At 61.4% G+C, this 114,017-nt stretch carries 108 protein-coding genes and 1 pseudogene (1 of these 109 only partly in view); 57 read left to right on the forward strand and 52 right to left on the reverse strand.

The genetic code is table 11. The annotated features are described in order from the left end of the window. Both KHO33_RS14345 and KHO33_RS14350 read right to left on the reverse strand, forming a co-directional pair. On the reverse strand, window positions 1–25 hold the beginning of the coding sequence (locus tag KHO33_RS14345; protein ID WP_200564840.1) for a hypothetical protein. 332 nt of this gene lie to the left of the window's left edge; 25 of the gene's 357 nt are visible here — the first part of the coding sequence; the start codon lies at window positions 23–25; its stop codon lies off the left edge, out of view. Between the two features lie 93 nt (window positions 26–118). Then, a complete protein-coding gene (locus KHO33_RS14350) occupies window positions 119–541 on the reverse strand; it encodes a hypothetical protein (RefSeq protein WP_211629216.1) in 423 nt (140 codons plus the stop codon). 124 nt (window positions 542–665) lie between these two features. Between KHO33_RS14350 and KHO33_RS14355 the strand changes: the two genes are divergently transcribed. Then, window positions 666–1,172 (forward strand): NUDIX hydrolase, encoded by a 507-nt coding sequence (locus tag KHO33_RS14355; protein ID WP_234475429.1) that lies wholly within the window; start codon window positions 666–668, stop codon window positions 1,170–1,172. A 38-nt stretch (window positions 1,173–1,210) separates the two neighbouring features. Here the strand turns inward: KHO33_RS14355 and KHO33_RS14360 are convergent, their stop codons facing one another. The 3 genes from KHO33_RS14360 to KHO33_RS14370 are packed head-to-tail and all read right to left on the reverse strand — an operon-like array spanning window position 1,211 to window position 5,447. Further along, entirely contained in the window at window positions 1,211–2,197 is a 987-nt protein-coding gene (locus KHO33_RS14360; RefSeq protein ID WP_200564842.1) for a hypothetical protein, read from the reverse strand. Window positions 2,198–2,199: 2 nt separating this feature from the next. Next, a complete protein-coding gene (locus tag KHO33_RS14365) occupies window positions 2,200–2,718 on the reverse strand; it encodes a (2Fe-2S)-binding protein (protein ID WP_200564843.1) in 519 nt (172 codons plus the stop codon). Beyond that, a complete protein-coding gene (locus tag KHO33_RS14370; RefSeq protein ID WP_200564844.1) occupies window positions 2,715–5,447 on the reverse strand; it encodes a xanthine dehydrogenase family protein molybdopterin-binding subunit in 2,733 nt (910 codons plus the stop codon). Before KHO33_RS14370 ends, KHO33_RS14365 begins: the two co-directional genes overlap by 4 nt. A 562-nt stretch (window positions 5,448–6,009) precedes the next feature. Here KHO33_RS14370 and KHO33_RS14375 point away from each other — a divergent pair. From KHO33_RS14375 to KHO33_RS14400, 6 genes are all read left to right on the forward strand, one after another. After that, on the forward strand, window positions 6,010–6,207 hold the full coding sequence (locus KHO33_RS14375) for a heavy-metal-associated domain-containing protein (protein WP_200564845.1): 198 nt from the start codon (window positions 6,010–6,012) through the stop codon (window positions 6,205–6,207). A gap of 98 nt (window positions 6,208–6,305) precedes the next feature. Beyond that, on the forward strand, window positions 6,306–6,704 hold the full coding sequence (copM, locus tag KHO33_RS14380) for a CopM family metallochaperone (protein WP_054038385.1): 399 nt from the start codon (window positions 6,306–6,308) through the stop codon (window positions 6,702–6,704). Between the two features lie 102 nt (window positions 6,705–6,806). Then, window positions 6,807–7,826 (forward strand): MerR family transcriptional regulator, encoded by a 1,020-nt coding sequence (locus KHO33_RS14385; protein WP_200564846.1) that lies wholly within the window; start codon window positions 6,807–6,809, stop codon window positions 7,824–7,826. A 378-nt stretch (window positions 7,827–8,204) separates the two neighbouring features. Then, window positions 8,205–9,524 (forward strand): MFS transporter, encoded by a 1,320-nt coding sequence (locus KHO33_RS14390; RefSeq protein ID WP_200564847.1) that lies wholly within the window; start codon window positions 8,205–8,207, stop codon window positions 9,522–9,524. A 49-nt stretch (window positions 9,525–9,573) separates the two neighbouring features. Further along, window positions 9,574–10,533, forward strand: coding sequence for a dihydrodipicolinate synthase family protein (locus tag KHO33_RS14395; RefSeq protein WP_054038382.1), 960 nt, complete (start codon window positions 9,574–9,576; stop codon window positions 10,531–10,533). Between the two features lie 138 nt (window positions 10,534–10,671). Continuing rightward, window positions 10,672–11,748, forward strand: a complete 1,077-nt coding sequence (locus KHO33_RS14400) for a LacI family DNA-binding transcriptional regulator (RefSeq protein ID WP_200564848.1) — start codon at window positions 10,672–10,674, stop codon at window positions 11,746–11,748. A gap of 49 nt (window positions 11,749–11,797) precedes the next feature. On the opposite strand, the gene KHO33_RS14405 is transcribed toward KHO33_RS14400, so the two are convergent. Then, window positions 11,798–13,627, reverse strand: a complete 1,830-nt coding sequence (locus KHO33_RS14405; protein ID WP_200564849.1) for an ABC transporter transmembrane domain-containing protein — start codon at window positions 13,625–13,627, stop codon at window positions 11,798–11,800. Window positions 13,628–13,775: 148 nt separating this feature from the next. On the opposite strand from KHO33_RS14405, the gene KHO33_RS14410 reads away from it, so the two are divergent. Continuing rightward, window positions 13,776–13,979 (forward strand): hypothetical protein, encoded by a 204-nt coding sequence (locus KHO33_RS14410; protein WP_054038438.1) that lies wholly within the window; start codon window positions 13,776–13,778, stop codon window positions 13,977–13,979. A gap of 41 nt (window positions 13,980–14,020) precedes the next feature. Here KHO33_RS14410 and KHO33_RS14415 read toward each other — a convergent pair whose 3' ends face one another. Next, the gene (locus KHO33_RS14415) at window positions 14,021–14,923 is read right to left on the reverse strand and encodes a transcriptional regulator GcvA (protein ID WP_200564850.1); all 903 of its coding nucleotides are present in this window, start codon (window positions 14,921–14,923) and stop codon (window positions 14,021–14,023) included. A gap of 133 nt (window positions 14,924–15,056) precedes the next feature. Here KHO33_RS14415 and KHO33_RS14420 point away from each other — a divergent pair, with 133 nt between their 5' ends. From KHO33_RS14420 to KHO33_RS14450, 7 genes are all read left to right on the forward strand, one after another. Further along, entirely contained in the window at window positions 15,057–15,665 is a 609-nt protein-coding gene (locus KHO33_RS14420) for a LysE family translocator (protein ID WP_200564851.1), read from the forward strand. 107 nt (window positions 15,666–15,772) lie between these two features. Continuing rightward, window positions 15,773–16,402 (forward strand): TetR/AcrR family transcriptional regulator, encoded by a 630-nt coding sequence (locus KHO33_RS14425; RefSeq protein WP_054038377.1) that lies wholly within the window; start codon window positions 15,773–15,775, stop codon window positions 16,400–16,402. 31 nt (window positions 16,403–16,433) lie between these two features. Further along, window positions 16,434–17,453, forward strand: a complete 1,020-nt coding sequence (locus tag KHO33_RS14430) for a DMT family transporter (RefSeq protein WP_200564852.1) — start codon at window positions 16,434–16,436, stop codon at window positions 17,451–17,453. A 162-nt stretch (window positions 17,454–17,615) separates the two neighbouring features. Continuing rightward, window positions 17,616–17,936, forward strand: a complete 321-nt coding sequence (locus KHO33_RS14435) for a hypothetical protein (protein WP_234480537.1) — start codon at window positions 17,616–17,618, stop codon at window positions 17,934–17,936. Next, the gene (mdtN, locus tag KHO33_RS14440) at window positions 17,933–18,982 is read left to right on the forward strand and encodes a multidrug transporter subunit MdtN (protein WP_200564853.1); all 1,050 of its coding nucleotides are present in this window, start codon (window positions 17,933–17,935) and stop codon (window positions 18,980–18,982) included. The genes KHO33_RS14435 and mdtN overlap by 4 nt, the downstream gene beginning before the upstream one ends. After that, complete coding sequence (locus tag KHO33_RS14445) at window positions 18,963–21,113, forward strand: FUSC family protein (protein ID WP_054038375.1); 2,151 nt, start codon at window positions 18,963–18,965, stop codon at window positions 21,111–21,113. The genes mdtN and KHO33_RS14445 overlap by 20 nt, the downstream gene beginning before the upstream one ends. After that, on the forward strand, window positions 21,100–22,710 hold the full coding sequence (locus tag KHO33_RS14450; protein WP_200564854.1) for a TolC family protein: 1,611 nt from the start codon (window positions 21,100–21,102) through the stop codon (window positions 22,708–22,710). Before KHO33_RS14445 ends, KHO33_RS14450 begins: the two co-directional genes overlap by 14 nt. A gap of 35 nt (window positions 22,711–22,745) precedes the next feature. On the opposite strand, the gene KHO33_RS14455 is transcribed toward KHO33_RS14450, so the two are convergent. Both KHO33_RS14455 and KHO33_RS14460 read right to left on the reverse strand, forming a co-directional pair. Continuing rightward, on the reverse strand, window positions 22,746–23,819 hold the full coding sequence (locus KHO33_RS14455) for an NAD(P)H-dependent flavin oxidoreductase (protein WP_200564855.1): 1,074 nt from the start codon (window positions 23,817–23,819) through the stop codon (window positions 22,746–22,748). A gap of 29 nt (window positions 23,820–23,848) precedes the next feature. Further along, window positions 23,849–24,052 (reverse strand): tautomerase family protein, encoded by a 204-nt coding sequence (locus KHO33_RS14460; RefSeq protein ID WP_054038368.1) that lies wholly within the window; start codon window positions 24,050–24,052, stop codon window positions 23,849–23,851. A 182-nt stretch (window positions 24,053–24,234) separates the two neighbouring features. Between KHO33_RS14460 and KHO33_RS14465 the strand changes: the two genes are divergently transcribed. The 3 genes from KHO33_RS14465 to KHO33_RS14475 all read left to right on the forward strand — a co-directional run bounded on the left by KHO33_RS14465 (window position 24,235) and on the right by KHO33_RS14475 (window position 27,620). Further along, complete coding sequence (locus KHO33_RS14465) at window positions 24,235–25,209, forward strand: LysR family transcriptional regulator (RefSeq protein WP_200564856.1); 975 nt, start codon at window positions 24,235–24,237, stop codon at window positions 25,207–25,209. A gap of 13 nt (window positions 25,210–25,222) precedes the next feature. Continuing rightward, window positions 25,223–26,149: a LysR family transcriptional regulator gene (locus KHO33_RS14470; protein WP_054038364.1), complete on the forward strand. Its 927-nt coding sequence runs from the start codon at window positions 25,223–25,225 to the stop codon at window positions 26,147–26,149. 196 nt (window positions 26,150–26,345) lie between these two features. Continuing rightward, complete coding sequence (locus tag KHO33_RS14475; RefSeq protein WP_200564857.1) at window positions 26,346–27,620, forward strand: MFS transporter; 1,275 nt, start codon at window positions 26,346–26,348, stop codon at window positions 27,618–27,620. Window positions 27,621–27,687: 67 nt separating this feature from the next. On the opposite strand, the gene KHO33_RS14480 is transcribed toward KHO33_RS14475, so the two are convergent. Both KHO33_RS14480 and KHO33_RS14485 read right to left on the reverse strand, forming a co-directional pair. Beyond that, window positions 27,688–28,689, reverse strand: a complete 1,002-nt coding sequence (locus KHO33_RS14480; RefSeq protein ID WP_200564858.1) for an ROK family protein — start codon at window positions 28,687–28,689, stop codon at window positions 27,688–27,690. Next, a complete protein-coding gene (locus tag KHO33_RS14485) occupies window positions 28,679–30,151 on the reverse strand; it encodes an APC family permease (protein ID WP_128576554.1) in 1,473 nt (490 codons plus the stop codon). Before KHO33_RS14485 ends, KHO33_RS14480 begins: the two co-directional genes overlap by 11 nt. Window positions 30,152–30,345: 194 nt before the next feature. Here KHO33_RS14485 and KHO33_RS14490 point away from each other — a divergent pair, with 194 nt between their 5' ends. Continuing rightward, window positions 30,346–31,557, forward strand: coding sequence for an ROK family transcriptional regulator (locus KHO33_RS14490; protein ID WP_200564859.1), 1,212 nt, complete (start codon window positions 30,346–30,348; stop codon window positions 31,555–31,557). 69 nt (window positions 31,558–31,626) lie between these two features. Here the strand turns inward: KHO33_RS14490 and KHO33_RS14495 are convergent, their stop codons facing one another. Together KHO33_RS14495 and KHO33_RS14500 are read right to left on the reverse strand one after the other, a co-directional pair. Next, window positions 31,627–32,820, reverse strand: coding sequence for a GGDEF domain-containing protein (locus KHO33_RS14495; RefSeq protein ID WP_200564860.1), 1,194 nt, complete (start codon window positions 32,818–32,820; stop codon window positions 31,627–31,629). Window positions 32,821–33,165: 345 nt separating this feature from the next. Next, the gene (locus tag KHO33_RS14500; protein WP_200564861.1) at window positions 33,166–33,549 is read right to left on the reverse strand and encodes a hypothetical protein; all 384 of its coding nucleotides are present in this window, start codon (window positions 33,547–33,549) and stop codon (window positions 33,166–33,168) included. A gap of 242 nt (window positions 33,550–33,791) precedes the next feature. Here KHO33_RS14500 and KHO33_RS14505 point away from each other — a divergent pair, with 242 nt between their 5' ends. The 4 genes and pseudogenes from KHO33_RS14505 to KHO33_RS14520 form a co-directional block, all read left to right on the forward strand. Next, window positions 33,792–34,244: an Hsp20/alpha crystallin family protein gene (locus KHO33_RS14505; RefSeq protein ID WP_200564862.1), complete on the forward strand. Its 453-nt coding sequence runs from the start codon at window positions 33,792–33,794 to the stop codon at window positions 34,242–34,244. Between the two features lie 24 nt (window positions 34,245–34,268). Beyond that, window positions 34,269–34,676 (forward strand): Hsp20/alpha crystallin family protein, encoded by a 408-nt coding sequence (locus KHO33_RS14510; protein ID WP_200564863.1) that lies wholly within the window; start codon window positions 34,269–34,271, stop codon window positions 34,674–34,676. A 136-nt stretch (window positions 34,677–34,812) separates the two neighbouring features. Continuing rightward, window positions 34,813–35,376, forward strand: coding sequence for an Hsp20/alpha crystallin family protein (locus tag KHO33_RS14515; protein ID WP_200564864.1), 564 nt, complete (start codon window positions 34,813–34,815; stop codon window positions 35,374–35,376). A gap of 74 nt (window positions 35,377–35,450) precedes the next feature. Then, window positions 35,451–36,275, forward strand: a pseudogene (locus tag KHO33_RS14520) (alkaline phosphatase family protein); the annotation flags it as partial. A gap of 63 nt (window positions 36,276–36,338) precedes the next feature. Here KHO33_RS14520 and KHO33_RS14525 read toward each other — a convergent pair. Then, complete coding sequence (locus tag KHO33_RS14525) at window positions 36,339–37,259, reverse strand: LysR family transcriptional regulator (protein WP_200564865.1); 921 nt, start codon at window positions 37,257–37,259, stop codon at window positions 36,339–36,341. A gap of 130 nt (window positions 37,260–37,389) precedes the next feature. Here KHO33_RS14525 and KHO33_RS14530 point away from each other — a divergent pair, with 130 nt between their 5' ends. Then, window positions 37,390–38,163 (forward strand): SDR family oxidoreductase, encoded by a 774-nt coding sequence (locus KHO33_RS14530; RefSeq protein ID WP_200564866.1) that lies wholly within the window; start codon window positions 37,390–37,392, stop codon window positions 38,161–38,163. Between the two features lie 58 nt (window positions 38,164–38,221). On the opposite strand, the gene KHO33_RS14535 is transcribed toward KHO33_RS14530, so the two are convergent. After that, entirely contained in the window at window positions 38,222–38,743 is a 522-nt protein-coding gene (locus KHO33_RS14535; protein ID WP_200564867.1) for a hypothetical protein, read from the reverse strand. Between the two features lie 145 nt (window positions 38,744–38,888). Here KHO33_RS14535 and KHO33_RS14540 point away from each other — a divergent pair, with 145 nt between their 5' ends. Next, window positions 38,889–39,845, forward strand: a complete 957-nt coding sequence (locus tag KHO33_RS14540) for a LysR family transcriptional regulator (RefSeq protein WP_054038347.1) — start codon at window positions 38,889–38,891, stop codon at window positions 39,843–39,845. A gap of 38 nt (window positions 39,846–39,883) precedes the next feature. On the opposite strand, the gene KHO33_RS14545 is transcribed toward KHO33_RS14540, so the two are convergent. Further along, a complete protein-coding gene (locus KHO33_RS14545) occupies window positions 39,884–40,825 on the reverse strand; it encodes a LysR family transcriptional regulator (RefSeq protein WP_200564868.1) in 942 nt (313 codons plus the stop codon). Between the two features lie 169 nt (window positions 40,826–40,994). On the opposite strand from KHO33_RS14545, the gene KHO33_RS14550 reads away from it, so the two are divergent. Then, a complete protein-coding gene (locus tag KHO33_RS14550) occupies window positions 40,995–42,212 on the forward strand; it encodes an FAD-dependent monooxygenase (RefSeq protein ID WP_200564869.1) in 1,218 nt (405 codons plus the stop codon). Between the two features lie 263 nt (window positions 42,213–42,475). Next, window positions 42,476–42,760, forward strand: a complete 285-nt coding sequence (locus KHO33_RS14555) for a cupin domain-containing protein (RefSeq protein ID WP_054038343.1) — start codon at window positions 42,476–42,478, stop codon at window positions 42,758–42,760. A gap of 88 nt (window positions 42,761–42,848) precedes the next feature. Here KHO33_RS14555 and KHO33_RS14560 read toward each other — a convergent pair whose 3' ends face one another. The 4 genes from KHO33_RS14560 to KHO33_RS14575 form a co-directional block, all read right to left on the reverse strand. After that, complete coding sequence (locus KHO33_RS14560; protein ID WP_200564870.1) at window positions 42,849–43,280, reverse strand: SRPBCC family protein; 432 nt, start codon at window positions 43,278–43,280, stop codon at window positions 42,849–42,851. A gap of 41 nt (window positions 43,281–43,321) precedes the next feature. Further along, window positions 43,322–44,350 (reverse strand): aldo/keto reductase, encoded by a 1,029-nt coding sequence (locus tag KHO33_RS14565; protein WP_200564871.1) that lies wholly within the window; start codon window positions 44,348–44,350, stop codon window positions 43,322–43,324. A gap of 146 nt (window positions 44,351–44,496) precedes the next feature. Then, window positions 44,497–45,744 (reverse strand): ABC transporter substrate-binding protein, encoded by a 1,248-nt coding sequence (locus KHO33_RS14570; RefSeq protein WP_200564872.1) that lies wholly within the window; start codon window positions 45,742–45,744, stop codon window positions 44,497–44,499. 103 nt (window positions 45,745–45,847) lie between these two features. Continuing rightward, window positions 45,848–47,092, reverse strand: coding sequence for a DUF1479 domain-containing protein (locus tag KHO33_RS14575; protein WP_200564873.1), 1,245 nt, complete (start codon window positions 47,090–47,092; stop codon window positions 45,848–45,850). Window positions 47,093–47,186: 94 nt separating this feature from the next. On the opposite strand from KHO33_RS14575, the gene KHO33_RS14580 reads away from it, so the two are divergent. The 7 genes from KHO33_RS14580 (at window position 47,187) to KHO33_RS14610 (ending at window position 53,519) form a co-directional block, all read left to right on the forward strand. Then, the gene (locus KHO33_RS14580) at window positions 47,187–48,173 is read left to right on the forward strand and encodes a helix-turn-helix domain-containing protein (RefSeq protein ID WP_200564874.1); all 987 of its coding nucleotides are present in this window, start codon (window positions 47,187–47,189) and stop codon (window positions 48,171–48,173) included. Window positions 48,174–48,310: 137 nt separating this feature from the next. Beyond that, window positions 48,311–49,420 carry an ABC transporter substrate-binding protein gene (locus KHO33_RS14585; RefSeq protein WP_200564875.1) on the forward strand — a complete coding sequence of 370 codons (1,110 nt, stop codon included), beginning with the start codon at window positions 48,311–48,313 and terminating at the stop codon, window positions 49,418–49,420. Further along, window positions 49,417–51,237 (forward strand): sensor histidine kinase, encoded by a 1,821-nt coding sequence (locus KHO33_RS14590; protein ID WP_234480538.1) that lies wholly within the window; start codon window positions 49,417–49,419, stop codon window positions 51,235–51,237. The genes KHO33_RS14585 and KHO33_RS14590 overlap by 4 nt, the downstream gene beginning before the upstream one ends. Window positions 51,238–51,453: 216 nt before the next feature. Beyond that, complete coding sequence (locus KHO33_RS14595) at window positions 51,454–51,900, forward strand: Ohr family peroxiredoxin (RefSeq protein WP_200564876.1); 447 nt, start codon at window positions 51,454–51,456, stop codon at window positions 51,898–51,900. A gap of 120 nt (window positions 51,901–52,020) precedes the next feature. Continuing rightward, the gene (locus tag KHO33_RS14600) at window positions 52,021–52,467 is read left to right on the forward strand and encodes an OsmC family protein (protein ID WP_054038331.1); all 447 of its coding nucleotides are present in this window, start codon (window positions 52,021–52,023) and stop codon (window positions 52,465–52,467) included. Between the two features lie 70 nt (window positions 52,468–52,537). Further along, window positions 52,538–52,810, forward strand: coding sequence for a hypothetical protein (locus KHO33_RS14605; protein ID WP_200564877.1), 273 nt, complete (start codon window positions 52,538–52,540; stop codon window positions 52,808–52,810). Window positions 52,811–53,057: 247 nt separating this feature from the next. Continuing rightward, complete coding sequence (locus KHO33_RS14610; protein ID WP_200564878.1) at window positions 53,058–53,519, forward strand: MarR family winged helix-turn-helix transcriptional regulator; 462 nt, start codon at window positions 53,058–53,060, stop codon at window positions 53,517–53,519. Between the two features lie 14 nt (window positions 53,520–53,533). Here KHO33_RS14610 and KHO33_RS14615 read toward each other — a convergent pair whose 3' ends face one another. Continuing rightward, window positions 53,534–54,418, reverse strand: a complete 885-nt coding sequence (locus KHO33_RS14615; protein ID WP_200564879.1) for a LysR family transcriptional regulator — start codon at window positions 54,416–54,418, stop codon at window positions 53,534–53,536. Between the two features lie 151 nt (window positions 54,419–54,569). On the opposite strand from KHO33_RS14615, the gene KHO33_RS14620 reads away from it, so the two are divergent. After that, window positions 54,570–55,601, forward strand: coding sequence for an NAD(P)H-quinone oxidoreductase (locus KHO33_RS14620; RefSeq protein WP_200564880.1), 1,032 nt, complete (start codon window positions 54,570–54,572; stop codon window positions 55,599–55,601). An 87-nt stretch (window positions 55,602–55,688) separates the two neighbouring features. On the opposite strand, the gene KHO33_RS14625 is transcribed toward KHO33_RS14620, so the two are convergent. Beyond that, window positions 55,689–56,813, reverse strand: coding sequence for a branched-chain amino acid ABC transporter substrate-binding protein (locus KHO33_RS14625; protein WP_200564978.1), 1,125 nt, complete (start codon window positions 56,811–56,813; stop codon window positions 55,689–55,691). A gap of 318 nt (window positions 56,814–57,131) precedes the next feature. Between KHO33_RS14625 and KHO33_RS14630 the strand changes: the two genes are divergently transcribed. The 4 genes from KHO33_RS14630 to KHO33_RS14645 all read left to right on the forward strand — a co-directional run bounded on the left by KHO33_RS14630 (window position 57,132) and on the right by KHO33_RS14645 (window position 61,189). Next, complete coding sequence (locus KHO33_RS14630; protein WP_200564881.1) at window positions 57,132–58,211, forward strand: GlxA family transcriptional regulator; 1,080 nt, start codon at window positions 57,132–57,134, stop codon at window positions 58,209–58,211. 168 nt (window positions 58,212–58,379) lie between these two features. Continuing rightward, window positions 58,380–59,630, forward strand: coding sequence for a D-amino acid dehydrogenase (locus tag KHO33_RS14635; RefSeq protein WP_054038325.1), 1,251 nt, complete (start codon window positions 58,380–58,382; stop codon window positions 59,628–59,630). Continuing rightward, on the forward strand, window positions 59,573–60,682 hold the full coding sequence (locus KHO33_RS14640; protein ID WP_268963292.1) for an asparaginase: 1,110 nt from the start codon (window positions 59,573–59,575) through the stop codon (window positions 60,680–60,682). Before KHO33_RS14635 ends, KHO33_RS14640 begins: the two co-directional genes overlap by 58 nt. 186 nt (window positions 60,683–60,868) lie before the next feature. Then, window positions 60,869–61,189 (forward strand): DUF4148 domain-containing protein, encoded by a 321-nt coding sequence (locus KHO33_RS14645; RefSeq protein ID WP_200564883.1) that lies wholly within the window; start codon window positions 60,869–60,871, stop codon window positions 61,187–61,189. Between the two features lie 103 nt (window positions 61,190–61,292). Here the strand turns inward: KHO33_RS14645 and KHO33_RS14650 are convergent, their stop codons facing one another. Next, complete coding sequence (locus KHO33_RS14650) at window positions 61,293–61,889, reverse strand: DJ-1/PfpI family protein (RefSeq protein WP_200564884.1); 597 nt, start codon at window positions 61,887–61,889, stop codon at window positions 61,293–61,295. Window positions 61,890–61,979: 90 nt separating this feature from the next. On the opposite strand from KHO33_RS14650, the gene KHO33_RS14655 reads away from it, so the two are divergent. Both KHO33_RS14655 and KHO33_RS14660 read left to right on the forward strand, forming a co-directional pair. After that, window positions 61,980–63,311, forward strand: coding sequence for an aminotransferase-like domain-containing protein (locus KHO33_RS14655; RefSeq protein ID WP_200564885.1), 1,332 nt, complete (start codon window positions 61,980–61,982; stop codon window positions 63,309–63,311). 126 nt (window positions 63,312–63,437) lie between these two features. Beyond that, the gene (locus tag KHO33_RS14660) at window positions 63,438–64,004 is read left to right on the forward strand and encodes an isochorismatase family cysteine hydrolase (RefSeq protein ID WP_200564886.1); all 567 of its coding nucleotides are present in this window, start codon (window positions 63,438–63,440) and stop codon (window positions 64,002–64,004) included. Window positions 64,005–64,026: 22 nt separating this feature from the next. On the opposite strand, the gene KHO33_RS14665 is transcribed toward KHO33_RS14660, so the two are convergent. The 3 genes from KHO33_RS14665 to KHO33_RS14675 all read right to left on the reverse strand — a co-directional run bounded on the left by KHO33_RS14665 (window position 64,027) and on the right by KHO33_RS14675 (window position 66,715). After that, window positions 64,027–64,515 carry an SRPBCC family protein gene (locus KHO33_RS14665; RefSeq protein ID WP_054038316.1) on the reverse strand — a complete coding sequence of 163 codons (489 nt, stop codon included), beginning with the start codon at window positions 64,513–64,515 and terminating at the stop codon, window positions 64,027–64,029. 1 nt (window position 64,516) lies between these two features. Beyond that, the gene (locus KHO33_RS14670; RefSeq protein ID WP_093633158.1) at window positions 64,517–65,638 is read right to left on the reverse strand and encodes a sensor histidine kinase; all 1,122 of its coding nucleotides are present in this window, start codon (window positions 65,636–65,638) and stop codon (window positions 64,517–64,519) included. A gap of 90 nt (window positions 65,639–65,728) precedes the next feature. Continuing rightward, entirely contained in the window at window positions 65,729–66,715 is a 987-nt protein-coding gene (locus KHO33_RS14675) for an alpha/beta fold hydrolase (RefSeq protein ID WP_200564887.1), read from the reverse strand. Window positions 66,716–66,924: 209 nt separating this feature from the next. Here KHO33_RS14675 and KHO33_RS14680 point away from each other — a divergent pair, with 209 nt between their 5' ends. The 3 genes from KHO33_RS14680 to KHO33_RS14690 are packed head-to-tail and all read left to right on the forward strand — an operon-like array spanning window position 66,925 to window position 70,650. Beyond that, complete coding sequence (locus KHO33_RS14680; RefSeq protein WP_128576551.1) at window positions 66,925–67,296, forward strand: DUF805 domain-containing protein; 372 nt, start codon at window positions 66,925–66,927, stop codon at window positions 67,294–67,296. A 7-nt stretch (window positions 67,297–67,303) separates the two neighbouring features. After that, the gene (locus KHO33_RS14685) at window positions 67,304–69,553 is read left to right on the forward strand and encodes an FAD-binding protein (protein WP_200564888.1); all 2,250 of its coding nucleotides are present in this window, start codon (window positions 67,304–67,306) and stop codon (window positions 69,551–69,553) included. Then, complete coding sequence (locus tag KHO33_RS14690) at window positions 69,550–70,650, forward strand: hypothetical protein (protein ID WP_234480539.1); 1,101 nt, start codon at window positions 69,550–69,552, stop codon at window positions 70,648–70,650. Before KHO33_RS14685 ends, KHO33_RS14690 begins: the two co-directional genes overlap by 4 nt. Before the next feature lie 84 nt (window positions 70,651–70,734). Here the strand turns inward: KHO33_RS14690 and KHO33_RS14695 are convergent, their stop codons facing one another. Beyond that, complete coding sequence (locus KHO33_RS14695; RefSeq protein ID WP_054038306.1) at window positions 70,735–71,208, reverse strand: VOC family protein; 474 nt, start codon at window positions 71,206–71,208, stop codon at window positions 70,735–70,737. A 124-nt stretch (window positions 71,209–71,332) separates the two neighbouring features. Then, window positions 71,333–72,217 carry a LysR family transcriptional regulator gene (locus tag KHO33_RS14700; protein WP_200564980.1) on the reverse strand — a complete coding sequence of 295 codons (885 nt, stop codon included), beginning with the start codon at window positions 72,215–72,217 and terminating at the stop codon, window positions 71,333–71,335. A gap of 78 nt (window positions 72,218–72,295) precedes the next feature. Here KHO33_RS14700 and KHO33_RS14705 point away from each other — a divergent pair, with 78 nt between their 5' ends. Continuing rightward, on the forward strand, window positions 72,296–73,597 hold the full coding sequence (locus tag KHO33_RS14705; protein WP_200564889.1) for an aspartate aminotransferase family protein: 1,302 nt from the start codon (window positions 72,296–72,298) through the stop codon (window positions 73,595–73,597). Between the two features lie 58 nt (window positions 73,598–73,655). On the opposite strand, the gene KHO33_RS14710 is transcribed toward KHO33_RS14705, so the two are convergent. Beyond that, the gene (locus KHO33_RS14710; RefSeq protein WP_054038302.1) at window positions 73,656–74,537 is read right to left on the reverse strand and encodes a LysR family transcriptional regulator; all 882 of its coding nucleotides are present in this window, start codon (window positions 74,535–74,537) and stop codon (window positions 73,656–73,658) included. A gap of 168 nt (window positions 74,538–74,705) precedes the next feature. On the opposite strand from KHO33_RS14710, the gene KHO33_RS14715 reads away from it, so the two are divergent. Both KHO33_RS14715 and KHO33_RS14720 read left to right on the forward strand, forming a co-directional pair. After that, the gene (locus KHO33_RS14715; RefSeq protein ID WP_236074675.1) at window positions 74,706–75,980 is read left to right on the forward strand and encodes an MFS transporter; all 1,275 of its coding nucleotides are present in this window, start codon (window positions 74,706–74,708) and stop codon (window positions 75,978–75,980) included. A gap of 50 nt (window positions 75,981–76,030) precedes the next feature. After that, entirely contained in the window at window positions 76,031–77,269 is a 1,239-nt protein-coding gene (locus tag KHO33_RS14720; RefSeq protein ID WP_407946175.1) for a M20 aminoacylase family protein, read from the forward strand. Between the two features lie 700 nt (window positions 77,270–77,969). On the opposite strand, the gene KHO33_RS14725 is transcribed toward KHO33_RS14720, so the two are convergent. Beyond that, on the reverse strand, window positions 77,970–79,067 hold the full coding sequence (locus KHO33_RS14725; RefSeq protein ID WP_200564891.1) for a lactonase family protein: 1,098 nt from the start codon (window positions 79,065–79,067) through the stop codon (window positions 77,970–77,972). A 143-nt stretch (window positions 79,068–79,210) separates the two neighbouring features. Further along, entirely contained in the window at window positions 79,211–80,767 is a 1,557-nt protein-coding gene (locus KHO33_RS14730; protein WP_200564892.1) for a methyl-accepting chemotaxis protein, read from the reverse strand. A gap of 324 nt (window positions 80,768–81,091) precedes the next feature. On the opposite strand from KHO33_RS14730, the gene KHO33_RS14735 reads away from it, so the two are divergent. The 5 genes from KHO33_RS14735 (at window position 81,092) to KHO33_RS14755 (ending at window position 86,160) form a co-directional block, all read left to right on the forward strand. After that, window positions 81,092–81,700 carry a TetR/AcrR family transcriptional regulator gene (locus KHO33_RS14735; RefSeq protein ID WP_200564982.1) on the forward strand — a complete coding sequence of 203 codons (609 nt, stop codon included), beginning with the start codon at window positions 81,092–81,094 and terminating at the stop codon, window positions 81,698–81,700. 116 nt (window positions 81,701–81,816) lie between these two features. Further along, window positions 81,817–82,626 carry an oxidoreductase gene (locus KHO33_RS14740; protein ID WP_200564893.1) on the forward strand — a complete coding sequence of 270 codons (810 nt, stop codon included), beginning with the start codon at window positions 81,817–81,819 and terminating at the stop codon, window positions 82,624–82,626. Between the two features lie 62 nt (window positions 82,627–82,688). After that, window positions 82,689–83,690 carry an NADP-dependent oxidoreductase gene (locus KHO33_RS14745; protein ID WP_200564983.1) on the forward strand — a complete coding sequence of 334 codons (1,002 nt, stop codon included), beginning with the start codon at window positions 82,689–82,691 and terminating at the stop codon, window positions 83,688–83,690. A gap of 163 nt (window positions 83,691–83,853) precedes the next feature. Next, window positions 83,854–85,155, forward strand: a complete 1,302-nt coding sequence (locus KHO33_RS14750) for a UDP-N-acetylglucosamine 1-carboxyvinyltransferase (protein ID WP_200564894.1) — start codon at window positions 83,854–83,856, stop codon at window positions 85,153–85,155. Window positions 85,156–85,200: 45 nt separating this feature from the next. Next, window positions 85,201–86,160, forward strand: coding sequence for an alpha/beta fold hydrolase (locus tag KHO33_RS14755; protein WP_234480541.1), 960 nt, complete (start codon window positions 85,201–85,203; stop codon window positions 86,158–86,160). A 71-nt stretch (window positions 86,161–86,231) separates the two neighbouring features. Here KHO33_RS14755 and KHO33_RS14760 read toward each other — a convergent pair whose 3' ends face one another. After that, window positions 86,232–87,473: an NAD(P)/FAD-dependent oxidoreductase gene (locus tag KHO33_RS14760; protein ID WP_200564896.1), complete on the reverse strand. Its 1,242-nt coding sequence runs from the start codon at window positions 87,471–87,473 to the stop codon at window positions 86,232–86,234. Between the two features lie 64 nt (window positions 87,474–87,537). Further along, a complete protein-coding gene (locus KHO33_RS14765) occupies window positions 87,538–88,326 on the reverse strand; it encodes an ABC transporter substrate-binding protein (protein WP_200564897.1) in 789 nt (262 codons plus the stop codon). Between the two features lie 239 nt (window positions 88,327–88,565). Here KHO33_RS14765 and KHO33_RS14770 point away from each other — a divergent pair, with 239 nt between their 5' ends. From KHO33_RS14770 to KHO33_RS14785, 4 genes are all read left to right on the forward strand, one after another. Then, entirely contained in the window at window positions 88,566–89,537 is a 972-nt protein-coding gene (locus tag KHO33_RS14770) for an ornithine cyclodeaminase family protein (RefSeq protein ID WP_200564898.1), read from the forward strand. Window positions 89,538–89,681: 144 nt separating this feature from the next. Then, window positions 89,682–90,326 carry a helix-turn-helix transcriptional regulator gene (locus tag KHO33_RS14775; RefSeq protein WP_200564899.1) on the forward strand — a complete coding sequence of 215 codons (645 nt, stop codon included), beginning with the start codon at window positions 89,682–89,684 and terminating at the stop codon, window positions 90,324–90,326. 270 nt (window positions 90,327–90,596) lie between these two features. Next, window positions 90,597–92,000, forward strand: a complete 1,404-nt coding sequence (locus tag KHO33_RS14780; RefSeq protein ID WP_054038285.1) for a GGDEF domain-containing protein — start codon at window positions 90,597–90,599, stop codon at window positions 91,998–92,000. A 125-nt stretch (window positions 92,001–92,125) separates the two neighbouring features. Beyond that, a complete protein-coding gene (locus KHO33_RS14785) occupies window positions 92,126–92,572 on the forward strand; it encodes an SRPBCC family protein (RefSeq protein ID WP_200564900.1) in 447 nt (148 codons plus the stop codon). Window positions 92,573–92,582: 10 nt separating this feature from the next. Here KHO33_RS14785 and KHO33_RS14790 read toward each other — a convergent pair whose 3' ends face one another. The 11 genes from KHO33_RS14790 to KHO33_RS14840 form a co-directional block, all read right to left on the reverse strand. Next, entirely contained in the window at window positions 92,583–93,203 is a 621-nt protein-coding gene (locus KHO33_RS14790) for an ANTAR domain-containing response regulator (protein ID WP_200564901.1), read from the reverse strand. Next, window positions 93,200–94,375: a transporter substrate-binding domain-containing protein gene (locus tag KHO33_RS14795; RefSeq protein ID WP_200564984.1), complete on the reverse strand. Its 1,176-nt coding sequence runs from the start codon at window positions 94,373–94,375 to the stop codon at window positions 93,200–93,202. The genes KHO33_RS14790 and KHO33_RS14795 overlap by 4 nt, the downstream gene beginning before the upstream one ends. A 32-nt stretch (window positions 94,376–94,407) precedes the next feature. Then, entirely contained in the window at window positions 94,408–95,709 is a 1,302-nt protein-coding gene (locus KHO33_RS14800; RefSeq protein WP_200564902.1) for an amidase, read from the reverse strand. Between the two features lie 35 nt (window positions 95,710–95,744). After that, window positions 95,745–96,452 carry a branched-chain amino acid ABC transporter ATP-binding protein gene (locus KHO33_RS14805; protein WP_093633181.1) on the reverse strand — a complete coding sequence of 236 codons (708 nt, stop codon included), beginning with the start codon at window positions 96,450–96,452 and terminating at the stop codon, window positions 95,745–95,747. After that, window positions 96,449–98,311, reverse strand: coding sequence for an ABC transporter permease subunit (locus tag KHO33_RS14810; RefSeq protein ID WP_200564903.1), 1,863 nt, complete (start codon window positions 98,309–98,311; stop codon window positions 96,449–96,451). Before KHO33_RS14810 ends, KHO33_RS14805 begins: the two co-directional genes overlap by 4 nt. Further along, window positions 98,304–99,137, reverse strand: a complete 834-nt coding sequence (locus KHO33_RS14815; RefSeq protein ID WP_200564904.1) for a branched-chain amino acid ABC transporter permease — start codon at window positions 99,135–99,137, stop codon at window positions 98,304–98,306. The genes KHO33_RS14810 and KHO33_RS14815 overlap by 8 nt, the downstream gene beginning before the upstream one ends. A 64-nt stretch (window positions 99,138–99,201) precedes the next feature. After that, the gene (locus KHO33_RS14820) at window positions 99,202–100,368 is read right to left on the reverse strand and encodes a substrate-binding protein (RefSeq protein WP_200564905.1); all 1,167 of its coding nucleotides are present in this window, start codon (window positions 100,366–100,368) and stop codon (window positions 99,202–99,204) included. A gap of 65 nt (window positions 100,369–100,433) precedes the next feature. Next, entirely contained in the window at window positions 100,434–101,330 is an 897-nt protein-coding gene (locus KHO33_RS14825) for a nitrilase family protein (protein WP_200564906.1), read from the reverse strand. A gap of 155 nt (window positions 101,331–101,485) precedes the next feature. Continuing rightward, window positions 101,486–102,538: an aldo/keto reductase gene (locus KHO33_RS14830; protein WP_200564907.1), complete on the reverse strand. Its 1,053-nt coding sequence runs from the start codon at window positions 102,536–102,538 to the stop codon at window positions 101,486–101,488. 92 nt (window positions 102,539–102,630) lie between these two features. Continuing rightward, a complete protein-coding gene (locus tag KHO33_RS14835) occupies window positions 102,631–103,497 on the reverse strand; it encodes an NmrA family NAD(P)-binding protein (protein ID WP_200564908.1) in 867 nt (288 codons plus the stop codon). A 41-nt stretch (window positions 103,498–103,538) separates the two neighbouring features. Continuing rightward, entirely contained in the window at window positions 103,539–103,880 is a 342-nt protein-coding gene (locus tag KHO33_RS14840; protein ID WP_200564909.1) for a DUF4148 domain-containing protein, read from the reverse strand. A gap of 160 nt (window positions 103,881–104,040) precedes the next feature. On the opposite strand from KHO33_RS14840, the gene KHO33_RS14845 reads away from it, so the two are divergent. Then, window positions 104,041–104,955, forward strand: a complete 915-nt coding sequence (locus tag KHO33_RS14845) for a LysR family transcriptional regulator (protein WP_054038271.1) — start codon at window positions 104,041–104,043, stop codon at window positions 104,953–104,955. 33 nt (window positions 104,956–104,988) lie between these two features. Here the strand turns inward: KHO33_RS14845 and KHO33_RS14850 are convergent, their stop codons facing one another. The 8 genes from KHO33_RS14850 to ampC form a co-directional block, all read right to left on the reverse strand. Next, window positions 104,989–106,287 carry an L-fuconate dehydratase gene (locus tag KHO33_RS14850; protein WP_200564910.1) on the reverse strand — a complete coding sequence of 433 codons (1,299 nt, stop codon included), beginning with the start codon at window positions 106,285–106,287 and terminating at the stop codon, window positions 104,989–104,991. Between the two features lie 171 nt (window positions 106,288–106,458). Further along, window positions 106,459–107,400 (reverse strand): ABC transporter substrate-binding protein, encoded by a 942-nt coding sequence (locus KHO33_RS14855; RefSeq protein WP_054038267.1) that lies wholly within the window; start codon window positions 107,398–107,400, stop codon window positions 106,459–106,461. A gap of 136 nt (window positions 107,401–107,536) precedes the next feature. Continuing rightward, on the reverse strand, window positions 107,537–108,562 hold the full coding sequence (locus tag KHO33_RS14860) for an ABC transporter permease (RefSeq protein ID WP_054038265.1): 1,026 nt from the start codon (window positions 108,560–108,562) through the stop codon (window positions 107,537–107,539). 24 nt (window positions 108,563–108,586) lie between these two features. Continuing rightward, window positions 108,587–110,098 carry a sugar ABC transporter ATP-binding protein gene (locus KHO33_RS14865; RefSeq protein ID WP_200564911.1) on the reverse strand — a complete coding sequence of 504 codons (1,512 nt, stop codon included), beginning with the start codon at window positions 110,096–110,098 and terminating at the stop codon, window positions 108,587–108,589. A gap of 265 nt (window positions 110,099–110,363) precedes the next feature. After that, the gene (locus KHO33_RS14870) at window positions 110,364–111,329 is read right to left on the reverse strand and encodes a LysR family transcriptional regulator (protein WP_200564912.1); all 966 of its coding nucleotides are present in this window, start codon (window positions 111,327–111,329) and stop codon (window positions 110,364–110,366) included. 195 nt (window positions 111,330–111,524) lie between these two features. Continuing rightward, window positions 111,525–112,166, reverse strand: coding sequence for a DsbA family oxidoreductase (locus KHO33_RS14875; protein ID WP_054038263.1), 642 nt, complete (start codon window positions 112,164–112,166; stop codon window positions 111,525–111,527). A 143-nt stretch (window positions 112,167–112,309) separates the two neighbouring features. After that, window positions 112,310–112,792: a cupin domain-containing protein gene (locus KHO33_RS14880; protein WP_200564913.1), complete on the reverse strand. Its 483-nt coding sequence runs from the start codon at window positions 112,790–112,792 to the stop codon at window positions 112,310–112,312. A gap of 48 nt (window positions 112,793–112,840) precedes the next feature. Further along, a complete protein-coding gene (gene ampC, locus KHO33_RS14885; RefSeq protein WP_200564985.1) occupies window positions 112,841–114,010 on the reverse strand; it encodes a class C beta-lactamase in 1,170 nt (389 codons plus the stop codon). Between the last annotated feature and the right edge of the window lie 7 nt (window positions 114,011–114,017).

The raw sequence follows: 114,017 nt of genomic DNA on the forward strand, positions 1-114,017 counted from the left end.
GCAGCGCCGCAATAAACGTTCGCATTGATTTTCTCGTCGTATGCCACCCGGACGGCCGACGTGCAACGTGCGGCCATCAAGGCGAAATTGAACATCGCAGCATCACGCTGCGAAGGAACTAGACGAGAGAGATTCGGGGAGGTCGTTCGATGCCGTCAGTCAGAAATGACGCGACACGGACAGAGGGAGCAAGAGGTACAGCGAAATGGACGGCGTCAGCGGATATCGCCGCAACCGGAGCGGCCGGCAAGCCGCCGCCGAAACAGCACGACGCGCAGGTCGAGCAGGCATGCGCATGATGCGCGCCGCCAGGGTGACTGTGGTTCTGCGAATGAGCACCGGCGATGTCGTTGGCGCTATCGGCCATCATTGCGGCATGGTCATGTTGATGAGTCGCCTCGCCAACATTCTCATGGAGCATGGACTTCCCTTCCCCACCAACATGCGAGGACTCGCATTTCATGGAGACGACCGCGAACGACTGAACCGGAAGGCTCAGCGCGAGCAGCACGACGAGGAAGAGTTTGCGCCAATAAGACATGGGTACGGAGTCTAGCACGCTGTTTAAGAAGAACGTAAGGCTGGAACCGCAGCTGTCTACAGCAGCTTTTTGCGTCGATAGGCCAACGGTTGGCTGGCAGAATAAACAACATGGACGTATATGATTGACCACCCGCCGTAGAAACGGCGCAAATTCGGCGCAAGCCATATTCAGCAAGGCCGTTACCCAAGGTGCAAAAATGACCCGAATGCAAAGCGTTGTTGACGTGAATGTGCTGTTCCTGAATGACAAGGACGAATGCCTTTTCCTCCAGAGAGCTAACACCGGATTCAGGGACGGTCAGTACGCCCTGGTTGCTGGCCATCTTGAGCCTGGTGAATCGATTGAAGAGTGTGCGATTCGCGAGTCGAAGGAGGAGGCCGGCGTGACGATTGCACCGGGGGCGCTGGATTTCAGGCTCGTCATGCGTCGCGATTCGGACCAGAACCGCATCAGTTTTTTTCTGTCGTGCCGGTCATGGGATGGCATCCTGACCAACATGGAGCCACAAAAATGCTCCGGCTTTGTCTGGGCAAAACCGGACAATCCGCCCACGCCCGTCGTCGACTACGTGGCGGACGCCCTCGCGCATATTCGCGAAGGCGTCATGCTTGCCGATTTCAAGGCCTAGGTGTTTCGTTCCTCACTTTCGTTTGCCTGCACTCTCCATTAGCCGCCCTTCGCACTGCCTTGCGCATTGGGCGAGAAGTGGCATTTCGGATCGTTCTTCCCTTGCTCGGAACAACAGGTCAGCAGATTTCTGACCGATTCCACGCTCGCTGCATCCCACTCCGCCTTACTCTTGTTGTTGTCGACCGGCATCCAATGGTTCAGCGGATAGCTGCTGGCGAGTTTGTCGCTGCCCTTCGGCGGATGCAGCATGCCCGCTGCAAGCGGGACATAAATGTCGCAGCTATGCTGATTGCCGATGCGATGGCAGCCAATGCAGGTATTGCCGGGTGTGCTGATCGCAAGCGACGTCCACGAGGCGAAGGCGTCGCCGATATTGACGTATCTGCCCCATGGGTCGGTCGGCACCTTGTCCCATACCTGGCCGAGCCACGGGCTGTACATCACCGGGCTCGCATCGTGGCACGACACGCACTTTTTCGTCGCGGTCGCGGCGGGCGGCCACCAGAATGCCTCCGCGGACACATGACCCGGCGGTGGCGTTTTTTCGTTGGGCGGCGGCACGCGCGACGCGTTGAACCCTGCGGCACTGCCCGGATGCTCTGCATGGAACCAACACGTTTTTCCGTTAGCCGTGTTGTGCAGCACGATGTCGACTTCGTCGTAGAGCGGGCTTTTGTCCGCGCGAATCATCTTGCGGCGGCAGAAGGCTGAGATTTCCGTTGCATCGTGCGACAGGTTGATGATCTTCGAGTAGGGCGTGCACGGGCCGGAGGTGGGCGATTCATAGGGCAGCAACGCGGGACGGTCGCAGGTCATGTTCGTGAAGTAACGCTCGGGCACGTGGTTGTTCACCGTAATCGGCACCGTGGTACCGGCGTTGCAGTTGAAGGCCGGAATCTCTCCGACTTCGTCGGCGCACTGCTGGCCATATTGGAGGAGCGTCTGACCCGCCGTGTCGGCGGCGAACGTAGAGTGTGCCGCGAACATCACCAGCAGCACCAGTACGCGCAAACAGGTTGTCATTGTCATGCTCCGTTGCGGGTAAAAGGCGCCGCGATCTTTCGGATCGCTTCGATGTATTTGACGTAGCCCGTGCAGCGGCAAATGTTGCCGCCGACCCACGTTTCGATCGTCTCGTCGAGTTGCATGGCGTCGACGGGATGCGACTGCAAGTGGTCAAGCATCGCTGTGGCGGCCATCAGAAACCCCGGCGCACAGTAACCGCACTGGAAGGCGAACGATTCGAGGAAGCTCTGCTGAAGCGGCGAAAGCTTGCCATCCTTAGTGAGCCCTTCAACGGTATAGACGTGCATACCCTGCATCGCGCTCACCGGCGTCGAGCATGCGAGGGTTTTTTCCATCGGCGCATCCGGCAGATTGCGTGTGCCGACGGTGCACGCACGGCACACGCCGATTCCGCAGCACAGTTTGGTGCCAGTAAGATCGCGCCGCTCATGCAGAAAGTCGATCAGGTTCATGTCGCCGTCGGCGGGTTGCGCGTCAACAGCTTGTCCGTTGATGACCATGCGAATCAAGCCGCTCATTGCAGTACCCCTCGAATCTGTTCCGGCGTCACCGGTGTTTCCCTGAAGCGATGACCTGTCGCCATCGCGAGCGCATTGAGCAGTGCCGGCGCGATGGGACACATCACAGCCTCGGCTATGCCGCGGGCGTTGCTGGGGTCGCCGTTCGGCGGTGGCAGGGCGATCAGGGTCTGCACGGGGATGTCGGGTAGCCGTGAGACCTGATAGCGATCCAGGTTCCACCGGCCGCCTCCCGGCCCCTCATTGCCGAGCGGACAGGTTTCGGTCAGCACGTTGCCGATACCCATGGCAACCGCGCCCTGCGACTGTCCTTCAACGAGTTCCGGACACAACTGGCGCCCGACGCTTACCGACGACACGACATGCTCGACCTTGACGCGGCCGTTCGCCGGATCGACCGCCAGCGCGATGAGCGCAGCCGATGGAGCGTACGTGGTGCGCTGGAATTTCGCGCCGTCGATCACGGGCTGATGAAGGTCACGCTGCAAGGGCGTCAGACTGTCGGGATTCATGCCTACGGCGACGTAGTCGTATTCGATATCGGCCGGACCGGACGTGAAGGGGTAGGTACCCGTCCAGAAGGAGCCCGCGTAGCTCGCATGCACGGCCGCGACGGTGGGCAGATTCATGCTGCGCATGCGCTCGACCAGATCGCTCCAGAGAAGCGGCTTGTCGATGCCGCGTGCGGTAAGCGCGCCATTCATCCATTTGACGTCGGCGGGTTTCACGTTCGCATGCCAGAGCGTCCATGCCGCGGGCAGCACGCTTTGCAACAGCAACGCCTGCCCCGCGCCCTTCACCCCGTGGTATTGATGAAACGCGCCGAGGCAGGCACTCGACGATCCCGACGTGTAACGCACGTCGGTTGGCTTCTGCGGATTCGCCGTACCGTTCAGGCCCAATGCCTGGAAAGGCTCGAAGACGCTCATTGCAATCGTCTGTGCGTTCTGTCCCAGGTATTCGGACGGAGCAAGGCCGAGCGTCGTGGCTGCACCATTGCCCATGTCGGTGTAAGTCGTGATCACCCGAAGACTGCCGTCCGGCATGATTTGCACCATGCCGTACATGCCGTCGCCCGAGGTGCCGAACGCTTCGTTCGCCATCGCGAGCCCGATGCCGTACTTCAGACCCTGTGCCTCGCGTTCCGCGCGCGTTTTATCCCGCTCCTGCCACAACGGATGTGCTTCGAGACGATCGAGCACAGTGCCCAGTTGCAGGTCGAACAGGATCGGCGCGCCGGTAATGGCACGACCTCTGCCAACCGAGGGAGCATTGCCAAGCAGATTGTTTCGGCGAATCGCGAACGGCGACATGCCGAGTTCGACCGCTGCTTCATCCATCAGCGTTTCAATCGCGATGAAAGCCTGCGGACCGCCAAAACCCCGCTGTGAACCGCCGAATACTTCGGGCGTATAAAGCGATTCGGCCGTTGCATTGGCACGCGTGATTTCGTAGCAACTCATCGCGCTGAGCGCCGCAAGCTGCGCGACATAGGGCGAGAGGTTTTTCTTGCCGCCACCGTTCATTGTGAAATCGCATTTGAGCGCCTGGATCTTGCCCTGGCGGTCGAACCACAGCGATTCGGTGAACTGCGTCTCGCAGCGCTTGAGACCGACCTGAAACTGCTCGTAACGCGATTGCTGCCAACGCAGCGCGCCTTTCGCGAACGGTGCGGCGAGCGCGAGATAAAGCGGAAAGTACGAGCGATCGCGGCCACCAAAGCCACCGCCCGGATAGCACGCGACTATGTGCACACTGTTGATGGTCACCTTGCTCTTCTCGAACAGGGACGCCGCGCTGCTTGCGTCCTCGCTGGCGGATTGCGTACCCAACACAAGACGCAGGTCGCCCGAGGCGGCGTCGTACCACGCAAGCCCGGCCTCCGGTTCCATGAACATCGGGTCGATGGCCGGCGTCAAGAAGTCCTGGCGGTTCGATGCGCCCGCCTTGAACCATGTGCCTTGTTCCGCGTTGCGCTGGATGGTGGCGTCGATGTTCGCGCGCGCTTCTTCGAGCGCCTGCAGATATTCAGGCGTGGGTTTGCCGTTGCTGCCGGTCTGGTAGTCCTTGACGTAGTTGAAGTTCGTGTCGTCGTCGCGGACGTACGTCGTTGTGGGCGTAAAAGCGACCGGCTTCGCGCGGCCACTCGGGTCCGCGATCGCGCCATAGCGGATCGTGCTGTCGTTGAATTCGAGCAGTTTGCGCGCGCGACGGTACACGTCGAAATTCGCAAAGATCAGCATCGCGGCGGGCTGGCCGAAACAGTCTGCGGGATAGCCTTTGCGGGCGAGCCAGTAGATGTCCTGACTCGCGATCGGGTCAGACTCCGGCGCGAGCGCAATCTGGCGCGAGAGCAAGGCGTCGTTATCGACAATCGCGACAGGCTGTAAATCGCGCGGCAGCATGCTCAGATCGAAGCCTTCATACACGCGATCGACACGATTGCAGCGCAGCGCATACAGCCAGTTTTCCTGCTGCGGCCAGCCGACGAAATCACGCGCCTTGAAATCGCGCGCGTAGATTTTCTGACCCGTTACCTTAGGGATACCGTCGATTCGCCAGCGTGCCTTGCCCGGCTCCGGCGCCCACGGGGGCCCATTATCCGGCTCCGTCTGCATTGACGAATTAAGGACGGCCGCAGGTAAGCTGCTGATTGAAATTGCGACTACCGCACCGCTCCCCATGACTTTCAGGAAAGTACGGCGTGTGACGGGTATATCGAAAGCCATTGCTCCCCCCGGATCAATTGTTATCCATTCTTAATGCGGAATGCTTAAGCATTCGCCTTACGGGCTTGCCAGGAATACGCAAACAGGTCATGGGTGCGCAGCAAGGCTTCAGTCCACTCGTGCGTGTGGTCTGGCGTGACCGGCTAACTCACCGGCGGCTGACTGCTTGTGGGAACCCCTGATTGCTAGTCTCTTTCTCTCATCATGGTCTTTTCTCTCGTCGTCTTTATTGGATATTTGAATCGACTTTTCGTAATGCTATGCGTAGAAAACTGTGACTGCAAGAAAGTGATTGAATCTATTCACATTGAATGAATTGTCGATCTTTTACGGCTATCTATGACGATTCATGGGAATGAGCAGGGTCAAGAAAATCCGCGCGAAAAGGGCGAGACGCAGGATACTGGGACGGAGTTGAGCGAGAGCAGATTGCATTTAAACCTTTCAATCGATTGAACAGGCAGGCGGTGTCGGCTTCACGTCGTCCGGTGCATTCGATGCTTGACCTTCCCGCCGTGGGAAGGTCCAAGCTTAAGTTCTGATTTCTCATCGGAGGCAAGAAATGGAATTCCAGATCCCGGACATGTCATGCGGCGGATGCGCCAACGCCATCACTCGTGCAGTGACCGGCCTCGACCCGGAGGCGAAGCTCGACGTCGATGTCGCCGTTAAAATCGTGAAGGTCGCATCGACCTTGCCGCCGGAACGCGTCATCGCGGCAATCGAAGCGGCAGGGTTTCATCCTTCGCTCAAGCGTTAAAGAGATCGCATCAAGGCATGCCAATCGATTAAGCTAAGCCCCCTGTTCGCGGCATCATGGTCGCCCGATATCACTTTTTTCTTAACGGAAAACCCAATATGAAAAACCTTCGCGCATTCCGTGCCCTTTGCCTTTTCAGCAGCGTTGCGTTTGCTGTCGCCGCGGCGCCCGTCTACGCCCAGCAGGCTGCGTCGATGCCCGGCATGGACATGTCCGGTTCGGCGGACGCCGGGTCGAGCGCATCGACCCAAGCGTTCAAGGATGCCGACGAGAAAATGATGCAGGCCATGGATGCACCCGCCTACACGGGCGATGCCGACAAGGACTTCGTCGCCCACATGATTCCGCATCATCAAGGCGCGGTCGAAATGGCGCAGGTGGAACTGAAATACGGCAAAGATCCCGACTTGAAGCGCCTCGCCCGAAACATCATCAAGGCGCAACACGATGAGATCGCGTTCATGCAACGCTGGCAGGCGAAGCACGGCGTGAAGTGACAACGGGCAACATCACCGCTTTAACGCTTTAAAACCGCGCTTGACCCTCACGCAACGTCAGGTTCTAGTCTCCATGCAGGCATGAAGAAAGGAGCGATTTCGATGCTGCTGAAAGTAGGTGAACTAGCCAGGCGATCCGGCATGACGGTGCGCACGCTTCATCACTACGACGCGATCGGGTTGCTCACGCCTTCTGCCCGCTCCGATGCGGGCTACCGGCTCTACAACCGCGACAACATCGCCAGGCTGCATCAGATCCAGGCGATGCGGCAACTGGACCTGTCGCTGGCCGACATCGGGGCCTTGCTGGCAAGACCGGACGCCTCCCTCTCGGCGGTCATCGAGCAGCAGATCGCAGCGCTGACTCGACAGATCGATCGTGCAACCGACCTGCGCGACAGGCTTCATCGTTTGCGTGGCCAGTTGATGACGGGAGAAGAGCCCGATCTTGCCGACTGGCTAACCACGTTGGAGATGATGACCATGCAGGATAAATATCTTACGCAGGATGAGCAGAACCAGCTCCGTTCGAACAAGCTCGCGGGGGCGGCCAACTGGCCGGCATTGATTCAGGCGGTACACGCGCTGATGGATCGCGGTGTTGCCGTCGAAAGCAAGGAGGCCCAGGCATTGGCGAGCCGCTGGATGTCGATGGTGGCCGATTACACCGGGGGCGATCCGCGTCTGCTCTCGAAGCTCGACACGATGCATCGCAATGAACCGGCGCTGCAGGTGAAAAGCGGCATCACGACGGACATGCTCGCCTACATGACACGCGCCGTCCGGCACTCCAAGCTGGCGCTCTACGCGAAATATCTGTCCCCGCAGGAACTGCAGCGCATGCATGACGGCGACGAGCGTTACGTGTCTGAATGGCCGGGGCTCGTGGCGGAAATCCGCCGCGCCATGGACAGCCGCCAAACCGTCGACGACCCGTCGGTTCAAAAACTCGCGCAGCGCTGGATGGATCTGTTCAACGCTTATGTCGGTACGGACCCGGAAACCCACCGGAAACTCCAGGCCGCCTACGAGAACGAGCCCGCGCTACTGGCAGGCACGGGAATCGACCGGGAGATGCTTGCCTACCTCCGCGATGCGCTGGAGATCGCGCAACTGCAGTAGCGCAGCAATGCGGCGCGGTGGGTAACGCGCCGTCAGCGGCCGTCGCGAAGTCACCACAGGCGACTTCGCGACGGCGCAAGCGTCGCCCCGAACGCCAGAATTCAGCCGCGAATGACTGGTGTTTACCCGCCAAACCCACTCTGACACTTGCCACTTCGCTGGAATACGGTTCAAAATGTAAGCGCTATCATTTTAAACGTACAGCTTTACCCGGCTGAAATGACCACCTGAATGACCGTCTGGCACAGGTCAACACGCCAGTATGTAAGCGCTAACATAGCGCAGGAATGGCAATTGGAGAACCCCGATCTCCCGGCGACCTGACACCGCATCAGCGCGCCCCACCTCAAACAAAGACTTAAACCGGAGACAACCAGCATGAGCGCCACCCCGAACCTCGAGCAGGCCCCACCGAAAATCCGCCGCGCCCAGATCGTGGCGCTCACGCTGCTGATGGTGAGCGGCATCGTCAACTATCTGGACCGCGGAACGCTCGCGGTCGCCAATCCGCTGATCCGTCATGACATGGGGCTCTCGCTCGGCCAGATGGGCCTGCTGTTGTCCGCGTTCTCCTGGAGCTATGCGTTGTTCCAGTTGCCGGTGGGCGGCCTCGTCGACCGGATCGGACCGCGCAAGCTGCTCGGCATCGGCCTGATCGTCTGGTCAATCGCGCAGGCCTCCGGCGGATTCGTCTCGACTTTCGGCTGGTTCGTCCTTGCGCGAATCGTGCTGGGTATCGGCGAGGCGCCGCAGTTTCCGTCGGCAGCGCGTGTCGTCAGCAACTGGTTTCCGCTGCGTGCGCGTGGCAAGCCAACCGGCATTTTCAATTCGGCGTCCCCGCTCGGCACGGCGCTCGCGCCGCTTTGCCTGTCGATCATCGTGGTTCAGTTTCACTGGCGCTGGGCCTTCATCGTGACAGGTGTGCTGGGTCTCGTCGTCGCTGTCGTATGGCTCGCGGTGTATCGCGATCCCGTCAAAGCCACGATGAGCGAAGCGGAGCGGCGCTATCTCGAAGGCGACGAAGCGGACCGCAAGCCGGCCCCCGCGCCCACGTTCGCCGACTGGCGTTCGCTGTTTTCTCATGGCACCACGTGGGGCATGCTCATCGGCTTCTTCGGCTCGGTCTACCTGAACTGGGTGTACCTCACGTGGCTGCCCGGCTACCTGACGATGGAGCGGCACATGAGCCTGATGCATACGGGCATCGCTGCCTCGATACCGTTCTTCTGCGGCTTTCTGGGCTCGCTCACGGCCGGCTGGTTCTCCGATCTCATCACGAGCGGCAGCTCGAACCCGGTCACCAGCCGCCGCAATGCGGTGGTGATCGCGATGCTCGGCATGGTCGCGTTCACCATTCCGGCGGCGCTCGTCGAGAGCAACACGATCGCGATCGTGTGCATCTCGGTGGTGATCTTTCTGGCAAATGCTGCCTCCGCCAGTTCATGGGCGCTTGCCACCGCTGCCGCGCCGCCGAACCGCGTCGGCTCGCTCGGCGCGATCCAGAACTTCGGCGGCTTTCTGGGCGGCGCCCTTGCACCGATCCTGACCGGCTATATCGCGCAGACCTGGTCGTTCGTCCCGGCTTTGCTGACGGCCGCCGGCATCGCGTTTGCCGGCGCCATGAGCTACCTCCTGCTGGTGCGCAAACCGATCGACGACCAGCCCGTCTCCACCGAAACCCTGCGAGCGCCCGCCTGAACGCGGCTGCCGCGCCCTCTCATCGAATCCTTCCCCGGAGATCAACAACATGACCACCGCCAAGCCCGCCACGACTTCAGTCGAAGGCATCGTCCCCGTGATGCTCACGCCGTTCGACGATTCCGGCGCCATCGATTACGCCGGACTCGAACGTCTGATCGAGTGGTACATCGCGCACGGGTCCGACGCGCTGTTCGCTGTCGCCCAGTCGAGTGAAATGCAGTTTCTGACGCTCGCCGAGCGTGGCGCGCTGGGACGCTTCGTGGTCGAGAAGGTCGCGGGCCGCATTCCTGTCGTAGTCTCGGGCCACATCAGCGACGACGCCGACGCCCAGGCCGAAGAGCTGAACGTCGCCGCGGCCACCGGCGCGCAAGGCGTCGTGCTCGTGACGAACCGGCTCGATCCGAATCGTCAGGGAACGGAGGCCTTCGCGGCGAATCTCAAGCGGCTCCTCACGCGCATTCCATCGGACATGCCGCTCGGTTTGTACGAATGCCCGGCGCCCTACCGCCGGCTGCTGTCGGACGATGAATTGAAGCTTTGCATCGATACCGGCCGCTTCATCATGCTGAAGGACGTGAGCTGCGATCTCGCGACCGTCAAGCGGCGCGTCGCACTTGCCCAGGGCTCGCCGCTGAAGGTCCTGAACGCCAACGCGGCCATCGCGTGGGACGCCATGAAGGCCGGCTCCGCAGGCTTTAACGGTGTATTCACGAACTTCCACCCGGATCTGTACAACTGGCTGCGCAATGACGCGGCACAGGACCCGGCGCTCGCGGAGGAGCTTGCGACGTTTCTCGTGCTCGCCGCCGTATCCGAAGCGCTCGGTTACCCCGCGCTTGCGAAGATCTATCACCAGCGCATCGGCACGTTCGACTCGATTCGCTGCCGCGCGATCGACTACGACGTGCGCGAACGTTTCTGGGCGCTCGATGCGGTGCTCGACAAGATCGTCGCCGGCACGGAGCATTTCCGCTCGCGCATTGCCGCGCTCGGTCAACGCGGCTAGGTTCGCAGGCATCAGCCTTCAGGGACCGCCCGGTGACCGGAACGCGAGCCCCCACTGCCATGTCTGCCCGCGCTTCGCGCGCGCAGGCGGCGGTAAGATGTCGGGCGCTCTCCGATTCACTCTTCGTTTTCTGATCCGATGCCTGACTCCTCCGACTCTCCGGCCACCGTCCGAACCCCGACGAACCGTGCCCGCCGCAACACGGGCCGTACCGTGCTGTCCGATGTCGCCAAGCTCGCGGGCGTATCGACGGCGACCGTATCGCGGGTCTACAACGAGCCGGACAAGGTCTCGGCAAATGTGCGCGAACGGGTCGAACACGCCGCGCTCACGCTCAACTGGTTTCCCAACGCAGCGGGCCGCGCGCTCGCGTCCACTCGCAGTCACATTGCCGGCATCATCATTCCAACGCTGGACGATCAGGTGTTCGCTTCACAGGTGAGCGCCATGCAGGCAGCGTTCGCGGCACGCGGCATCACACTCGTGCTCGGTTGCTCGAACTACGATCCGGCGCAGGCGCTCGTGCAGGTGCGCGCCATGCTCGCGCGCGGTGTCGAGGCGATGGCCGTGGTGGGCGAGACTCATCCGCCCGAACTATTCGAGGCGTTGCGCAGTTATCGCGTGCCGTATGCGGTCACGTATGCGTATCGCAAGGACAGCCCGCACATCTGCGTCGGCTTCGACAATCACGCGGCCTACACGGAGATCACCGAACATCTGATCGGCCTCGGGCACCGCTCGTTCGCGGTCTGCATCCAGCCGACGCGCGACAACGATCGCGTGCAGGCGCGCGTGGCAGGCATCCGCTCGACACTCGAACGCCACGGCCTCGCGGTGCGGCCTGAGCACATGCTCGAAGGCAGATCAACGATCGAATTCGGCCGACGCTGCCTGCGCTCGATCTGGCAAGCGCCGTGCGAGCGCCCGACCGCGATCATTTGCGGCAACGATCACATCGCGCTGGGTGTCCTGCGTGAGGCGGAGGAACTGGGTATCGCGATTCCCGGTGAATTATCGGTGACGGGCTTCGACGATCTCGAGATCGCGAAAGAGCTACGCCCCGCGCTGACGACGATGCGAGTCGACACGTACGAGATCGGGCGTCTTACCGCGCAGTATCTGCTCGATGTGCTCGACGGCAAGCGCCCGCAGCACGGACACGAAGTGCGTGCGCTATTCCAACTCAGGCAATCGACCGGGCCTAGTGCGCGATAGCTGCGCGGTGCTTTTCTCTGAATGAACAGGGATGCGCATGGTTGGTTTGTCACACCGAGTCAATCGGATCGCTCACCGCGCCTCGCTGCACCGTATGCCCCAACTGCTCGCCGAACTGCAAGGCGGCAAGCTGTGCATAGAGCGGTGAACTCAAAAGAAGCTCGGCATGACGGCCCTGTGCGACGATTCGGCCGTGTTCCAGCACGACAATGCGATCAGCCTGTTGCACAGTCGCAAGACGGTGCGCGATAACCAGTGTGGTGCGGTTCTGCGCGGCATTGTCCAACGCCTTTTGCACGAGCCGTTCGCTGGCGGCATCGAGCGCACTGGTCGCTTCGTCCAGTAGCAGAATCGGCGGATTCTTCAGGATCGCGCGAGCGATCGCAATGCGCTGGCGCTGTCCGCCGGACAGTCGCACGCCACGCTCGCCGAGAAAGGTGTCGTAGCCTTGCGGCAGTTCGTCGATAAAGCCGGCCGCAGCGGCCATCTCGGCCGCCCGTTGCACTTGCTCGAGCGTGGCATCCGGTGCGCCGTAGCGAATGTTGTCGAGCACGCTGCCGGAAAAGATCACTGACTCCTGCAGCACCACGCCGATTTCCTTGCGCAACTCGACGAGCGGCACATCGCGCGTCGGGACGCCGTTGATCAGAATGCTGCCTGACTGCGGATCGTAAAAACGCAGCAGCAATTGAAACAACGTGGTCTTGCCCGCACCGGACGGTCCGACCAAAGCGACATGTTCGCCCGGACGGACATCGAGCGAGAGTGCGGAAAGCGCTGCGATGCCGGGGCGTGACGGATACGAGAAGCTGACGTTGTCGAAGCGGATGCCCTCGCCTCGCGCAGGCAGCGCGACCGTGGTCTCGGCCTGCACTACCGGCGAGCGCGCCGCCAGCAGTTGCAGCAAACGTTCAGTGGCACCGGCCGCGCGCTGCAGATCGCCCCACACTTCGGCAACTGCTCCCACGGCACCCGCTGTGAACACCGCGTAGAGAATGAACTGCGACAGCTGGCCCGCTGTCATCCGCCCGGCCAGCACCGCCTGCGCGCCGAGCCACAGCACGAACACGATGGCGCTGAACACCAGCACGATCACCACGGCGGTCAACCAGGCGCGTGCACGAATGCGCGTGAGCGCCGTATCAAAGGCTGCTTCCACCGCGCCGGCAAAGCGCCGCACCTCGAAGGGTTCCTGCGTATACGACTGCACGGTCGGCATGGCATTGAGCACCTCGCCTGCCAATGCGCTGGTGTTCGCGATCTTGTCCTGGCTCGCGCGCGAGAGCCGCCGCACGCGGCGGCCGAAGATCACGATAGGCGCGACCACCACGACCAGCGTCGCGATGATGTAGCCGGACAGCACCGGGCTCGTCACCGCCAGCATCGCCACGCCGCCGACCAACAGGAAGAAGTTGCGCAGTCCCAGCGACAGGCTGGTGCCCACCACGGCCTGGATCAGGGTGGTGTCGGCGGTGAGTCGTGACAGCACCTCGCCCGTTTGCGTGGTTTCGAAGAACTGCGGACTCATTCCCAGCACATGATCGTAGACGGCTCGCCGCAAGTCGGCCGTGACCCGCTCTCCCAGCCACGACACGAGGTAGAAGCGCAGCGCCGTCGCGGCGGCCAGTACCAGCGAAACGATGAACAGCGCGAAGAAATAGCGGTCGATGTGCGCCCGGTCGCCTCCCGCGAAGCCACGATCGATCAGGTATTTGAACGCCACCGGCAACACCAGCGTGGCGCCCGCCGAGGTCACCAGCGCGAGGAACGCGAGCGCCCAACGGCCCGCATAGGGGCGCAGGAAGGGCAACAGGGCAAACAGAGGGCCGATACGTCGTGAAGCGGATGCAGGCGGCGAAGACGGGACAGCGTCTGACATGAAGTTTCCCTGATGAATCGAAGGTCACCCCGATTGTGCCAGTCCTGCGGATTCGAAGGCGGTTCACGTAAAAGCCTCTTTCACGTGCTTGCTGCGGCTGTCCATCTGTATCAAGATCAAGCCGACTCATCCGGACCAGGCATTTCCCATGAAAGACGACTCTGACTCCGACTCCGATCCCGACAAACTGAAAGGCCCCGGTGGTTTGACGCTGCGCCAGATCCACGATCAGGTGCAAAAGAGCGTCGAGCGCGACCGCGACGAGCTGGCATCGCGCAACGCTATCGCTCCGCAACGGAGCAGGTGGCAACGTTGGGTGCGTTACGTGTGGGGCCGCAGCGGGCGTCGCTAGGCGGTGAGAATGACCGCGCAAACCCAATGCGCGGCGATGCGCTAGACGATGGAAACCGGCTCCGCGCTCTGCTTCGCCTCAGCAAGCAGCCAGGTCCGGAAAGCTACGACGTTGGCGCGTTCCAGCGCCGCAGCCGGATAGACAAGCCAGTAACTGTAGTCGTTGGGCAGCACGACGTCGAAAGGCTGCACCAGTCGACCGCTACGCAGATCATCCGCCGCGAGCATCAGCCGACCTAACGCCACCCCCTGCCCCTCCACCGCGGCTTGCAAGGCGAGGCTTGCGTCGTTAAACGACGCCCCCGCATCCAGGTCGAGTCCCACAATCCCCGCCTCGTCGCACCAGTGCCGCCACGCCTCGCGCGGCGTGTCGTACAGCAAGCGGACATGGCGCAAGTCAGCCGGAACACGAATGGCCGGCGGCCCCTCGGCGAGCGCCGGACTGCAGACCGGACTCAGTGTTTCGCGAGCGATCAGGTCAGCCTTCACACCGGTCCATCTTCCGAGTCCTGAGCGAATGCCGAGATCGAAGCGCTCCGTTGCGAACGTCCACACATCAGCCGAACTATCGAGGCGCACGTCGATGTCCGGATGCAAGGCGCGAAACGCTTCAAGACGCGGCACCAGCCATCGCGAAGCGAACGACGGCAGAACCGTGATGCGCAGCGGCCGCGCATCGGGCTCCATCAGACGCAGCGTTGCCGCCGCGATGCGATCGAGCGCGCCCGCCAGTTCCGGAAGATAGGCCTCACCCTTTGCGGTGAGCTTCAGCGCATGCCCGCGACGCTCGAACAGGCGAAAGCCCAACCAATCCTCGAGCTGACGAATCTGATGACTGATGGCCGCCTGCGTCACACACAACTCGGCAGCAGCGCGGGTAAAGCTCAGATGCTGGGCCGCGGCCTCAAAAGCACGCAGCGCACCTAGCGGAGGCAGGCGTCGCATGGACTGGTCGATTAGCTTGGTTTATCGAGAGCATGAAGATAACCCGTTTGTGACGCAGGAGGAAGTCGCTTCTAATCACACACTCCACGGACAAACGTGATGTCCCGGCTCCTTGCCGACACGAGGCTAATCGATGATTGCATGGAACATCTGGATCCTGTTTCTTGGCTACACCGTACCGATGGTCGTCAGCCCCGGACCCGGCAACACGGTCCTCGCGACCGCCGGCGGCCGCTACGGCGTGGCCGGCTCGATTCCATTCTGGGCCGGCTTCGAGATAGCCAATCTGGTGTTGTGCCTCGTCTATGGAATGGGCCTCGGCAAGGCACTGCACGGCCACCCTGAAATCCAGATGGTGCTCAAGTGGGCGGGCACCGTCTATCTGCTCTATCTTGCCTGGGGATTTTTTCGCTCGTCAGCCCAATCCGCAAACAGCAGCGAGCAGCATCATTCGCGCCTGCGTACCGGCGACGGATTCCTATCCGTGATCCTCAACCCCAAGATTCACTCGATGATTCTGGTGATGTTTTCGCAGTTTCTCGACTCGGCAGAACCACTCCCGGCACAAGTCTTTCAATTCGCGGCAGCGTTTCTCGTCGTGTGCATGGTCTGCCACTTTCCATGGATCTATGGCGGCCAGTTGATTCTTCGCCGGTTTCGATCCGCACGTGCATTGCGGATTCAGGGGCGCGTGTTCGGTATCTGCATGATCCTCGTGGCGGCTTATGTCGCCTTCGCCTGAAACGCGATGTTGCACGTGCAATTGCCGCAGCACGTCAGCGCTGGCTGTACCGGGCGGCCTCGAATACACTTGAATTCCAGAACGATCAGTCTTAATATAGTTTCACCATGAAACGACACCCTCCTTCCGCCAGCCCTTCCGCCCCGTCGCCCGAGCGCGGGCGGCCGCGTGAATTCGATCTTGACGAAGTAACCGGCATTGCCGGCAAAGTCTTCTGGGAGCAGGGATACCATGCAACCTCGATTGAATCCTTATGTCAGTCAACGGGACTTTTCCGTGCCAGCCTTTACAGCACGTTCGGCGATAAACACGGGCTTCTGGTCGCCGCCTTCGACCGTTACGCGGAAGGCGCCATTGCTCGCCTGAAAGAGCGACTCGCCGTCGATCTGCCGCCTCGCGAAGCACTTCGCGAGGCTTTGCTTCATTACACGCAGGTCGCCAGCAAGCTGTCAGGGCGTCACGGATGCCTCATCACGAACGCAGCCATCGAAATGCTGCCGGCTGACGAGGCTTTACGCCCTCACATCGAGACCACCTTGAGACGTATTGCCTCTCATCTGGTTGCCGCCGTGGTTCGCGGCCAACAAGCGGGGGAATTCAACGCCGGGCTCGATGAGCAATCTGTCGGCAACTTTCTGCTCTGCATGGTTCAGGGCTTGCGCGTGCTGGGAAAAGTAAATGTGAGCAGGAACGAACTGGTGTCGATCGTCGACATGACGATGCGAGCGCTGGTCTAAAAAATTTTTCCTATTTCTGGAACGATCATTCATGAATAAACCCATCGAATTTTCTGTCGCACCAGAGTCGGATCGAAGTACTCCGTCAACCGGTCTGGTTGCGCAGTCGATCCGCAGTAGCTACTGGAAGGGCGTTGCGTTTTGCGTGATGGCAACGGTCCTGATGGGCATCATGTTTCCGGTGATGACGAGCGCCCTTGTGCATGTCGATCCATTCACGTTTACGTCGCTCAGGTACCTGATCGCCGGCGCGGCATTTCTTGCCCTGTTGCTGGTCAAGGAAGGGAAGGGAGCGCTGAAGGCGAATGGGGAATCGTTCGCCCTGGCGTGGTTGCTCGGGTCGGTCGGCTTTTGCGGATTCGGATCGTTCGTCTTTCTGGGGCAGCAACTGGCGGGTCGCGAGGGTGCGCTGACTGCATCGATCATGATGGCAACGCAGCCCATGATGGGCCTGCTCGTGAACTCGATCGTGCGCAAACACCGCCCGCCGTTCTATTCGTTTCTGTTCATTCTGATGTCGTTCGCCGGCGTCTCGCTCGTGGTGACCAAAGGGGACGTCGCTGCCGTTCTGCGCGAACCTCAGCACTACTCCGCGAACGCCCTGATCGTCCTCGGCGCGCTGTGCTGGGTGATCTATACCTTTAGCGCGTCCCACTTCAGGCGCTGGTCCGCACTCAAATACACGACGCTGACCACCTGGCTCGGACTCACCACGATCATCGGTCTGAACGTGGTGTTGGTCGCGCTTCACGTTGTACCGGTGCCATCGGCAACGGCATTGCACGCGATCGTCCCTCACCTTCTCTATATGGGCCCGATCGCCGGCTTCATCGCGATCCTGTTCTGGAACATGGGCAACAAGATTCTCACCCCGCTCAACGGCGTTCTGTTTATGGACGTGTTGCCCGTCACGACTTTCGTCGTCTCTTCGTTGACCGGTGTGGTTCCGGGACATTGGCAAATCGCCGGCGCGTGCATGACAGGCGCCGCGCTGATCTTCAACAATATCTATTTGCGACGCCAGGCCGGGAAACCTGCATTGCAACGGTAGTGCGCAAGCCCGGCGTAATCAACGCCAGCGTATCGATATCGACGATCCGGAACAGATAAACGCGTGCGAGAGCGGAAAACATCGAAACGAAACGGTGGCGCTGGTAAAGTGCTCGTTATTTCGTTGATTCCACCACGGATTCACTCACTTCGCGACGCAGCAATGCCGTTCAAGCCAAATCAAAGAAGCGCCTGCGACCCGATCGTGCTCCGGACGCGGCATCTTCCGGCCGCCGCTGCCCTCTGCCTGTCCTTGCAGGGGTGCACGCTGCGCGGTGCGCCGTCGTATGAAATCTTCGGCGCCTACTTCCCGCTCTGGCTGTTGAGCGCGGTGGTCGGACTCATCGGTGCGCTGGTCGCCCACCGGATCTTCGTGTCCACCGGGTGGGCGCAGATCGTTCCGCTTCAGCTCTCCGTCTGCCTGGCGATCGGTTTGACGGTCGGCGTGCTCTGCTGGCTTTCGGGAACGGGGCAACTTCTATGAAAATCGCCGGCAAGCGGAAAGCCTCCATCAAGGGCCGCGTGATCGCGGGCGTCATCGTCGTACTCGGCCTCGCGGCGGCCTGGTACGGCTATGACCGGACCACCCGGTTTCCGTCAACGGACGATGCGACAATCGATGCCGACGTCGTGCACGTCGCGTCGCCGGTCGGCGGCCGGATCATCAGGCTGCCGGTGGAAGAAAACCAGCGGGTCGCGAAGGGCGACGTGCTCTTCGAGATCGATCCTGTGCCTTACCGGCTTGCGGTCGCGCAAGCCCAGGCCGACCTTGAACTGGCCCGCGCGTCACTCGACACGCGACGCAGGTCGATTGTCGGCGAGCGCGCCACGGCGGTTATCGCGGGCGACCAGACTGGCAAAGCGGCACACAACTATGAACTGGCAACGCGCACGGTAGAGCGGCTCACGCCGCTCGTGGCGAAGGGCTATGTCCCGGTTCAGCAACTGGATCAGGCGCAGGTCGCCCAGCATGACGCGGCGTTGTCGCTGAAGCAGGCGCAGGAGCAGAAGCAGGCCACCGCGCAGACGATCGGCGACGAAGCGGGCGCCGTCGCCTCGGTGCATGCGCGCGAGGCCGCCCTCGCGCTGGCGCAGCGCGGTCTCGACGACACCGTTGTGCGCGCGCCGCAGAATGGCTTCGTCACGGGGCTGTCGGTGCTGGCGGGCGAGACGATCGCGCCGCATCAGTCGATCTTCACGCTCGTCCACGCGGACGAATGGTTCGCCGTCGCCAACTTCCGGGAAGGCGCGCTCGCGCGCATCGAGCCGGGCGATTGTGCAACCGTCTATTCGATGATCGACCGCAGCCAGGCGATCCACGGCAAAGTGGTCGGCATCGGCGCGGGCGTGGCCGATTCCGACCGTATCAATCTGCCGCGCACCTTGCCCATCGTGCAGCAGTCCGTCAACTGGGTGCGGGTCGCCCAGCGCTTCCCCGTGCGTGTGCGGCTCGACGAGCCGGCCGCCCGGCTGGTGCGGATCGGTGCGAGCGCGATAGTCGAGGTCCGGCATGGCGCAGCCTGCCGGTGATCTTGCCCGACCGGGCCCCGCCGACATCCTGAAGCTGCTGGCGCCCTATCCCGGGCGCGCGGCGATGGCGACCCGGATCGCGCTGATCTGCGCGCTGACGGCGTTCGTGACGAGCGCGTACGGCACGCCGGAAGCGGCGATCTCCGCCTATGTCGTGTTCTTCCTGAACCGGCCCGACCGGGTGCTGAGCGTGATGCTGAGCTCGGCGCTGCTGGTGCTGGTCACGCTGATGATCGGCTTGGTCACGGTGGTGGCCATGTTCGCGCTCGACGATCCCATGTGGCGGGTTGCGTGCATCACGGGGCTATCGTTCGGTCTGCTGTTCGTGACCTCGGCGAGCAAGCTGCGGCCGATAGGCGCGATCCTCGCGATGATCGTCGGCTTTGCGCTCGACGAACTCGGCAGCGTGCCGTTCGGCGAAGTGGCGACGCGCGCCCTGCTCTACGTCTGGCTGATGGTCGCGATTCCGGTCGGTATCTCGATCGGCGTCAACCTGTTGATCGCGCCGTCGCCGCGAAAGCTGGCCGGCCGCGCGCTCGCGAAGCGTCTGCGGCTCGCGGCGCAGAGCCTGGTCGAACCCGAGGCGACGGCCGACGAACTCAGCGCATGCCTGCGCGAAGGCGACGCGGAAATCGGCACGTGGCTCAAACTCTCGGTCGTCGACGGCTCGTCGGTGCGTGACGATGTCGGGCCGCTACGGCAGGCCGTGTCGTCGACGCTGACGATTCTGGTCGCGGCCGATCTCGCAGTGCGCGAAGCGTCGGGACGGCTGCCGGCATCGTTCGCCGCGCCTGTTGCCGAGACGCTGGAAAACATGGCCAGGATGCTCGAGGCAGGCGGCTATCCAGTCGACATCGAACTCAAGCTGCCCAGCGTGACTGAGCTGACGCCGCTCGCGCGGCTTGTCGTTAGGGATCTGCACGATGCGATTACACGCTTTGCTGTGGTCGAGGCGCAAGCTGATGTCGAAAGCACAGGCAAAACCGGAACCGATTCGGGGACCGCAAAACGCGCCCAAGCGCAAACTGATGCCGAAGGCAAAGTCGAAACCGCCGCGCGAACCGAAGCCCAACCCCAAGCTCAAGTCAAAGCCGAACCCACGCCGCCACCCACCGCCAAGCGCGGCGGGTTCTTCCTCCCAGATGCGTTCACCAATCCCGAACACGTCCGCTACGCGCTGAAAACCACCGTGGCGGCGATGTTCTGCTATCTGCTCTATTCGCAGATCAACTGGCCCGGTATCCACACCTGCTTCATCACGGTCTACATGGTGTCGCTCGGCACTACCGCTGAAACCGTCGAAAAGATGACGCTGCGGATCGCCGGGTGTCTCGTCGGCGCGCTCCTGGGTATCGCGGCGATCGTATTCGTCACGCCCGTGCTGACGTCCGTTGCCGGGTTGATGACGCTCGTGCTGATCGGCGCATGGCTGTCGGCGTGGATCGCTTTCGGTTCGCCTCGGATGGCGTATGCCGGCTTCCAGATCGCCCTGGTGTTCTTCATGTGCGTGTTGCAGGGCGCGGCGCCTGGCTACGATCTGACGGTCGCGCGGGATCGCACGATCGGGATCCTGATCGGCAACGTAGTCGTCTATCTGGTTTTCACCCGCGTGTGGCCGGTCACCGTGGCCGCGCGCATCGACGCTGGCCTCGCCGCGCTGCGGCAGCAATGGGAACGACTGGCGGCGCTGCCGGATGCCGTCACGCGCCGGGCGCAGGCCGCGAGCGCCATGGCTCAGTGCGGCGCGCTGGAACAGGACATTGCGCTGATGCATTACGAGCCGTCGTGGGTTCGTCCCGAAGCGCAGTGGATCGCCGAGCGCCGCAGCGCGCTGGCGAAGCTCGATGCGCTGGAAGGGCCGATGTTCCTGCTCGCCGAACGTCGACCGGGCGATGCCGCGATTGAAGGCTGGCTTAAGCGGGCCATGGACGGACTTCCGATGCCGTCGGCTGAAACCGGCGCCAAGGTCACGCCCTTACCCGTCGCCCCGAATGCGGCTTCACCGGAAGCAGCGGCCAACGACGACACACGCACCGCTTTGCTACGTCTCGGCGATGCACGCCTCACTCAACTCGAACACGCTGCGTCGGACGACGCAGCGAAGGGACTCGCGACTCATGCGCCGGCTTAACCCGTCATTCGCACTGGCGATCCTGGCCGCAGCGGGTTTGGCCGGATGCGCCACGTCATCGCTGGACATGGCGCCGGACAGTCCCGACCGTCCGTGGCAACCGCAGACGGACGCGACGGGCGCCATCGTGCCTGGGCCGGCTTCGGCTGCTTCGGCTTCGGCTGCTTCCACTGCTTCGGCTAACTCGGCTGCTTCGGTCAACTCGGCAGCCTCCACGCCCTCCGCACACAGCTACCAGCTCCCCGCCAATCCCGCACTCGCCGCCGTGCCGCCTCCGCCGGCACTCGAGCAGGCGCATGCATACGACCTACCCGAGCTGATCGACCTTGCGGAGTCCGCGAACCCGCTAACGCGCATCGCCTGGAACGACGCGCGCAACGTAGCACTCGCAGCCGGCATCGCGAAGAGCGCATACCTTCCGCAACTGTCGGTCGCGGCGATGGGGCAATACGCCGGTTTCCATAATTCGGAGACGTCCGTGCTCGGCGATTCATCGTCGACCGCAACGGGGCATGGCATGACTTCGGTGGTCGCGCTGCAATGGCTGCTGTTCGATTTCGGCGGACGCGCCGCGCGCGTCGAGGCCGCGTCGCAGGCCTCGGTGATGGCGAACATCGCCTTCACTGCGGTTCACCAACAGGTGATCTTCGACGTCAGCGTCGCGTTCTACACGTATCAAGCCGCGCGCGCCCGCATCGTCACGACACAACAGGGCCTCGACAACGCCGAATCGATCCTGGCGGCCGCGCAGTCGCGCTACAAACATGGCATCGGCACCGTCATCGAAGTCGCGCAGGCCAATCAGAATCGCGCGCAGGCCAGGCTCGCGCTCGTCCAGGCGCAGGGTGCCGAAAGCAACAGCTATCTCGCGCTGATCGCCGCGATGGGGATTTCTCCGCTGTCGAAACCCAGGATCGCGGAGATGCCTGCGCACACGCTCCCGGCGATCACCAACGACTCGATCGACCGGATCGTGTCATCCGCCATCGCTCGCCGCCCGGATGTGTTGAGCGCCTATGCGGCCGAGCGGGTCAATCTGGCGAAAGTGAAGGCGGCCGAGTCGGACTTCATGCCCAAGGTGTTCCTCTCGGCGAACGGCGCGTACAACACCGGCAGTTCGTCGATTTCGGCGGTGCCGGCCATCGGTCAGCAACTGCCGACGGTGAACCTGAGCGGCGGCCGTTACGGCGGCAGCGTGATCGTCGGCGTGACGATTCCGCTGTATGACGGCGGCCTGAGATCGGCCGTGCTCGCGCAAGCGCGCAACGATGCGGACAGCGCGTCGACCCGTCTCACTCGAAGCCGCGAAGAAGCGGTTCGGCAAATCGTCGCCGCGCAGAATACGCTGCAGACGAGTCTTGCCGCACAGGCTGCGTCCAAAGAGTTGCTTGCCGCCGCGCAAACGACTTATGACGCCGCGTTCGATGCGTATCGGCACGGCGTCGGCTCGGTCACCGACGCGCTGCTCGCGCAGAATCAATTGCTGGCAGCGAAGAACGCAAACGCGGATAGCTACAGCAGTTCGTTATCCGCAGCGGCAGCGCTTGCGCTGGCGACTGGCTCGATTGACTCGATTCCGATGCGGGACAATTGGTGAGTGCAGGGCCGCGGGTGCAAAGTGAACGCGCGGCATCACCCATTCGTTTGCGCTTCACGGATCTCACGAACTAGCGTCTCAACCAGTTCCGCTGCCGGCATCGCCCGCGAAAGCCGCACGGCCTGGCCTGCCCATTGAGCCGCATACTCAGCGCTGCCCTGCGCTTTCGCGGCCGCGTGCAAGGCCTTGCCGGCGTCGTAAGTAATCGGATAGTCAGGCAGCGCGGGGCGCGCCGGATCATCGCCCAACTCACTGAACCGGTTTTCGATGCCGCGCGCCGCCCTTCCGGAAATCGCGCTAATGAATGTCGTGCGGCTGTCGGGACTCAGCAGTGCGGCACGATACGCAGCGTCCGCAGCCGATTCGGACGATGCCACGAAGGCCGTGCCGAGCTGCGCGGCCTGTGCGCCCAGCGCCAACGCAGCCGCGATGCCCGCACCGTCCATGATGCCGCCGGCCGCAATCACAGGCAGCGGAATCTCGCGAACAATCAGCCGCACGAGCGCCATCGTGCCGAGCATTTCGTCCGGAGCCGACGGATCGAAATTGCCCCGATGGCCGCCTGCCTCGGCGCCCTGCGCGACGATGCCGTCCAGCCCGGCCGCATGAATCTGAGCGGCTTCGTCGAGGTTGGTGGCACTCGCCACCAGCACGATCCCGGCTTCGCGCAACGCCGCGATTTTTGCGGCCGACGGCAAGCCGAAGTGAAAGCTGACCATCGCCGGACGTTCGTCGAGCAGCATCTCGAACATCGCGTCGTCTTCGATAAAACTCTTGTAGATCTCGCGCAGCGCCGCGGGCGGTTTCGCACCGAAGCGCGCGAAGTGCGGCGCCAGATACTCGAGCCAACGCGCCTCCCGAACCGGATCGGCAACGGCCGGCGCGTGGGTAAACACATTGACGTTAAACGGCTTGCTGCTCAACGCACGAATTTCGTGGATCGCCGCCCGCGCGCTCTGCGCGTTCATCGCACCGACACCGAGCGAGCCCAGTGCGCCCGCATTCGATACCGCCGCCACTAGCGCCGGCGGGGCCACGCCCGCCATCGGCGCCTGAATGATCGGCAAGGCGACGCCCAGGCGGGCCAGCAGATTCGGAGAGTCCTTCATGTCCTCGGCTCCTTGAAATCGCGACGCGCTCAGCGTTGCCGTGCGCGTATGTCTGTGATCGATTCGCCGCCCCAGCCCCAATTGTCCGTATCGACCTCCTCGATCACGACAAAAGTGGCCGCGGGGTCCTTGTGCAACACGCGCACCATAAGATCGGTGGCGCCCTTGATCAACTCGGCTTTCTGTTCACGCGTGACGCCTTCGCGCGTCACCTCGATCTTGATGTACGGCATGATGCACTCCTTTCAGTTGCCCCAGGTTCGACGGGAGTATTCCCAGCGGCCGGCAGTCGGCCCGCCATCCATTGGCACCGCAGGACGTTCCGTGGTCTGTCCGGCTCCCATGTAACTCACTATACTTATGCCACTCGTGTCGATAAATACGCTCATGTCAAATTCATTTGATACGCCAAGTAATGAATAGCCCGCGAATCATCGAACGAACCAGTAAGCGTCAATTCGACGACTTGATGCTCGGCAGCATCGAGTTGTTCTGTCTCGCGGCGGAACTGGAGAGCTTTACGGACGCCGCCACCGCGGCCGGCGTCACACCAGCGGCGGTGAGCCGCTCGGTGTCGCGGCTCGAGGAGCGCCTGGAGGTGCGGCTCTTCGTCAGGACCACGCGCCGTATCCGGCTGACCGATGCGGGCAGAACATATTACGAGCGTTGCCGCGAGGCGCTCGGCCAACTTCTCGACGCTGAACGCGAAGCGACCGGCCAGCAGTCCGCCGCCGCCGGCGTGTTGCGCATCAGCATGCCGACGCCCTATGCGCACTATCGCGTGCTGCCCATCCTGCCGGCGTTCCGCGAACAACATCCGCAGGTGCGGGTCGAAGTGCACATCAGCAATCGCAACATCGACTTCGCCGAAGAAGGCTTCGATCTGGCGATTCGCGGCAGCGCGCCGGGCGAATCGAATCTGATTGCCCGCAAACTCGAAGACGCGGAACTGGTCGTGGTGGCCAGTCCCGCTTATCTGTCGCGAGCCGGAATGCCCAGGTCGGTCGATGACCTCACGCGCCACGACTGCATCCAGTTCGACCTGCCGAGCAGTGGCCGCAAGATTCCCTGGCTCTTCAAAAGCGGCGAGCACATGGAAGAGCATTTCACCGACGGCGGTTATTCGAGCGCGGGCGACGTACTCGGTGGCGTGACCTTGGCGCGCAGCGGCGCAGGACTGTTCCAGACATACCGTTTCGTGGTTGAGCGGGACCTGGCGACGGGCGGCCTGGTGGAAGTGTTGCCGGCGTTCGGCGGCGCCTCACGGCCGTTCGTGCTGCTCTACCCTCACAAGCGCCATGTGTCCTTACGGGTGCGGCGCTTCGTCGATTTTCTCGTCGAGACGCTCGGTTCCGCCGGGCGCGACGACGCCACCTCGTCCCTCCCCTGAAGGCTGACCGGCGATGGATCGAATCGATGCGATGAAGGTGTTCGTCTGCGCCCTCGACGAGGGCAGTCTGGCCGCGGCAGGCCGGCGTCTCGGCCGCTCGCCCGCCGCCGTGAGCCGGGCCATTGCGTTTCTCGAAGCGCACGTCGGCATGGCGCTACTGCATCGCACCACGCGCACGATCAAGCTGAGCGAAGCCGGCGAGCGCTACGCCGCCTCGTGCCGGCGAATCCTGACCGACCTCGAAGAAGCCGATCTGATGATTGCCGGCGAACGCGCGGCGCCGCGCGGCACGCTGACGCTGACCGCGCCCGTGGCCGCCGGTCAGGATTTTCTGCGTCCGCTGCTCGACGAGTTCGTGGACCAGTATCCGGAGGTCACCGCGCGCCTCTACCTGCTCGACCGCCCCGCCAACCTGATCGACGAAGGAATCGACGTCGCGCTGCGCATTGCCCACCTGGCCGATTCGACGCTGATCGCGATGCCGGTCGGCGAAGTACGCCGCGTGGTGGTGGCCGCGCCGCGCTATCTCGCCAAACACCCGCGTCTCAAGGAACCTGGCGATCTCGCCCAGCACCGGATTATTTCGATGACGCATTTCGGCGTCGATTCGTGGAGCTTTCCGTCGTCGAACAATTCCGCCGCGCCGCAAACGGTGCACTTCACGCCACGGCTGATCGTCAACAGCGTGCAGGGCGCGGTCGCTTCTGCCGTCGACGGACACGGCGTCACGCGGCTTTTTTCGTATCACGTGGCCGAACAGGTCCGCGAAGCGTCGTTGAAGATCGTGCTGACCGGCTACGAGCAGGCGCCGCTCCCCGTGCATCTGCTCACGCCGCAAGGCCGTCTCGCGGTGCCGAAAGTCCGGGCTTTCGTCGACTTCGCGGTGCCGCGTCTGCGCGCCCAATTCAGCGCGCTCAAAGCGATCACCGACGCGGATTAAACCGCCGCGCGGAAGAATAGCTGCCGCGCGGCGGTGATTCTCTCGCCGCGTGTTTGTTCGTAAACTGCTCGCCATGGGTAACAGCTGCGGCCAAACCTGGCTGCAACGCCAAACGCATGGAGCAGGCAATGGACTCGGAACAGAACGTGGTGCTCATCGCCGGTGCGCGGTTGCGTGCCGGATCACGGGGGGCGTTATGAATCAGCCAGCTAGCGCCACAGCCGGTGAGGTCGGGATTGGGTTGACGAACAACACCACCAGCTACGCGGCACGAAACACACTCTACTGGCGCCGCAACCTGTTCATTTGCGTGTTCGGCTCATTTACCACGCTCGTCAGTTTGAGCATGCTGCTGCCGTTTCTGCCGCTCTACGTGCAGCAACTCGGCGTGACGTCGCAGGCCGCGATCGTGCAGTGGTCAGGCGTGGCGTTCGGCGCGACCTTTCTCGGCACGGCCGTCACAGCGCCGCTCTGGGGGCGTCTCGCCGATCGTTACGGACGCAAGCCGATGCTTGTGAGGGCGGCGGTCGGCATGGCGATCGTGATGTCCTTGATCGGCATGGCGCATAACGTGACCGAACTGGTCGTATTGCGGCTGCTGGCCGGATTGATCGGGGGCTATGCGTCGGCGTCGATTGTGATGATCGGCACCCAGGCGCCGCGCGAACGTGCGGGATGGGCGCTCGGCATCCTGTCGACCGGTTCGCTGGCCGGCAGTCTCGTGGGTCCGCTGGTGGGTGGTGTGCTGCCCTCGTTGATCAGCATTCGCAGTACGTTCTTTGCCGGCGGCGCGATGATCGCAGTCGCCGCGCTGCTGACGATCCTGTTCGTGCGCGAGGATTTTCATCCGGACTCCGACGCAAAAGCGCGCGCCTCGACCCACGTCGCGGCGCCGAAGCTGGCCAACCGTACCGTGATGATCACGCTGCTGCTCACCGCGATGATGGTGCTGCTCGCCAACATGTCGATCGAGCCGATCATCACCGTCTATATCTCGCACCTCAATGTGCCGACCGACCATCTGGCCCGCACTGCCGGCATCGTGATGGCATGCTCTGCGTTCGGCAGCATGCTGACCGCGGCGCGGCTTGGCGCACTGGCGGATCGGATCGGCAGCTGGAACGTGATTATCGGATGCCTCGTGTTGACCGGGTTCGTGATGGTGCCGCAAGCATACGTCACGCACTGGTGGCAACTGGCGGCCCTGCGCGGGTTGATGGGGATGACGCTGGCCGGTCTGCTGCCGTCGATTGCGAAACTGGTGCGGCACACGGCCACTGAAAGTCAGTCGGGAACGATGCTCGGGTATCTTCAGTCGGCGCAATTCGCCGGTCAGGTGGTCGGACCGCTGATCGGTGGCGTGATCGGCGTCCATCTCGGGCTGCACGCTGTGTTCTTTGTGACGGGTTCGTTGTTGATTGCCTGTGCTGTGCTCGGGCAAGCCGTGCGCAATCGGCCGACGCACGCATGACGGCCTCCTGCGTGTTGTTCCGCGTCGAAAGACACAATGCCGACAGCGGGACACGGGCGCCGCCGGACTACAACGCGGGCTCAACCTCACGCAACGGCGAGTGTCCGGGCGGCAAGCGGCGCAATGCCCACGCATCGCTCGCCGCCACAATCGCGCCCTGTAACGCGGCGCCGTGACCGAAAGCTGCAATTGCCACTTCCGGTGGATACGGCACGGCGCGCGCCAGCAGTGAACGAATACCATCAGGAATGCCTGGAATACGCGCCATGCCACCGCCGATCACGATCTTCGACGGATCCAGCATCAGCGTGAGATTCGCAACCTGCCTGGCGAGACTTTCGAACGCATCCTTGATCAGCGCCGCCACCTGAGGCATTGAATCACGCAAGGCGAAAGCTTCGTGCGTACTGACGTCTCGTCCGAGCAGCGCGCTCACGCGGTCGCCGATTGCACGACCCGAAACGAAGTTTTCCAGCGACGCGCCGCCATCCGCGAACAGGACTTCACCCGGCACGCCACGCAATTGATAGCCGATCTCGCCAGCGGCGCCATTCGCGCCGCGCAGCACCCGTCCATCGATCACCGCGGCCGCCGCCAGACCCGTCCCCAGGTTCAGGTACAAGCCACAATCGACGCCAGCCAAAGCGCCACAGCGTGCTTCTGCCAGCGCCGCGGCTTTGACGTCGGTTTCGACGGCGACGCACTGGGCGTCGAAGCCTGCGCGCAACACATCGTAGAGCGCAAGCCGGTCCCAGCCAGGATTGTTCGGCGCAAGCCGAATGCCATCGGGTTCGATGATGCCAGGAGTGACCGCGGCCACCGCCAGCAACCGCCGGTCCACACCGGCAAGCGTCTTCGCCATCAGGGCTCGCGCCGCTTCGAACATGCGCCGCATGACGGTGTCCGCACCCTGCTCCGCCAAAGTCGGAATTTCAGCCTCATGAAGGCGCTGTCCCGCTGGCGTCGTGGTCGCCATGGCGATCTTGGTGCCACCGATGTCGATAGCCAACAGGAACCCGCTCGTACCAGCGCCGGCGCGCTGGGTTTCATCTTTGTCTTTAACGTGCATGCGTTTCAATATTCGTTGTTGCAGTGCTATCCATCTGGCGTTCGAGAAACACCTCACGGATAGGCTTGGGGCCAAACGGCCATTGCCGGGCGACACGCGCCCAGATCAGGAACGCGATCAACCCGAGAACGAGCCAAGCCGTCGACATCAATTGCGACTGCCGGTCGGTCGCATAGAAAACATAGAGCCAGCCAACCAGCGCGACAAGACTCGGCACCGGATAGAGCCACTGGCGATACGGGCGATGCAACTCCGGCTGACGCCGACGCAACACGGTCAATGCCGCGATCTGCGCCACCGACTGCAGCAACACCGCGACAGCAACCAGCATATTGATCACGGCAGTCAGATCGAAAAACGTGCCGGCCGCCGTGACTACGCCCATCACAAGCAACGCGACGTGCGGGAAATTGTGCTTCGGATGCAGCTTGCCGAATGCGGCCAGAAACACACCGTCGCGGGCCGCATAGAAAGGCACGCGTGACCCGCCGAGCAATCCGGCAAAAACCGACGCAAACGCTGCAATCAGGATCAGGACGGTAACGAACGCCGCCGCTGTATGCCCCCAGTTGCGCGACACGACAAGCGACGCGACCGAGGTCGACTTGGCCACCTCCTGCCACGGCACCGTGCCGATCACGCCGATATTCAACGCGAGGTAAAGAAACATCATGGCGATGATCGACACAATGATCGAGCGGGGCATCACGCGTCCCGGATTCTTCAACTCGTCGCCCATGTACGCCGTGGTGTTGTAGCCGGCGTAGTCGTAGATGGCGATGATCAGACCCGCACCGAGGCCCGTGAAGAACTTGCTGATATCGCTCGCTTCGGGCGGCAGCGTCGTTGCGAGGCTCAGATGGAAGTTCGAGTAGGCGGCGGCAATGGTCAGCCCGACTGCCAGCATCATGATGATCCACAGCACCGTGCTCAACGCACGGATTGATTCGATGCGCCGATAAAGCGCGAGGACGACCAGTGCGGTCACGCCGACGCCGATTGCGTGCGTCTGCCACCCCGAAAGATTCGGCAGGAAAAAGCCGAGGTACTGAACGAAACCGATGATGCCCGTGCTCATGATGAGCGGAATGGACAACATCGCGGTCCAGACGAATAGAAAGGGCATCAGCTTGCCGGTGCGGTACTGGAAGGCTTCGCGCACGTAGAGATATGTGCCGCCGGCACCGGGCATCGCCGCGCCGAGTTCCGCCCAGACGAGGCCATCCGCCATGGCCAGCACCGCGCCGAAAATCCAGCCGATGACGGCAAGCGGGCCATTCATCACGGCTACGATTGCCGGGATGGTCAGGAACGGGCCCACGCCGCAGATCTGAATCATGTTCACTGCGGTCGCCGAGAACAGGCCGACGGAACGGTGGAAATGCGGTGCCTCGGTCGCCGGCCGCTCGGCCACGCCAGCCAAGGCGTTAGAGGACGGCTCCTGCCACGCGGAATCGCTCATGTGAGTCTCCTTGCGGCGCTCGCCGCGTTGATGTCCAGTTGCTCCGGGGTTTATCCATTTTTTTTCGAATGATAGGAAAGTTTCTTTACTAATGCAATTTGGTCAAAAAAGTTTTTCGGTCCGAATCGGGGGCGGCTTGCTTGCCCAGGCGAACAGTCGTTGATAGGATCGGCCATCCCGAAACCAGACGCCCCATGCACGCGCACAGAAAGAACAGCCGGCCGACAGTCACCGTCACCCGTGGTCCCGCGTTCGTCCGCCAGGGCAACGAATGGGCCATTTACCAGCATCTGTTGTCGCTGGCGCCTGCATCGAGTCCGCAACTTGCGGAGAGCACCGGGCTGTCCAAGGTGACGGTCACGGCCGCGCTCGGCAACCTCGAACGCTTGGGCCTCGTCGAGCAGACGGGCGTGCGCGGAGGCAGCGCAGGACGCTCGCCGCGTCTTTACGCGCCGCGGGCGCGAGCGGGTTTCGTGGTCGCAATCGACGTCGGCGCCGAATGGATACGCGGCGCGGTCGCCGATCTGACCGGGACGGTGGTGGCGCGGCTCGAGAAGCGCACCCCTGCCCGCGTGGAACGGCTGGTCGTGCGAATCGTCGATCTCGTCGACGCCATGCTCGAAGAACAGCACATCTCCCGCAGCGAGGTTCTGGCGACCGTGTTCGGCTCGCCAGGCGTACTGGATTCGGAAAGCGACCGGCTCCGTCTCGCGCCGAACCTGCCGGATCTCGAGCGCGCGGGGTTGATTCCGTCGCTGCGGGAAGCGCTCGATGCCGATCTGATGGTTGAAAACGATATCAACCTGGCCACGCTAGGCGAACAGCAGCATGGCCTTGGGCGCGGCGTCGACAACTTTGTGTTTATGTCGGTTGGCACGGGTATCGGCTTGGGGATCATCGCCGATGGAAGGCTGCATCGCGGCGCGCATGGTTTTGCCGGTGAGATTGCGGTGCTGCCCGCGGCCCCGGTGGTGGGCTCCAAATCCGATGGAATCTATCGCCCTATGTTCGAGGTGTCCGCCGCGGCGAAGGGAATCGTTGCGCACGCACAGCGGCGTGGTCTTGACGTGGCCAATGCAGAGGCAGTGTTCGTGGCGGCCCACGCAGGCGATCAGCGCGCACTCGATTGCGTCGCGGAAGAAGCGCGACAGCTCTCGTGGGGACTCGCCTCGATTATTCCGATCCTCGATCCTAAGCTGGTGGTGCTCGGCGGCGGTATCGGGCGAAGCGGTGCCCTGCTTCTACCGACGATTCGGGCCCATCTTGCTGACTGGTTGCCTATTCCCGTACCTGAGTTCGCGGTCTCGGCGACCGGGACGGATGCTGTGTTGCTCGGGGCAATTGTTTTAGGCGTCGAACGGGGACGCCTCAGGGCTTTTGAGCGCCTTGGGTATGCGACTTCGTAGCGCGGGTGGTATGCGTCGGTTATTGCCCGGTATGAACTGCCTCTGGAGTGCTTGCCGGCCTTCGGGCGATCACACGATATCAAGCTCGGGGGCATCCCACGTCTGACCTAATGGCTCAGTGACCACCCGGTTCCTCCCCGCGCGCTTCGCCGCATAGAGCAAGTGATCGGCGCGCGCCAGCAACGCCCCGACCGCCTCGCCAGGCCGATACCGGGCAATGCCGGCACTCGTCGTAACGCACAGCGTAGCCTCGATTTCATTGAAGCGTGAAGACTCCAGCACGGTGCGCAAGCGCTCGGCGATCTGATACGCGAATTTGTCGTCAGCGCCCGGCAGCAGAAGCACGAACTCCTCGCCGCCGATGCGCGCCACCACGTCTTTCTCGCGCACCCCGGCGCGCAGGATTGCGGCGAACTGGCGCAGCACTGCGTCGCCGGCCGCATGCCCATAACGGTCGTTGATGGATTTGAAGTTGTCGATGTCAAAAGCGATCAGCGCGAGCGGATAGCTTCGCTTGTCCGCGACGCGGCGGCCCGCCATGCGTTCAAACGCGCGCCGGTTCAACGTTTCGGTGAGCGAGTCAAGATCGCGTTCGAGAGTCAGCCGGTCGATCACGTCCGACATCGCGGCGGCCAGCAGCACGAGTCCCAACACAGCGCCCATCAGGGCGAGCGACAACTGCAGCAAGACCCAGAAAATGGTTCTCGCGAACGGCGCAGCGCTATGCGGCAAGGGTTGGATCGTAGTGAGCGGCGTCCTGATGAAAAAACTGGCGCCGAAGATCAGCAGCACCCAGAGAAGAACGTGGTTGACGGTGCGGCCATTGCAGCGTTTCCTGAAACGGACCGCGGTAAACACCATCAACAGCCCGGCGCTGAGATTCAGAATGTAGACGCGCACGAGCAGATTCGACGTCACGAAGGAGAAGTAATACATGCCGCCCAGCACCAGCGCGAACATTGACGCATGCGTCGCTAGCCGCAAGTGAAGCCCTGCTCTGCGCAAAACACCTTCCGCCAAAAGTTGAATGCTTAACACATAAAACGTTGCCGATATAAGCGCGTTCAATCGCCATTCATCCGGCAGGTGACAGATCTGCACTGCCGAGCCGAGTGCGAAAGCAACAAATGAAGCGGCGAGAAAGCGCAGATAGCGCAGTCGTCTATCGTAGAGCCATGCACAGGCAAAACCGAGCGAAAAGACGGCCGTGATACCTGGGATGATCAATTGAACGAGTTGGTTGGGCGTTATCTGAGCGGGCATGTGGCTCGTTCTCCGCTGCCGGCCACGAAATCGCCGGGCCTATGGGTTAGCGGTTCTCAGGGCGTGCATCGTCAGCCGCCATTGACGACTCTCCCAAAAATGGACGTGGCACCCGATATGGTCAGAGGATTGTACGCCTGGTGAGTGGGAGCCCGCGGGCAGGGCGTTAGTGTCGCATCCGGTCTCGAGTTCGGATCATGATGCTGCTCCCATCCGGCTTGTGAACCGCCTGATTTGCCAGAGGTTGGCTGGTTTGGATCAGAGGCGGTTCACAGTACACCCGTCGGCCAGCCTTCCCGTGCTTATGCATCGCGGCTCCTGCGGCTAAGCGCAATCGCCCGAAGATCACTGGATTGGCGGCACCACGCCCAGTTTCTCGGCCAGCATGCGCTCATACACGCCGAAGTGCAGGTCGACTTCCTCCTGACTTACTGTCGTCACGATGATATTCACCTGATCGGGCAGCACGCCGAGCACCATCGCGATCGCCGCTTCCAGTTGCGGCGCACAAACGCGGTCTTCGGTAAGTGTCGTGCCGACAGCGATATCGTAGGTTTGTTCGTGCTGGAAGACGATCTCGACCAGCCGCGCGCGGGCGCTCATGTTGTTGTCGATCGCGAGTTGCACGACCTCCGCCACGCTACGCATCAATTCCGTCGGAAAGCCTTTGGTCGAGCGCAGCCGGACGCGGTGTCTGCCAAGCGTGAGCCAGTCCGAATCGAATTCCATGGTGTCCTCCGGTTCCGTTGCAATGCACCGCGATAATAGGATTTGGCAGGCGATTTTCAAGACCGGAATTTCACCACCACCCCTTGAAATTTTCACCGCAGGTTCTATCTTTCATTTCGCTCAGGCAGATGCGCCGGTCATAACCGGTGCACTGCGTGTTTCGATTTGTTTGCCAGCGGCGTGGCAGGCGGACTGGAGCGCGTAGGCCCGTTCGCCTCCTCGCTGTATCGAAGGAGGATACGATGAGTGATCTCTTTTCCGGAACCGACCTGTTCAGTGAGTTTGACCGTCTGCAGCGGCAGATGGACAGCCTGTTCGGCGGTTTTCCGTCCAGCATCCGCTCGGGCCGCTTCGGGGCCTTTCCGCAAGTCAACATCGGTGCAACCGACGACTCGATCGAGATCGTCGCGTTCGCGCCCGGCCTCAAGCTGGCCGAACTCGACGTGTCGATCGACAAGGGCCTGCTGACAATCAGCGGTGAGCGCAAGCCCGCCCAGACCGGCAGCGATGACACAACCCGGGACGACACCCGCACCTATGCACAGGAGCGGTTCAGCGGCAGTTTCCGGCGCGTGATCGAGCTGCCACAGAATGCGGACCCCGACAAGGTGCAGGCGCGCTACACCAACGGTTGCCTGTCGATCAGCGTGGGCAAGCGTGAAGCGTCGAAGCCGCGAGCCATTACCGTCCAGTAATGCCAGCCATTCAAGGAGCAAGCCATGAACGACAGGACACAGGTCGCTGAACGCGACCAGAAAGCGGTAGCACGGCGCGAGGGTGAGCAGCCGGCACGGCGGACGACGCTCGCACCCGCAGTCGACGTGTTCGAGGACAGCCAGGGCATCACGCTGTGGGCGGACCTGCCAGGCGTCACCAAGGACAAACTTGACGTGAAGGTGCACGACGGCAATCTTTATATCGAGGCCGAAGCAGTTGTGCCGACGCCCGCCGGTCTGCGGCTGCAGCACGCCGAGATCCGGGAACCGCATTTCGCGCGCGCGTTCTCGCTGAGCCCGGACTTCGACACAACGAAAATCGATGCAAACCTGCAGGACGGCGTGCTGAAGCTGACGATTCCGCGCCGCGACGAAGCACGCCCACGCCGGATCGAGGTGCAGACGAACTGAGCCCGGCAGAGCCACAACGACGACAGGGGAAAAAACCGGTGGCGGCCGCGAGGTCGCCATCGCCCGTTCGCGCAGATGCGGATGCAGAACGTTGATGCACATCCGGTTCTCCTGACAGACCATCGAGGAGCATACGATGAACACCGACCTGAAAAAGTGGAACCCTTTCAAATTTCTCCGCGGTTCAGGACGCAAGCCCGAGGCGGACAATGCGCAAAGCCCGCCCGACAGCGAACCGTCACGTGTTCCGTGGCCCGACATTTCGCGACTTTTCCCCCGTGATTCGTGGCGTGCGATGGAGGATTTCTTTCATGATCCGTTCGCGGCGCGCGGCGCGCTCGAACGATGGTTCGGCGACTTCAGTTCATCGCGTTTCCAGCCGCGCATCGACGTGGTTGACGAGGGAAAGATACTGCGCGTGACCGTCGAACTGCCGGGCATGGAGCGGGAGGACTTGACCATTAGCGTCGAGGACGGAGCGTTGGTATTGCGTGGCGAAAAGAAGCAGGATGTGCACAGCGAGGAGGACGGCTGCTATCGGCTTGAGCGCGCATATGGAACCTTCACGCGCACAATCCCGATGCCGGAAAATGCCGATCCCGACCGCGCTCTCGCAAAGTTTGACAAGGGCGTCCTGACGTTGACGGTGCCGAAACAGGAGCAGCAGCGATCCGCGAGCCGCACGATCGATATTGGCTAACGTTGGCCGGCGACGTGGCGATTGCGAATTGAATCAATGGGAGTAGCCCGGGTGGTCAGCGCGGCTGGAACTACACGAACTCCGCCGATGGCACGGGCGCGGCCAATCCGTTCCGTCTCGATCGCACGCAGGCGGCCACGGCCGACTACATTCCGCACCACAACTGGTTCCAGTACTACGCGTCGACGTCAAACCCCCAGCATTTGCGGCCCAGTTCGGTGTCGGCCATTGGGCATACCTACGGGGCACATCGCTCGAGCGTCGATCCCGCGAATCACCAGTACGATATCGACGATTTCTATCGTGCTGTTCAAGCTGGCAATTTCCCTGCGGTGAGCTTCCTGAAGGCGCCTGCCTATGAGGACGGTCACGCCGGGTACTCGGACCCGCTTGACGAGCAGGCGTTCGTTACGAAGGTCGTCAACTTCCTGCAACAGCAACCGGATTGGCGTGACACGGCCGTTATCCTGGCATGGGATGACTCTGACGGCTGGTACGACCACGCATACGCGCTGCCGACGAGCGCTTCGTTCGACTCAGTCGCGGATCAGTTGACCGGTCCGGGAATTTGCGGCTCAGGCACCGGACCCGACGGATTAAATGGCAAACCGGTGAACGGCCGGTGCGGTCCCGGTACTCGCATTCCGTTTGTTGTGATTTCGCCATGGGCGAAACAGAACTACGTCGACCATACGCCGATCGATCAGTCGTCAGTAGTGCGTTTCATCGAAGACAACTGGCTTGATGGCAACCGGATCGGAGGCGGCTCGTTCGACGCGAAGGCGGGCAGCATCACGGGTATGTTCGATTTCAACCGCCGCCACGATGAGCACCGGGAGAGCAAGCTCTACCTCGATCCGACCTCTGGCTTGCCCGTCAAGACGCCTCCATCCATCTGACACGTAACGCTTATCCTTCCGAGGATGAATGTCTTGCGCCGCAGCCCGCTATCGCGGGCTGCTTCATTTTCTTCCGCGTGAATCGCCAACGAGTTGCCCTTTCAACAGCGCCTCGAGCCAGTCGGCGAACACCTGGACTCTGCGCGATAAATGCTGCCGGTGCGGATAGAGCAAGGTCATCGGCATCGGCGCAGCCCGGTATTCGGGCATCACCTCGATCAGTTCGCCGGCGCGCAGATGCTGCTGCACATCGTAGGCAGGAATCTGGATCAAACCGAGTCCCGCAAGGCAGCACGCGATATACGCCTCGGCGCTGTTGACGCTCACGCGGCCTTGCGTGGTCAACGTCCTCACGGTTTCGCCATCGAGCCATTCCCATGGCGCGATACGTCCACTCGATGGCGACGCATAGTGAACGGCCTGGTGGCTCGCCAGATCGCCGGGCGTACGAGGCGTACCGCGCTGAGACAAATAGAGTGGGCTCGCAACATTGATCAACGGCAGATTGCCGATGGGCCGCGCAATCGTGCCGGAATCTTGCAGCTTGCCAACGCGAAGCGCGCAATCGACGCGCTCTTCGACAAGGTCGATCGCGCGATCGGTCAGGCCGAGCTCGATATCGATTTTCGGAAACGCGACGAGAAATTCCGGCAGCGCAGGTGCGATGATCAGCCGGCCGATACGGCCCGGCACATCGACGCGCAACACGCCGCTCGGTCCTACCGATGTTTGCCGGAACAGGTTCTCGGTCTCCTCGACATCGGCAATCAGGCGTAGGCAGCGTTCGTAGAGCGCGGCGCCGTCCTGAGTCGGCGACACCTTGCGCGTTGTCCGATGCAGCAGCCGGGCGCCGATCCGCCCTTCCAGCTCCTGAATCGCCGCTGATACCGACGAGCGCGGCAAGCCGAGCGTGTCCGCCGCGCGCGTGAAATTCGCGCATTCGACAACGCGTGCGAACACGCGAAACAGGTCAATACGATCCACGGTCGTTTTCCACTGTTCGACTTTTCTGACTAGTGATGTCAGAAACAGCAGGTTTAAATGATTTTCCTGGAATATATCATCCAGCAGGATGAGAGGCTGCATCGGGCGGCTTCGGTACTGGGGATGGACCATGGCAAACCACAGCATCAAAGGCAAAACCGTCGTGATTGCGGGCGGGGCGAAGAATCTCGGTGGACTGATTGCGCGGGATCTCGCGGCACAGGGCGCCAAGGCAGTGGCGATCCACTACAACAGCGCGAGTTCGAAGGCCGCGGCAGACGAGACGCTTGCCGCGATCGAGGCGTCAGGCGCCAAGGCGGTCGCATTCCAGGCCGACCTGACATCGGCCGGCGCGATCGAGAAGCTGTTCTCGGATGTCGTCGCCGCCGTCGGCCGCCCCGATATTGCGATCAATACGGTGGGCAAGGTGTTGAAGAAGCCATTCGTGGACATCACCGAGGCTGAGTACGATGAAATGACGGCGGTCAATTCCAAGTCTGCGTTCTTCTTCCTTAAAGAAGCCGGCAAGCACGTCAATGACAACGGCAAGATCGTGACGCTCGTCACGTCGCTGCTTGGCGCGTTCACGCCGTTTTACGCGGCCTATGCAGGCACCAAGGCGCCGGTCGAACATTTCACGCGCGCGGCGGCCAAGGAATTCGGCGCGCGAGGCATCTCGGTGACAGCCATCGGCCCCGGACCCATGGACACGCCGTTCTTCTATCCCGCCGAAGGCGCGGACGCGGTGGCTTACCACAAGACCGCCGCCGCACTTTCACCGTTCTCCACGACGGGTTTGACCGATCCGGGGGATGTGGTGCCTTTCATCCGCCATCTTGTCAGCGACGGGTGGTGGATTACGGGGCAGACCATTCTGATCAACGGCGGTTATACGACCAAATAAGCGACCAAATAAGCGACCAGGTAAGCGGCCAAATAAGCGGCCAAATAAGCGGCCAGGTTCATGACTTACGGAACGACCAATAGCTCAGCGCCGCCTTAGGCCGAGCGCGCAGCAGCAGATAGAAGGCGGCAACGTGCGTAATCATCAGCAGCGGCACGTAGATGATCGGAATCGCGTACGTAGTGCCAAATTCTCCTGCACGCGCAGGAAGATCGGCCTGGATAGCGTGGACGTAGTCGACGATGAGGTCGGTCGTTCCCACAAGATTGAAGGCCACGACGAACAACCAGAAGAGCGGCCGTCTTCCTGCCGCAAGTAGCGCCAGCATCGCCAGAACGCCCGTTGCGAAGTCACCGTACGCGGCGAATGCGGCGAAGCTGGCAGGTAGGTCGGGACTGACGACGCCTGGCAGAATGAAGACCAGGCCGAAGAAACGGAAGCTGTGCAAGGTGGCGATGACGCGTTGCGCGTCGAACGGGTCCATCGACTTGAGCCTGGGCCAGACGTATACGCGAAAGCAAAGCAGCCAGGCGACATAGCCCAGAACGAGCTGCGATTGGAAGATGAGTTCCGGTGACATGTTGCCTCCAGTCAGATGTGGCCAGGCGCATTGAAGAATAAGAAGGAGATCGGTGGGCGTGCATGCGGCCTCGAATTCCTCGTCAGCAGGCGTAGGTGTACCATGGCCTCTCGCGAGCGACTATTCATCACAATGTTGACGGGCTATGAAGCAGAACTTCACAGTCAGGCAAGGCGCGCTCGATGGCGTGGAGGTGTTCCTGAGCGTTGCCCAGCATCGCAGTTTTCGCCGGGCAGCCGCGGAACTCGGAGTGACACCGTCCGCCGTCAGCCAGACGGTGCGCGTACTTGAAGCGCGCATTGGCGCAGCGCTCTTCATTCGCACCACGCGTAGCGTCGGCCTGACCGAAGCTGGCGAACGGTTTCTTTCACACGCAAGGCCCGCCTTCGACGAGCTTGTCGCCGCTAGTGAGGTGGCGCGCGGACTTGGTCAACGGCCCACCGGATTGTTGCGTCTTTCAGTGCCGCGCGCGGTGATGCCGATCCTGCTGGAACCCCTGATTGCATCCTTCTGCCAGGCTTATCCCGAGGTCGAAGTGGAGATCTCCACCAGCAAGGAACTGATCGATCTTGCCGCGGAAGGGTTCGACGCCGGTATCCGGCTGGGTCAGTTCGTTGACGCCGACATGGTCGCTGTACCGTTGACGCCGCCGTTTCGTCTCATCGTCGTGGGCAGCCCTGCTTACTTCGCAGGACGCAGCCGCCCCATGCACACGGACGATCTGCGCCAGCACGCATGCTTGCGGTGGCGACGATCCAGCGGCGCGCTCGCGCTATGGTCATTCAACGACAACGGCCACGCGATCGAGATCGCCGTATCCGGCCCTCTCATCGCCAACGATTTTTCCACCATGCTTGGCGCGGCAGTCGAAGGTATGGGCCTTGCCCAGCTACCTGAACCGATGGCCGCTGAAGGGTTACGAGCAGGAAAACTGGTGCACGTGCTGGAGCCGTTCGCGCCGGTCACGCCGGGCGTGTTTCTCTACTATCCGAGCCGCCGGCAGATGATGCCGAAGCTGCGCGCCTTCATTGATCATGTGAAGAGCCGCTCAGCAGACCGAAGCAAAGTGACACCAGCTCCGGTTCTTCCAGAGTCAACATAGCTGCGGCGACTCATCCATTTAATGTTTGACATCCACCGTTAAGTCTTCGCGACGCGCTTGCCCTTAGCCGTCGATCCATTGTCCGCAAACAGATCGATCACGACCCCGCGCAGCCAGCGATTGCCTTCATCCTGATGGACTCGTGTGTGCCAGAGCAGATGGATCGGCGCGGCGGGCAGCGTCATAGGCAACGCGCGCAGGCTGAGCGAGAAAGGGGCTGCCAGTTGGAGGGCAAGCCGCTCCGGTACCGTAGCGATCAGATCGGTGCGTTGCAGGATGTAGCCCACGCTCATGAAGTGCGGCACCGTCAGCCGCACCTGACGCCGTACGCCACGCCGTTTCAGCCATTCCTCAACCTGCCCGTGGCCGGTGCCGGCCGCCACGACCACGAGATGCTCAGCCTCGCGCCATGCGGCGAGCGTGAGCGGCGCATCCTCGAGCGGATGGCCGCGCCTGAACAGGCACACATAGCGCTGATCAAACAGGCGGCGCTGATAGAAACCACCCTTGAGCTGCGGCAGCAAGCCAATGGCCAGATCGACCCGGCCGTCGGCCATCTCGTTGCTCAGATTAACGCTTGTATCGCGCACGGTATTCAGTGCGACGCCCGGCGCGACGCGCGACAGCCGTTCGAGCAGCGCGGGCAAAAACACCACTTCGCCGATATCGGTCATGCCGATCGTGATGGTGCGCATCGCGCGCAGCGGATCGAAACCCGTCACCGGATTGAGCGCGGCGTGCAGCGTGGCGAGCGCCTGCGAGACCGGTTCCGCCAGACGCAGCGCGAATGGCGTGGGCACCACTCCCCCCGGCCCGCGCACGAACAAGGGATCGCCAAGCCGGCGACGCAGCTTGGCGAGCGCGTTGCTGACGCCGGGCTGGCTCATGTTCATCTGCTCGGCGACGGTCGCCACGCGCCGTTCCTGCATCAGCCGCTGGAAGAGCAGCAGCAGGTTGAGGTCGATTTCGCTCAGTTCCATGATTCACGCCTATCCGGGTCTCATTCATTCCAGTGATGAAGCAGATTCATTTCATCTTATTGAGGAATGAAGGTCTAGTGCTGAAAATACTGACACGGCACGCGCATTCCACATAACGCCCGGAAATGCCATGGCGGCACCCATAAATCTGGATATCGGAGACACAGTCATGAAGCAGATGGATCTAAAGATTGCGATCGTCGGCGCCGGCGTCGGCGGCCTTACGCTTGCGCTCGCGCTGCGCGAGCACGGCATCGATGCGCAACTCTACGAGCAAACCGACGAGCTGCGCGAAGTGGGCGCGGCCGTCGCGCTCTCGGCCAACGCGACGCGCTTCTACGAGCGCATGGGACTGCGTGCGGACTTCGAGAAGGTGTGCGCGGAAGTGCCGGGCCTCGTCTATCGCGACGGCCGCAGCGGCGCGGTCATCGGCCATCATCGCGGCACGCCCAACTCTCGCGAGCTGTTCGGCGGCTCGTACTGGGGCATTCATCGTGCGGATCTGCAGGCGGTGCTGTCCAGAGGCGTCGGCCTTGAGCGCATCAAGCTCAGCCATCGGCTGGTCGATCTCGTGCAGCACCCGGACCACGTGAGTCTGGCGTTCGATAACGGTCAGTGTATCGACGCCGACCTCGTGATCGGCGCCGACGGGGCGCGCTCGATCACGCGGCGCTGGATGCTTGGCTATGACGACGCCCTGTATTCGGGTTGCTCAGGCTTTCGCGGCGTGGTGCCGGCTGAACGCATGGACCTGCTGCCCGATCCCGAGACGATCCAGTTCTGGGTCGGACCCGGCGGCCATCTGCTGCACTACCCCATCGGTGACAAAGGCGACCAGAATTTCCTGCTGGTCGAGCGTCATCCATCGCCGTGGCCGTCGCGCGACTGGGTCATGCCCGCCAGCGAGGGCGAACAACTGCGCCTATTCAAGGACTGGCATCCGGCCGTCGTGCAGATGATTACGGCAGTGCCCATCAGTCAGCGCTGGGGATTGTTCCACCGTCCCCCGCTCGGCCGCTGGAGCAAAGGCCGCGTGACGCTGATCGGCGATGCCGCGCATGCGCTTGTGCCGCATCACGGCCAGGGCGCCAATCAGTCGATTGAAGATGCCGTGGTGCTGGCCGCTCAATTGGGCTCAGCGGGCCCAGGCAATTGGCGTGAAGCGCAGGAAGCCTACGAGCGCCTGCGCCGGGGCCGCACGCGCAAGGTGCAGTACGCGTCGATCACCACGGCGGACGTGCTGCATTTGCCTGACGGGCCAGCCGCGCAGGCTCGCAACGTCCGCCTCGGCTCGCGCGACAGCGTGCTGAATCACCTGGACTGGATTCACGATTTCGATGCGCTTACGGAAGAGCCGAGTGAGCGGCAGGGCGGCACCTGGCTTTGAGCCAGACCTGCTTTACGGTTGATAGCGCTCGGAGGAGCCGCCCCTCCCGTAGCGCATAGGTGAATGCAACTGTGCTGGTAAGCGCAAAGGCACTGTACATGTCAAACGAAAGGCCTCAGCTTCAGAATGGTCAATCGATGTATCGAGCCCCGCAGCATGTTGACGCACGGTGGAGTCGCCACTAAAGGGCGATAGCGCGTCTATCGGTGCGGCGTGACGGCTATCCGACGAACCTCGTCTCCCACTTCACTGAGAAAACTCTCATGGATCGTCCGCAGGCAGTTCCAACGCAGCAGGTATTGAATGAACGCGTGATCGTCACCGAGTGGCGATTTGCGCCCGGTGCTGAGACCGGCTGGCATGTTCATGGACATGACTATGTCGTGGTACCGCAAACGGATGGTCAACTTCTCCTCGAGACAGCACAAGGCAACCGGGAATCACAGCTGCGCGCCGGGCACAGTTACGCGGGGTTGAAGGGAGTGGAACACAACGTCGTCAACGCGACCGACCACGAGGTGGTATTTATCGAGGTGGAGATTCGCTGAGGCAGCTCTTGACGAAAGGCACAGACGAATAGCCAGTTGTACCTTTCGCACACTCGGATGAATCAGCTAATGCCAAGCCATGCTCAACTCATTTCGTTGTCCGACTTTCCGCTTGAGCAACCAGCGCCGACAAGACTTCAGGGAAATCGGAAGAAACGCCGGCGCAAATATCGTGGGCATTTTCTCCGACTACGCTGATTTTGTAGCTGATGCGGTTGCCCCCGCCAGGTAGCGGTTCGATTTCATGCACCACGCGAACCACAACGTCGCCCAGCATCGTTTCGTCTGTGAACAGGTGATGCGCATCGACTTCGACGAGTTGCGACCTGATCACCTCCTGGTCAGGAAGCGTCATGGTTAGCCATGAGCCCACAGCGAAAGGACCGTCAATAGAACAGGCGTGGACACCCGTATTCCAGGTCTTCCAACCGGAAACGGCCTCGAAGAGTTCCCAGATCACTCCTGCCGATGCGGTGGTCTCCTGGCTATATGAGGCAGTGGCGTGCGTACTGTCGGTCATGTGAGCTCCTCTAGCAAGAGCACAGATAGTATGCGAGCTTGCTAAAGGATATCAACAGGAGAAGTCGGCGCATCCTGCCGGATCAGCTCGCGGCGCTTCAGCTCGGCCCAGAACGCCGGTGGAATTTCAGCCCGGAAGGTTTGCAGGTTGTCTTCCAGTTGGGCGACCGTACGCACGCCGGGGATGTTGGTCGGGATCGCGGGATGGGCGAGAACGAATTGCAGCGCCGCCGCTTTGAGCGGCACCGAGTATTCCTGGCATACCTGCTCGATCTTGCGCACGCGTTCAAGAATTGACTCCGGCGCGAGCGAATAGTTGTATTTCGCGCCGGGCACCGCACCCGTCGCGAGAATGCCGCTGTTGTAGCCGCCACCGAGAATCACCGACACCTGCTGCTCTTCGCACAGCGGCAGGAAACCGTCCAGCGCGTCCTGCTCGAGCAAGGTGTAGCGGCCAGCCAGCAACAGGCAGTCGAAATCCTGCCGGCGAATCGCTTCGTGCGCGACCTGCCACTCGTTGACGCCGAGCCCCACCGCCTTAACAACCCCTTCGTCACGGAGTTTCAGCAGGGCTTTCGACGCACCCGCCATCGCCGCCTCGAACATCTCCGGCTGACGCTCGCCATGCGTAAAGACGTCGATGTCGTGAATCAACGCAATATCGATGTGTTCCAGCGCCAGACGTTGCAGACTGTCTTCGATCGAACGCATCGTGCCGTCATAGCTGTAGTCGAAAACGCATTCGAAAGGCAGCCCATCAACCCAAGGCTCAAAGTTGATCTCGGCGCGTTTGCGCGGCTTCAATAGACGCCCGACCTTGGTGGACAGCACAAACTGGTCGCGCGGATACCAACGCAGCCCCTGACCACAGCGCGCTTCGCTCAAGCCGTGCCCATACATCGGCGCAGTGTCGAAGTAGCGCACGCCGGCGTCCCACGCTGCCTTGATCAAGGCAGCAGAATCCTCTTCACTGATCGGCCTGAAGATGTTGCCGATCGGCGCGGCGCCGAAACCCATCACGCTTGTCTCGAGCCCCGAACGCGGCCATTTACGCTTTGCTACCGGATTCATGTTTATCTCCTTTGTCGGCCGCAGTGAGCGCTTTAACTGTCGGCCAGAGTTCGCGCTTTAGCGCGTTACTCTGGTCCCATGCAAAGCTCTAACCCCGCTGCCATCAGTGAAGCCATTCATTCCAAACTGGCTGGCACACCCCCCGTCTACTTGATCTTCGCGGCAGCGGCAAGCTTGCGCACGCCCTCTTTCGGGTCCTCGTTCGAGTTCATGAAATTCGTTACGACGTCGGTAATCGCGCCGGCGGTAACCGGAGACTGGAGATTGCCGAAGGCCAACGAAGGCAGGAACGCGCCGGATTTAATCGTGGCCTGCTCGTCAGCGAATGATTTCCTGGCGCAGCTATCGAACTTGTCCATCGGAACGTCCAGCCGAACAGGAATCGAACCCTTGTAGAGACTGAACTGCTGCTGGAAATCGACCGACATGATCGTCTTTGCAAGCGCAAGCTGCCTAGGCGACGCCTGCTTCTTACCGTTCTGCTGAAAGAACGCGAACGAATCCACGGTGTACGTATAGGCATTCGAAGTACCAGGCGCGGCCGCACAAATATAGTCGGCGTCCGGCTTTTTGTTCGCATTGGCGAATTCGCCCTTCGCCCAGTCGCCCATGAATTGCATGCCGCCCGAGCCGGAAATGACCATTGCCGTCGCGAGATTCCAGTCGCGGCCGTGGTAGCCCTTATCGAAGTAACTCCGGATCTTCTGGACGATCTCGAACACCTGCACCATCTGCGGCGAAGTCAGCGTTTTCTGGTCAAGATCAACGAGGGCCTTCCGGTAGAAATCCGCACCTTGAGAGAGCACGACCGTCTCCCAGATGGTCATGTCTTGCCAGGGCTGGCCACCATGCGCGACGGGCGTGATGCCCGCGGCGCGAAATTTGTCGGCGAGCGCGAAGAATTCCGGCCACGTAGTGGGCGCCGTGCCCCCGACTTTGTCGAGGTCGGCCTTGTTGATCCACAACCAGTTGATTCGGTGTACCGAGAACGGTGCAGCCACATAGTGACCGCCCGCCTTCATTGAGCTATCTATCTGCGAGGGCGAATGCGCTTTCCAATCGGTAGCGGACTGATCGACACTGACCAACATGTCCTGATCGGCCCAATCCTGAATCAGAGGACCCTTGATCTGCGCGGCCGATGGTGCGTTACCCGAAATGACCTGCGTCTTCAGCGCCGTCATGGCCGCCGCGCCCGCTCCTCCCGCTATGGCGAAGTCTTTCCACTCGTAGCCCTGTTTGGTCATGTCGTCCTTCAGCACCCGAATCGCTTTCGATTCGCCGCCGGAGGTCCACCAGTGCAATACCGAAAGCTGTTCCGCGGCCAAACCAGCATGCGTTCCAGCCATGAGCAGCGTAATGCCCGTCGCAAGCGACGTGAGTGATCGTTTCATTGCAGTCTCCGAAGTTTTCGTTATGTGATCGAGCGATGCGTTCGAAGCTCAGTCGAACGCACATACATGCCCGTTTTAATGCGTGTTAAAGGTCTTTGCCGATCTACAGGTCAAACCCAAGTTGCGACTCACCGAGCGGTGTCAGGTCATCAACCGTTGCGCGTCCGCTGAAATCCACTTCGAAATGGTCAGCAGGAAAATCGGGCGGGCTTTCACCCTTGAGGAAGCTCGGCAACTGGCGCTTCAGATAAGCGTCGTTTTTGGCGCACGCGGGCGCCGAGGCGATGTACATCACGTTGCTGTAGCCCGCGCCCTTGTGCTCGTCTTCGACCGCATGGATGACATCGCTGTGCCAGAACACGGTGTCACCCGCTTCCATCTTGGGAATCGATGACAGTGCCTCGAACAATGGCGCATGAAATTCCGGCTTGATCGACAGCGCCCGTCCGGGCATGGCGCCGCACAGGTCGTCCTCTGCGACATCGTCCTGAAGCGCGCGCAACAGGATGTACACCATCGAATTGGCGATGGGCACGAGTTGCAGCGTACCGTCGCCCGGGCCTTGCGGCGTCAGGGCAGTCCAGCCCTGGAACGTGCGAAACATCGAGCATACGGCCGGCGATGCGATCTCCTGCACGTCAGGTCGGAAAGCCGCATCGAACGCGTCGTAGTCGCGCCAGTTCCCGGCAAACACGTGGCGGTACACCTTCCGGAAATTGCTTTCGATCCAGCGCTCAACCGACCCGCCGTCGCAATGCGCCGACAGCCCAAGCGACGCAGAGCCAGGCGGCCGGCGACGCAGACGATCGGCATAGACAGGCACGCGCTCCGGATCGAAGTGCACCTGGCCGCCGCTCTCATTGCGCCACAGCCGGTTCAGGAATACACGCGCCTCAGTCAGCGACGCCGACTGACGGGCCAGCACTTGCGGCTTCGACCAGTACACCCCATAGATCTGCGGTTTGCTGGACGCCAACTGGCCAAAGTATTTGTCTTCAGCGCGGTTTTCGAGGCGCTGGTCGAGGTTATTGCGCTCGACATAGTTGGCAATGTCTTCGTCCCAGCTCTGCACCAGCGCACGGGGAAAGACATTGCGGATCACGCATGCGCCGCGCGCCTTGACGAGCGCGATCTGGTCCGCGGTGACGCGTTGTTCGGCGATGTCGGAAAACTGAATTTCGGGGATGACGTCTTCTCCACGACCCCGCTGCGTAGCGATTCGCTTCGCCTCGGTGCTGATCGCTTCTTCGACTTCGGCAAAGACCTGCCGGTAGTTCGGCAATGCCGCGCGCAGCTCCTTTTTCGCTTGCCGGATTGCGCTCGGCAAATCGTCGATTTTCAACGCCATGACTGTCTCCGTAGGGATTTGATATGCCCCGAGGATATGACGTGCATGCGTGCCTTGGTGATACTATTCAGGCAATCTTTTTGCGCATTCGGCCATGAAACCAGCCTATGAGCATGTCGACTTCGGTGGGGACTATTCGGTGCGGGTTTACCATCGGCGGCTCCCGCGTATTCCGTTCGAGTGGCATCACCATCCGGAGTACGAGTTAACGCTGACGATGAACAGTCATGGCAAGCGCTACATCGGCGACTCTGTCAACGAATACGAGGCTGAGGATCTGGTCCTCGTGCCGCCGGATCTTCCACACACCTGGGCGTCGAATCGTTCGATCGATCCATCCTCGCCACAGGTCGCCATCGTCATCTGGTTCGACGGCGATTGGGCGCGGCGTATGGCGGACTGTTGCCCAGAATATGAACCGCTGCGCAAGCTGTTACGCAGGGCCGCGTGTGGGCTGGCCTTCGAGCCACCCGCCGGCAAATGGATGCGCGAGCGCCTGGAACAATTGCTGTCGAGCGTGGCGCGCGACCGCCTTGGCGCGGCCCTCGACGTTATGTGTACGCTCGCCGACGCGCCGGGCCAGCCACTCGCCTCGCCGAGTGCTTTCAACGAGGCAACCACCGGTCCGTCCGGCCACGAGCCCGAACGGATCAACCGGGTCCTTTCGATGATTGACGCGCGCTTTGCCGAACCGTTGCGACTGTCAGAGCTTTGCGCGGCCGCCAGCCTGTCGGAACGCACGCTCACGCGTTACTTTGTTCAACATATCGGTGAGAGCGTCGGCCGCTATATCACGCGGGTTCGGATTGGTCACGCGTGCCGGATGCTGGTTGACACCGCCATGCCGGTTGCCGTCATCGCTGCTCGTTCGGGCTTCGCGAACGTCGCCAATTTCAATCGACAGTTCAAGGCCGCAAAGCAGGCGACGCCGGCCGAATATCGACGGCAGTTCGCCGCTGCGGGTTCTCCGGATAAGGACGCAGCGGCTCGCTTGACCGAACGGTCTCCGTCACTGCAAAAGAAACGGAAATTAACCGGCGAGCGAAACGACGAAGAGATTGCTGGCCAGTACTCCACCTGATATGCCAGGCTCTCCTTGGACGAATATTGCCAACGCCGGCCTGGCACGTAGAATGTGCGTTGCCGTGTCCGTCGCGTAACGCGATCCTCGCACGACGCGCAACCGCGCGCCCCGGCGGCAATCAAGTGAATCGTCTTATGAATCGTAGGCAAGCGTTGCTCACCTGCGCGTATGCCGGCCTGACCGGCATGTCCGGCCGCGTGTTCGCCACGAGGCGCGCGCCGCGTGTGGTGTTCCTCAATCCCGGCGAGGCTGTGCAACGCGGTACGGGACAGCATTGGCAACTGGTTTCCCGATTCATGACAATGGCGGCGCATACCCTCGATATGCAACTGGAGGTGCTGTACGCCGAACGTGACCATCTACTGATGCAGCGCCAGGCAGAAGAAGTTGCACGACGCGCCGATGCGCCGGACTACGTCGTCATCGTCAACGAAAAAATGGCCGCACAGCAGATGCTCAAAACGCTGGCGCGCTCGCCGGCGAAGGTGCTGCTCATCCACAACGACCTGACGCCTGAGCAGCGCCGTGCGGTCGGCAATGAACGGGAACTGATTCCGAACTGGATCGGCACGGTGACGGCAAACGCCGAGCGCGCCGGGTACCGGCTGATGCAATTTCTGTATCAACAACTGGGCCAGCACGGGGCGCAGGTGATCGGCATCACGGGAGATCCCAGCACGCCGGTCTCGCTGGAGCGGGCTGCCGGTGTTGAAGACTTCCTGTATCACGCTTCGAACACGCACACCTGCCAACTGGTCTTCAGCGACTGGAGCTACGCCGACAGCGATCAAAAGGCACGCGTGCTTCTCGCCCGGTATCCGGATGCCAATGTGATCTGGGCCGCCAACGACGCGATGACGCTCGGGGCATTGGACGCCGTTAAAGCGCGCAATGCGCACGTTCTGGTAGGCGGCATTGGTGCGTTGCAGGAGGCACTGACCAGGGTGGTTGACGGCGGCCTCGCAGCCATGATGGCAGGCGACTACTTCCTCGGCGCCTGGGCGATGGTGCTGTTGCACGATCACAATCAGGGCAACGACTTTGCCACGAACGGAGGTCTGCGCCAGAAGCTCGACTTTCTGACCGTGATCCATCGCGAGAACGCCCCCCGCTATGCCGACCTTGTTTTCCGGAGCGGAGCGATACTCGACTTTGGCCAGTACTCGAAAACCCGGTCCCCGCGTCCGAGCCCCTACGATTTCAATCTCCAATATCTTCTGGACACGGCGTCCAGGGCTTCATGATGCGTCTGTCCCCACGGCTCGCGCTGCCCTCGCCCAGTTTGCACACCAAGCTGATGCTGGCGCTCGTCATACTTGTCGCGATCGTGGCCGGCACGTCGGCGTATGCGCTGGTCGCGCACGAACGGCAACGCCGGCTCACTGCACTGGAGGAGCGCGCCACCCGGATTGCCGACCTGTTCAGTCAATCGCTCGCTCAACCTTTGTGGAACATCGATCTTGCCGCGATCAACGGCCAGCTTGCCGCGCTCGCGCCAAATCCCGAAGTGGCCCAATTCACTGTCACGGCCGTGGGCTACGGTACGGTGTCCACCGCGGGGAAAGCCGTTCAGCCGAAACCTGCCGACAGCGTGGTGCGTGTCAGGGCGATTGAATACACCCCACCCGGCAATGCGCCAAGGGAAAAGATCGGCGAGGTTCGTGTCGTCCTGACGAAGGCGGTGGCAGAACAGGCGATCAGCGATGCCCGCCGGGCGATTCTCGCCATGATCACTGCCGTCGTTGCCGTGCTCTACGCCGCGACCTTCCTGCTGCTCAAGCGCATGGTGCGCAGCCCGATCAACCGTCTTGAGGAAATGGTCGACCGTATCGCGAGCGGCGACCTTCGTGCGCGCTGCACAGTTGAGTCGGGCGATGAATTGGGCCGGCTCGCCTTGCGCGTCAATGTCATGGCTGACCGCCTTCAGGAATCGACGGTAAGTCTGCGCGCCAGTGAACGGAAATACCGCAGCATCGTTGAAAATGCCCTCGAGGGTATCTTCCTGCTCGATCGGAACGGGCAACTGGATGAAGCCAATCCGGCCATGGCACAACTGCTCGGCTATCGTGACGTGCCCGACCTGATCGAGGCCGCGGCGGGCGCCGCCCACAAACAGCCGTTCTCGCCGGAGCAGATTGCAAGCCTGTTCGAAATTCTGCGCAAGCAGGGTGAGATTGTGGGACTCGAACTGCAGTTACAGCGTCTCGACGGCACACCGATCTGGGTTCAGCTGAATGCACGTGGCGCGACAGATGACGACGGCAGCCTGAGGGGACTTGAAGGCCTCTTGACCGACATGACGGCCCGCAAGCATGCGGTGGAAAGCCTGCGACGCCATCGCGACCAGCTCGAACTTGAAGTGGTGGTACGCAAACGGACCGAACTGGAACTGCTGGCGTCGCGCGAACAGCTGCAGCAGTTGTCCGCGCATCTGGAAGCCATTCGCGAGGAGGAAAGGAAGCACATCGCGATGGAAGTTCACGACGAACTCGGCCAATTGCTGACCGCATTGAAAATGGACCTGTCGTTGCTGAGAATGCAACTGACAACAGGTTCCGCCGCCATGCAAAAAGCCGAGCAGATGCGCGATCTGGTTGAACAGACCATCCAGATCGTGCGCAATGTGGCCAGTCACCTTCGGCCGGTCGCACTGAATTTCGGCCTCGCCTCCGCGCTGGAATGGCTCGCCGAGGATTTCACCCGCCATACGCACATTCCTTGTCACTTCAATGTCACGGGGTCGGAACCGACCTTCTCGGATTTCCGCGCGACAGCGCTATTCCGTATCGTGCAGGAGTCGCTGACCAACGTGGCCCGTCATGCCGGTGCAACGCGTGTCAATGTGACGCTGGCCAACACCGAAGCGGGTGTCGAGTTGACTATCGGCGATGACGGCCGAGGCTTCGATATGGTTAGCGCACGGGCCGGCTACTCGTACGGACTGCAGGGTATGGCCGAGCGCGCCAGACTGATCGATGCGAAGCTGCTCATCGAGAGCACGCCTGATTCCGGTTCTGTCGTGCGGCTTTTCGTTCGCGATGATGCCGTGATTGTCACGTAATCCGGACCAGCAAGCCCGTGGCGTGAAATGCCACGGGCGGCCGAGCGCTCCTCCGGCTGCTATCGCAGGACATTCGTTCACCCTATCGAAACATCGCACGCGATTAAATCTTTTGCGATTGACATCCGTCGACCTCTCCTTCATTATGCGACGCATGCGATTACATCGCATGCGATTTAAAGCAGCTTGACACCCTTATTCACACAGGAATCCATCATGACCAAGATCGACCAAGTCCTCCACTCAGGCAACAGCCACGCCACGATCAATCGCGACCCCAATGTCCAGCGCGGTGAGCTCGGCGTCCTCGACCTCAAGCTGTCAGCGCCCGACGGTGAAAGCCGCGAGTTCGTCGCCACCGAGTTGCACCCGCGAGCCGAGCAGTTGTTTTCGGGCGCGTGGTCGGCCTGTTACATCAGCGCGTTCGAGATTGCGGCCTCGCTGAAGAAGGTGACGCTGCCGGCCGATTACTCCGTGGACATCCAGGTCAGCATCGGGTCGGTCGGTGCCGGTCATTGCCTCGGCGCCCAGTTCACCATCCGCGCGCCGGGTCTGGCAACGGAAGCCGTCGAGGCAGTCGCGCACCTCGCCCATCAGATCTGCCCGTACTCGAAGGCTGTGCACGGCAACATCGAGGTCGGCCTGAATGTCGTCACGGCGTGACCGGATCAGGCATACGCGCCTCGCTAATCTTCGTCCATAATTGATCGCATGCGATTATATCGCATACACTTTAAATACACTTAACACCGCTTAGCACCTATACCCACCAAGGAATCCATCATGGAAAAGATCGAAAAAGTTCTCGCCTCAGGCAACAGCCACGCCACGGTCAATCGCGACCCCAATCTCCAGCGCGGCGAGTTTGGCGTCTTCGACCTCAAGCTGACGGCGCCCGGCCTTGAAAACCTCGAGTTCATCGCCACCGAGCCGCACCCGAGAGCCGAGCAGTTGTTTGCGGGTGCGTGGTCGGCCTGTTACACCACCGTGTTCGGGATTGCGGCCTCGCTGAAGAAGGTCACGCTACCGTCCGACTATTCCGTGGACATCAAGATAAACATTGGGCAGACCGGTACCGCGTGGTTCCTCGGCGCCGACTTCACCATCCGCGTGCCAGGTCTGGACAAGGAAGTCGTCGAGGCAATCGCGCGCCTCGCCCATCAGATCTGCCCGTACTCGAAGTCTGTGCACGGCAACATCGAAATCGGAATGAACATCGTCACGGTGTGATCCATCAAGGCACGTGCATCTCGCTGACGCACGTGCCCCTCACTGACCATTTTTTTAAGGAATTTCCATCATGAAGACCAAGCTCATCGTTGCACTGCTCGTCGCAGTTTCGACATTCGCCACCGCACCCGCGTTCGCCAGCGGCTATGGACCGGCCCCGTTCTACAAGCCATCGGTTGGCGCACCGGCGTCGCAAAGCGGTCAGAGCGCGCGAACGGTCGCCGCCGAACGCGATGACGTAGTTAGCTCGCAAGAGGCATATGGCGGTGTAGTCGCCGGACTCTCCCAGGCGGGCAGCCGTGTCGCCTTGACGCCGCGCGATAGCCTGTACGCACGTCACTAGATCGTGCATTCCTCCGTCGCTGGGTCGTCGCGCATCGCCGTTGCTCCTGCACGGCGGCCACAGCGGCAGGGAGAGCGGCATCGCAAGCCCTCTACGATGCGAAAGAGCTGGTGCCGGTGAAATTGACAACCGCTTGCACGCTATCCGGCAGCGATCCAACTTTCACCACATTACGATATAATCGCATGCGATACATATCGCTTCGTACGTCTTGCGAAACATCAGGCTCCAGCCAAAGAGGATACAGATGAAATCCACCGATCAACCGGCACCCGCAAATCTAATGCTCTCCGACTATCTCTGCTTTGCGATCTACTCCGCGAACCTGGCGTTCGGCAAGGCATACAAGCCGATACTGGAGGAACTCGGGCTCACTTATACGCAATACATCACGATCATTGCGCTGTGGGAGACAGACAATCAGACCGTCAGCGGACTGGGCGAGAAGCTGTTTCTCGAATCCAACACGCTCACGCCGATCCTGAAGAAGCTTGAGGTGATGGGTTATCTGGAAAGGCAGCGCGATCCCGAAGACGAGCGTCAGGTGCGGATCTGCCTGACGAAAAGCGGTCGGCGCTTGCGCGAAAAAGCCCTGAAGATGGACCTCGTCGAGGCGACGGGCCTTGCGCCCGACGAGTTCGAGAAGATGCAGAAGGCGATCGTGACGTTGCGAAACAATCTGATCAAGTCAGTCCGGGACGGCGAATGAGCGCTCGTGCGTGACTAGTTTGTGGGGGCCGAGGGATCTTCAAACGCGGAGACGATGCCGTCAATCATCGCTGCGATGCGCGCGGTATGCCGAAGGTCCTGATGTGTGACGAGCCAGGTTTCGTAGACGGCCCCACGTGCGGGTTCCGGCCATAGCTGCACGAGGCCGTCGCGTTCAGCCAGATGGATCGGAAGCTCACCGATGCCGATGCCGGCCTTTACCGCGGTGCGCAACATGAGGCTGGAATTGAAGGTCGATACGACGCGCCCCGCGTGTACCGGCTCGCCAGAGAGGGTAAGTGATCGATTACCGGTCCAGCTTCCCTGATAGACGACAAGATCGTGGCCCTCGAATGCGGAGCCGGGAACGGGCTTGCCGTGCTGCTCGAGATAAGCACTCGATGCAAAGAGCGCCATGGGCCAGCGAGCGAGGCGCCGCGCGACAAGATCGGGGTTATCCGGCCTGACTGAGCGGACCGCGATATCCGCTTCACGCTTTGCCAGATTCAGCATGCGCGTCGACGTGTCCAGCAGGACGCGCACTTCGGGATGCGCAGCATGCAGGCGTTCGATGGCGGGCAGTAGAAAATCGAGCGCGATCGAGTCCGTGCTGGTGACTCTTACATCCCCCGCAAGCCGCGTATCCGTGCCCTGAGTTCGTCTGACGAGTTCGTGCGCGGAGTGTTCCATTTTCTCCGCCGATCTCAGCGCGGCTTCCCCGGCCGCAGTCAACGCGTAACCCTCAGAGGTACGCAGAAAAAGCGTTGCCCGCAGGGCGTGCTCCAGCGCCGCAATCCGCCTGCCCACCGTCGCCTGATCGAGATTGAGCGTCCTCGCCGCTCCACGGAGCGTCTTTTCGCGCTCCACCGCGAGAAACACTCGCGCGTCGTCCCAGTTCATCGTGCCACCCTCCTGATGCAAATTTGCATCTCACCGCATGAATAATGCTGCGTTTATTCATCAATGTCGATGCCTATACTGAACGCAAGAGTTCCTCGCCAAGTGATCCGACCGGATCAAACGAGCCTCATCAATCGAAGGAGTGGTATCCATGTCTGCTTCAACTTATCGTGTGCCGTCGACCATGACGGCCATTGAAATCAAACAGCCCGGCGGTCCTGAGGTCCTCGTGCCGACTACGCGTCCGGTGCCGGCGCCGGAGGCCGATCAGGTTCTGATTCGCATCCACGCGGCTGCCGTGAACGGCCCAGACGTTTTCCAGCGCAAAGGGCTGTATGATCCGCCCCCCGGCGCTTCGGACATTCCGGGGCTGGAAGTGGCAGGTCAAGTGGTTGCCGTCGGCGCCGACGTGTCCCAGTTCCAGATCGGCGACCTGGTGTGCGCATTGATTCCTGGCGGCGGCTACGCGGAATATGCCGTCGCACATGCTTGCAACACGATGCACATCCCCAAAGGCCTGAGCTTGGTGGAAGCGGGCGCCATGCCCGAAACGTTCATGACGGTGTGGCTGAATCTGTTCCAGCGCGGCAAGCTGGTTGCCGGCGAATCGGTGTTGATCCATGGCGGCGCGTCAGGCATCGGTACCACGGCGACCATGCTGGCGAAGGCGTTCGGCGCGGCGAAAATCATCACGACCGTGGGCTCGCAGGCGCATCGGGAAGCAAGCCTCGCGCTCGGCGCAGACCTCGCGGTCGAATACCGCGAGGACGATTTCGTCGCCGAAACGAAGCGGTTTACCGAGGAAAGAGGCGTCGACGTGATCCTCGACATCATTGCCGGCGACTACGTGGCGAGAAACTATGAGGCCGCAGCCATGGACGGACGGATCCTCCAGGTGGGCGTGATCAAGGGCCCGGCGAAGGATCTCAACCTCGTGCCGATGCTGACGAAACGTCTGACGCATATGGGCTCGACATTGCGATCGCGCACCTCCGCGGACAAGGCGGCCATCGTCAGTGAACTCGAGCAGCATGTCTGGCCACACTTCGAGAGCGGCAAGATCAAACCGGTCGTCTACAAGACCTTTGCGCTCGCCGACGCTCGCGGCGCTCACGAGCTGATCGACTCCGGCACCCACTTTGGAAAGATTGTCCTGACGACAGGTGCCGATCTCATTGGCTGAAGATTGCGTGGTGCAGTAAATGCCGGACGCATCCGCGCACTGACAGGTGACGTTAAGCGCCCGGCAAAGCACCACCCGCAAATCCGCTTATTGCTCGACAACGCCGAGCAGCGCCTGCTTGCCTCCGACGTATTTGTAGAGCGAAATCACACCGTGCTTCAGATCGCCCTTCGCATCGAACTGCGTTTCTCCGAGCACGCCCTGATGATCGGTCGCCGGCATGGCAGCAAGGATTTTTGCCGGCTCGGTTGATTGCGCGCGCTTCATCGCATCGATGATGACACCCACCGCGTCGTACGCAAACGGCGAGTTCAGAACCGGCGCGTAACCGAAGCGCTTCTTGTAGCGCTCGACGAACGCCGGCCCACCGCTCATCTTCAGCAACGGTGCGCCGGCGATCGAGCAAATTACGTTGTCGGCCGCATCGCCCGCGAGTTTCGCGAGATCGTCGGCGCACAAACCGTCGCCGGCCAGCACTTTCATCGTCATGCCCAACTGCTTCGCCTGTTTCGCGAACGGGCCGCCCGTGCCATCGAGGCCGCCATACATGATCGCGTCCGGCTTTTCGCCCTTGATCTTGGTGAGAATCGCGCGGAAATCGACGGCCTTGTCAGTGCTCGCGTCGTGCGACAGCACCGTAATGCCGTTGGCTTTCGCCTGCTTTTCGAATTCCACGGCAAGACCCTGGCCGTATGCGGTCGAGTCGTCGACGATGGCGACCGTTTTGACCTTCAGCGTTTTCGCCGCATAGTCGGCGAGCGTCGGCCCTTGCTGGGCATCGGTGGCGACCACGCGATACGCGGTCTTGAAGCCCTGCTGCGTATAGGCGGGATTCGTCGCTGATGGCGACACCTGCGCGATGCCTGCATCGCTGTAGATCTTCGACGCCGGAATCGTCGAGCCGGACTGCATGTGGCCGACCACCGCGACGACCTTGTCGTCCACCAGCTTCTGCGCGACCTGGGTGGCCTGACGCGGGTCGCCCGCATCGTCCTGCGCGTCGAAGACCAGCGTCACCTTCTTTCCGCCGATCACGAGGCCCGTCTGGTTGATCTCCTCGATCGCGAGCCGGGCGCCATTCTCGGTGTCCTTGCCGAGATACGAGGCCGGCCCCGTCACGGGTGCGGCCTCGCCGATCTTCACCATCTCGTCGGCGCGGGCGACGCCCACTGCAGCGGCCGCCGATACTCCCAGAATGCAGACGGTCGCCATACCGCGACCAAGGACTGTGCTTGTGCTCATACTTCACCCGAAAAGAAGTTGTCATGGTCGGAACGGACGCTAACGGCCGCCCGCCGATCGGAAACACGCGGCCGTTTGCGTCAGCAATGCGGACGGTGTGCCTGCCTTCGCCGGATCGTTCGCACCCCACAGTGCGGCGTCGTTCGTTAGCGGTTTGAATTTATGCAGCCACAATGCGCCGGGATTGCATTGATCTGCCGGAAAATAGAAGAATTGCGGCAGGGCTGCCTCGGACTGATTCGCCGGGCCTCGCCGTATAATCTGGGCGATCCGCCCTCGAGTTCGCGCATGACGACTGCCGACAATTCCAGTCAGGTAACCCAGACTGCTCACCAACTGGTCGAACAACTGGACGCGCTACCGCGTACGCTTCAGGCGCGCCCGAGCCGTTCGGGCGCGGAACTGAGCGTCGGCATTCTGTTGTGGCCGCGCTTTCCAATGCTTTCGCTGGGCGGTCTGTGTGATGCGCTGCGCCACGCAGCGGACCGCGGCGACCAGAGCCGTCAGCTACGCTGCCTGTGGACTATCGTCGGCGCCCAGGGCGAATCGGTCGAAGCGAGTTGCGGCATTCCGGTGCAGGCGCAGTCCACGTTTCCAGACGTCACGCAATTCGACTATCTCGTCGTGATCGGCGGCCTGCTTCCCCATCTCGATCAAGTCGACCGGCGCTACTGGGACTATCTGAAACAGGCTGCCGAGGCGGGCATTCCGCTCATCGGCATGTGCACGGGCAGCTTCGTTCTGGCGCGTGCCGGCCTGATGGAAGACCATGTTGCCTGCGTGCACAGCTTTCACCTCGACGATTACCGGCGCATGTTCCCGGCGCTGCGCGTCGTGACCCACGCCGATTACCTGATCGACGGCACGCGCATCACCTGTGCGGGCGGCATTTCCGTGGTGGAGATGGCAGCGCGCCTGATCAGCCTGCACTGCGGGCCGGACCGTGCGTCAAAAGTAATCCATCAGATGACGGTTAGCCGCCAGGGCGGCTCGTCGTTCGTCGAACGGCGCGCGGCGCTCGGCTACCTGTCGGTGGAAGATGCAACCGTGCGCCACGCGGTGCTGCTGATGGAAGAGAACCTCGAAGCACCATTGAACATCGTGGTCATCGCGAAGATGATCGGCACCAGTGTGCGCAATCTCGAGCGCGCGTTTGCGACCGAGATGAACACATCGCCAAACGAGTTTTACCGGCGGATGCGACTGCGTTACGCGCGCTGGATGCTGGTCAATACAGCGCGCAAGATCACCGATATCGCCTACGAATGCGGCTTCGCGGACTCCGCACATTTCATCCGCGTGTTTCGCGAGGCGTACGGCGTGACGCCCGGCAAGCTGCGCGCATCGCGAGGCGCGGCCGCCGCCTGATCCATCCGGCCGCTCGGCTGCCCGCAAGCCTGTCGCGATTCTTCTACTTTCCGGCAGATCAATGCAATTCGGCGCAGCGGTGGCGCCGTACAGTCCAGTCAAAGGGCTGACGACGCACCCGCGGCACATGGCCTCCCTGCGAACACACGAAAAAATGAGTGCAGTTGTATGCAGATATTGATCCTCGGCGCGGGCGTCATTGGCTTGACGAGTGCGTATTACCTGAGCCGCGCCGGCCACGACGTAACGGTCGCGGACCGCCATCCGGAAGTCGCGAGCGAGACCAGTTCTGGCAATGGCGGCCAGTTGTCGTACAGCTATGTCGCGCCGCTCGCCGGCCCTGGTGTCGTCTCGAAGCTGCCGCGCTGGCTCACGAGCGGGGATTCACCGGTGCGCTTCCGCCCGAAGCTGAGCACCGAACAGTGGCGTTGGTGCTTCGAATTCCTGTCGGCATGCACACGCGAACAAAGCGAATTCACAACACGCAAGCTGCTGTCGCTGTCGTTCCTGAGCCGGACGCTGATCCATGAACTGATCGCCGCCGAACCGGCGCTCGACTTCGACTTCGCCCGTTCGGGCAAGCTCGTGCTGCATCGTGACGCGAGCGAGATGCAAAGCGCAGTCAAGCTGCTTGAATTCCAGCGCACGCTCGGCTGCGAACAAAAGGCGCTGAGCGCCGACGCGTGCGTCGAGCTCGAACCAACGCTCGCGCATCTGCGGCCGTTTCTCGCGGGCGGCATTCATACGCCGAGCGAAGACACGGCCGATTGCGAACGCTTCTGCAAGAGCCTCGAAGCGTTGCTGCGCGCTCGCGGCGTGCGGTTCCTGATGAACACGTCGATAGATTGCCTGAGGCCTACAGCAAGCGGTGGCGTTCAAGCCTGGAGCAACGGTGCGCCGCTCGCGGCCGACCATGTCGTCGTCGCGTTAGGCTCGGCTGCGGCGCGGCTACTGAAGCCGATCGGCGTCCGTGTACCGATCTATCCGCTCAAAGGCTACAGCCTGACGTTCGACCTGCAACCGCATACGGGCGCGCCCCATGTGAGCATTACCGACTTTAGCCGCAAAGTGGTTTATGCCCGGCTCGGCGAGCGCCTGCGCGTTGCGGGCATCGCCGATATCGACGGCTATTCGCTCGAACCCGATCCCACACGTCTCGCGACGCTGCGGGCGGAGACGGCCGCCATGTACCCCGACGTCGCCAGATCTTCCACGGGTAGCGAATGGATCGGCTTGCGCCCCGCGACGCCACGCGGCACGCCGATCGTCGGACCGACGCGCTACCGCAATTTGTGGCTCAACGTCGGCCATGGCGCGCTCGGTTTCACGCTGGCGACGGGTTCGGCGGCGCTGCTGACGCAGTGGCTGACAGGCAGCAACGGCCAGGAACTGCGCAGCGCATTTACCCTTTCGCACTGACGCCGCAAGGCGAAGCATTGTGTAACGCCGCGCCCACTTCAAAACATCATCGATCCCGCATGACAGAAAAGGCCAACATCGTCGTTATCGGTACAGGCGGCACCATTGCCGGCCAGGGCAAAGCCGCCATCAACACGTCCGCCTACCTGTGCTCCGTGCTCGGCATCGATGAGATTCTCCGCACGATTCCACATGCGTGGGCGCTGGCGAATTTGCGTGCGGAGCAGTTGCTGCAAACCGGCTCGGAGAATTTCAACAACGAGCATCTGCTTGCAATCGGCAGGCGCGTTTCCCGATTGCTCGCGCAGGATGACGTTGATGGCGTAGTGATCACGCACGGTACCGATACGATCGAGGAAACCGCGTACTTTCTGCATCTCACACTCAAGAGCGCAAAGCCCGTCGTCGTGGTCGGCTCGATGCGGCCGCCGTCGGCCATGAGTTCCGATGCGGCGTTGAATCTCTACGATGCGATTGCGGTGGCTGCGCATCCATCCTCGCGCGGCATCGGCACACTGGTCGTCGCCAACGACGAGATCCACACTGCCCGGGACGTCGTAAAGAGCAACAGCGTCAAGCTCGAGGCGTTCCGTTCGCCGTACGGCGCGCTTGGCCATGTGATCGAAGGCCAGCCGCGCTACTATCGCCGCCCATGGCGTGCCCATACGCTCGACACGCCGTGGTCGATCGATACGCTTGGGGCCCTGCCCAAAGTAGACATCGTCTATGCGTACGGCGCACTCGCCGCCGACGCAGTAGACGCAATCGCCGCGCGCGCACGAGGGCTGATCTATGTGGGCACCGGCAACGGCAACGTCGCGGAGCATCTCATCGCGCCGCTGCGCGACGCTGCCCGACGCGGGGTTCATGTGGTGCGCGCATCGCGCACCGGCAATGGAATTGTTTTACGCAATGGCGCACAGCCCGACGACGAATACGGCTGGCTCACCGTCGAAGATCAGATCCCCCCAAAAGCCCGCATCCTTCTGACGCTGGCACTCACCCAAACGAACGACATGCAAGCGTTGCAAGTCGTCTTCGAGCGCTACTGAAGCGCGTCCTCCTGCTCTACACGGCCTTCAGGCGAATGAGGGAATAACTGGCGCACGTGTGCGGTCTTGCAAGGTGAGCACGCACGAAGCGCGAGCATCCAGCGCAGCGCAACGCATCTGCCGCGGACAACACGGCTCAGTGAACGTCCGCCATTCTCTCGCCCTCAAGGCACAAGGAGTACCAACATGAAATCGGCTTCGTTGAATCGGCGTACTGCCTCGCCATTACTCAGCTTCGTGATGGCAGGAGCCGTGCTGATGGCAAGTTCAGCGAGCGTCTTTGCGCAAGCCATGCCGCAGCCCGCACCCCATCAGGTCACGCGTGCGGAAGTTATGCATGAACTCGAAGAACTGGAGGCAGCGGGTTACAACCCTTCCCAGGGGGACGATGGTTCGTACCCCGCCGATATACAGGCTGCGCAAGAGAAGGTTGCCGCCAAACACAGGGCGGAAAGAGACGCGATGATGAACGCAGGGCAGAACGCGCAGGCAAAGCCCACGCCGTAAGGTATGGGTGCCGTCGGCATATTTTCAGATTGACGTCAACGAAGTAGCACGTTGAAAGGACGGGCGGTCTTTCGGGTCCGCCCAAGTCGGGACCCTTTGCGCATTAGAGGAACGGCGAAATGTTCTCCATCGCGCGCGTCACGTAGACCTCCTTCTCCCCCACTGGCGCCACATAGTGAATCGCGCTACGTGCAGCCTCGACACCTTCCAGACGCGCGATGAACCAGGCTGCCAGATACTGTGACGACAGACACCCGCCGGCTGTCGCGACGTTTCCCTTCGCCACGAACGGCTGATTGAGCACAGCCACACCCGCCTCCTCGACCCAAGGTTTGGTGGTCAGGTCCGTGCAGGCCGGAAGGTCGTCCAGCAAGCCCAGCTTCGCAAGTATCAGCGTTCCCGAGCATTGCGCGCCCAGCAGCTGGCGCGTCGGATCGAACTTCAGTTGTGACATCAACGCGCCATCAGCGACGACGTCCCGGGTCAGCCTCCCACTCCCCACCAGCACTGCGTCGGCGTCGCATGCGTCCTTTAGCGACGCTTGCGCCTCGATCACCACACCGTTCATCGAACGCACCTTGTCCGTCGGACTGGCGATCGAAACTCGCCAGTCCGGCCGCTTGACCCGATTGAGGATACCGAGCGCGATCAGCGAGTCGAGTTCGTTGAAGCCTTCAAAGGTCAGGATAGCGATGTGCATGGGGGCCTCGTGCGAGTGGAGACGTTGTATTGCGCCATCGTAGAACCGATAATCAATACATTCAAATAATTGTCATGGATACGCTCTGGCATGCCTCAGCCCCGTTACAAGCAACTGGTCGACCGTCTCGCGGCCGATATCCGCGCGGGGCGGCTGCGTCCCGGCACGCGGCTGCCAACGCACCGCGATCTCGCGGCTCGAGAAGGACTGGCGCTGGTCACGGCCACGCGCGTCTACGCCGAGCTGCAAGCGATGGGCCTGGTAAGCGGCGAAACCGGTCGCGGCACGTTCGTCAAGGAGGCGCTCCCGCGCGGTCAAGGTATTGATCTGCAAGCCTGGAGCGCTGACACAGTGGATCTGAGTTTCAACAATCCCTCGTTGCCGGATCAGGGAGACCTTCTGCGCGCGGCGTTGCGCCAGCTCGCCGCCGCAGGCGACCTGGAGGCGCTGCTTCGATACCAGCCTCATGGCGGGCGAGAGCACGAGCGGGCGACCGTGGCGCGCCACCTGACCAGCCGGGGACTGGCGGTACCGGCTGAAACCATATTGCTCGTGAGCGGCGCGCAGCATGGGCTGACAACAATCGCCATGGCCCTGCTCGAGCCCGGCGACGTGGTAGCCGTAGATGCCTTGACGTACCCGGGATTCAAGCTCGCCGCCGAGGTCAACCGGCTGGAACTCGCCCCCATTCCTGCGGCCGGGAACGGCCCGGATCTCGACGCATTGGCGGCACTATGCAAGCGACGGCGAGTACGCGCCGTGTACGCGATGCCGACGCTCCATAACCCGCTCGGCTGGGTGATGAGCGCAACGCGGCGTCGCGAGCTGGTCGCCATCGCCCGGCAGCATGGACTGATGCTCGTCGAGGACGCGGCCTACGCGTTCCTGGCGGAAGGCGCCCCGCCGCCTTTGGCAGCGCTTGCTCCGGAGACGACAGTCTATGTGTCGAGCTTATCGAAGAGTGTTGCGACCGGGCTGCGCGTCGGCTTCGTCTGTGCCCCGCGCGAATGGGTTCCGAGGCTCGAACGAGCCATCCGGGCAACGACCTGGAACACCCCGGCGACCATGACGGCCATTGCCTGCGGCTGGATCGAGGACGGCACCGTGGCCAGGCTTGAAGCCGACAAACGGAGGGATGCCGCACGGCGCCAGAGCATTGCCGCTGAAGTCCTGCGCGGGCTGAAACGGATCAGCCATCCCGCGTCGTACTTCGTCTGGCTTCCTCTGCCGCAGGAGGTTCGGGCAGACGCGATCGCGATGGCGTTGATGCGCGAACACATTTCCGTGTCGACGGCCCATCCGTTCGCGACGTCAGCGCATGTGCCTCATGCCATCCGGTTGGCTCTCGGCTCCGTCAGCCTGTCCACGTTAAAGCAGTCACTGGAGACGGTAGCTCGTGTCGTTGCCGACCAGACCTACTGATGCACGGATGCGGCGGTGCAATCCGACAGACAGGAGTCGCTGGTCAAAGAGCTTAATGATCGATATAAAGGAGAACGTGTAAATGGAGGCAGTAGCATTGAGAACGGCTAATAGGCGGCGTCAATCATGAATCCAGAAATCGTGCCGGCGCAAACCGCGCTTGTCGTCATGCATTATCAGACTGACATTCTCGGGCTCTTTCCATCGGTTGCGCCGGTCTTGCTCGCCAATACGCGCAAGCTATGCGACGCGGCGCGGGCCAAAGGCGTCCGTGTCTGTTTCGCCAATCTCCGCTTCAGTCCGGGCTATCCGGAGGTCAGCCCATTGAACAAGAATGGGCAGGGAATCAAGCAACTCGGCTTGTTCGTCGACGACCGGCCCTCGCCGGAGTTAGGCCAGCAGGCGAGTGAACCCGTCATCATCGCGCATCGCGCCAGCGTGTTCTTCGGCACCGGTCTGCAGGCACGACTTCTCGCACAAGGTGTCGATACGCTGATTATGGTCGGCATTGCATCGACTGGTGTCGTGCTCTCGTCGGTCGCGTATGCGAGCGACGCGGACTTCCGCCTGTACACGGTCAAGGATTGCTGTTACGACCCGGATCAGGTGGTACATGAACACCTGTTCTCTACCGCATTCGATTCGCGCACCACGGTGCTGTCGCTTGCGGATGCGTTGGTTCTGCTCGCCTAGACGTTCGACGTCCGCGCCGGTTTCATTCGTGCTCGATGCCAAGCAGCCGCGCGTCCAGCCGACGCGCTAACGCCGCGCCGCCTTCGCGCATCACTGCATCGTGATTCCATTGGAAAACCGGTCGCAACAGCGGCGCCAATGCATTCATCCATGCGCGAGTGGTACGCACGCACCAGTCGTAGCGGACCACGGTCAGGTTGCGTCCGTCGGTTGAAAAGCTCCACCGGCCGGCGCCTTCGACGTCGCCACTGGCCTCCCCCTCCAGCGCGACCAACGGCTCGACGCGCGTCACCCGCATATCGAACACGAGGCGATAGGGCAGCCGGCCTTTCCACGTGTAGCGTTGTACGACGCCCACGCCCTGATCGGAACCGGCCTCCAGCTGGTCCACGCGCTCAACGTTATTCCACCACTCGGGCCAGCGCGCCGAATCATGGATTGCCGCCCAAACTTCCTGCACCGGCGCATCGATGCGCCAAATGGTGGAAAAGCGGTATTCGGCCGTTCGCAAGTTATTGAAGACGCGGCAGGCGCACAGCGAACGCGGTTTCTGCCTCGTCGGAGCGCGCCTCGATCTCGCCGCCATGGGCCTTGGCAATCTCGCGCGCGATATACAGTCCGAGCCCCAGGTTGCCGTCGGCGTTATATGAGTCTTCATGATGCAGGCCGCGCTGGAGCGGGTCGAAGATCCGATGCAGCGTCGTTTCATCGATGACAGGTCCCCGGTTCCTCACCTCGAAACGTACGTTCCGCTCTTCGCCTATCACGACCACTCGCACGGGCGCGTCCGGCGCGCCGTATTTGATTGCATTCAACACAAGGTTGCCGAGCAACTGCTGCAGACGGCGGCCGTCCCAAACACCCCGGCAGTCCCCTTCCACTTCCAGATCGATCTGACGGTCCGGGTGCGCTGCCCGCAACGTGTCGAGTTCGTCGGCAAGCAGTTTCTCCAGGTCGGCATCAGTCGGCGCGATATTGATCCCTAAACCCAGCCTGGTTCGATTGAAATCAAGCATATCGTTCAGAAGCGCCTGCATGCGGGCGCCGCTTCTGATCAAACGGGATGCCGCTACGGATACCTGCTCCCCGGCGTTCAATGCCGCCAGATATTGGGCCGTCATCAGGATGGTCTGAAGTGGGCTGCGCATATCGTGCCCGAGCATGCCAAGCAAAAGATTGCGAGCCTGATCGACTTGCGCGCTGAAATACCCGACCGATTCGGCAAGCGCCTGATCGATGGCCTCGTTGAACCGGATCACATCATCCGGATGTGGCGCTTCGGGCTGACACTCGTCCATCCAGAGGCGCAGGACGCTCGCGCGCAAGGCCCGGTACTCTGCCGCCAACTGGTTAATGTCGAACCCGCCTCGCGCCCGCAGAAGGGCGTGCGTCTGCGCACCTGTCTCTGGCGCGCCGATCAGTATGGGAGCCCGCCCCATCGACTTTTCGGCTTGCGCTTCCCGGGTCTGGGCCGTCGACAGATCTTTCGCGACGGCTTGCAGAATCTGTTGCGCGTGGTCTCGCAGGGCGAGCGATTTCATGTCCACGGCTGCCGGCAACAGAGTAGCGGCGAACGTCTCCCATTGCACCAGAATCGTTTCCATGTCGCGCAGGATGAAGTCAGCCAATCGCATGTTTGCCCTCAAAGAAGCCGAAAGAGACAGTATGGCGCATCCGCTGAGCTTATATTACGCACAAGTAGCTGCTTTGACGCTATTGGCCCCCTAAACGCCCGGCAGGCGGACGAGGAAGCCCTCAAGCGCCCGATTGAACGCTCCATTGTCCTCGACATGAGGTATATGCCCAATTCCCGGCAACACGTTCATGCGTGCGTCGGGCAACAGTCGTGACAGGCGTAATCCGTCGCTAAGCGGCGTTACGCCATCGGTCCTCCCCCAGATCACCTCGACCGGCATGCTCAGCGACGCGTAGTCCGGAGAGCGACTGCTTCTACTGAGCCCCGGATCATTGACGAATGCATCCAGCCAGTAGCCATATGCCTGCGTTGTTCCCACCACAGAAAGCGGTCGCTGATAGACGGCAATCCGGTCGGCAGTCAGCGCGTCATGACGTGAGGTGAATTTCCGCAGAAACCACCCGGTGAGCCACGGATTGGTCGCCGTCGCGGCGATCACGGGCCGCGCCACGGCAGGTACCTCAATCAGGCTGCCGAGCAAGCCACGTTCGGCTGGCGGCGGATCGATAGAGAGCGCAACGTCCACCAGTACCGCCGCTTTAAATCGGCTGGGTTCGGCCATCAATGCTTCGACAGTAGCGCGCCCGCCGAACGAATGACCCACGAGAATCACCCGCGAAAGCTTCAGCGTGTCGAGCATCCCGAGTATGCGCAAGGCCTGGTGGCCTGTGTCGTACGTGTTGTCCGCGGGCCGGCTGGTGTACCCAAACGGCGGCAGATCCACCGCGATGCAGTGATAGCCGGCCTGAGCGAGATAGTCCATGGTCGGAAGCCATGTCGAGCTCCAGGCGCCCACGCCTGAAATGAAAACGATCGGCTGTCCGCTAGCAGGGCCGCGCTCCTGTATCAGCATGTCCACGTCCGTCGCCCGTACGAAGCGCGATCCGGCCGGCGCCGCGCTCCGCGCGATGTCCCGCTCGCGGCTGTGCGCGATCAGATCCGCGCCGCCTAATACGGCAAGCAGCGCGATGATCGGCACAGCGACCAGTGCGACCGCGACTTTATAAAGTTTCATGGCGTTCTACGCATTCTTTTTATGCTTGATGGGTTCGGCGGCACACTTATTCTGGCCGATGATTATGTACAGTTATGCTCAGCCAATTTTCTCAAGATTGAGATCGACCGATAATATCAAGTCCGCTTAAACTTGCGCACCGACGCTTGAAACATTTTGATGGCTTCAGGAATCACCAATTGACTTCCGGGAATAGGCAAAAATAAAAAATGCTATTAACCACCCTCGCCCCCGCTTTCTTTTTGAGCCGCGGTCGTATTACCCGCAGCGAATGGCTGACCCGGATCATCATTGCCGCATTCGTATGCGCCGCCTTCGGCAGCCTTGCCGGCTCCTGGTTTGGCGAGATCGGCGCGGCCGTCTTCGCGATCGCTTTTCTCTGGAGCGCGGTTGCGCTCTCCACCCAGCGCCTCCACGACACCGGACGGTGCGGATGGGCGTTGCTGACCGCCATCGTTCCGGTGTTCGGGCCGATCTGGGTGTTGATCCACGTATTGCGCCGCGGCGTCGATCATGAGAACCGCTTTGGCCCCGATCCGGCAACTCGCGCGGATTACCTCAAAGTCAACATCGGGGAGTGAGGCAGACATGGCAACGGTCAACGACGTCACTCAGCTAAACCGGATTCCCGTATTTTCAATCGCTACACCCACCTCCACGCTGGAAGTCGTCGAGGCGCTCACCCAGACCAATCTGCCGGTGTCGGTAGGCGGCGGCCACTTCAGCATGGGCGGACACACCGCGAGTCCTGGCACCCTGCATCTGGATATGCGCAAGATGAACCGTGTGCTCCGGTTCGAGCCGCACACGTCGGTGATTCGCGTACAGGCCGGTATCCGCTGGTGCGATATCCAGCGGTTTATCGATCCGCACGGTCTGTCGGTCAAAATCATGCAGACCTATGCGAACTTCACGGTGGGCGGCGCGCTGTCGGTGAACGCCCACGGACGATACATGGGCTTGGGGCCGGTCGTGCTCTCAGTACGGGCGATTACGCTCGTGCTCGCCAACGGCGAAGTAGTTAACGCCACCCCCACCGAGAACAGCATGTTGTTCAACGCGGCGATCGGCGGATATGGCGGCGTAGGCATCATCACGGAAGCGGAGCTTGACCTTGTGCCCAATACGCGGGTCAAGCGCAGCGACCGCAAGATGCGCACTGCCGATTACAAAGCATGGTTCGATACAACCGTGCGCAGCCATCAAGATGTGATTTTCCACAATTTCGATCTCTATCCGCCGCGCTATACGCGCGGCCGGGCGATCAGCTGGACGGTCACCGATGAGCCGGCTACGTCGGCGCGATTGCAGCCGCTCAGTCGCGGTTTTCTTGCTGCGAAATACTTTCTTTGGGCAATCACTGAAACGCCGCTCGGCAAGTTTCGTCGCGAGTATCTGTACGACCCGCTGCTGCATTTTGGCAAGAAGGTGCACTGGCGCAATTACGAAGCCGGTTACGACGTCGCGGAACTCGAGCCAGTCGGGCGACGCCAGCGCACGTATGTGTTGCAGGAGTACTTTGTGCCCGTAGACGCCGTCACGCGATTTGCCGAGGCGTTGTCGGTGATTCTCTCGCGGCATCGGGTGAACGCGGTCAACATTTCGATCCGCCATGCGCTCGCCGACAACCGCACCGTCATGGCGTGGGCGCACGGCGAGACGTTTGCCTTCGTGCTCTACTACAAGCAGCGTACTCGTGAAAATGCCAAAGAACGCGTTGCAGTATGGACGCGCGAACTGATCGACGCCGTGCTCGCCGTGGGTGGCACCTACTATCTGCCCTACCAGTTGCACGCAACGCGCGAGCAGTTCCATCGTGCGTATCCGCGGGCGCGCGAGATGTTTGCGCTCAAGCGGGAGCTCGATCCGCAATATCGCCTGCGTGGTGCGCTGTGGGATCGCTACTATGCTCCGGAGCGAAGCGCGCTCGACGCGACGGCTGAAGTGACGCCTGCCGTTACGGCGGCACAAGAGGACAGCAACAGCAACGGCACCCTGTTCGCCACGATCTATCGTAACGAGCGCGAAGCTGATCGTTTCTATGCATTCCTGCAGAACATTTTCAACGTGCTGCCCGAGGACCGTCTGCACACGTTGATCAAGACGTCGACAACCGAACACACGGGCGACGAGCGCATCTATCGCGCGATCCAGGCGGGTCTCAAACCGATCACGCCGCGCCTCGCGATGCTCACGCATGCGCTGCCGTCCCTATCGATGCAAAAGGCCGAAATGGGCCGGCAGGCCGCCTTGCTGCTGGGCGATTCGCCGCTGCAGGACTATGTCGAGATTGGCACGACAGGGCGCTACGTTCGGGCCATGAAGAAGTATCTGCGGCTCAAAGGCAAGGTGACCCTGGTTCATGACGTGCGGCCGGGAATGAGCCCGGTCGATATTGTCGAGCGTGGGCAGATCGGCTCGATCGGCGAGTTCCAGCCGCTGAACGACTACGCGCCCATCGCGCTGCCTGCCGCTAGCGCGGACCTGGTGAGTTGCTTTGTCGGCTTGCACCACATGGCGCCGGTGAAGCTCGCGCCGTTTCTCGACTCGATCGCGCGAATCGTCCGTCCCGGTGGCTATTTCGTGGTCCGCGATCACGACGTCACGACGCCGACTATGGATGCATTCGTTTCACTTGCCCATACGGTTTTCAACGCGGGCCTCGGAGAAACGTGGGAAACCAATCGGTCGGAGTTGCGTCATTTCGCCAGCGTGGACGACTGGATCGCGCGCGTCGAAGCCGCAGGTTTTCGCCATACCGGCATGCGCCTGACCCAGCAAGGCGATCCGTCGGACAACATCCTGATGGCGTTCGTGCGTCATGGAGAGGCGGCATGATGCGGCCGTTGCGCAAGGCGCTTCTTATCATCGCCACCACGATGGTGATCGGGGGCGCGCTCACATTCGCGATGCCGGCCGCGCATGCCGCTGCGTCCTCCGCGACGTCTGAGACACAGGGCGTCTCATACCAAAGCCCCGTGCCGGTGGCGGACCGCCGCGGCACCGAGCAGACGCTGCTGACTTTTCCGGAGTGGTATCTCGTGCACAGCCCGGCAGAGTACGCGCGAATCGTGCAACACGAACCATCGCACGACTTTCCGTTTCTGGATCAGATCGGCCAGCTCTGGTCGAGTTACGCGACCGTCACGCGTGAGCAGATGCACGACAACTATCCGCTCAATCCCGGTTACCACGTGATGATCTGGGTGATCGCATCGAGCACGACCGTGGAGTATGCCCTGCGCTCCCTCTACGAAAATACCGTGGGTCGCGCGAGCTGGCTGCTCGGCGGGAAGAAGCTCACCGACGAAGACCGCTATGGCGCAGAGGCGGCTCAGGAGTACGTGGACTTCATCCGTCAGGAGCCCTGGTACCTGTTCGATTTCGGCACCCGCCTTCGCCATCTCTGGAGCGATGTCCCATTGTGGGGACCGGATCTCGTGCGCAAATGGGAACGCCGCTACGCGTTGACCACCGAATACGCGATCAAGGCTGTGTACGGAAAACTGATCGAGAAGGCGACGCGTGCCACCTACACACCGGCCCTGATGACGACCGACGTGGTCGTCGACCGCCTGCCCGATGGGTGGTCGGCACCGGATCACGTCAGCGTGCTTGCCCGTCTGCCGGACGGTCGGGCATTACTTGCGTTGCCGCGCTATTTCGACTTCAGACTGGCGGCGACAGCGCTCGCGCAACAGGGCATTCATCTCACCGACATCGCCGGCAACACGTCGGTCATTCTGGTCACGGTGTGGGCGAAAGACGACGCCCCGTTGCCCGCCGGCAGCGGCCGCGTATTGTTCGAACAGCCGCTGACCATGCCGGCTCATACCCGGCGCGTCGCGTTGTTGATGCCGGTTCGCGATCTGTCCGATTTTCTGGCGGCAACCGGGAAAAACGGCCTGGTAACGGAGCACGTGTACGACTATTGAAGAGGCAGAGGGTGCGGAGCGGCGGCGGGAAGCGGGCAAGCCTGACCGGCGCTCCATGGCGCACACGATGCAAGGGACCTTCTGTTAATCCGTCGCACCCAGGTAAGCGGCTTTCAGCGCGGCCACTTCGAACTTCACCATTTTCATCATCGCCTGAGCGACACGCCCTGCCTTTACCGGATCGGGGTCAGCCATCATCCTGATGAGTTCGCCTGGAACGATCTGCCACGAGACGCCGAAGCGGTCTTTCAGCCAACCGCACGCCTCGGGCGAACCACCGCCCTCGAGAAACGCATTCCAGTAGCGGTCAACTTCTGCCTGATCGGCACAGTCGACCATAAGGGATATCGCGTGGTTGAACGGGTCGCCCCCGCCAGACGTCATGGCAATGAAGGGTTGCCCAAAGAGAACAAATTCGACCATCTTCGTGGAACCGGCGGCCGGTACCGGTGTAACCCGATTGACGCGCGAGTCCGGAAAAATACTCGCATAGAAAGCAGCGGCCTCCTCAGCCTGATCGGAATACCAAAGAAAAGGCGTGATCTTTTGAATCGTCATGGCAAATCTCCTGTCAGTGGTGGCTGAATGCGGAGCTAAGCCGCATGCTGCCATTGAGACGACGAAGGAAGGCTATCAAAATCGACATGCCAGGAAGAAAAATTTCACTTTTTACCCGCTGCGCTCACAGCAACGGCAGCGTCAGCCTGATGTGCTCCGCGAATACCGTAATCAGATGGGCGGGACGCTCCCGCTCGAACTTCAGCGTTATGCCAACAGTGGGCAGGGACGGAAGCGCCGGATCCCCATTGAGTATGCAGAGATCCGGGGGAACTGCCGTCTGTGTGATAACGGCAACGGCCTGCCCCGAGCGGACCAGGGCCGTCAGACCGGCAAGACTGCTGCTCGCATAGGCGATGCGGTAAGCCCTGCCCGCGCGTTGCAGCGCTTCGCAGGCCGCCACATGGTCGAGCGTGTCGGGATCGGAAACCGCCAGCGGCAAGGGGTCGAAGTGCGCGGAATCCAGTCCCGGATAGCCAACCCACACCAGCGGTTCGCGGCGAATGATGTCGTCATTCGCCGCGTCGTCCGGCAGCGAGATCATCGCAAGGTCCAGCGCATGCATCTCCAGTTGTTCGAGCAATCGTGGGGTCGGGGCGCACATGACCTCCACCAGGGCATGCGGGTGCTGGCTCGAGAACTGGCGCAGCAAATGCGGCAGGAAAACGGCGGCGTAGTCGTCCGGACAGCCGAAGCGGATCGTCCCCGACAGCCCTTTGCCGGACAGATCGGCCATCGCCTCGTCATGCAGGCGCAGGATGCGTTGGGCGTGGATCAACAGGCGTTCGCCGGGATTGGTCAACACTACCCCTCGCCCCGTGCGCTGGAATAGCGGCTGATCGACGATTTCTTCGAGGCGCTTCATCTGCTGACTCAGCGCCGACTGGGTCCGGCCGATCCGGTTGGCCGCGCGGCTGAGCGCCCGGACTTCGGCAATGACGATAAACGAACGCAGCAGATCAATTTCCAGGGAAAGACTCAAGGTATAAGCCCCGCTTCTATCTTCGATAAGAACTATTCGATTCTATGAAAGCAGAGAGCCATCTAGACTGCAAGTTATTCTCGCCACCGACCCAGGAGAAGCAAGGTGTCCCTGAACAACGACGCAAATTTCTGGCGCAACGCCAGGCAGCACCTCATCCGCTACGGCGGCACCTTCGAGCCGATGATTATCGAGCGCGCCCAGGGCAGCTTCGTCTATGACGCGGACGGCCGCGCGATTCTGGATTTCACTTCGGGGCAGATGAGCGCGGTGCTTGGGCACAGCCATCCGGAGATCGTGTCGGTTATCAACGAATATGCCGGCAAGCTCGATCATCTTTTCAGCGGGATGCTGTCGCGGCCGGTGGTCGATCTGGCGACCCGGCTGGCCGAAATTACGCCTGACGGGCTCGACCGGGCGCTATTACTCAGTACGGGCGCGGAGTCGAACGAGGCCGCCATTCGCATGGCGAAGCTCGTCACCGGTAAATATGAAATCGTCGGCTTTGCGCAGTCCTGGCACGGCATGACGGGGAACGCGGCATCCGCGACTTACAGCGCCGGTCGCAAGGGCGTCGGTCCGGCAGCCGTCGGTTCCTATGCGATCCCCGCGCCGTTCCCATACCGGCCGCGTTTCGAGCGCAATGGCGAATACGATTACCTGGCGGAGCTGGACTACGCCTTCGATCTCATCGATCGTCAGTCCAGTGGCAATCTCGCCGCCTTCATCGCGGAACCGATCCTCAGTTCCGGCGGCATCATCGAACTGCCGGTCGGCTACATGGCCGCACTAAAGCGCAAATGCGAGGAGCGCGGCATGCTGCTGATCCTCGATGAAGCGCAAACGGGCGTCGGGCGTACGGGCACGATGTTCGCCTGTCAGCGCGACGGCGTCACGCCCGACATTCTCACCTTGTCGAAGACGCTGGGCGCAGGTCTGCCGCTCGCGGCCGTCGTGACCTCCGCACAGATCGAGGAGCGGGCCCATGAATTGGGTTACCTGTTCTATACGACCCATGTGTCCGATCCGCTTCCCGCCGCCGTCGGTTTGCGGGTGCTGGATGTGGTGGAGCGCGAGGGGCTGGTTGCGCGTGCGAACGTAATGGGCGAGCGACTCAGGCGCGGCCTGCTCGATTTGATGGAACGCTTCGAGTGCATCGGCGACATTCGTGGACGAGGGCTGCTTCTGGGGATGGAGATCGTCAAGGACCGCCGCACGAAGGAGCCGGCGGATGGGCTCGGCGCGAAGATCACCCGAGAGTGCATGAACCTGGGGCTCAGTATGAATATCGTGCAGTTGCCCGGTATGGGCGGTGTGTTCCGGATTGCGCCTCCGTTGACTGTGCTCGAGAGTGAGATCGACCTGGGTTTGGATCTGCTTGGGCAGGCGATCGAGCGCTCGCTGTAATCGCTTCGGTGTTCATAACAAACGGCCGGAAACGACATGTAATGCTCACACTTTCAAGTCACCCTGCCACAACCTTGATGAACTCTTCCAGCACAGGATTGACCGTGTCGGTTCGCCAGACAAACTCGACTGGATAAGATAGGGTTAGGTCCGCATGATCCATCAGAACCACCTGATTCGGGCAACTATATATGGACGCCTCAGGAACGATCGCGTACCCCATGCCCGCTGCCACCAGGCCGAGTATCGTCGATACGTCGCCACCGATAGGCACGATATGCGGCGAAAACCCGGCAAGCTGGCATTGATGAATCAGAAAATCGTAGTACGCCGGCGCCACTTCCCTTGCGAACCACATGCATGGCTCGTCCTTGAGGTCGGCTAACCGTTCCGGTATGGCGGGCGCAGACCCGTCGCCAGGGCGCGGCATCGCGAGCTTGAGACGGCAGTCGAACAGATGACACGCGGAGAAAGTCGGATCGCGCGGGTCGCGCCACGCGAGAAATCCGCCGTCGAGGCTGCCATCCGAAATCCGCGCCAACTGCTTCGCTGCCAGCGCCGGTTCGAGCATGATCGTGACATCGGGATGAGTGATCTTGAAGTCACGAACCGGCTTCAGCGTCGCGGGATGCCAACTGTAGTTCGGCGCGAGTCCGATTCTCAACGCACCCGATTGGCCTCTCGCAATGCGCACGAATAAGTCGCGCGCCGCTTCCACATCGTTCAGTACACGTCTCGCGTCGATGGCAAACTGCGCGCCCGGAGTGGTCAGCAGCACGCCCTTGGCGTTGCGATGAAACAGGTCGCTGCCCAGTTCCTCTTCGAGATCGCGGATCTGCCGACTCAATGCCGGCTGAACAATGTGGAGTCGTCGCGCGGCCTCCGCTACGCTGCCGCAATCCGCTACGGCAAGAAAATATCGAAGGTGTCGGAGTTCCATGTCTTATCGGGTTGGGCATGCCTATGCTTCAAAAGTATAGCTGCCATTTTTGAAGAGTATGCGTGCCGCGGCACGCCTCGCGCTTAGTGTACTGACACGCATAACTACACGTGAGCAGACAAAATGGCGAGTGTGAAAGCGGTCGGTCATCGACCGGACAGAGTGGCGGTGCCCAGCCGACGCGCGGTTGCAGCGGCATCGGTGGGTAATGTTCTTGAGATTTACGATTTCATTGCCTATGGCATTTTCGCGGTGCCCATATCCAGGACGTTTTTCCCCGCCAGTTCCGACTTCGCCGCGCTGATCCTGACGTTCATCACCTTCGCGGTGGGCTTCCTCGTGCGGCCAGTGGGCGCGCTCGTACTAGGCCGATACGCGGACCGCGCGGGTCGCAAGAAGGCTTTGAGCCTCACGCTGCTGCTCATGGCTGCCGGTACCGTTGTGCCAGCCGTGTGCCCGTCGTTCGCGAGCATCGGCATTGCCGCGCCGCTTGTCATCGTGCTTGGCAGATTGATCCAGGGCTTTTCGGCGGGCGGCGAGATCGGCGGCACGGTAGCGATGCTGGTCGAGAACGCGCCACCGTCGCGTAAGGGGCTGTTCGGCTCCTTCCAGCAAATGTCTCAAGGCGGCGGCACGCTGATCGCCGGATTCGTCGGACTGGCGCTAACGAGCCTCTTTACCCAGGAGCAGATCTTCGGCGGCGCATGGCGTCTGGCGTTCGCCTTCGGCTTGTTGATCGGTCCGGTCGGCTGGTACATCCGGCGCTCTGTCGATGAAACACCGGTCTTCGAGCAATCTCAGCGTTTGCCGCGCCGAGCCCTGTGGACGCAATTGGTCGAATACCGGAGCCAGGTGGCAACCGGTGTGGCAATCATGGTGTTCTGGACGATCGCCACCTACGTTTCGAATTACTTCACGACCTACGCTGTTCGCGAGGTTCATCTAAGCCTCTTTGACAGTTATGTCGGACAGGTCAGCTATGGCATTGCAATGATGACGATGTGTCCCATCATCGGTCATCTGTCGGACCGGATCGGCACCCGTACACCCATGCTGATCGGTGCCGCGCTCACTGCAATCGCCGCCTATCCGCTGTTCGTGCTGCTTTTCCATTACCCAGGACTCGCTACGCTCGTAGCGGTGCAGGTCACCATCGCGATCCTGCTTGCCTGCTACGCCGCTTGTGCATCGAGCGTGCTCGGTGAGGTCTTCCCGACGGAATTTCGCGCAACCGGCGTCGGTTTTGCTTATGCAATCGGCGTGACGGTGTTTGGCGGCTTTACGCCGGTCGCGGTGACTACGCTGATCGGTTTCACCGGCGATCGCCTTGTGATCGGGTACTACCTCGCGGCAGCGGCGTTGATCAGCTGCGTGCCGGTGCTGTTTATGAGCAAAGGCAAAGGCAACCCGGAACCGGACACCGCCCAGGCCCAGCTCGAGTAATTGCATCGCCCAGTCGCATGCCCTAAAAACAGATCTCATCAAAACTGAAAATGATTTACGACGAATCGATTATCGCCTTTGAACCCGAACTGATCCGTATCCGGCGACATCTCCATGCGAATCCCGAGCTCCGTTTCGAAGAACAGTGGACGTCCGACTATGTCGCCGGTCTTCTTGACGACTGGGGAATACCGGTCGTTCGAGGGATCGGCGGGCATGGACTTGTCGGTGTTCTGCGTCACGGAAAGAGCGAGCGCTCCGTTGGTTTGCGCGCTGACATGGATGCGCTGCCGATGCACGAAGCGAACACCTTCGCGCACGCGTCGCGTTATGCGGGCAAGATGCACGCGTGTGGCCACGATGGACATACCGCCATGCTGCTCGGCGCGGCGCGCTATCTTTCCCAGCATCGACAGTTCGACGGCACCGTAAACTTCATCTTTCAGCCCGCAGAGGAAGGCGGTGGCGGCGCGCGTCTGATGATCGAGGACGGCCTGTTCAACCGATGCCCAATGGACGCCGTGTTTGGCGTTCACAACTGGCCGGGCATGCCAGCGGGCAATTTCGGCATCCGTCCGGGTGCGTTGATGGCGTCGAGCAACACGTTCGAAGTGCGCATAAACGGACGCGGCTCGCATGCCGGGCAGCCACATCGTAGTGCGGATCCTGTCATGGTCGCTGTCCAGATCGCGCAAGCCTGGCAGACGATCGTGTCGCGCAACGTCGATCCAAACGAGTCGGCTGTGTTGTCAGTCACGCAAATTCACGCCGGTAGCGCAGTGAACGTCATCCCTGAGCAGGCTATGCTCAACGGCACCGTACGCAGTTTCAGCGCCGATGTGCTCGACATGATAGAAAGCCGCATGCGCACAGTGGCGGAAGGTATCGCCGCTGCATTCGATATCGAGCTCACGTTCAATTTCACGCGCATCTACCCGGCGCTTGTCAATCACGCGGCGGAAACCGCGCTCGCTGGCAACATCATGCGCGACCTGGTAGGCGCCGCGAGCGTGGACGAAAACGTGGAACGCACCATGACGTCGGAAGACTTCGCGTTCTATCTGCTGCACAAACCTGGCGCCTATGCGTTCATCGGTAACGGCGACGGCTCGGCGCGCTTGCCCGGACAAGCGAGCGGCCTCTGCCAGTTGCACAGTGCGAGCTATGACTTCAACGACGCGCTGCTGCCTCTTGGCACGTCGTACTGGGTCGCGCTTGCGCACGCCTATCTCGGCCATCCGGGCGCAAAGGCAAAAGCAGGCTCAGCGGAAAATGAACTGTCGGCTTGACCCAACACACATGTGTTGACACGCGTTCCAATTGCAAAGAAACTTGACCCCATGCTGACGCTAAACCTCTTCTCCTTCGCATTTCAAAGCCACATGGCAGTCCGTTCGGGCATGCCATCGGAGGCCAACGCGCGTTAGATAAGCAGGAACGCAGCTCAAAGGCCTCGCCGACAATACGGTTGAGGCCTTTTTTGTTTGTGGCGTCTCCGTGATCGGCATCACCAGCGGAGATGAACATGGACGAAAGAAGCCCAAAGTTGGCCCCATCCGGCTCGCCTGCAACCAACGATTGCAGCAAAGACCGCGTGGCAAGTACTGCGATCTACCCAACCCGGGGCCCTACGTCGACAACGCGTTGGGAAACGGCCGGCGAATGGCACGATAGCGGATGCGATGCACGTATTCGCTTCGCCCGGATGTTGTACCCGTACGAGTACTGGAATCTTCCGATGCAGGAAGGCCACTTCGGCCGGCCAGTCATTTCGATGATTTCAGAGGATGACCCACCGACAACGACCGGGCCACCCCTCCTCGGCATTCTTGCGACTGTGAGTCGTTTGTGGCGGCTGGTAATCCACAAGGCGCAGGCTACCGGGAGAGCCACATCTGCGCTCTTCGGCAAGCGGTCGCAGGATTGACTAACGCGTTGACGATCCGCGCGACAGTGCCGCACTGTCGCGCGGAACCTCATCCGCAAAGCTCAATTGCCGTTTGTTCCCTCGAACTCAACGATCTCGATCCAGTTCGCGCCCTTACCTACGGGGTACTGACCGATCAAAGCCAGTGCGCCGGAGTCGCGGTCGATGCGGTAAGCGCTCAGGTTTGACGACAGTTGGCCGACTGCAAGCAGATACTTGCCCGACGGATCGATATTGAATCCGCGCGGCTGCTTCTCTGTCTGGTACGTGCCGATGCGTGTCAATTCACCCGATTTCGCGCTCACCCGATAGACAGCCAGCGTGTTGGACGTGCGTTCAGAGGCGTACAGGAAACGTCCGTCTGGTGTGACGTGCACATCCGCACCCCACGGCTTGTCGCCGGAAAAATTGGGCGGCAGGATGGAAACAGTCTGAACGGGTTTGACTTTGTCACGCGTGCTATCGAAGGCGAGCACATGCAGTTTGCCGTCGAGCTCATCGATCAGATAGACAAAGCGATGATCCGGCGAGAACACAAAGTGACGCGGCCCCGACTTCGGAGGCAACGAATAGGCGGGCGCAGCGTCTTCGGTCAGCTGACCGTTCGAAGCATCGAATTTCAGGCGCAACCACGCATCCGAGCCGAGCACCGATGCGAAGACATAACGATTGTCGGGCGCATTGCGGATGGCGTGAGCCATTGGGCCGGTTTTGACGGTTTGCTGGACTTCACCCGCCACGCCATTTGCGGCGATACGGTTCACCGCCAGAAGGTTTCCGCCATACGATGCGGAAAAGAGGTAGCGTCCGCTCGCATCCGTCGATACGTAGGCCATGCTATCCGCAAGCGGCGCCCTGCCAAGCTCGATCAGCCGGCCGTCGAGCGGATTGATCGCGAAGCTCACCACGCTATACGGCTTGGAGCGCAACGCGGCATAGAGCCGGAGATGGTCGGGCGAAAGCGCCATCGGCATGACGGTGCCCCCAACCGGCACGGTCTCGACTGCGGCGAGTGAGCCGCTCGATTTGTCGAGGCTGAAGACAGAGATGTCCTGGCTGTCTGCATTCGATACGTAGGCATACGTAGCAGCCTGCGATGCGCCCGATCCCAAAGCACCCGCAAACAAAACTGCTGCGACCAGGGTGGCCCTAACGCTCATCGTGACACTCCGTTGAAATGGTTGAATATGAACATCCAGCATCGGCCGCCTCAGTCTTTTCGAAAGAATTTCGGCGGCCGGTGGCAGCGCATTGCCGCCCCGGCAAGTGCGCGACCGATGCTTCTACTGGATATGGATGCGGGTCAAGCCCGATTGAGGCGGAATGCGGAAACCGCATCCGTCATCGCCTGCGCCTGCTGCTCAAGTGCGCTCGCGGCGGCGGCGGCCTCCTCGACTAGCGCGGCGTTCTGCTGCGTTACCCGGTCCATCTGGCTGACGGCCTGTCCGACCTGCTCGATGCCGGAACTCTGTTCAACTGTCGCCGAGGTAATCTCGGCCATGATGGTGGCGACGCCTTGCACCGCGCCAACAATCTCACCCATGGTCTGCCCGGCCTGAACAACAAGTTCATTGCCATCACGGATATCGTTGACGGATGCGGCGATGAGCGTTTTGATCTCCTGTGCCGCGGCAGCGCTACGCTGCGCGAGCGTGCGCACCTCGCCGGCGACAACGGCAAAGCCGCGGCCCTGCTCCCCTGCCCGCGCGGATTCGACCGCCGCATTCAAGGCCAGGATGTTGGTCTGAAATGCGATGCTGTTGATCATGCCCGTGATCTCGGCAATCTTGTTCGAACTGGCCGTGATCGCTGTCATTGTTTGCACTGCCTGCTGCACGACGTTGCCGCCGCGCTGTGCGACGTCCGCCGCGTTGGCGGCGAGCTTGCTTGCCTGGCGGGCATGGTCCGCGTTCTGTTTGACGGTCGACGTCAGCTCTTCCATGCTGGCCGCCGTTTCTTCGAGCGATGCAGACTGCTGCTCGGTTCTACTCGACAAATCGAGGTTGCCGGCAGCGATCTCACGCGCACCGCCGTGGATGGCTTCACAGTTCACGCGCACATTCGAAACAGTCTTCGCCAGGCCCGTCTGCATCTGCGACATCGCAGTAAACAACTGTCCCAACTCGCTCCTGCCCCCTTCCGGAATCGATACGGTCAGGTCGCTTCCCGCGATACGGTTGAGCAACTCAGAGGCAATTTGCAGCGGACGGACCACGATCTTGCGCAAAGCGAAATGAGCGGCGACGATCAATGCAAGGGCCAGTGCCACCCCCGCCGCCACCATCGTGACGACCCACGTGTATTCGCGATCGCCTTGCGCGGCGGAATCCTGGGCAAGTGCTTCGGCGAGCTTCTGGAACTTCTCGACGTTGGCCGAATAGGCGACGCCGGCCAGCGTGATGTCTTTGTCGTTGATCGATACGTAGGCATTCGTGTCGCCCCGCTGCAAGGCGTCGAACGCAGCATGCAGAATCGTGGCCAAAGCATTGGACGAATCGAAAAGTTTTTGCTTCAGCTCGTCGTCCTGGCCCGCAAATTTATCGGCATCACGAAACATCTTTGTTTCGCGGTCCGCACGCTCCAACGTCGTGGCGGCACTTTTGAGCGCCGAGTCGCGGGTCGCTTCGTCATTGCGCTCTTTCAATGCGGAATACGCACGCGTCAGCGCCGCGCGGGTGCGTGTGGAGTCTTTATAGGCATCGTTGACCAGCACTTCCTGGCTGGCGATATCGTGCAGACGCCGAGCGTTGTCGTTGGAACGGCCAAGTGCCAGCACCCCCACCACGCCGCCGATCAGAATCATGCCCGCGAAAAGCACGAGGACGGCAAGGAGACTGTGTCTTATTGTGAGATTACGCATGCCTACCGATCCAGTTAACCATTGTTCGTTTGTTTACGACATAAACAACGCAGAACCTGAGCCGTCGATCTCGCAAGATTGCCTTACAGACCGCTGCGCGGCGTGGCGTCGTGCAGATCCATTTCGAGATACGTCATCATACAAGATGAATTGACCCTTTGGCGAAGTTCTTCGACACGTATTTACCCGGATTTTCCTAAATCGCTTAATTTCATTATCTTTCAGCTCGATAGCGGCCGAGGTCCTATTTATAAGACGTCATATGTCCATAAGGCTTCCCACGGCTACCGGTATCGCAGACAGCAAATTGCGTCGAAATGTTATATGATGGTCATCATGAAAACGCCATCAATCAATCGGAAGACTGCCAGCCGCAAAGAAATCACGCACGAGCGCATCGTCGAAGTTGCCGCGCGCGCGATCCGGCGCAGCGGGTACGACGGCACAGGCGTGGCCGACATCATGAAGGAGGCCGGCCTGACGCATGGTGGCTTCTATGCCCACTTCCCATCGCGCGAGGTGCTGCTTGCCGAAGCGGCCGACCGCGCCGGTGCTGAAGCCGTAGCCCTGTCGGAACATATCGCCGCCTCCGTACCGCCAGAGGATGCGTTGCCGTCGATGGTGCGCGCCTATCTGTCGAAGGAGCATTGCGAAGACATAGAGAATGGCTGCCCGGTCTCCGCCCTTGGTTCCGAGATGCCGCGCCAGGCGCCGGTCGTGCGGCGCGCAGCCACCCGCCGCATCAAGGAGATGATCGATGTCATTGCGCGCCAGTTGCCCGATTGGGGTCAGCCGGGCGCGCACGAGCAGGCGCTTGTCACGGCGGCCACCATGGTTGGCACTCTGGTGCTGGCGCGCGCCGTCGACGACCCGAAGCTGTCGGAAGATTTTCTTGAAGCCGCATTGAAAAAACTCGCGCCTACTGACGCGTAAATCCACCGGCCCGGTGCCGGTTTTTGTTGGGTCGGAAATATGATGAACGTCATATTTTAGTAAGACAAACACTCAAGCAAGCACCTGAAGACATCCCTCAACATCGGAAGGACATCATGGAAACTGGAATAGCGCTCGTGACGGGCGCCTCGTCAGGAATCGGCGAAGCCACCGCCAAGCGGCTCGCGAAGGCTGGATACAAGGTCTACGGCACCAGCCGGCACGGCGCACAAGCGGACCAACGGACGTTCGGGATGCTGCCACTGGACGTGACTAGCGATGAGTCCGTCGACGCTGCCGTCAAGGAAGTACTGCGTCTGCACGGCCGCATCGACCTGCTGGTGAACAACGCTGGTTTCGGCGTGGCCCCTGCCGCTGCAGAAGAGAGTTCGCTTGACCAGGCTCGTGCGATCTTCGATACGAACTTCTTCGGGATCGTCCGCATGACGCGTGCCGTCGTGCCCCATATGCGGCAGCAAGGCAGCGGCCGCATCATCAACATTGGTTCGGTGCTGGGTTTCTTGCCCATGCCCTATATGGCGCTGTATTCCGCCACCAAGCATGCAGTCGCAGGCTATTCGGAATCGCTCGATCATGAGTTGCGCACGATGGGCATCCGGGTCTCCGTTATTGAGCCCGCCTACATCAAGACGCCTTTCGACGCGAACTTCATGGAGCCTGACGTTCCGCTCGACGACTACCTCGAGATACGCACGGCCATCGCGAGGCGAGTGAAAGAGGTCGTCGAGAACGCTGACGGCCCGGAGGTCGTAGCCGAGACCGTACTGCAGGCCGCTATCGCGGCTCGGCCGAAACTTCGCTATACAGCCGGCGGACTCGCCGCCCGTCTGCGATTGCTGCGCAGGTTTGCGCCCGCCAGCCTTGTGGATGCCGGTATTCGCAAGGACCTGCGGCTTCAAACTTAACGGCATCCCCGCTACGGCCCGCGAAGCACCCTGACTCAACGAGAAACGCACAAGGAAACATGATGAAAGCTTTTGTTGTCGATCGATACGGACGCAAGAATGACTTGCGAGCCGGCGAAATGCCGGTCCCGGAGCCGCGTGAGCACGACGTATTGATCCAGATCCACGCCGCGGGCGTGAATCCGCTCGATGCCAAAATCAGGGACGGCGAGTTCAAGCTCATTCTGCCCTATCGTTTGCCGCTGATTCTGGGCAACGACCTGGCCGGGGTGGTCGTCCGCGTTGGATCGCGTGTTCGGCAATTCAAGCCAGGCGATGAGGTCTATGCCCGACCGCATAAAGATCGCATTGGCACTTTCGCGGAATTCATTGCCGTCAAAGAAGACGGCGTGGCGTTGAAGCCCAAATCACTCGCCATGGAAGAAGCAGCCTCGATTCCGCTAGTGGGCTTGACCGCGTGGCAGGCGCTAATCGAAAAAGGACACCTCAAGAAAGGGCAGAAAGTGCTGATCCACGCAGGCTCCGGCGGCGTCGGCACATTTGCCATTCAACTGGCGAAACATGTGGGCGCAACTGTCGCAACGACAACGAGCGCGCGCAATGCCGAACTGGTGAAGCAACTCGGTGCGGATATCGTCATCGATTACAAAAAAGACGACTTTGCTGACATCCTCAAAGGCTACGATCTCGTGCTCGACACGCAGGGCGGCGATACGCTCAAGAAGTCACTGCGCGTGCTCAAACCGGGTGGCAAACTCATCGGAATCGCGGGACCGCCCGATCCCGACTTTGCCAAAGAGATGGGCGCTTCGTGGTTCCTGAAAACGGTGATGCGTCTTTTGAGCTATCGCATCCGGAAAACGGCAAAACGTCATGACGTCAGCTATTCATTTGTGTTCATGCGCGCCAGCGGAGACCAGCTGAGCCGGATCGCTGCACTGATCGATGCGGGATCCATACGGCCGGTGATCGATCGGATCTTCCCGTTTGCGGCCACCAATGAGGCCTTGGCTTACGTCGAAACCGGGCGTGTAAAGGGTAAGGTTGTCATCAAGATCCAATAGAAGTCTTGGACCGGCCGCGGGCCATTGCCCGCGAGATGCTGGATAGACTGTTTTAAGAAGCGACAAGAGAAAAAACGGCTCCGGAATCCCGAAACATCCTCCACATGCCATCCAGTGGCATGATAGTGGCCTCGCTTCTCAATCCACCAGCTCTCTCCCGAACATGTCGAACCTGATCGTACATGGCGGCCTCCCGTTACGCGGCGAGATCGTGCCATCCGCCAACAAGAACGCTGTCCTGCCCATCCTTTGTGCCACGCTGCTGACCGACCAGCCACTGCGTCTCATCGGCGTACCCGAGATTACCGACGTCAAGAAGATCCTCGAGATCTTTCGCACGCTCGGCAGCAACGTGTCGATGGACTTTGCCACCGGCGTTCTCGATTTGCATCACCACGCCACGACCTTCGATCCTGTCGCGCACAGGCTGCCGGAGGAGATGCGTTCTTCGATCATGCTGGTGCCGCCGTTGCTGGCGCGTTTCGGCGTTGCACGTCTCGAGAACGATGTGAAGGGCTGCACGCTGGGTGTGCGCGAGATCGATCCGCACGTTGAGGTGTTCGAGCGCTTCGGCGCGAGCATCGAGCGCACCACCGACTCGCTGATCGTGCACGCGAGCACTCAAATGACGGCCAATCATCATTGGCTGGACTACGCGTCGGTCACCACCACCGAGAATTTCGCGCTGTGCGCGGCGTCGGCCAACGGCACGTCGACCTTGGTCAATGCAGCATCGGAACCGCATGTGCAGGAGTTTTGCCGTTTTCTGGCGATGCTGGGTGTGCCAATCGACGGCATCGGCACATCGCGCCTGAGCGTGGAAGGCGGCCATAAACTCGGCGGCGGCGAGTTCCGGTTCAGCGAGGATTTCCACGAAATCGCGACCTTTCTCGCGCTTGGCGCAATCACCGGGGGCGACATCAAGGTTAAAAACAGCGCGCCCGATCAGTTCCCACTGATCGACCGAACCTTCGCGAAGTTCGGCGTGCAGGTGGAGCATCGCGATGGCTGGTCGCATGCAGTTCGGGAAGGCCCATTGCGAGTGCGCCGGCCTTTCACGCAGAACATCCTCACCAAGGTAGAAGCGGCGCCCTGGCCGTATCTGCCCGTCGATCTGCTCCCCATCTTCATCGCGCTTGGCGTGAAGGCGGAAGGCAGCGCGATGTTCTGGAACAAGGTCTATGACGGCGCGATGGGCTGGTCCGTTGAACTCTCCAAGTTCGGTGCGCACGTGTTCCTGTCGGACCCTCATCGTTTGATCACGTTCGGCGGACTTCAGTTAAGTCCCGCGAAGGTTGAGAGTCCGTACATCATTCGCGTGGCCATTGCGCTGCTCATGGTCGCCGCGAGTATCGAGGGGCGCTCGGAAATCACCAACGCGCTGCCGATCCGCCGCGCACACCCCAATTTTGTGGAAAACCTGCGCTCAGTGGGGGCGCGCGTGGAATGGACCAGCAGCGAATGATCGTCTAAGGCGATCCACCAGAACCCGAACATCATGGAGCAAACCTTGCACGAACTTCGCCTCGAGACGTTGCAGGTAGGTGCACTGCGCATGCGTGTGGCCAGCCAGGGCAGCGGCCCGCTGGTGCTGCTATGTCATGGATTTCCGGAGTCCTGGTACGCCTGGCGGCACCAGTTGGCGGCGCTGTCAGCCGCCGGCTTCCGCGCCGTCGCGCCCGACATGCGTGGCTATGGCGGCACCGACGCGCCGCCGGACGCGGAGTCGTACACGATGCTGCATCTCGTCGGCGACATGGTCGAGCTCGTCAACGTGCTCGGCGAGAGCGAGGCAGTGATCGTCGGCCACGACTGGGGCGCGCCGGTGGCCTGGAACGCGGCGCTGTTGCGGCCCGATCTGTTCCGTGCCGTTGTCGGCATGAGCGTGCCGTTCCATCCGCCTGCGCGGGAGGACCTGCTCAGTGCGCTGGAGCGGCAAGGCGTGCAAACGTTCTATATGCAGTATTTCCAGACACCTGGCGTCGCTGAGCGCGAGTTCGAGGCGGATCCCGAAGCCACGATTCGACGCGTCACGTTCAGCATGTCGGGCGATGGGCCCGACCACGTGGTGGCGGGCATACTCGCGCCCGGCACCAGTTTTCTCGACAACACAGTGGACCCCGAGACGCTGCCGGCCTGGCTGAGCAGCGAAGAGATCGCTTACGTGGCAGGCGAATTCGCGCGCGCCGGTTTCCGAGGTGGGCTGAACTGGTACCGCGCCATTCGACGCTCGTCGGAACTCATGGCCGCATGGCGCGGCTGCGTGATCCGGCAGCCATCGCTATTCGTGGCCGGCGCGAAAGACGACGTCCTTAAGTTTCCGGGCGCGCAGGCCCGTATCGCGAATCTGGCACGCGTGCTGCCCGGACTGCGCGGATGCCATATTCTCGACGGCGCGGGTCATTGGATTCAACGCGAGCGTTCGGCGGAAGTGAGCGAGTTGCTGGTTGCGTTCCTTAAGGGACTGTAGGCAGCGTGCATGCCGGTTCGCGCAATTCGTGACGCAGTGACTTATCGATGAAGCGGGTCCGCCACGGCTCGCTATCGGAATCGCTCGGGACGGAACGGATGAGGATCGGTAAAAGGCTCGCCGCCCGTCATCATTTCCGCGAGCAAACGGCCCGTCACCGGACCGAGCGTCAATCCGTGATGGTTATGCCCGAACGAGAACCACAACCCTCGATGGCGAGGCGCGCGCCCAATGACAGGCCGCATGTCGGGCGTACAGGGCCGCAACCCGAGCCATGGCGCGTCATCGAGGCGGCGGCCTAGACCGAATATCGGCCGGGCAAGGGCTTCCGCGCGGTCCAGTTGAACGCCCGTCGGTGGTGCGTCGCGCCGTGCGATTTCAACGCCAGTAGTCAGGCGCAAGCAACCTTGCATGGGCGCAACCACATACCCTTTTTCCGTGTCGACCAGCGGTATCGACAGCATCGATTTCGTCGCCTCGTAGTGCATGTGGTAGCCGCGCTTTGCCCGTAGCGGTATCCGATATCCGAGCGGCTCAAAGACTTTGTCGGACCAGGGGCCGAGCGCCACGACGACCTCTTTGGCACTGATCCTGCCTTGCGAAGTCTGCACAGTCCATGCATCGGCTTCCTGACGCACCGTGACCGCCTCGCCAGTGAGCAGCGCGCCGCCGCCCTCGTCGAACAGTCGCGCGTAGCCCTTCGTCAACGCACCTGGATTGGAGATGCTCTTCGGGTCCTGCCAATGCAATGCGCCGCTAAAACCCGGCGCGATACCCGGTTCGCGCGCCGCCAGTGCATCGGCGTCGCACGGCACCACGCGCAGTCCGTATGTCCTCGCTGTGTCTTCGGCGGCCGATGCCTGCCGTTCATATTCCGAGCGCGTGCGAAATGCCTCGATCCAGCCGCCGTCGTGCGCGAGGCTTTGGAGACCGGCACGCGCGATCAGCACGTCGTGCTCGGCGACACTTCGCCGGATCAACGGCAACATATCGCGCGCGGCAGCTTCGAGCCGCTCGGGAGACGACTCCCACCAGAAGCGCGCGAGCCACGTCGCGAAAGACGGCAGCGCTTTGTAGTCCCAGTAAAGATCGGTCGACCGATTGCGCATATAGCGCAGCAGCGTACCGAGATCGCGCGGAAAGCCGTAAGGAACCACCGACGAGCTTTCGATCAGCCCGGCATTGCCGAAACTGGTCTCTTCGCCGGGGCCGCGTCGATCGACGAGTCCCACGCGGCGGCCGCGATCCTGCAGATGCAGCGCGGACGACACGCCGACAATCCCGGCTCCCAGCACGATCACATCGAAATCCATAAACTCGCTCGAATGTTCATTTCGGATCCCGATGCGATTCAGCTCGCATCGGGTCATGAACCGGTTACTTCGCGATGATGTCGCGCTTGAAATACTTCTGCGACAGGTTGCTCAGCGTACCGTCTTTCTTTAACGCGGCGAGCGCGGCGTCGATCTTTCCGGCCAACGCCTTGTCGCCCTTGCGCAAGCCGAAGCCCGTGCCTTCGCCAAGCGTTGCCGGATCGCTGAGCGGTTGGCCGGCAATCGCATAGTCATGGCCTGACGGCTTGTTCAGGAAACCGTCCTCAACAGTCTGCGCTTCCTGGACAGCGGCATCCAGACGTCCGGCAACGAGGTCGGCGTACACCTGATCCTGGTCCTGGTACGAAACGATCGAGACGCCGGCATTCGCCCAGTGGAGCTTAAGGAAATCTTCCTGCGACGATCCCTGCAGAACGCCGACGCGTTTGCCCTGCAGGCTCTTCACATCCGGCAACAAGGACGAACCACGCTTCGCCACCATCACGATCGGCACCACGTAGATCGGCGGCGTGAAATCGATGGACTGTTTGCGCTTGTCCGTAATGTTCATCGCGGAATTGATGACATCGAATTTGCGCGCCTGCAACGCGGGAATCAAGCCGTCGAACGAATTCTCCACCCACTCGCATTTCACGGCCATCTTCGCGCAGACCGCGTTGCCGACGTCAACGTCGAAGCCCTGCAATTGTCCCGTCGGCGACTTGCTTTCGAACGGCGGATACGCGGCCTCGATGCCGAAGCGCAAGGTGCTTTGAGTCTCGGCGCTGACAGTGCCAACCGAACCGATTAGAGCAGCAGCGACGAAAAGTGAGAGTGAAAGCTTCAGACGCATGATGGTTCCCTATGAAATTGGGGTTCACAAAATTAGGGCACGGGCGATAACTGACGGCGCGACCTCGAGAAGACGCATGAGGTGCCAGAAAGGCCTGCTCTCACACTCGTTCTGGAAAAACAGTCTATTCTGGACACTCACAAATGCAAGCGATTTTCAAAATAAAAGTCCAGACTGGACTTTTTGACTTTAGAATTGCGTTGACGCCGCTAGCCGGCAACGATGTGGAGAGCAGGCCCATGAGCAGCACAGACACAGTATTCCCGTTGATCGTCCAGCAGGACGCGGTGCGCAAAGCAGTGCCTCATCTCGATGTGCGCGGCGCGTTGACACGCATGTTTCTCTCGCTTGCGAACGACTCCGCGGTGCAGCCGCCCCAGACCTTCACTCCGTTTCCACAAGGGGCTGGCGATTTCATTACGTACTTAGGGGTCCTGGCGGACGCCAAGGTATTCGGAGCAAAGATGTCGCCGTACATCGTGACCGAAGCGAAACCGGTCATTACGGCATGGACCGCACTGATGTCGATGGAAACGGGGCAACCTTTGATGTGGTGCGATGCGGGTCTGCTCACCATCGAGCGCACCGCCGGCGCAACGGCACTTGCGGTGGAACACCTTGCGGCGCCCGACGCACGCAGGCTCGCCATCGTCGGCGCGGGTGCCGTGGGGCAGGCGCATTTGCGCCACCTTGCACCGCTGCGAGCGTGGGACTCGATCAATGTGTTTTCACCCGAGCTTGCTAGCAACGCGGCAAAGCGCGCGGAGGTCGCCGCCCTTCATGAACGCGTGCGGATTTGCACCCAGCTCGATGAGTGTGTGCGCGATGCCGACGTGGTCGCGTTGTGCACATCCTCTGGCACGCCTGTACTGTCGGACAACCTGCTGACCAAGCCGGCACTTATCACGTCGATCAGCACGAATGTCGCCAATGCGCATGAAATTCCACCGGCGTGGATTCAAGACATGGACGTCTATTGCGACTATCGGCGAACCACGCCCGCCAGCGCGGGCGAAATGAAACTGGCGGCGCAACGGCATGACTGGTCGCCGGAAAGCGTTCTGGGCGATTTGCCCGAACTCGTATCCGGTACGGCCAGGAAACCCTCCTGGCGGCAGCACGTTTTCTTTCGCTCGATCGGACTCGGACTGGAAGATGTGGCGATCGCCTACGCGTTGTTCATGCACGTGAGCGGGCAACCGATCGGTTGAGCAAGACGGATGCGGCGGTGCGTGGGCCGCCGCAAACAGGGGGGAATATTGCCCGTGGCAAAATAGTGCATCGCACGAATATGCGTTGCACATTGACGCACATGCCGGCAGACCCGGCCAAACCGAAAAATCTCATGCTTCCCTATGCGAAAGACTAAGACCACACCCGCGCGCCGGCTCTTGCTGGATCGCTACGGCCGTGTCGCCGACGGTATTGCGCTGCTCTTCTTTCCGTACGTCGAAATCGTCATTCATGACCTGCATAGCCAGACGATCGCGTACATCGCAAACAACCTGTCAAAGCGTGAACTGGGCGATGAATCAGCGCTGGAAGAGATTGATCATTCAGCGGAGTCAGGCACGATCGGTCCGTACGAAAAGATCAATTGGGACGGCAGACGAATGCGCTGTGTCAGCACGGTGCTCTTTGACGACGCAGGCGCGGCGGTCGGCGTGATGTGCGTGAATTACAACATCGCCGTCTTCGAGGACATGAAACATGTCATCGACCGCGTGGTGTCGGGCGCGGGTCTGGTGAAGCAGCCTGAGGAGCTGTTCAAGGACGACTGGCAGGAGCGCATCAACACGTTTCTCCACGCATGGCTTCAGGAACGCCAGTTGGCACTCAACTCCCTGACCCGGGAACACCGTCGCGAACTGGTCGAGGCACTGTGGGAGGAAGGGGCCTTCAAAGGAAAGAGCGCGGCTAATTACGTTGCCAACGTTCTGGGCATGGGCCGTGCGACTGTTTATCAGCATATAAGGGATTTACGCGGCGCCGCAGCCTAGGTTGAATCGGATTCACCGGCTGGCTGCCGTCGACTGCGGCTTCTGATATTTTCAGAAGGCAACTGCACGATATATCAGGAGCTCATTGCGCGACCGATATACCACCGATGCAAATTACAGTCCGCTATACTTTCAATTGCCTGAAGGTAGTCTGCTGCGCGGTATGTTTGGCCAGGCATAACCGCATGGTGCCGTGCCCGAGTCGGCTGATCCACGTGTCAATCGCTCGGCGATGCGAAAAACCACCGTAGTATTGTCGGAGACGGGCACATGAGCACGACAATTTCAATCGAAGAGCCGCCTCGCCTCATCGGGATCGTGACCAAGGTCTACTCAGGTTTGCTGATCATTGGTTTTGCGCTCCTTCCCGCCTACCTGATTGCCTATCTGGCTTTCTTTCAAGACCCAAGCCTGAAGTTCGAAAACCACGGATTTCACGAAATCGCGATTGCGGCAGCAACGCTCGAGGGGCTGTTTGTCACCTATGTGACCTGGCGGTGTTATCTGTCGTCGGGTGAACCGCTGTTGCGGTGGTTGACTCTAGGTTTTCTGGGCTTTGTGCTGGTCTATGCGCTGCACGGCGCGTTCACCGGCATGGCTCACCACAATATCTGGCTATTCCTGCTCTACGGACCCGCATCGCGTCTGGTGATGTCGGTGCTGCTGCTGGTTGGGCTTCTCTCGTACCACCGCGCGCCGGACGCGCTCAAAGAGCGCTCGAATCCGCGCCCGTGGCTAACGTGGATCGCCGTGTTCGTCGTGATCGACCTGGTCGTCGGAGTCATTGCAAACTCGCCCATCGCGGGCAACCTCGCCGTGCGGCTATCCATGGAAGGCGGGGCGCTCGTCTTCTCGACGCTGAACGTCACGGTGCTGATGCTGCGTCGCATTCGCTCGCCGCTGATGGTGGTCTACGGCATCTCCATTACCTTCTTCGCGCTGGCGTCGCTCGCATTCATTCTCGGCAAGCCGTGGAATCATATGTGGTGGCTGGCACACGCGATCTTCGCCGCGGGCTTTTTCCTGCTGAGCTATGGCGTCGTTCAGGCGTTTCGCACCACGCGCTCCTTTTCGACGATCTACAGTCAGGAAGAACTGATGGCTCGCCTCGCCGAAGCGATGGCACGCACGGAAAGCGCGCTGCAGGAACTCCAACGCACCAATCACAAGCTCGAGCACCTCGCCGCGACCGATCCGCTGACGGGTGCCGCGAACCGGCGCGAGTTTATCCAGCAAGTAGAGGCGGAAATCGCACGAGCCAAGCGAGGTGGTGCGCCGTTCTCGCTGCTGGCGTTGGATCTCGACCACTTCAAATTGATCAACGACAACTACGGCCATCAAGTAGGTGACGAGGTGTTGCAGCGATTCGTGCAGAAATGCATTGATGCCATTCGGCCCTATGACGGCGTGGCGCGGGTTGGTGGCGAAGAGTTCATGGTGCTGCTGCCTAAAGCCGCGCTGGACGTGGCACGTTCGATCGCGGAGCGCGTTCGGGGCGCCGTGGCTACCGAAGAGTTCTATACCGGAACCGGGCGGGCCGTCGCCGTTACTGTCAGTGTTGGCGTCTCGGAGTTTGGCCGCGACGGCGTCACGATCGACACCCTCTTACGCGTCGCCGATGAACGCCTTTACCGGGCCAAGCACGATGGCCGCAACCGCGTGGTGGCCGGGTAGCGGCGATAACAGGTGTTGCTCTTTGCCACCTACGGGTTTTTCCTGGTCCCAGCCTATGTCGATACCGGCGTCGCCGGATCGTCGTAGGGGTATGTTCAACTTCTCCAGTGAAAGGCCAGCACACCATGACTACCGGAACAGTCCGTCTCCATCGCGTCTTGAACGCAACTCCCGAACGCATCTATCGGGCCTTCCTCGAAGCCGATGCGATCGCGAAGTGGCTTCCTCCCTATGGGTTCACCTGTCAGGTCCACCACATGGATGCACGCGTGGGTGGCACTCACAAGATGTCCTTCCGCAACTTCGGCACCGGCAATAGCCACTCGTTCGGCGGCGAGTACATCGAACTGGTGCCGTTCGAGAAGATCCGCTACTCGGACCGATTCGACGACCCGAACCTGCCCGGCCAGATGAACGTCACCATTTCATTGCGAGCGGTGTCCTGCGGAACCGAGCTCACGATTGTGCAAGAGGGTGTGCCCGAGGTCATTCCAGTGGAGATGTGCTACCTCGGCTGGCAGGAGTCGCTGGTTCAGTTGGCGAAGCTGGTCGAGCCGGTGATCCCCGACTAGCGTGTGACGCTCACGGCTTTGGTCCCTTGCCAAGGCCGAGCTTTTCCATTGCTTCATGCGCATCGATCACCAACGTGGCGATCTCGCTCACCGTGACCCGGAGACTTGTCGCTCTTGAGCGCATGTGCTCGTATGCGTTGCTCTCGCTGAGCTGGTGCGCCTCCATGAGAATTCGGATGGCTTTTTCGATGTGGCGTCGCGCCTTGATCGCTTCCTCGAGCTTGGACACCTTGCTGTGCAAGCGCTGCTGGTAGCCTGAAGACGCACGCGCAAGCACCAGGGTGCTCAGAATGCCGGTAGACCGGTAGGGCTTGGTGATGACACCATGCGCCTGCGTGTCCACCAGCATTTTTAGCGCCGTTGGATTCTCGTAGTCGGATAACGCGATCAACGTGGCTTCGGTATCGGCTGCGCACCAGTTGCCCGCGCTGCGGGTTTCGGGGCCGACGAGAAAGAAAATCGCGTCGACATCGGCGGGCAGTTGCGACGGAAACGGCCAGAGCACGCGCACCGGACAGCCGATGCGGCGCAACTGCTCTTCCAGAACAATGCGATCCTCGCCCGGCGGATGAATCACGAGGACGCGCAGCGTGCGTAGATCGTCGAACAGACGACGGGCCCCCGTGCTCATGCCGATTCTCCGTCGAGCCAGAATTCCGCGAATCCGTACGTCGTCAGATAGGGATCAGGTTTGACCGGACCACGCCCCTCCCAGACGATATCGAACGAGCCGTCCGGCCTGCACACGGCAATGCGCGGCGTCAGGATAGCGTGATTGTTCTCCGGATCGATTTTCAGCACTCCCTCTGGCGAATCGAATTCGACTTCGTGTACCGCCTCCACCAGCCTGGCCGTATCGAGACTCCCGCTACGGGCCAGCGCCAACGCAAACAGATGCACCTGGTTATACGCCATCTCCGACCACATGCTGGCCGGTTGATCTCCGAATCGCGCATGCCATGATTTCAGAAAGCGCTGGTTACTCGCGAGGTTCAGCGTGTTGACGTAACTCGCCGAAACGATGTGGCTGCCACACAGCTCGGAGCCGATCATCCGCGTTTCGCCCTCGGTCATTGTCAAGCTTGCGATCGGAATCTGTGCCGGGTCGATACCGTGCTCGCGATACAGCCGGTAAAAGTCGCGCGCACCTCGCCCGATCAGCGTGGAGAACACGACATCGGGCTCGATGTCCTTGATCTGCCGCACCACGTCTTCGAGCGCCGCTGGATCCGCATCGCTCGGCAGATAGAGTTCTTCCACGATTTCGCCGCCATGCTGCTCGACCATGTCACGCATGATCCGATTCGATTCTCGCGGATAGATGTAGTCGGCGCCAACCAGAAAAAAACGGCGGCCATGATTGCGCAGCAGATAAGCGGCCAGTTGCATGCTGTTCTGGTTCGGCACCCCGCCGGTGTAGATCACGTTCGGCGAATACTCAAATCCTTCATAGATCGAGCAGTACCAGAGCAATGCGTTAGTGCGTTCGATCACCGGTAAAACCGCCTTTCGGCTCGACGAAGTCGAACAGCCGAAAATCACGGTCACGTCGTCTTCCTGCAGCATCCGCGTGGCGAGCCGGCGATATTCGTCGGGATCGCTCTTCGGATCGTAAACAACCGGGTCGAGCAGGCGCCCGCCCACGCCGCCGGCCGCGTTGACTTCCTCGATCGCGAGCACGGTGCCGAAGAAATGCTCCGACCCGGTCGCTGAAGTCACGCCCGTGCGCGAGTACAGCACGCCGATGCGCCAACCATCGTCCGCGGGCGCCGGATTGGCCGGCTGTCGCGAGCTCGCCTCCATTTCGTCTCCTCCTTGCATCGCTTCCTCGTTGCTCAGGTCGCGGGAAAACGTCCCACTGCTGCCGCGATCGCCTGCTCGGCAAATGCGGCGGCGTCAAGGCATCGGGCATCGTCCCAAGGGCGGCAGATCACCTGCACGCCGATCGGGGCGCCGCGTGCGCCCCTCAATCCCGGCACGTTCACGCACGGGCAACCGAGCAAGGTCCAATTGCGATTGAACGCGGGGTCGCCCGTGGATGCGTGGCCGTCGGGCGCTTCGTCGGGCGCGCTCGGTGTCAGCAAGCCGGTGATGCCGTCGAATAGTTCGGCAAGCCTGGCTTTCGCCTGTTCCGCGAGCACACATGCCTTGATGTAGGTTGCGGTATCGATCCTCGCTGCGCGATCAAGAAAACCGGCGAGCATCGGCGATAGATCGGCGCGATGATGATCGTACTCGAACCCCAACGACTGATACGCCTCATAGCTCTGGATCGTGTTGTGCGCGGCGACCAGGTCGGCCATCCACGGCGCGAAACGCACACGCCGCACGCGCCCTCCCGCCTGCTCGATGGCGTGCACCGCTTTGTCGAGCGCATCACTCGCATTCGCTGACGGCGCGGTCCATGGGTAGCTGTCCGGTACGCCGAACACCGGGCCGGCCGTCACGCCGCTCAGGGCAAGTGAGCGGCCCGACAAGGCCTGGGCCAAGTAAGCCACGTCACGCACACCGGCGCCGAACAGGCCGACCGTATCGAACGACCACGAGAAGCACTTCATGCCGACAGTCGGCAACATGCCGAGTGTGGGCTTGTAGCCAGCGATGCCGCAGAACGAAGCGGGCCGGATGGTCGAGCCGCCGGTCTGCGTGCCGATAGCGAAAGGCACGATGCCGGCGGCCACCGCAGCAGCCGACCCGGATGATGACCCACCAGGGGTACGCGTCAGGTCGCACGGATTGCGCGTCACTGGGGGCGTCATATAGGCGAATTCACTGGTGACGGTCTTGCCGATGACAATGCCGCCGTTACGCCGCACCAACGTCACAATCGCGGCATCCGACTTCGGCTGATGGCCTTCGTAAATTGGCGAACCGTAGCCGGTGACCAGGTCGCTCGTGTCGAAGATATCTTTCACCGCGATCGGTATGCCGGCCAGCGGACCCGTTGCACCGGCGGCCGAAGTCAACGCCGTTTCCCGCTGAGCGACGGCCGTCATCGCCCTCACCTCGGGCTCGACTTCCTCGATGCGCGCGAACGACTCGAGAACGGCGCGTTCGCGCTCGCGCGGGTCGCCGGCGGTTTGCTCGAGCAGGTCCAGTCCTGAGCGGGGTCGATAAAAAGAGTTTGCGTTCGTCATATGCCGCCTATCGTCATGGTCGTCCTGAATGTTGCTTACACACGCAGGTGTTCGAAGATCGATCCTACCGCTGCTTCATCTTTCGCGTTGCCATGCTCGAGGATCTCGCCTTGCTTGAGTACCGCGTAGCGGTCGGCAACCTTCAGCGCAAAGGGAACATTCTGCTCCACCAGCAGCAGCGTCGTGCCGTGCTGGCTGCGTTCCCATAGCAGTGCGTCGGCGAGACGGTCGATCACGGACGGTTGCAACCCTTCCGTAATCTCGTCGAGCAAAATGAGCGAAGGACGCATCATGAGCGCGCGCGCCACCAGCAGCATCTTCTGTTCGCCGCCGGAAAGCGTGCCGGCCAGCTGCTTCAGGCGACTTGCGAATACCGGGAACACAGGCTCGATCGCGGCAAAGCGTTCGTCGAACGCCGACGCCTTCTGGAGCCCAAGACGCAGATTGTCGCGAATGGTGAGGTCCTGAAACAAGGCATGTTCCTGCGGCGCGTAAGCAATGCCTTCTCGTGCAATCTGGTGAGGCGCCATGCGCGTGATGTCTTGCCCGCGCGCACGGATGGCGCCGGCTTTCTTCGGCAGGTAGCCCATGATCGTCTTGAGCACCGTCGTCTTGCCCATTCCGTTCTTGCCGAGCAGCGCGACGGCCTCGCCGTCGGCAACGGTCATCGAGAGCTTGCGCAGCACGACCGAAGCCTTGTACCCGCTCGTCACGTCCTGCAACTCCAGCGCAATCTGGCTCATGACGCCTCCCGTTGTCCGACGTTTTCGCCTGCCGCAGCGCTTTGCGCAGTCCCGGCATATATCGTTCTGACCAGCTCCGAGTTGACCACTTCGTCGAAGTTGCCTTGCATCACGATGCGCCCCTGATGCAGGACCACGATACGTGTGGCAATTCCGGCCACGAAGTCGAGGTCGTGCTCCACCAGCAGACAACAAAGCCGATACTGATGAGCCAACGCGGCGAGCACGTTGCCGATTTGCGTGCGCTCCGTTTTGGTCAAGCCTGCCGTGGGCTCGTCGAGCAGTACGATACGCGGCTCCAGTGCGAGCACCATCGCCAGTTCCAACGCCTGCTGTTGGCCATGCGAAAGATCCTTCGCCACGGCGCCCAGCCTTTGATCGAGATGCGTGGTACGCAGTACCTCCAGCGCATAGGGCGGCAATGCAAGTGTCGTGGAGCGTCGCAGGAGCGATGGCCGCCCGATGATGGTGCCCGCGATTCTCAGGCACTCCGCAACGGTAAGCGTCTCGAAGATGTTCGCGTTCTGGAACTTGCGCCCCAAGCCGAAATGCACGCAGCGGTCCGGCGGCAATTGACGGACATCGTTGCCACACAGCGCGACCGTGCCGGCAGAGCGTTCGGCGCCGTCGCTCATGCAGCGCATAAGCGTCGTTTTGCCGGCGCCGTTCGGGCCGATGAGGCCGACCAGCTCACCGCCATCGGCGTTCAGATCGATGCCTTGCAACACTTTCAGGCTGCCGTAATGTTTGGCGACGCCGTTCATCTGCAGCGCTGGCACTGATAGCTCCCGTTCATGAGCTGTGCCGACGTTTCGCTCAACCAGCTCCGGTTCGGCGCCGTGACCCGCCAGATGACGCAATGGCTTGAGCAACAGAGGCACCAAACCTTGCGGCAACAGCACGATCACAGCGACAAACGCAGCGCCCAGAATCAGTTGCCACGCGAACGGCATGCTGCCGCTGAGATAGGCGGTCCCGACATTGATCAGAAGCGCGCCGATCACCGGCCCCCACAACGTTCCCCGGCCGCCTAGCGCGACCCAGATAATCAGTTGGGTGCCAAGAACAAACCCAGCCAGCTCAGGCGCGACCACACCGCTGAACGATCCGTAGCCGAATCCAGCGAGGCCGGCGATGGCCGCGGTTACAACCAGCAAGATGATCTTGACGAGCGAGGTATTGATGCCGAGGTACGCGCAGCGTGATTCGTTGTCGCGGATAGCAGCCAGCACGCGGCCACCGTCGCTACGCACGAATAGCCACGCAATCGATGCAACGGCCAGCAGCGCCGCACCGGCGAGCCAGTACCAGGCCTGCAGCGAGAGATCGAAGGTCTCATAGCCGGTGAGTCCCGAACTCGAGCCGGTCCACGCGCCGCCGGAGAGCAGCAACTGGCTGAGAACGATCGGCAATACGAGCGACATCACCGTCGCGAAGAACGGCGACGCGCCGCGATAGAACGACAGCCAGCCGAGTAATGCGGCCACGGCCGCGGTCACCGCGATAGCCGCTCCCACGGCAAGCACCACGTAACCCGCTGAAAAACCGCCGTGCGTAAAGACAAGACCCGCTGCATAGGCGCCCAGACCGAAGAACGCCGATTGCCCGAACGTCAGATACCCGGTGTACCCCCAAAGGATATCCACGGTCACGGCTACGATTGAGAAGAAAAAGGCCTGAATGAGGACGTTGAGCAGATACGAGCCGAAGACAAGCGGACCCGCGGCCAGCAGCACGACAGCCAGGCCACCGGCCACGAGCAGACCGCGTCCGTGAATCGTTCGCCCGTTGCTTGCCCGCTCATCGTTTTGCACGGTTGGATCATCGGCTCGATGGGGCGATGCGTCGACTTTAACCATGAGAGAACCCCTTCGGACGAATGCGCAGCGTGAGCGCCGCCAGCACGGCGATAGTCAAGCCGCCCAGCACCGGACTGACGAACGTGCTAACCAGCACCTGGCAAGCGCCGAATACGAGGCACGTCACCAGCAAACTGAGCATCGAATGTCCTGAAACCATGACCAGCATGAACGCGCTCACCAGCCACGGCAGTCCCATATCGGGGTCGACGCTCGACAGCGGCGTAATGAGTGTGCCGGCGAGCGAACCGAGCGCGGCGCCCAGACTGAAGGTGATAAAACGGATGCGGCCGGAATGAATGCCGAGCCCCCGCGCCAGATCCTCATTCATGATCACCGCGCGCGTCTTGATGCCAAAGCGCGTTCCCGTGAGCAGCGCGGTCATGAGAATGCACAGGCCGAGTGCGATCGGGATCAGTAGCAAACGATAGGCCGAGTAATCCGTCCCACCGATGGTGACGGCGCCTTTGAGCGGCGTCTCCACGAACTGCGCCTCGCGGCCGAAGGTCATCACGATGAGCTGTCCAATCACGATGCCGAGACCCCAGGTAGCAAGGATCGCGTCGAGCGGACGCTTGTAGAGCGGGCGTACGATCACCTGCTCTACAAGCATGCCCACGACGGTACCCACTACGACCGCGAGCGGCAACCCGAGCCACGGACTCAGCTTGAGCTGCGTCACGACGAAGCTCGCGTATGCGCCTATTGTCAGCAGTGCACCGTGGGCGAAGTTGACGATTTTCATCACGCCGAAAATCACCATTAGCCCCGCGGTCACGATGAATAGCACCGCCGCGGTTGTGAAAATGTCGAGTGCGAGAACCATTGTCTTCTCCAGTCGCATCCGCCTGTGAATGCGCGTCAGGCGGATGCTGTATTTCCGATTGCGTCTACTTGATATTCGGGCACTGCGCGCCCGGATCCACGTTCGGAAAGGTCTGCAAGATCCTGATCGAGCCGTCCGCCTGTATTTGGCCCAGGCGCATGGCGAGAGGCGTGTGGCGGCTCCTGTTCATAGCCACCGGTCCGCGCGGCCCGTCGAACGACACCTGGCCCAGCGCCTTGATCACCTTGTCGGCATCGGTCGAGCCCGCCTTTTCGACTGCGGCCTTGTACAGGAAGAAGGCTTCGTACTGCGGCTCGGACAACTCGTTCGGCGTCTTCAGATCCTTGCCGAATTTCTTGTCCATGGCCGCGAGAAACTTCTTGTTGCCCGGCGTATCGATGCCCGTCAGGTAGGAGCCCGACATATACATGCCTGTGGCAACGTCGCCCATGCTCTTCGCCGTGCCTTCATCGATCGCCAGGTTGCCATAAGGCAGTGTCATGCCAGAACCCTTCAACTGTTTGGCGAGCGACACATTAGGCGCGCCGCCGGCTGTCGCGCTGATCAACGCATCAGGATGAGCCGCGCGGATCTTGGAGAGAATCGGCGTCCAGTCGGTGCCGTCGATCGGCAAGTACTCTTCGCCGACTACCTTGCCGCCGTGCTCCTCGATATATTTTCTGGTGAATCCAAGCATACCGCGGCCAAAAACGTAGTCGTTGCCGACCAGATAGAAGGTCTTGGCGCCCTTGCTCTTCGCGAAGTAATCGACCACCGGCGCGACCTGCTGCTCAGGCACCCAGCCATTGACATACATCCACGGGCTGCACGAACGGCCCTCATAAAACGACGTGTACACGAACGGCTTCTTGCCGCGCGCCACGATCGGCAGCGCCGCGTTACGCGCCGCGCTCGTTTCCATGGAAATGATCGCGTCGACGTTCTTCTGGAACACGAGCGTGTCGTACGCTTTCTGCGCGCCGACTGCACCGGACGCGTCGTCGGTGATGTCGAGCTGCACCTGGCGGCCCATGATCCCGCCCGCTGCGTTGATTTCGTCGACAGCGAGTTGCGACGACTGCACGACGGCCGGCGCGACCACGCTATTTGCGCCAGAGAGCCCCACCGCTACGCCGATCCTGATCGGATCGGCGGCGAACGCGCTCATGCAGGTGCAGGCCGCGACGAGCGCCACGGCGGCGCCAAGGATTTGTCTATTGAACGGAGTCATGGATTTTTCCCTCACAGTGGTCGAATGAAATTCTTGTGTTTCGTACGGGCGTGCCATCGAATGCCTCATGCGCGTGAAGGCGGCCAGCCGGTGCCCAGCATCGGGTCGTACACGTCCGCCCGCCGATCGCTCAGCACGTGGTTAAAGGCGTTCAGCGTGCGTTCCGAACGGGTGCGCGTCAGATCGATTGCGGCGTACAGGATTTCTTCGCGATCGACACTGGCCGGGCCCGCGACCGGCCATCCGTTGCCGCCCACAATCAGGCTCTGGCCGACGAACGGTTGACCACGCTCCATGCCGATACGGTTTGCGCACGCGATCACCACGCCGTTGCTGTGCGCGGCCGCCATGGTGAGCGTCGTAGCCATGGCGGGGCGATCGTCCGGCTGTGCCGGCATCGGCACCCAGTTGGTCGGCACGCAAACGATGTCCGCACCTTGCATCGCGGCAAGCCGGTATGTTTCGGGAAACCAGCCGTCGTAGCAGATTGCGATGGCGATTCGTCCCAGCGGCGTGTCGAACACCGGAACACCACGATCGCCCGGTTCGAAGAAGCGATGTTCGTTATTCCAGAGATGCAGCTTGCGATAGACGCCGATGTGACCCGCCGGGCCAGTCAGGATCGCTGAGTTGTAGAGTTGATTGCCCGAGCGCTCGGCAATACCCATCACGACATGAATGCCAAGGCGCTGCGTCGTTTCGGCAAGCAGTTGCGCGGTTTCCCCTTCCGGCAGCGGTTCGGCCAGCGCGAACGCTTCATCGCGATCGCTGAACACGTAGCCGCTATTGGCCAGCTCCGGCAACACCACCAGCGACGCGCCGTGATGCGCCGCGGCTTCGATGTGGCGGATGCATTGCGCCACGTTGTCGTGCTTGCTCCCGACATGAGGTTCCATCTGAACGCATGCGACCACCAGGCCTGCGACGCCACGTTCCGCGGGGTTGTACTGCAACGTCATCATTTCTTCTCCCAAAAGCAAAAAGCCCCCGAACCAGCGTTGGACGCAAGTTCGGGGGCTGCATAGCCTTTCATATGTAGCACGGCATCGTTGCCGTGGAGCCGCCAGAAACAATGACGGCTCAGTCGAAGCGAATTTATGAAGCCAAATTCAGGATGTCAAGCGGTTTGACTGCGCCTGGGGTAATCCTTGGGGACCACTCGATCCTTGTCATGGAACTGCTGCATCCAGTACGGATAAGGCAGATGTGGCTGCGAAACCTGATCCAGACGTTCGGTCTGCGCTGCGCTCAACGCAATGCGCTCAGCGTCGAGGTTAGCGCTCAGTTGATCTGCAGTGCGCGCGCCTACGATGACGGAGCAGACTTCGCGGCGCGCCAGAATCCAGGCCAATGCCACCTGAGCCGGCGACGCGTTCAATTCCGTAGCGATGTCGCGCAATACGTGCACGACAGGATCCGCCTTCGCGGGATCGATCGGCGGGAAATTCAGCCTGGTTCGACGCCCGGTTTCGCCGCTGCTTCCCTCCGTGTACTTACCGCTCAGATACCCGCCCGCGAGCGGACTCCACACCAGAAGCGCAACATCATTCGCCTTTGCCACGGGCGCGATTTCATACTCGACGTCGCGGCTCGTCAGCGCATAGTGAACCTGATTGCTGACGATGCGGACTCCATGCGTACAGTTGGTAATTCCCTGCGCACGCTCCAGATCGCCCGCGCTGAAATTGCACACGCCGATGTGCCTCACCTTCCCCTGCGTAACAAGATCATCCAGCGCGCGAAGTGTTTCTTCGAGCGGCACGAGTGCGTCACGGTCATGCAACTGAAAAAGGTCGATATGGTCCCGGCCGATACGCCGAAGACTCGTCTCCACCGAGCGCATGATGTGCGAGCGGCCGAGTCCGACGTCGTTGTGACCGGCCCCTGTGCGCAACCGAACTTTGGTCGCGACCAGCATGCGCGATTCGTCGAGTCCGAGGTCAGCCAATACCTGACCGACGACGGTTTCAGAGTGCCCTTGCGAATAGGCGTCAGCCGTATCGATCAGGTTGATGCCGCGCTCGACGGCCATCGTGACGAGCCGGGTGGCCTGGGCGCGATCGAGGCCGGCAATTTCACCCCAGATCCCGGTACCGGCACCAAAGGTCATGGCGCCAAGACAAAGGCGGGAAATGCGCAGGCCTGACCTGCCGAGCGTGCTGTATTCCATAGCGAACCCCTTGATATGAATCTCTTGATGAACGATGAACGGAAAGCACCCGGCGACGCGGCGTCCTGCACGCGCCACCGGGTGTGCCCGCGTTAGCCCGCCTGCGAGACGAGGCCTCGCAGAACGGTTTCCAGTTCCACCTCGCCCTTGACGATGTCCGCTTCATCGCTTTCGAAGGCGATGAAGCCTTCATTGAAGCCGTCGAGCATGCGCATGCGCGGCAACGGATTCGTCGTACCCTGAGAGCGGAACAGATCGCCCCATGTTTCGCGCAGCACCACCTCCGCACGAACCGGACGACCGAGCACCTGGGCAAATGCCTCGGCCAGATCGTTCGGGCTCACACGTTGCGGCCCCTCCAGTTCGACAACACGCACGCCGCGCCAGGTTTGCTGAAGCAGTTGCGCGGCGACGCGACCCACGTCTGCGGTCGCGACCATCGGCACCGCCTTGTCGAGCGGCTGCAGAAAGCTGGGGATCACTCCCGTGTCGCGGGCCGGCGCCACGTCCCACGCGGCGTTTTCCATGAACCAGCCGGGACGCAGGAATGTCACGGGCATCGGCAAATCCTGAAGCGCCTGCTCCATCAGCGTACGTTGCGTGAGCAGATTGATCTCGGTGGCTTGCGCGCCGATCGTCGACAGGCAGACCACCTTGCCAGGCGCTGCGGACTGCAGCGCCCCACGCACAGCGTCAATGACGGCACGTGCCTCGGGAAAGCCCGGCGATGGATCGAAGTCGGACGGCGGCAGAATGAAGACGCCTTGCGCGCCCTCGAAAGCGGCGGTAAGCGCTGCCTCGTCGTCCATGTCGGCCGTCACCACTTCACATCCGCGCTCAGCCCACGAACGTGCCCGGGCAGCATCGCGCACCACCGCGCGTAACGGTTGGCCCGCTGCGAGCAACGTGCGCGCCACCGCGCCGCCGACCTTTCCTGTTATCCCTGTGATTGCATACATTGCAGCTTCTCCGTGCGTAAATAGATGGTTCCAAGCGCCGATCAACGATGTGCGTAAAGCGAGTTGAGCGGTGCAGTCGCGGGGGCGGCCCCGGCGGAGACGCGGTTGCCCGAATCAGACGAACCGCTGCGCACACCGCCTAGACCACTGGCGACGTTCGACTCGGCGCCCTTCCGTGCGGCCACCGCAGCTTCGGCCGCCTGAATGTCGGTGGGGTAATGCGGATCGTTGGCGCGTCCGGGCTGGTAGCCCACGCTTTCCAGCTGGATCAGTTCTGCGCGCACCTGTGCACGCGTAACGGTTGAGCTGGATTCCTGAGCGTAGCCAGCGACAGGGAAGGCGATGGCGGCGGCGATAGCAACTGCGAGGTAACGGGTATTCATGACAATGCTCCTTGGGATCGTTGCGGTCGAAACGGACCGTTGGGATGCATTGTGGGTAAACGCGATGAGAAACTAAATGACACGAATGACACTTATGAAGTGACACCCAGTCACTAATGGGCCATAGTGCGGCTTTTGACGCACTGTGCGGGGAGCGCCAATGAGATCGTCCAGCGAGAATCTCTCTAGCGGTATCAGCGTATTTGCGGCTGTGGTCGATGCGGGGACGTTTGCAGCCGCATCCGAAGTGATGGGTATGTCGCCACCCGGGGTTAGCCGGGCCATCGCCCGGCTCGAAAAGCGGCTGAAAATACGGCTCTTCAATCGGACGACCCGCGCCGTTTCCCTCACGGAAGAGGGCAAACGGTTCTACGAGCAGGTCATGCCGCACTTAAGGGGAATGGAGGAAGCGGCCGCAGCCGCATCAGGCGGCACCGCGACAGTACGCGGAAAACTGCGAATCAATCTTGATCCGGCCTTTTTGCGAATCCTTCTGGGCCCGAAGCTCGACGAATTCATGGATGCGCATCCTGAACTTGAACTCGAGTTCATCGCGAGAGATCAGCTTGGCGACCTTATCGTGGACGGCTTCGATCTGGCCTTACGATTTGGCGAACCTCGCTCATCCAGTCTGATTGCGCGAAAGCTTCTGGACACCGCGGTTGTCACGGTCGCTGCACCCTCGTACCTCGCTCGCCGCGGACGGCCAGCGGAGCCTCAGGATCTGGGTCGCGGGGCGCACCGGTGCCTCGAATTCCGGAACCCGGAAACCGGCAAGCCGTATCCCTGGGAGTTTCATCGCAAGCGCAAAAAGCTGATTGTCGAAACGAATGGACGGCTTACGTTGAACGATCCGAGCGCACTCCTCAACGCGTGTCTGGCCGGCTCCGGCGTCGCGCAGATGCTTCTGATCGGAGCAGAACCTCTGATTCGCGAGGGACGGCTCATCAACCTGTTTCCAGACTGGCCGGATGAGCGCTTTCCAATCTATGCGTACCATCCATCACGGCACCACACGCCGGCCAAGACAAGGGTGTTTCTCGACTTCATCGTCGCTTTGACGAGTACGAGTTAGCCAATGGCCACAGAGTGCTCTGCGGGTACCGCTTCAAGCGCGCCAGGCCGGGCCATCAGGAAAGTCATACTCGTCGAGCGACGCCGCATGCATTTCGATGCTGTAGCCGGCTCGTTGCGGCGGCATATAACGGCCGTTTCGAATCACGACGGGATCGACAAAATGCTCATGCAAATGATCCACGTATTCGAGCACCCGCTTGTCCAGCGACGCTGACACGCAGATATAGTCGAACAGTGAAATGTGCTGGACGTACTCGCACAAACCGACCCCACCCGCGTGCGGACACACGGGCACACCGAATTTCGCCGCCATCAACAGGACGATGATCACTTCATTCAGACCGCCCAGGCGGCAGCTATCGACCTGGCAGAAGTCGATGGCCTGCGCCTGCAGCAACTGCTTGAACATCACCCGGTTATGACAGTGCTCACCCGTCGCGACACCAATGGGCCGAATCCGCTCGCGGATGGCCGCGTGGCCGAGGATGTCGTCGGGACTCGTGGGTTCTTCGATCCACCAGGGATCGAATTCTGCCAGGCGCCGCATGTTCGCGACCGCTTCGTCGACGTCCCACACCTGGTTCGCGTCCATCATCAGCTTCAGGTTTTCGCCGATTTCTTCACGCAGGATGCGGGCACGGCGCATGTCTTCTTCGATATTGCCGCCCACCTTCTGCTTGAAGTGCGTCCAGCCCTGCGCGACGCCTTCACGTGCGAGCCGGCGAATCTTGTCGTCGTCGTAACCGAGCCAGCCGGCCGACGTCGTGTAGGCCGGATAGCCGTGCGCCAGCATTTCGCTTTCGCGCTCGCCTCTTGTCTTCGCATGACGGTGCAGCATGGCGATGGCTTCCTGCGGCGTGATCGCATCGGTCACATAGCGGAAGTCGAGGCATCGCACGAGTTCCTCGGGGCTCATGTCGACGAGCAGTTTCCACACCGGCTTGCCTTCCGCTTTGGCCCACAGGTCCCAGGCCGCATTCACGACAGCGGCCGTCGCCAGATGAATGGCGCCCTTGTCCGGACCGATCCAGCGCAACTGGCTGTCCGACGTCAGCGTGCGCCAGAAGGCGCCCATATTCGCGGCGATATCCTCGAGCGTCGTGCCGACCACCAGCGGGGCAAGCGCCTTTACCGCACTCACGCAGATCTCATTGCCGCGGCCGATGGTGAAGGTCAGGCCGTGACCTGTGAGCCCCGTCGGCGAATCGGTTTCGAGCGTCACATAGGTGGCGGAGTAATCCGGTGCGGCGTTCATCGCATCGGAGCCGTCGAGTGAACGCGAGGTCGGGAACCGAATGTCCCGGACGGACAGCCTGGTGATCGTGGGCATCTGAACCCCTCCTCTGCGACAACTATCGTCTTCGGCTTATAAGCAAAGAGGCCATGCGTGTTCGCCTAGCCTCTTTGCAGCCACCTTCGCGCCAATCGAACGCGAGACACGGCGAGAAAAGAAAAGGGAGCGCCGTGCCCCCTCCCCTCTCTTCGCCTCAAGCGGCCCCGGTCAATCGTAGAGCACGGCAGCGATCTTCGGATCGCTCATATTGCTCTTGTCGTACCAGTAGAAGCCCGTGTCGACTTTCTTGGGCAGCTTCTCGCCCTTCAACGCCTTCACTGCTGAGTCGACGACGCATTTGCCGATGCCGACCGGGTTCTGCGTAATAGCGCCGGCCATCAAGCCCGAATTGATGTCGTCCTTCTGCTCCTTGCCGGAATCATAACCAATCAGCACGAGTTTCTTGCCTGATTCCTTGATCCCGATCGCCGCACCTTCCGCCGACCCTTCATTCGCCCCGAAAATGCCCTTGAGGTTCGGGTTGGCCTGGATCATCGTCTTGGCGATTTCCGCCGACTTCAGGTGGTCCCCGCCGCCATACTGGACTGAGACAATCTTGATGTTCGGGTGCTTCGTCTTCATCTCATTCAGGAAGCCATCGCGGCGATCGATGCCGGTGCGGCTGGTCTGGTCATGCACCACCAGACCCACCTCTCCGGCATTGCCGATCGCCTCGGCCATCTTGTCGGCGGCGAGTGCGGCCGCGGCAAGATTGTCGGTCGCGCACGTGGTCAACGGAATGTCGCTATCGACGCCCGAGTCGAAGGCGATCACGGGTATTTTGGCGGCCTGCGCCCGCTTCAACAGCGGAATGGCTGCCTTGCTATCGAGCGCGGCGATGCCGAGCGCCTGGGGCTTCTTGGCGAGCGCCGCCGAGAGCATGTCGATCTGCTTATCGACCATGGCCTCGGTTTCCGGACCCTCGAAAGTGATCCTGACGTTATGCTCCTTGGCCGATTGTTCCGCGCCGGATTTAACCGCCTGCCAGAACTGATGCTGGAAGCCCTTCGAGATCAACGGGATGTAGGTGTCTTGCGCGTACGTCACACTCGCCCCGCCAATGAGCGCGCCAACGCCGACCACGACACCGACTAGTCTTCTTTTCAACATGGGGTTCTCCTCCTAAGTTGGCCATCAACCTTCAGCCGTGCGGGGAGCCTTTGGCGCTCCCTTTTCTTGATCCTGTCTTTTGATCCTGTCTTTTGATCCTGTCTTTTGATCCTGTTTCGCGCAGCGTCCACCTTCGTCAGCTTTTCTTGCGCCGCAAAATATCGGCATAAACCGCGAGAATGATGATGAGGCCGGTCACCACGATCTGCCATTCCTGAGCGACGGACATGATGCGCAGGCCGTTGGTCAGCACGCTCATGATGAACGCGCCGATGATCGTGCCCAGAATCGTGCCCGCGCCGCCGCTAAGCGAGGTCCCGCCGATCACCACGGCGGCGATCGCTTCGAGTTCGTAACCTTGACCAAGTGCCGGCTGAGCCGAATTCAGGCGCGAGGCGATCAGCAGCCCGGCGATCCCGCAAATGGCTCCAGCCAGGCCGTATATGGCGATCTTCCAGCGGTCGACATTCACGCCGGAAAGGCGCACGGCTTCCTCGTTGCTGCCGAGCGCAAACGTGTAGCGGCCGAGCGCCGTGCGATTGAGTGTGATCGAACTCACCACCGCAAGGAAAAACAGGATCAGGACCGCGTTCGGAACCGGCAGGCTCGGCAGGAAAGAACCGATCAGCGAATCCTGCGAGATCATGTAGAAGTTTTCGGTGTCGGTGAAATAGATCGGCTTGTCGGCCGAGACGACGAGCGAAAGACCTTTCAGCAGCAGCATCATGCCCAAGGTGGCAATGAACGGCGGTATTTTCATTTTCGCCGTGAGCGTGCCCGAAATGGTCCCGCAGATCGCGCCCGTGCCGATCGCAGCCAGGACGCCGGTCCACATCGGCAAATGCCAATAGGTCAGAAACACGCCGCAAATCACCGCCGTGAAGGTCATCAAGGTGCCAACGGACAAATCGATGCCACCGGTGATGATGACGAACGTGCAGGCAATCGCCAGCACGCCGTTGACGGCGGTCGCCTGCAAAATCCCGAGCATGTTGTCCATCTGCATGAACGCAGGGGACGCGAAGCTGAAAAAGACCAGCAACAGGATCAGGCTCCCGAAGGCGAGCAGCTTTTGCAGAGCAGTCGGCGTGAAGACGCGGGCTCTGAGGCCGGACAAGCGGCCCTCGTTAGCGAGCGTCGAAGTATCCGATGGCTGTGTCATAAACTGGATCTCTCCTCTTCGGGCTCACGCCGCTTTTAAGGTTTCGCGTTGCGTCGCCAGTTGCATGATGCGCTCCTGCGTCGCCTCCGTGGCTGAAAGTTCGCCGGTAATGCGGCCCTCGCACATCACGACGATGCGGTCGCTCATGCGCAAAATCTCCGGCAGTTCCGACGAGATCATTACGATCGCCTTGCCTTCTCCGGCGAGCGAGCGCAGGAGTTTGTAAATTTCGCTCTTGGCGCCGACGTCGATGCCGCGCGTCGGCTCGTCGAAGAAAAGCACGTCGCAGTCGCGCTCGAGCCATTTCGCAACGACGATTTTCTGCTGATTGCCGCCCGAGAGAAGCCGCACTTCCTGCGTGGCGGACGGCGTACGAATGGCGAGCAGATTGATGAAATGGGTGGCTGTCCGGCGTATCTCGGTGCGGCGCAAGAAGAAATTGAGCGACAGGAATTTGCGCAAGTTGGACATGACGATGTTCGATTCGACGTTCATGCCAGTCGCAAGGCCGAAGCGCTTGCGGTCTTCCGAGAGATAACCGATGCCGCGCGCCACCGCATCGCTCGGATTCCTGATCGTCGCCTTCACACCTTTCACGATGATTTCACCCGATTCGATCGGATCGGCGCCGAACACCGCTCGCGCGACCTCGGTGCGGCCGGCGCCCATCAAGCCGGCAAAACCCAATATCTCGCCTTTGCGCAGTGTGAAGCAGACGTCTCTGACAAGCGGGCCGGCGTTCAGATTGCTGACTTCGAGCGCAACCTCGCCTGTACCTGTGACGTTCACAGAAGGCGCGACGTCGGTCAAGGTGCGCCCGACCATCATGCCGATAATCGCGTCGACGCTGGTGTCTTTCGCGGTGACGGTGGCCACATACTCCCCGTCACGCAACACGGTGACGCGGTCGGCAATCTGCTTTAGCTCGTCCATCTTGTGGGAGATATAGACGATGCCCACGCCCCGGCTCTTCAGCTCGCGAATGATGCGAAATAGCTCGGCGATCTCGGCGTCGTTGAGCGCCGAGGTCGGCTCGTCCATGATCAAGACGCGCGAGTCGAAAGACAACGCCTTGGCGATCTCGACCATCTGCTGCTTCGCGACGGTGAGCGTGCTGACCACCGCGCGCGGGTCGATATTCACATGCATGCGGGCAAGAATGTCGCGCGCCTGCGCATTGAGCTTGTCTTCGTCGAGGAACAAACCGAGGCGCCCACGCGGCTCGCGGCCGATGAACATGTTCTGGGCGACGGTCAGGTGATTCATCAGCTGGAGTTCCTGATGAATGATGCCGATGCCGAGAGCCTGCGCCTCGCGCGGGCTCGAGAACTCGACCGGCTGACCGTCATAGAGGATGTCGCCCGTATCCCGGGTGTAGACGCCGGCGAGGATTTTCATCAGCGTCGACTTGCCGGCGCCGTTCTCGCCCATTAGCGCGTGGACTTCGCCCGCCATGAGCTCGAATTGGACTTCGTGAAGCGCCCGCACGCCGGGAAAGCGCTTGTTGAGCTTTTTAACGGAAATGAGCGGGGTCATGGCGCGGATTGAACGACAAGTCCGCGACCGCCGCTGGCCTCAATTCGGGGAGCGGGTCGAGAAAGCGTGGGAAGCCGCTGCGCCGGGCGTTGCCGGGTATCGCGGCTGAAATCGTAACGAGAAGCCAGACACATTGCTGGGCCACCCAAACTGATGTGCCACGATTTTACGACGCTGAATGGCAGCGGCTCAAGCGTAGGCATTCCCTAGTGTCGTACGCACAGGTATCTCGCGGCCGCCTCCCACTATTTGGTTTATCGCTGGATTAGGCCGGTTCGGCAGTCTCCACGCCACGGAGGCTCCGCTGCACGGGCGGCTGCTCATGGCTTACATGCCGCGCCGTTTCGAACAGTTCCGCGAGCCAGTTGACGAAGGCGAGCACGCGAGGCGGAGCGCGGCGATGACGCAGATACGCGATCGATACCGGCAGCGCAGCGGGTCGATGATGCGGCAGCACTTCGCGTAGGCGCCCAGAGTCGAGATAGGGCTGGGCGAGCGCCCGTGGCGGCTGGATCAGTCCAAGTCCGCGCAGCCCGCATTCGAGGTACGCGTGCTCGTCGCTTACCTGTACGAAGCCCCCAAGCGGCACGTTGACCGTGTCGCCTTCGACTTGAAAATCGAATTCCGCCGCACGCCCCGTTTGCGCGCTCACGTGGTTCACCGCGGCGTGACCGCTTAGCTCCTCGAACCGTTGCGGCGTGCCGTACCGGGCGAGATAAAGCGGGCTCGCGCAGGTCACACGCTCGAGCGCGCCCAGTCGGCGAGCGGCGAAGCCCGCATCCGGCGATTTTCCAGTCAGAACGCAGCAATCGATCGCTTCGCCGACCCGTTCAACCTGGCGGTTGCTGACGCCGAAGGTGAGCAGGATGTGCTCATAGCGCGCGTGAAAATCGTCGAGGGCCGGAAACACGATCGCGTTCGCGACGACCGCCGGCATCTCAACACGCAGCCGTCCGCGCGGCCGGTCGTCGGGATGCCGCAGGCTCGCCTCGATATCGTCGATGTCGGCGAGAATCTGCACACAACGCTCGTAATAGGCGGCCCCCTCGGCCGTCAGACTGAGCCGGCGCGTGGTGCGCACGAGCAACTGGATGCCGAGCATGGCCTCGAGGTTTTGCACGAGCGTTGTCGCGCTTGCGCGCGGAATCCCGAGCGACTGCGCGGCGCGGGTAAAGCTGTTGGCGTCGACGATGCGTACGAAGGTCTGCATCGCCATGATGCGATCCATCACGAGCGTCTCTCCTATGGATGTCGAGGCGCTATGGAACACATCACCAGCCTCGTCCTTGCAGAGCACACTAATGCCGTGCGTCGAACGGTGTGAGTGACAAGTGTGGCGGGATTCGGTGTGCGGGAAATGAACCCGGTTACGACCCGTTGCACGCAACGGGTCGCAGGCGCGATTGCCGATTACCGATTTGCCGCCCTACGCTTCGGCGAGAATCTGCTGAATGACCTGCTCGAAGGTTTCCACGGGTTGTCCGCCGCTGACCAGATAGCGACCGTTGAAGATGATCGCCGGCACGGACTGGATGCCCTTCGCCTGGTATTCCCGTTCTTCCGCACGAACGTCGTCGGTATAGATTCCGCTGCGCAGTACTTCCCTTGCTTGCGCGGCGTCGAGCCCAACGGACTGGGCTGCTTCAACCAGGACTTCGTGATTGCTTGGGTCCTTGCCCTCGCCATGATAGGCCCGCAGCAGCGCCAGTTTGAGTGGCAACTGCTTGCCTTCGATACCGGCCCAATGCAGCAGGCGGTGCGCGTCGAAGGTGTTATAGACGTGCTCACGCGGGCCGAAAGTAAAACCAACACTCGCCCCGCGCTCGCGGATCATGGCCTGGGTTTCCGCGATCTGCTCTGGCGTGCGTCCGTATTTCTTGCCGAGATAATCGACAATGGCCTCGCCGTCCGGCCCCATGTCCGGATTCAACTCGAAGGGATGGACGGTGACTTGAGCGTCGACCGTATCGCTCAAACGCGATAGTGCAAGCTCGAGTGACGACAGGCCGATGGCACACCACGGGCATGCGATATCGGAGACAAAATCGATTGTTAGCTGTTGTTTCATTGCTTTCCTGACTGAAATAAGCTGTGGCGCGGCCGCTTCGCTGCGACGCAAAAACGGCCCACAGGGTAGCCTAGCCTGAATCGCTGATTTCTGCAGGACCGCGCTGCGGATGTACGCCGACGCGCTCATCCGCGGCGTGGCCCTCAGTCCGGCATTCCGTTGTGGTCGCCGAGAGTTCTGGTGGGCCAGTCCACCCAGCGGTCCGCGCGGGTCCGTTCGTACGCTTCGTTGAGCGGATAACGAATGCGGTTGTCGTCGCGCGGACGTTCGCCGATTACCATCAGCCTGACTTCGTCCTTCGTATTGTTGATGAAGGTGTGGCAGATGCCCGTGCCTGACGGAAACGCGACGGAATCGCCTTCAGCAATCGGATGAAGCACACCGTCGATCCAGACATCGGGCTTGCCTGCGAGCACGTACACAAACTCCTGCTCGGTACTTTCGGCGTGCGGATATGACGTGCGCCGGCCGGGTAAAAGCCTCACGTGATGGATGCCAATGCGCGTGATGCCGAGTGCGGCGGAAAGCGGCGCATCAAGCGCCATTTTTTCGGTATCGCCGCGATAGGAATGCGCATCCGGTTCTTCCAGCTCAGTCCAATGCTTGATGAAATCGGGTCGGCTCATCGGGTGTTCTCCTTTGGGGACTACGGTCGATGATAACGGCTTACACACTCATTGTTCGTCGTTGGCCAGCGACGTGAGAATCCGGTATGCGGCGCTCACCCGTTCATCAATGGGAAAGTTCTTGTTCGCGAGAATGACGATCCCCAGCCGCTTTTGCGGAATGAATGCGACGTACGCGCCGAAGCCGTTGGTCGAGCCGGTTTTGTTGATCCAGACGTCTTCACGAGGGGGCTGCGGTGGAACGATTTCAGTGACCGGCGTTGCGTTGAAAATCATCGCCGACGAGTTTCCGTCCAGAAGCGTCTGCAATTTGACGGGATAGGGATACTGTTCCCATATAAGGTCCTGGGTCATTCCCGCTGCCTTGAAGTATCCGGAATGCGTGTCCGTAATCGCGCGCTGAAGCTTCGGGTCCAACTGGATCAGATTCATGTTGGCTTCCACGAAGCGAACCATGTCGGCAGCCGTGGCCTTCACACCGTAGGCTTCGGCGGACAGCACCCCAGGCGCCACTCTGATCGGCGCACCGTCTTTCGTGTAGCCCTGAGCGTAGTCGTTCAACTTGCCGGCGGGAACGTTGATGTAGCTGTGCTTCATATCAAGCGCGGGAAACAAACGATTTTCCATCAGCGCGCTGAAATCCTGCCCCATGCTCTTCGCCGTTATCAGGCCGAGCGCGCCGATGCCGGGATTGGCATACGTCCGATGGGTTCCCGGCGCATAGGTGGGCTGCCACTGCTTGAAATACTGCATCAACTGATCGTCGTTGCGGATGCTGTCCGGCACCTGCAGCGGGAGCCCGCCGGGCGTGTGCGTGCCCAGATTGAGAAGACTGACCTTGCCGAACTCACTATTGCGCAGAGACGGGAGGTATTTGCTCGTCTGATCCGACAGGGATAGATAACCGCTCACCTGCGCATAGGAGGCAAGCGTCGCCGTCAACGTCTTGCTGACAGAACCCAGTTCGAACAAGGTGTCGGAGGTAACCGGCGTTCTGGTCTTCGTCGACGCCAGGCCATAGTTGAATACGTAATGCCTGTCACCGTCGATGATGCCAACAGCCATGCCAGGGATGCCATCGTTCACCATGATCGGTTGTATGGCGCGGTCTACCGTACGTCTAATTCTGTTTTGCTGATCGTCGGCCGCATGGCCAACGGTTGTGACAGCACACGCGAAGAAGGTTGCTGCGATGAGGCTTATGGTTCTCAGATTCATGTCCCTA

The sequence above is a fragment of the Paraburkholderia nemoris genome, from assembly GCF_905221015.1.
In the GTDB taxonomy this organism is placed as follows: Bacteria; Pseudomonadota; Gammaproteobacteria; order Burkholderiales; family Burkholderiaceae; genus Paraburkholderia; species Paraburkholderia nemoris.

Coding starts and splice junctions, on each gene's coding strand:
- ampC (WP_200564985.1), bottom strand. CDS start 114,010: ATGAATCTGAGAACCATAAGCCTCATCGCAGCAACCTTCTTCGCGTGT.
- KHO33_RS14655 (WP_200564885.1), top strand. CDS start 61,980: ATGCCTCAGCCCCGTTACAAGCAACTGGTCGACCGTCTCGCGGCCGAT.
- KHO33_RS14360 (WP_200564842.1), bottom strand. CDS start 2,197: ATGACAACCTGTTTGCGCGTACTGGTGCTGCTGGTGATGTTCGCGGCA.
- KHO33_RS14480 (WP_200564858.1), bottom strand. CDS start 28,689: ATGCACGTTAAAGACAAAGATGAAACCCAGCGCGCCGGCGCTGGTACG.
- KHO33_RS14650 (WP_200564884.1), bottom strand. CDS start 61,889: ATGCACATCGCTATCCTGACCTTTGAAGGCTTCAACGAACTCGACTCG.
- KHO33_RS14675 (WP_200564887.1), bottom strand. CDS start 66,715: ATGAAACTTTATAAAGTCGCGGTCGCACTGGTCGCTGTGCCGATCATC.
- KHO33_RS14860 (WP_054038265.1), bottom strand. CDS start 108,562: ATGACACAGCCATCGGATACTTCGACGCTCGCTAACGAGGGCCGCTTG.
- KHO33_RS14725 (WP_200564891.1), bottom strand. CDS start 79,067: ATGAGCGTTAGGGCCACCCTGGTCGCAGCAGTTTTGTTTGCGGGTGCT.
- KHO33_RS14830 (WP_200564907.1), bottom strand. CDS start 102,538: ATGGAATACAGCACGCTCGGCAGGTCAGGCCTGCGCATTTCCCGCCTT.
- KHO33_RS14730 (WP_200564892.1), bottom strand. CDS start 80,767: ATGCGTAATCTCACAATAAGACACAGTCTCCTTGCCGTCCTCGTGCTT.
- KHO33_RS14410 (WP_054038438.1), top strand. CDS start 13,776: ATGAAAGACGACTCTGACTCCGACTCCGATCCCGACAAACTGAAAGGC.
- KHO33_RS14735 (WP_200564982.1), top strand. CDS start 81,092: ATGATGGTCATCATGAAAACGCCATCAATCAATCGGAAGACTGCCAGC.
- KHO33_RS14495 (WP_200564860.1), bottom strand. CDS start 32,820: ATGCCCGCTCAGATAACGCCCAACCAACTCGTTCAATTGATCATCCCA.
- KHO33_RS14865 (WP_200564911.1), bottom strand. CDS start 110,098: ATGACCCCGCTCATTTCCGTTAAAAAGCTCAACAAGCGCTTTCCCGGC.
- KHO33_RS14465 (WP_200564856.1), top strand. CDS start 24,235: ATGAATAGCCCGCGAATCATCGAACGAACCAGTAAGCGTCAATTCGAC.
- KHO33_RS14350 (WP_211629216.1), bottom strand. CDS start 541: ATGTCTTATTGGCGCAAACTCTTCCTCGTCGTGCTGCTCGCGCTGAGC.
- KHO33_RS14615 (WP_200564879.1), bottom strand. CDS start 54,418: ATGAACTGGGACGACGCGCGAGTGTTTCTCGCGGTGGAGCGCGAAAAG.
- KHO33_RS14435 (WP_234480537.1), top strand. CDS start 17,616: ATGCCGTTCAAGCCAAATCAAAGAAGCGCCTGCGACCCGATCGTGCTC.
- KHO33_RS14605 (WP_200564877.1), top strand. CDS start 52,538: ATGAAGACCAAGCTCATCGTTGCACTGCTCGTCGCAGTTTCGACATTC.
- KHO33_RS14560 (WP_200564870.1), bottom strand. CDS start 43,280: ATGACCGACAGTACGCACGCCACTGCCTCATATAGCCAGGAGACCACC.
- KHO33_RS14740 (WP_200564893.1), top strand. CDS start 81,817: ATGGAAACTGGAATAGCGCTCGTGACGGGCGCCTCGTCAGGAATCGGC.
- KHO33_RS14385 (WP_200564846.1), top strand. CDS start 6,807: ATGCTGCTGAAAGTAGGTGAACTAGCCAGGCGATCCGGCATGACGGTG.
- KHO33_RS14485 (WP_128576554.1), bottom strand. CDS start 30,151: ATGAGCGATTCCGCGTGGCAGGAGCCGTCCTCTAACGCCTTGGCTGGC.
- KHO33_RS14540 (WP_054038347.1), top strand. CDS start 38,889: ATGAAGCAGAACTTCACAGTCAGGCAAGGCGCGCTCGATGGCGTGGAG.
- KHO33_RS14460 (WP_054038368.1), bottom strand. CDS start 24,052: ATGCCGTACATCAAGATCGAGGTGACGCGCGAAGGCGTCACGCGTGAA.
- KHO33_RS14645 (WP_200564883.1), top strand. CDS start 60,869: ATGAAATCGGCTTCGTTGAATCGGCGTACTGCCTCGCCATTACTCAGC.
- KHO33_RS14530 (WP_200564866.1), top strand. CDS start 37,390: ATGGCAAACCACAGCATCAAAGGCAAAACCGTCGTGATTGCGGGCGGG.
- KHO33_RS14545 (WP_200564868.1), bottom strand. CDS start 40,825: ATGGAACTGAGCGAAATCGACCTCAACCTGCTGCTGCTCTTCCAGCGG.
- KHO33_RS14775 (WP_200564899.1), top strand. CDS start 89,682: ATGCGAAAGACTAAGACCACACCCGCGCGCCGGCTCTTGCTGGATCGC.
- KHO33_RS14565 (WP_200564871.1), bottom strand. CDS start 44,350: ATGAATCCGGTAGCAAAGCGTAAATGGCCGCGTTCGGGGCTCGAGACA.
- KHO33_RS14750 (WP_200564894.1), top strand. CDS start 83,854: ATGTCGAACCTGATCGTACATGGCGGCCTCCCGTTACGCGGCGAGATC.
- KHO33_RS14785 (WP_200564900.1), top strand. CDS start 92,126: ATGACTACCGGAACAGTCCGTCTCCATCGCGTCTTGAACGCAACTCCC.
- KHO33_RS14555 (WP_054038343.1), top strand. CDS start 42,476: ATGGATCGTCCGCAGGCAGTTCCAACGCAGCAGGTATTGAATGAACGC.
- KHO33_RS14390 (WP_200564847.1), top strand. CDS start 8,205: ATGAGCGCCACCCCGAACCTCGAGCAGGCCCCACCGAAAATCCGCCGC.
- KHO33_RS14820 (WP_200564905.1), bottom strand. CDS start 100,368: ATGACTCCGTTCAATAGACAAATCCTTGGCGCCGCCGTGGCGCTCGTC.
- KHO33_RS14455 (WP_200564855.1), bottom strand. CDS start 23,819: ATGAAGGACTCTCCGAATCTGCTGGCCCGCCTGGGCGTCGCCTTGCCG.
- KHO33_RS14685 (WP_200564888.1), top strand. CDS start 67,304: ATGGCAACGGTCAACGACGTCACTCAGCTAAACCGGATTCCCGTATTT.
- KHO33_RS14880 (WP_200564913.1), bottom strand. CDS start 112,792: ATGAGCCGACCCGATTTCATCAAGCATTGGACTGAGCTGGAAGAACCG.
- KHO33_RS14855 (WP_054038267.1), bottom strand. CDS start 107,400: ATGTTGAAAAGAAGACTAGTCGGTGTCGTGGTCGGCGTTGGCGCGCTC.
- KHO33_RS14630 (WP_200564881.1), top strand. CDS start 57,132: ATGACGACTGCCGACAATTCCAGTCAGGTAACCCAGACTGCTCACCAA.
- KHO33_RS14790 (WP_200564901.1), bottom strand. CDS start 93,203: ATGAGCACGGGGGCCCGTCGTCTGTTCGACGATCTACGCACGCTGCGC.
- KHO33_RS14660 (WP_200564886.1), top strand. CDS start 63,438: ATGAATCCAGAAATCGTGCCGGCGCAAACCGCGCTTGTCGTCATGCAT.
- KHO33_RS14815 (WP_200564904.1), bottom strand. CDS start 99,137: ATGGTTCTCGCACTCGACATTTTCACAACCGCGGCGGTGCTATTCATC.
- KHO33_RS14370 (WP_200564844.1), bottom strand. CDS start 5,447: ATGGCTTTCGATATACCCGTCACACGCCGTACTTTCCTGAAAGTCATG.
- KHO33_RS14810 (WP_200564903.1), bottom strand. CDS start 98,311: ATGGTTAAAGTCGACGCATCGCCCCATCGAGCCGATGATCCAACCGTG.
- KHO33_RS14695 (WP_054038306.1), bottom strand. CDS start 71,208: ATGACGATTCAAAAGATCACGCCTTTTCTTTGGTATTCCGATCAGGCT.
- KHO33_RS14425 (WP_054038377.1), top strand. CDS start 15,773: ATGAAACGACACCCTCCTTCCGCCAGCCCTTCCGCCCCGTCGCCCGAG.
- KHO33_RS14610 (WP_200564878.1), top strand. CDS start 53,058: ATGAAATCCACCGATCAACCGGCACCCGCAAATCTAATGCTCTCCGAC.
- KHO33_RS14825 (WP_200564906.1), bottom strand. CDS start 101,330: ATGATGACGTTGCAGTACAACCCCGCGGAACGTGGCGTCGCAGGCCTG.
- KHO33_RS14400 (WP_200564848.1), top strand. CDS start 10,672: ATGCCTGACTCCTCCGACTCTCCGGCCACCGTCCGAACCCCGACGAAC.
- KHO33_RS14635 (WP_054038325.1), top strand. CDS start 58,380: ATGCAGATATTGATCCTCGGCGCGGGCGTCATTGGCTTGACGAGTGCG.
- KHO33_RS14690 (WP_234480539.1), top strand. CDS start 69,550: ATGATGCGGCCGTTGCGCAAGGCGCTTCTTATCATCGCCACCACGATG.
- KHO33_RS14375 (WP_200564845.1), top strand. CDS start 6,010: ATGGAATTCCAGATCCCGGACATGTCATGCGGCGGATGCGCCAACGCC.
- KHO33_RS14595 (WP_200564876.1), top strand. CDS start 51,454: ATGACCAAGATCGACCAAGTCCTCCACTCAGGCAACAGCCACGCCACG.
- KHO33_RS14505 (WP_200564862.1), top strand. CDS start 33,792: ATGAGTGATCTCTTTTCCGGAACCGACCTGTTCAGTGAGTTTGACCGT.
- KHO33_RS14850 (WP_200564910.1), bottom strand. CDS start 106,287: ATGCCCACGATCACCAGGCTGTCCGTCCGGGACATTCGGTTCCCGACC.
- KHO33_RS14590 (WP_234480538.1), top strand. CDS start 49,417: ATGATGCGTCTGTCCCCACGGCTCGCGCTGCCCTCGCCCAGTTTGCAC.
- KHO33_RS14625 (WP_200564978.1), bottom strand. CDS start 56,813: ATGGCGACCGTCTGCATTCTGGGAGTATCGGCGGCCGCTGCAGTGGGC.
- KHO33_RS14680 (WP_128576551.1), top strand. CDS start 66,925: ATGCTATTAACCACCCTCGCCCCCGCTTTCTTTTTGAGCCGCGGTCGT.
- KHO33_RS14415 (WP_200564850.1), bottom strand. CDS start 14,923: ATGCGACGCCTGCCTCCGCTAGGTGCGCTGCGTGCTTTTGAGGCCGCG.
- KHO33_RS14770 (WP_200564898.1), top strand. CDS start 88,566: ATGAGCAGCACAGACACAGTATTCCCGTTGATCGTCCAGCAGGACGCG.
- KHO33_RS14470 (WP_054038364.1), top strand. CDS start 25,223: ATGGATCGAATCGATGCGATGAAGGTGTTCGTCTGCGCCCTCGACGAG.
- KHO33_RS14780 (WP_054038285.1), top strand. CDS start 90,597: ATGAGCACGACAATTTCAATCGAAGAGCCGCCTCGCCTCATCGGGATC.
- KHO33_RS14620 (WP_200564880.1), top strand. CDS start 54,570: ATGTCTGCTTCAACTTATCGTGTGCCGTCGACCATGACGGCCATTGAA.
- copM (WP_054038385.1), top strand. CDS start 6,306: ATGAAAAACCTTCGCGCATTCCGTGCCCTTTGCCTTTTCAGCAGCGTT.
- KHO33_RS14515 (WP_200564864.1), top strand. CDS start 34,813: ATGAACACCGACCTGAAAAAGTGGAACCCTTTCAAATTTCTCCGCGGT.
- KHO33_RS14710 (WP_054038302.1), bottom strand. CDS start 74,537: ATGGAACTCCGACACCTTCGATATTTTCTTGCCGTAGCGGATTGCGGC.
- KHO33_RS14800 (WP_200564902.1), bottom strand. CDS start 95,709: ATGACGAACGCAAACTCTTTTTATCGACCCCGCTCAGGACTGGACCTG.
- KHO33_RS14580 (WP_200564874.1), top strand. CDS start 47,187: ATGAAACCAGCCTATGAGCATGTCGACTTCGGTGGGGACTATTCGGTG.
- KHO33_RS14430 (WP_200564852.1), top strand. CDS start 16,434: ATGAATAAACCCATCGAATTTTCTGTCGCACCAGAGTCGGATCGAAGT.
- KHO33_RS14405 (WP_200564849.1), bottom strand. CDS start 13,627: ATGTCAGACGCTGTCCCGTCTTCGCCGCCTGCATCCGCTTCACGACGT.
- KHO33_RS14845 (WP_054038271.1), top strand. CDS start 104,041: ATGAGATCGTCCAGCGAGAATCTCTCTAGCGGTATCAGCGTATTTGCG.
- KHO33_RS14795 (WP_200564984.1), bottom strand. CDS start 94,375: ATGGAGGCGAGCTCGCGACAGCCGGCCAATCCGGCGCCCGCGGACGAT.
- KHO33_RS14395 (WP_054038382.1), top strand. CDS start 9,574: ATGACCACCGCCAAGCCCGCCACGACTTCAGTCGAAGGCATCGTCCCC.
- KHO33_RS14840 (WP_200564909.1), bottom strand. CDS start 103,880: ATGAATACCCGTTACCTCGCAGTTGCTATCGCCGCCGCCATCGCCTTC.
- KHO33_RS14475 (WP_200564857.1), top strand. CDS start 26,346: ATGAATCAGCCAGCTAGCGCCACAGCCGGTGAGGTCGGGATTGGGTTG.
- KHO33_RS14500 (WP_200564861.1), bottom strand. CDS start 33,549: ATGGAATTCGATTCGGACTGGCTCACGCTTGGCAGACACCGCGTCCGG.
- KHO33_RS14835 (WP_200564908.1), bottom strand. CDS start 103,497: ATGTATGCAATCACAGGGATAACAGGAAAGGTCGGCGGCGCGGTGGCG.
- KHO33_RS14420 (WP_200564851.1), top strand. CDS start 15,057: ATGATTGCATGGAACATCTGGATCCTGTTTCTTGGCTACACCGTACCG.
- KHO33_RS14585 (WP_200564875.1), top strand. CDS start 48,311: ATGAATCGTAGGCAAGCGTTGCTCACCTGCGCGTATGCCGGCCTGACC.
- KHO33_RS14490 (WP_200564859.1), top strand. CDS start 30,346: ATGCACGCGCACAGAAAGAACAGCCGGCCGACAGTCACCGTCACCCGT.
- KHO33_RS14760 (WP_200564896.1), bottom strand. CDS start 87,473: ATGGATTTCGATGTGATCGTGCTGGGAGCCGGGATTGTCGGCGTGTCG.
- KHO33_RS14670 (WP_093633158.1), bottom strand. CDS start 65,638: ATGCGATTGGCTGACTTCATCCTGCGCGACATGGAAACGATTCTGGTG.
- KHO33_RS14600 (WP_054038331.1), top strand. CDS start 52,021: ATGGAAAAGATCGAAAAAGTTCTCGCCTCAGGCAACAGCCACGCCACG.
- KHO33_RS14765 (WP_200564897.1), bottom strand. CDS start 88,326: ATGCGTCTGAAGCTTTCACTCTCACTTTTCGTCGCTGCTGCTCTAATC.
- KHO33_RS14875 (WP_054038263.1), bottom strand. CDS start 112,166: ATGAAACAACAGCTAACAATCGATTTTGTCTCCGATATCGCATGCCCG.
- mdtN (WP_200564853.1), top strand. CDS start 17,933: ATGAAAATCGCCGGCAAGCGGAAAGCCTCCATCAAGGGCCGCGTGATC.
- KHO33_RS14805 (WP_093633181.1), bottom strand. CDS start 96,452: ATGAGCCAGATTGCGCTGGAGTTGCAGGACGTGACGAGCGGGTACAAG.
- KHO33_RS14720 (WP_407946175.1), top strand. CDS start 76,031: ATGATTTACGACGAATCGATTATCGCCTTTGAACCCGAACTGATCCGT.
- KHO33_RS14535 (WP_200564867.1), bottom strand. CDS start 38,743: ATGTCACCGGAACTCATCTTCCAATCGCAGCTCGTTCTGGGCTATGTC.
- KHO33_RS14550 (WP_200564869.1), top strand. CDS start 40,995: ATGAAGCAGATGGATCTAAAGATTGCGATCGTCGGCGCCGGCGTCGGC.
- KHO33_RS14445 (WP_054038375.1), top strand. CDS start 18,963: ATGGCGCAGCCTGCCGGTGATCTTGCCCGACCGGGCCCCGCCGACATC.
- KHO33_RS14365 (WP_200564843.1), bottom strand. CDS start 2,718: ATGAGCGGCTTGATTCGCATGGTCATCAACGGACAAGCTGTTGACGCG.
- KHO33_RS14450 (WP_200564854.1), top strand. CDS start 21,100: ATGCGCCGGCTTAACCCGTCATTCGCACTGGCGATCCTGGCCGCAGCG.
- KHO33_RS14570 (WP_200564872.1), bottom strand. CDS start 45,744: ATGAAACGATCACTCACGTCGCTTGCGACGGGCATTACGCTGCTCATG.
- KHO33_RS14745 (WP_200564983.1), top strand. CDS start 82,689: ATGAAAGCTTTTGTTGTCGATCGATACGGACGCAAGAATGACTTGCGA.
- KHO33_RS14575 (WP_200564873.1), bottom strand. CDS start 47,092: ATGGCGTTGAAAATCGACGATTTGCCGAGCGCAATCCGGCAAGCGAAA.
- KHO33_RS14510 (WP_200564863.1), top strand. CDS start 34,269: ATGAACGACAGGACACAGGTCGCTGAACGCGACCAGAAAGCGGTAGCA.